Raw genomic sequence first — 115343 nt, forward strand, 5'->3', positions numbered from 1 at the left:
TCACACGGTCGCCCGACCCCCGATGTCTCGCCAAAGAATGGAATGACGCCGTATCTCGCAACAGTGATGCGGCCGTCGCGATGGCGGCGGCTAAATATTTTTTAACAGCGGTCGCAGTCACGGAACCGAGTCCGTTGATTCGACTTCGGCACGGGCGACGGCATCACCGTCCAATGCGATCCAACTGTACAAAACCGGCAGCACCAAGAGGTTGACGATCGTTGCTCCGACGAGCCCCGTCAAAATCACAAGAGCCATCGGGTATTCGATCTCTTGGCCGGGAAGTTCGCCGGTATAGATCAGCGGTACGAGGGCAAGTCCGGTGGTGAGCGCGGTCATCAGAATCGGCGCTAAACGTTCTTCGGCGCCGCGAAGGATCAAGTCTTTCGCGTTAATGCCGGGTTCCTCTTCGGCTAAGTGTCGGTAGTGGCTGATCAGCATGATGGCGTTGCGCGCGGCGATCCCAAGTACGGTCACGAAACCGACCAGTGAACCGAGCGAGATGATGCCGCCACCGGCGAAGACACCCAGCAATCCGCTGGCCAGCGCGAGCGGCAATGCCATTAAAATCAACAACACCAATCGCCAACTTTCGAAGTCGATGTAAAGGATGATCGTGATGGCAAAGATGCTGGCGAGTGACAGCAGCAGCAACCGTTGACGTGACGCCTTCGCTTCTGCGTATTCGCCCAAGAACTCAGGGTGGTAGCCGGTCTTGAATTCGACGTTCGAAAGGACGGCGGCTTCGATATCGGTCGCAACCGAGGCGAGATCCCGTCCTTCGACATTACACGTCACGTCGAGACGCCGCGAGGCTCCTTCGCGTTGAATCACATTCGGTGCGGGCACGATCGTCAAACGAGCGACGCTGGACAGCGGCACCTGAGCCCCCGAGGGTGTGTCGATCATCAGCTCGCCCAGCGTTGCCAAATCGGTTCGCAGCTTCTTCTCGCCGACGACGACCACTGGAAAGATTGCTTGGTCGCGGAACATTTCGCCGACTTGCATGCCATTGACCAGCGTTGTGACACTCTGCATCAACACACCGGGCGTCAAACCGAATTGGGACGCTGCTTCGACTCGCATGTCGATGGCGATCTGAGGAACCAACACTTGCGGTTCAACTTTCAATGTCGTCACGCCAACGATCGGCTTGATGACGGATTCGATTTCTTTCGCCGTCGAGCGAAGCTGTTCCAGATCAGGGCCATAGACTCGCACCACAATCGACGCGCTGGTTCCGGTCAGAACCTCTTTGATGCGTTCGGTCAGATACGTCAGCAAGTCGCGATACAGGCCGGGATAACCATCGACGATCTCTTGGACTTCGGCGACGGTTGTGTCGTAGTCCTTGTCGTCGTCGATGCTGATCCAAAGTTCAGTGAAGTTGGGACCGACGACTTCGTCGGCGACCGTGGCTCGGCCGATGTGCGATCCGAAATTGCGAACGCCATCGACGGCCATCAATTCATCACTGGCCCGAATCGTGATCCGGTTCATCGCGTCGATCCCGATGCCCGGTTTTTCAACCCAGTGCATCAGAAAATCGGTCTCACGGAACTTGGGCATCAGCTGTTCACCGAGCATCGGAATTGTCGAAACCAAACACCCGAATAGGATCAGCGTCACCGCGATCGTGCCCCATTTGACCTTGAGCGCGAAGCCCAATATCGATCGATAGATTGCCTTTAGCAGGCGGACGAGCGGCCCATCGGTGCTGCGGCGCTGGGCGGACTTGGGCAGCAAAATCAACGACATCGCCGGCGTTACTGTCAATGCGACGAACAGCGATGCGAGAATGGCAAGGATGTATGCTGCCGCCAGCGGACGAAAGAACGCTCCGGCCAGTCCGGTCAAAAAGAAGACGGGCAGAAACGCGAGCACCACGATGACGGTTGCATAGACGACGGCGCTGCGAACTTCCATGGATGCTTCGAGCACGACGGCAAAGTTGCTGCGCGGTTGTTCAAGCTTCGCATTGAGTCGCAGACGTCGCATGATGTTTTCGACGTCGATGATCGCATCGTCGACAACTTCGCCAAGTGCGATCACCAACCCCGCCAGCACCATCGTGTTGACGGTCCCGCCGCGATAGTACAGCACCATCACGGCGGCCAAGAGCGATAGCGGGATGGCAGTCGCGCTGATGACGGCACATCGCCAATCGAACAGGAACAAGAGCAGTACGATCACGACCAAAACACATCCGACCAACATCGAGTGCCCCAGATTGGTGATCGCGCGTTCGATGAATGTTGCCGGGCGAAACACCGTTGTGTCGTATTCGACTTCGCCCATCGCGGGCTTCAATTCCGCCATCGCCTTCTCGACGTTCTGGGTGACATCCAGTGTGTTTGCCCAGGGTTGCTTTTCGACGATCAATAGCAATCCCAATCGGCTGTTGATGATTGCGTCCCCGATCGGCGGAGCGTAATCGTAGGCGACTTCGGCAATGTCTTTGATCCGCAACGGAGTGCCAGGTGATGCGGGCGTCGTGGTCGTAGTCGCCGGAAGTTGACCGTTGCCCGACGCCCCGCGAAAGGCGATCACGATCTCGCCCAGTTGCTCGGGCGTGTAGATGGCGGGGACGTGGCGAAGCGCAAGACGCTGGTTAGCAGTATCAACAAAGCCACCCGCGCCAACAGCCGTCGCATCGCGAACCGTTTGTAATACGGCATCCAGCGTCAAGCTATTTGCTCGCAAGCGGTCGGGATCGACGATGACCTGCAGTTGCGGTTCCTTTTCGCCCCAGACCGCGACATTGGCGACTCCCTCGATCGACATCAACCGCGGCCGGATCGTCCATTTGGTCAGCACGGTCATGTCCATCTGCGACTGCGTGTCGGACCACAAACCGATCTTTAAACAGCGGCTCAGCGACGACAGCGGCGGCAAGATGACCGGCGGTCGAGCCACCATGGGCAACGACCGAGCCGCCAAGGCCAATCGCTCTTGAACCAATTGCCGGGCCACCAACAGATCGGTTCCCGGTTCAAAAATCATCCGAACGCTGGAAAGCCCCAGCACGGATTTGGAACGAACCGTTTGCACAAATGGGATGCCGTTGACCGCGTTCTCTATCGGCACCGTGATCAAACTTTCAACGTCCTCGGTCGCGATGCCAGGTGCTTCGGTTTGGATTTCGACCAGCGGCGGAGCGAATTCGGGAAAGACGTCCAGCGGTACCGAATCCGACGTGCGGATGCCGACGACGATCAGGGCAATCGCTAAGACGAAAACGAGCAGGCGAAATTCCAGCGAAGTCATGATGAGCCAGTTCACTTACCGGCTCCGAACTCAGTACCGAACAACTCGGCCGCACCATCGACCACCACCTGCGTGCCATCACTAGGTCCCGAACCCAGAACAACGTCGTTGCCATCGACGAAACGAACGGCAACGCGGCTTCGCGTGTATTGGCGATCACCGGTGACCTCATAGACCCAAGTGCCCCCGTTGATGTCATACAGAATCGCACCCGTGGGAACGATCAACGCCGATTCCGTCTTCGACATCGGCAACTCAACACCAATGCGTTGGCCGGGCCGCAGCCCGAGTTCACGATTGTCGACTTGGTAGTAAAGATCGGCCGACGAAGTCATGGCGTCCGCCGTGGGTGGGGCCGCGACGGGGGTTGCTCGGGCGGTGGGAGAGAGTGCGTCACCCGAAAGCGAGACCAGCATCGCTGCTTGATCGGTTTGAATACTGGTCAGTAGATCCACAAAAACGGGAACACGAATCCAGATCGTGTCCAAGTTGACGACTTCAAACATCACCGCGCCGCTAGCCACCGTTTGACCTTCGCTTACTTCGATCCGATTGACGAGGCCACCGATGGGCGTCGTCATGGGCAGTAGCGTGGCTTCGCCATCGGGCGTCTGTACGTCCAGCATCTTCACCAGGCTTGAAAGTTGCGTCGCTCGTTCTTCCGCAGCAGCCAAGTTGGACGCGGCAATATTCAGCGCAGCTTCGGCGTCGTCGACGGCACGTCTCGCGCCGGCACGATCGGCAAACAGTTTCGTCGCACGATCAAACGCAATGCGTGCACCTTCGACTTCGGCCTTGCCGCGATCCACATCGCCCATTGCAACGGTTTGGGCCGCCATCAAGTTGGCTCGTGCGCCGACCAGTTGAACCTGCTCGGCGGGCGTCGGCACATCCCGTTCGGCCGACAGCAGTGGTTTGAGCGAAAGCAACGATTGGTTTGCGGTAACTTTCGTTCCGGGAAATGGCAACGGAGTGTTGTCCACGCGTGAGACGATTCCAGCCAGCGGTGCCGAGACGATGATGGTTCGGCCCGAGGGAACAACGGCTTGGCCACCGAGCGTGCGGCGCCGGGTCACTTCTCGTATGGCTACGGCGACCGTGGTGATGCCCAGTCGCCGGTTTGCATCATCGGTCAGTGTGACCGTGGCTAAGTCTGTTTCCACCGGCAGCTTTTCCACTTTCGCCGGACTGACAGCGTCATGCTTGGGCTTGTCGGTTTTCTGGCATCCCACGACGACAACGACCAGCATCGAAAGCGATGCCACTATTCGTCGACGTCGCACGCCATCGAATTGCTGACGAAACGGGCCTGAGAGCCAAACGATGAAAGCGTTTGTTGGGATCAACAAGGGTTAGCCTCAAAGAAAACGCGGCTAACAGGCAAAGGGAACGCGGACCGCATCACGCTCCTAAGACTTTAGTTGCTCAGATCGAAAAGGGAATCCGGCAAGGTGCCGTTTCCGCGAATCGTCGATTGGTTTTCGGAAGGGTTTTCGACAACGTTTTCGGAAAGGTTTTCGGAAAGGTTTTCGGAAAGGTTTTCGACGTTCACAAATTCCAGCCCCGCGTCGGCTGCCATCCGCAACTGTTCGGCGTCGACACCACCGTCGGCGAGGGTGCATCCCACCGCCCGCTCGAGCTCGGCCAACGCCCGAGCATATGCCGCCCGTTGGTCCAGAATTCGAACCTTCGCGTCCAGGTACTGGGTCGTCGTTTGCAGCACCAACAAATAGTCGGTGCCTCCATCGGCAAAGCCTTTCTGTGAAATCTCAAGCGACTGGGCCAATGCGGGCGCGACGTCCTGTTCTAAGATTCGAAGATTATCGCTGGCTTGTCGCATCTGTCGAACGGCCGTCCGTACATCGGCGACGATTTGGTCATGAATCGCATCACGCGCGTGCATTGCGGCGTTGACTTCCCAGTCGGCTCGAATGACGCCGCCTTGGTTGCGGTTGAAGATCGGAAGGTCGAATCTCATTCCGCCGCCCGTGCGTCCGCCGGGATCGCTTCGGACGTCGAGCACTCCGTCCAATCTCAAGAACAGCCATCGTGACAAGCCACTGCGCTGCGACGCGGCTGCAACTGCCCATTTGGCGGACGCGTAGTCGGGGCGACACGCTAACGCCTGCGCGATCAACGTTGACTCATCAAGCAACGGCACTTGCGGCGATGCGATCGGCAGAGGCATCAACGGAACATCTAAATTCGTCAGCCCGATCAACGATGCTACGCGAGCTTCGGCGATTTCGATGGCGTGCGTTTGAACTCCGGAAGCTGCTTTGGCATTGAGACGGTCGACCGTTGCGGCAATGGATTCCAGTTCACTGATGTCACCATCGTCGAGTCGCTTCTTTGTCAGTTCGGCAATGTTCTCGCGAATCTGCAACGCCTCGGTCGCCAAAGACGCTTGCTGGCTGGCGACGGCAAAGTCGGTGTATGCAACGCGTACATTGCGAGCCAGGTCGAGTCCGTTTTGAACAAGTTGCTCACCGACGCGGCGGTACTCTCGGTTGGCAGCCTTCACTCGCATCGGTCGCAAGAGGTAAGACTCGATGGGAGCGTACAGTGTGTACTGCCCTTGCTTGGAACTTGTTGGAAAGTAAATCAGATAGCTTGGGTTCGCCAGCAGACTGGCTTGGACCGCATCGGCGTGGGCCATTCCCAATTGGGCAAGCGTCGCTTGAAATGCTGAGTTGTTGGTCAACGCCGTTTGCACGGCTTCGTCTTCGCTTAGTCCGTCTTCGAGTACGACGCCCGCTGGAATCTCTTCGCGGCAAGGGGCGATACGTTCATGCTGAGTCTCCGTCCGCCAACTCACTTGGCGAGAAACAAGATTCGGATCACAGCACGGTTTCGGTGATCGACAACCAAGAGTGATGCCCGTCAAGATCGACACGGCCATGAGGGTGTTTATCAAGGGTTGTTTTCGTATCGCCATCCTTCGCATCGCTTTCGATTTGCTATCAACGAATCCGATGCCCAACGGGTTGGTCATGCGGTGATTCAATGGACGGTCGGTGTGAGTGAATAACATCTCCCCACCGAAAAATTGGCGACGACGCCCTTAGCGAGCATGTCCCCAACATTGAGATCGACCTATGCCTGCGGTGCATTCAGTAGGACAGCATTCGTCGAATCGACCGCAACAATCGGAACGACTGTCTCGTTCGAACGAATGGTGACCGCCGTGTGTTGCATCCAGGTTCAATGCAACCCGTTTACCAACCGTCACAATCGCTCGAATCGATATCACCGACATGCTCGACAAACTTTCACGTATCGCCATGAACGCGTGAGAGCGACGCCAGGATTCGTGACATAGGTTTTCAATAGATCGTCTGGGACACCGTCCAGACTGGATCATCGGCCTCTCTTCTTCGGAGGGCCGAAACCTATTCACCTATTCGAGTCCCGATGTCAACTTCGCAAAACGTGCCGACGAATGCACCAGCGCCGGCAAAGGGCCTTAAGAAGGCAAGTTCGCTAACATCCAATCTTGAGTTCGGTATTCTTCAGAAACAGGAAGAGCTGTCTGAGGCATTCGGGTTGGTTTACGAGTCTTATTTGCGGGCGGGTCTGACGCAGCCTAGGGAGAGCAAGATTCGTTTGACGCCGTTTCATCTGCTTCCCACGACGGAGGTTTTCGCGGCCCGGTATCAAGGCGAATTTGTTTCGACGGTATCGTTGATTGGTGATGGATACTTGGGGTTGCCGATGGAAGGCATCTATCCGGTCGAAATCAAGCGACTTCGTGACGATGGTTGTCGCATGGCTGAAATCGGATGTCTGGCCGACCGACGCAACTCGCCGGTTCGCTTCATCGAACTGTTTGCGACGATGGGGCGGATGCTGGCACGCGTTGCCAAAGTGCGCGGCTACTCGGGACTTGTCGCCGCCGTACACCCGCGGCACGCCAAACTTTACAAACGCATTTTGCCATTTGAGCAAGTGGGTGACGTGATCGAGTGCCCTTACGCCAACGGTAATCCGGCCGTGATGGTCCGGTTGGTATTTGATGACTATATCGGCACCACGTTGTACGAACGATTTTTCGGTGCCATGGCTAGCGGCATCGATGCATCGCCGCGACCGTGGTCGCGCCAGACACGGGCGTACTTCAAGGGTCAACTTCAAACCGCCAAACAAAAAGAAGACAATCACGTCAGCGGGCAATTGGCGTTCGCAGCCCTAACGGGCCAGTTCGTGTCTCGTGTGCCATCCACTGCTTAGCGCGGCAAAGGACGACTCCAGGCCGCATCGGACATATTGAAAGCGTCCACGTCCGACCCTGACTCTATCGTCGGGAAAACGACAAAATGAACGGGCTCAGTTGCCTCTTTCGATGGAAGGGGTAGTGGATCGGCGTCGCTCACCGACTTCGTGATCGGAGTTCCATTGATGACGGATTCGCCACTCGATCGGCGGAATGAATTGTCATCCAACGAGAACCTGTCGTGACATTCTTCGATGACCGGTGCTCCCCGAATCAGCCAAACAACGGCCAAGGTGCAGATGGCGAAGAACGCAATCGCCAATGCGAGTTCGGTAGGAATATCGATCATGTGCCTACGTTCTTTTCGCGAAACCACTATTTCAAACTGGTCTTTCTGTCAGCACGGAATTCCGGACAAACTGACACCCCACTAGATGACGCATCGACCATGCCCAAACCCGGAGGTCATTTTTTTGGGGAACGTCGACCGCATGATCTGTTTCGAACCTGCGGAATCCGAACAAGCGTCACAATCGGAATGTTTGCGAGAATAATGGCGTGAAATTTCGGCGCATGGGCCGGAAGGCAAGAGGTTCAATCTTGGGGAACGAATCAGGCCCCCGCAACGTAAACCAGCTGATTGATCAGCGTTGCCACAGCCGCGACCGCCAGCGTTAGCACGAAAAGGTACGTGAAAGCTACCAAAGCCCTGCGTTTGGAAAATTTCGAGTGGTCGATTGATATCAGCCGATCCGTCACCCTTGAAGTCAGCAAATCAGGACCTGTCTGAGCAGACTTTTTCCCTGATGAATCATCCAACTGATTGGCTGCGGCGTCGGCCTTTTCAGCGCCTATCGTGATGGTCGACGTGGGCTTGATCGGCTTCAGACTTCCCGACGTGAAACTGTCATGTTTCGGCATCGTTGCGACATAGGGTCTGTCGAACCGAACAATAGCAGCTTGGCCGGCAAATTCCGTTTCGCACAACCGATTTGGCTGAGATGCCACGGGCTCGGTCGGCGGTGGAGCAATCCGCTGCGCCCGCATGGGATGGTCGCCAAGGGTAGAACCATTGGTTGCTTCCGCAATCCCCGGTGAAAAATGATGCGACATGTTCACGCGGTACAGTTTCGATTCTGTTGATTCGACAACGCCCAACCCAAGCGAAATCTTCAGATCCCCCATGCGAAAATACGTATTATCAGCGGTGATCTGATGGACAAACGGAAGTGAGGGCACGTTTCGGGCACCCAGTTTGAGATCAAGTAGCCAGACTCTTGAGTCCGAGGCAATTACGGCAAAATCACAGGGCATCAGCCCGATTCCATGCAGTCGCAGCGTACTTGGATGATCACTGCCGACTACCGTTACGGGCCGGCTAAGCTTTTTCTGGATCGTCCTATCTCCCCATGCGAACGTCAGCTCGGTTTCGCCAAGCGGATTACCACCGTGCAGCGGATAATTTTCCGGGGCCGCTGTGCGGGGAGGGTCGTTGCCGAACCTTGAGGGCGACGCTTCGTGTAGGCACTGAATTCGGTGGCGCCCCACCAATAGCTCCAATTCGGGTCGCATGATCCCCCACCTGGAAAAGGCGAGCGCACAAAGCGGCCAAGCTTCGATAAACGAGCCGAAGCAACATGCCAAATAAGCAACGTCCGGTACCCGACCACCGGGAATGCGTATTCCACAGGTGGGGTGTCCTCCAATCAGAACAAACGGTGCCTCCGGCTCGACAACGCAGGAACCTTCCGACGTCTGCAAGGAAGGAGCGATCGTGAACCGCCAACGGGAGTAGTTCCAGTAAGGCTGAGCTTCTTCGATTGACCTGAAACCGCGTACGGCCTGGTTATGAATTGACGGAGAAGCCACGCAAATTCGCTTGGGGGTGAGAGAAATCCGGTTCATGTACCCACTGAACTCGCGATTGTAGGAAACTCTCGCAAGCACTGCCAGCAAATGGAACGCTCGATCGTGGGGCGAAAGCCCCCAATGTTGAAAGATTCGATCAAAGGACCCACCCTTATGGTTAAACTACAGACTACCATAAGAACCTACTTGGTCCATGCACTTTTATCCAGGCTTCCCCAAATCGCACTGCCAAGGGAGCGTAAAGGGCCGCTAGGCGAAGGTTCCAATGGAAGCATTTAACGACATAGAAACTTTGAAATTTTCGACTAGAATTCCGCACTCACCGGACTCTGCGTAAGTTGTTCCGTCCGATTCCTATTTCGGTCCGAGGAAGCTTGCGTTGGACCCTTGACGCTTCGAGTGGCGTCGACCAAGAATGCAGTTTCGAAGGTTCAGTGTTCAATGTCCATGCGTGCACTAGTGCCGTAAGGAAGAACCGTTTGACTTCCACCGAAGGAACTACCAGGATGTAATCCGATCGGGCTGGCTTCCAAGCCAGCACGCGTTGGGAGTGAAGCGAACCACAAACGAGAATCGGATAGGGTTGAAACTTGGCGAACATGAAACCAAAAAAGCGACGTCGCGCCGGCGGTAGTGTAAGTCGCATCAACCTGAAGGACGTGGCTGCGGCCCAACCGGCAACCCAGGTTTTGTTGCCCTTTGAATCGTGTGGTGGCGTCAAGCATTGGGTAATGTTGGCGATACCCGTTTTATTGACGGTGCTATACGCCTACTGGCCGACGTTTCTGTGGATGGAAGATGCTTGGCGGAATGAACCGGACTACTCGCACGGTTATCTCGTTCCGTTCCTAACCTTGATGTTGCTTGTTCACCGTGGTGACATGTTTCCTGGGATTCGCCCAAGTGTCAGTTACAAGGGCATTTCGTTGATTGTCCTTGCGATATTAATGCGGTTCGCAGGTCGCTTTCTGTACATGGACTTCCTTGACGCATACTCACTGCTACCATTGATTGCCGGTGTGGTTTGGACGCTGCTTGGTTCAGCCGCGTTGAAATGGAGTCTTCCGGCGATCGGCTTCCTGTTTTTCATGATCCCGCTCCCCTACCAGGCCGAGAGTTTGCTCAGTTGGAAGTTGCAAGGCGTTGCAACATCACTAAGCACCGTGTTTTTGCGTGTGCTGGGCCAACCTGCTGTGTCGGAAGGGCATGTAATTTGGATTGCAGACCAGCGACTTTTGGTCGAGCAAGCCTGTTCTGGCATGCGAATTTTCATCGGGGTAGCGGCGCTTGCGTACTTCTGGGCGGTGATGGTCAAAAGGACATGGGTTGATCGGGTTGTTTTGTTGGCGTCGGTCATTCCTTTAGCGGTGTTCGTCAATGCAATTCGGATTACGGTAGTGGGGTTGCTGTACCAATGGGTGAGTGGCGAGCAGTACCGCCACGGAATTCACGATTGGTCCGGATACTTGATGATTCCGACGGCCTTTGCGCTGCTGTGGGGAGTAAAGAAATTTTGGGAGAATCTATATGGACCGGTTGAGCATTTGACCGCACGAGACTTTGTTAAATCAACGGGCTAGGCTCCTTTGCGAAGGGGCATCCGCTCGAGAAAACATTTAACGGCTTAGACACTAAGACATTCATTCACGCACAACATTTAGCCTCGGTGTGAGGTCCAATTTATGGCAACGTCTCGCAAAAAAACGACTACCCCCAATCGCAATCCTGAAACCGGCGCTGACCGGGACCAGGCAAGGCCGAGACGAAAAGGACCGGTGATGACCGGTCCCCCTTCTCGCGCTGCAACAGACGAAACTTCGTTTGACCCTTGGATCATTTGGGTGACGTTTCGTCGCTGCTGGGCCTGGGCGATTCCTGCCGGAGCCGTGCTTGCCGGCTTGACTGCTATGGCCGTGTTGCGAGGCTTCGTGCCACGATACGAAGCGAGTCACTTGCTTGTCGCAAACGATGAGTATGTCGTTTTCAACAATGTGATGAAGGTCAGTAAAGATTTGGCCCGAACCGAGACAGCTCTGATACTAAACCCGATTGTCCTTGATCCCGTTCTTGCTGACTCCAGCTTGCATGACGTACCAAGCTTATCGGATCCTGCAACCGCAGAAGCGAATCTGCGGGCGAATTTGAAGATCAAAGGCGGTGGTGATCCGAAGAGCCTTGAGGTCAGGTACCAGGATACGGATCGCGACGCAGCAGCCAGGGTCTGCAACGCCGTCGTGGAGTCCTATCTACGCCAGAGAGATTCATTCGACGATGCGAGAGTCAATGATGTTGAGCGTTGGCTCGAACCTGAAATCCTGCGCTGGGAGCAAGAGGTTGAAAAACGCCAATCGCTCGTTCAAGCGCTTAGCGAGGAGGCGTTGGGTTTTTCACCCGGCCACGCTTTGGATCGCGCTGAGAATGACACCAATGTTGCTTTGCTGACGCAGTTGCGATCGGAAATCGGTGATCTCAAGATCGAGTTGGCGATGTTTGATGCGGGTTTAGCCGATAGCGGATTCAGTGCTGGTGGCGCAGCCAAGACTGGCCTCACTCCCGGAAGCGTTGAAGCGATTGTGGTCAAACGCGCGGAACCAAGAGAATCTCAGATTTTAGCGGCGATTGAAAACGATTCAAAAGTCCGCGAAACGGTGCGAAAGGTTGATCGCTATCGAGCCATGATCCTGGACCTCGAAGTGAAAGACATGGTCCGCGTCAGCCGGACCTACTACAACGAATTGATTCGCAGTCTAGCTGAAGCAGAGTCAAAGCTAGAGGGGATTCGACAGGAAGCTCGTCCGCGTGCGATCGCAAAGCTAGATCAGATTGCCGAAGAGCAGTACCAGCGAGATTTGGCGAATGCGGAACGGGAAATGGAATTTCAGCGGGAGCAATTGCTTGCACGCTTGAAACAGGAGGGTCGAGAGTCAGAGCAGATGAAGGAAGCCCGCGCCGCAGCGGTGCGGATGGAGCATGACGCACAGAGAAAAGTAATTGCTTCCAGACTTGATATTTTGCAGTCCCAATACAGCGAAGAGCGTCAGCGACTAGAGAAGTTCGGGGGCACAACGGCTCAACTGCAATTCGCCCAGGACGAACTAGACGTGGCTTCCGGTCTTTTGAAGAAATTGCGAGACAGGGTCGCTGCAATACATACCGAACGACGGCAAGATGGTGCGGTCAGGACGTTAGCGGTGGCTCGCCCTCCTAAATCACCAATCGAAACGGCGCCCTATAAGAAATTAGCGATGGTATCTTCGGTTGCGTTTCTTATCCCGTTCCTTATTGGACTTGCGTTTGAGTATCGCGTTCAGCGTGTGACCGATGCTTCTTCGTTTTCCAAGGCGGGCGACATGGTTCCGATCATGGGAGAGGTTGCAAGGCTTCCTACTGGATCCAGATCACAAAAACGGCGGCGGGTTTTCGAAGAGAGTATCGACACCCTCCGCGCCAACCTATTTCTTTCAATGGACACGAACAAAACTCGCTCAATCGCGGTCGTCAGTGGAATGTCGGGAGAAGGGAAAAGTAGCGTGTCGTCGCAACTGGCGCTTTCGATTGCCAAAGCGACGGGCGGGACCGTACTTCTGGTTGACGGGGACTTACGTTGCCCTGATCAACATGAGATTTTCGGCTTGGAGATGGGCGTCGGTTTCGCTGGCGTGCTCGCCGGTAAAGCGACACTTGCTGAAGCCGTTGATACGAGCCTGGGCGGATTGATCCACGTTCTGCCCGCTGGACGCTTGACCGCCAGCCCGCATCGATTGGTCAGCCCGTCTGGTATCAGAGACTTTATCGACGATGCGCTATCACAGTACAGTTACGTTGTGATGGACACCGCCCCCGTTTTATCAGCAGGTGAAACGCTTGCTGTGGCATCAGCGGTTGATGCGACGTTGATATGTGTCATGCGAGATGTAAGTCGCATTGACAATGTGACCCGCACAACGCGCCGCCTCGAAGCGGCTGGGGCTAGCATTGCTGGCACCGTTTTTTCTGGAGTGTCCGCTCGTCAGTATTCGTATCGATACGGGGACTACGACTATGCCATCGGAGACGGATCTTTTGGCGATTCCTATCACGACGAAGAACAGGCTTCATCGTAGAGTCAATTTTTCCGCCATGGCGATTTGCAGGTCAGTCTGATGAGCACCACAGGAGCGGATTGGCCGCGAAACGAATCCAAGCGATCAACCAATAGGGGACGCGCGATTAAATCCAATAACGAGGCTACCGAACAATACAACGCTGCGCGTGAAGCTAAGCTTGAACAGCGTCGATACACGTGGAAAATCGATGCTCGTTTGCTGATCGTTTCACTTGTAGTTTTCGCGGTTGTCGGTATCGCGGCAACTTGCTCCTACTTCTACTTCTCCGCTTCAACTGCTCAAACGTTTTTGAAGTTGGCAGATGCGGCCGAGCAGGAAAAAGACTTTGCTGCGCAGGCAAAGTGGCTGCAACGCTACTCGTTGACCAACCCGGACGACGCGGAGGCTCCTTACCGTATGGCAGTTGCGGCCGATCGGGGCGCGACTCTCGCCATCATGCGACATGAAAGTCGTGACGAAGTTGGGCAACGCATTGATGCGTCACGCCGCGCCCTAAGCTTGGGCATCGGCCCGGTGAGCCGAAATGATCGCGATAACACAGCCGACCTGCGGCGGCGTTTGATTCGAAGACTTCTGCAATTGGGCGGTCAGTGGAATCGGGAGGTTGAGCAACAGGTCATCATGCTCAATCCGCCCGAAGATGACACGCAAGCGGTCGTCTCGACGGCCCTTTCGTTGGTCGGTCAGCTTGACAGCGGTTTCTATCAAATGCGCCGGCCGGATTCGGTGCCCAGGAACGAAAACTATTGGGGCTGGCTCTGCAATCAAAAGGTTGGTTATGTGTTGGCAACCGCCTTCGAGAAAGAGCCCAATAACGTTGACCTTGCTTCATTCATTCTGACGACGCCGGCGCGATATCCAGAGCAGTTTTCGTTTGTTGGCGACGAAGCTGGTATATCAAAAAACGTGCTAGCGGAACTGCAGACCAAGGCCACCGAAGCGTTGAAAGCGGCACCCTCAAGCCGCGCGAAACTGATCCTGAGTGACCATCTCTCGAACTCGAATCAACGCGAAGAGGCTATTGCCGTATTGCAGCAAGCCGCTGTCGACGCACAACAGCGACTCGTGCTGATGAGCAGCAAATCCGCGGCGAAGCTGATCGAAACTGCCGGCGAACCGGGATCCCTCAAAGCGGCATCCGATCTTGTGGGTGATGATCCAAAAGTGTTCATATCACCCTATATTGTCGGTCCTGGCTACTGGGACTATCTGGTCGTCTACGATTCAGCAAGAAGCACTGCGATCAAAGAACCGAAGAAGGCGCTCGAGACGCTAACTTCGCTACTTGAGCTAGAACTTCCGAGTGCGCCGCCTGACGTTGAAGAAAAGGCATATTTGCTGGCCGGTTCGCTGATGATAGCCGCTGGCCAAACCGAGCGTGCGGTTGCCTTGCTGAACAAGGGGGTGGAGCAGGTTGGCGATCAGAGTGTTGTCTTGTTGTCGGAAGTTGCCCGCGTCCAACGTCGGCTTGAAGACTTTTCGAGCCTGAAGGCTACCACCGAGAAGCTAAGGTTAGCTGTTGATAGGACCCGCGCTTCGATGGCGACCGACAAGGCCGCGCAAATGGATCAGGCGCAGCGCGTCGCCCTCGGGCGGCATATCGACTTGGGGGAGTGGACGTTAAAGGTGATGCGAGCCACTCTCGCAGAATCGAATGGCGATTCGCTTAGCGCAATGAAGCTGTTCGACGAAGCTCTGCATTCGAGTGTCGGAGTCAGTGATGTTGACCGCGTTTCCGTGGCTGAAGGCCTGGCGAAGATCCAGAGCGATCAGGGAATGTGGGACCAAGCGGCAAATTCACTCGATCAAGCCAGTCAGCTGTTCCCAGGCGACGCCCGGCTTCACATGATGGCCGCCAATGTGTGGTTGCGTGCCGGCAACAGCGAGCAAGCGTCTCGCCACTGGCAATCGAGCAGCAAGACCCCCTCGCCATCCGTATTGATAACTCAACTGCAATCACAGCTTCAGCAGCAATTCCGACGCTTGCCCGGCCAGCGTGACTTCGATGCCATTCGACGCGAAGTTGAGCAGATACGGAAGCTCTTGAAAGCGTCTTATGAAGGCGAACTTGGAGCCGATGAGAAAGCCGCGCTTGACAAAAGTGGACGCGAAAGTTTGCTCCGCGCACTCACACTTCTTAAGGCAATTGATCTAACAATCCCTCCTGGCAATCAGGTTGCCGACACTCCCCAGTCGATTCTGAAAACGGCTACGTCGCTTGACGAGTTTGCCGCCGAACACCCAAACGATGTGCGACTTCAGTCGTTCGTCACCGAGCAACTCGCGCAACTTGGCGAGGGAGAGCTTGCAATGAAGGCTGTGGAACGGCTTGAGGAAAGTACTGGTGCAGATTCAATCGAGTCGTTGGTCGCAAAGGCAAGCGTCGTTGCTTTCGATGAACCGATTGCTGCGGCGATTCTGTTGCTTGATAGTGCATCAGAGAACGAGATCCACGAAGCTGATCTACTGCAATACGCCGCGGGCTATGCTGCCCAGGGCGGTGATAGCGAAGTCCTTTACAAAGCGCTGACCCGACTGAATCAGAAGCGACAATCGCTGTCGACCCTGTTTGGGATTGTGGCGACGTCCAAAGTTTTGCCCGAGGGCTCGGAACTGCTGGCGATCAACGGAAAGCAAGTAACGGCAGCCGAGCTGTCTGCGCATTGGCAAGAACAATTGCGTCAGCGCGAAGGCGAATCGGGGACCTATTGGCGATTCGCACGGGCGGTTGATTTGGTTGGCAAGCATTCCAATCTTGACGACGTCAATGCGAAGGATGCCCCAGCGTTGATCGAAGCACAGAAACTCGTTCGAAATGTTTTAATCAAAAGACCTCGCTGGGGTGAAGCGATTTCGCTTGACGGAACCATATTGGCCTTGCTCGGAAAACGCGATGAAGCCGTCGTGCAACTGCGACGCGGGATCGCAGCCGGTGACAATCAAATTCAGTCTCGGAACCTGCTTTGGAAGCTATTGATTCTGCTAGATCGCGGCGATGAAGCCGAAGCGGAGATTCGGAACACGTCGCTGGTCCACCAAGCTGATCTCGACCCCAACGCTGCGGTTCGAATCGGGTTGGCCCAAAGCCGTGGCGACTTTGAAAAAAGCATGAAATTGGCTCAGGATTCTGCCAACGAGAACCCAAATGATTTCCTTCCGCAAATGATCTTGGCGATCACGGGCACCAAAGCGATTGAGAACACCGTTGATCAACAACGGCGGTCGGCACTGCTGGAGGTGACCCGACAAGCGATCGATCGGGCGGCGAAGCTAGCGACCAAAGAGTCCCCTCAGATTTTTGGAATGCAGCTCGAACTGGCGTTTGTCCTAAAGGACGAGAAATCGGTTTCCAAAACCATTGACGACGTGATTGCCAGCGAAATTGATGCACTGCCCAAAGCAAGGCTTTTGGCTAGAGCGTACTTCTCGAAAAAGGAGTTTGAGGCAACGCTTGAGCAATTGACGATCGCGGATCGACTGGACCCTTCGTCGAGGTCACAGTTGGATTTGGCCGATGTCTACGCAGCAATGAATCAGCCCGAAGGCGAGATTGATGCTTTGCGCAACGCCCTGCAACGCGATCCAGCGAGCCCATCGCTGCGCAATCGCTTGGCGCAAAAAATGGTTGTCTCGACCGACGGCACAAAGGTGCTTGACTGGAATGCCATCAGCGAATTGCTGTCGGGAGAGGACGCCAACAATTCGACCAACCAGCTTATGTACGCTGTCCTGCTCGGTCGCGAAGCGGTTCGTGCTTTTGAAGCGGACAAGACGTCTACCGTGGACGGAAAACGTTTAGAACAGTCTCAGACGATCCTACGCAACTTAATTTTAGACGATTCGGTTAGTAGCGACGACGCTCGGCGATTCCTGGCGATGTTGTTAGAAAAGATCGCGACTGTCGATAACATTACCGACAAATCACCTGCGAAGCTGGATGACGAGATTCGATCACTGTATTCGCATCTTTATGATCGCGGGTATAAGAATCCGGTCGATGTCTATCGGTATTCCCAGTATCTTCTATCGAAAAATGTCGCGGGCGATCAATCAAGACTGAAGCGGCTTGCCGACGAACTCAAGATTTCGTCGCCGGCGACGGTACAAGCTCTGAAAGTTGCTCTGCAAGTTGCAGAACGCTTGGAGCAAACGGAGCGGTACCCCACCGTTATCGGCGAGTGGGCAGATGGGGCGATCAATGCGACCGCAGGTTCCTTGACACGAACTGCCGATGCCGCGGCTATCTACTCAACCGCCGGATCAGCCATGGTGGATTTGGGCTTGGTTGCTGAGTCGGTTGTGTGGTTCGAAAAGGCATATAAAACGGATCAGCAGCGTCTCGCCACGTACGTTGTGGCACTCACACGAGTTAATAAACGACAGGAAGCGATTCGCGTTTGCTTGAAACATTTCGATGCGAATTCTGATCCCGTCTCAGCGACGTTACTGCTTGAAACACTGTTGAGCGTGAAGGATCCTCAGCGGCAACTCGAACTCGCGAAAGATAATGCCGAAGTCGTCGATCGCGCTGTTGCGATGTTCCAAGGTGACTCGCGACTGCTTGAAAGCTTCGGCACGCTTCGGATGGCACAGGGCGATTTCGAGGGAGCAGTCATTGCCTTTCAAAATGCACTCAAAAAAGATCCTTTGAGGATCCGAACGCTAAACAATTTAGCGATGGCATTTTCGGAAATTCCAGGCCGGGAATCCGAAGGCCTTGTCCATATCGAAACAGCACTCGAGCTGACCAACGACGATCCAGAACTCTTGGACACCAAGGGGGTCATCCTAATGGCTTCGGGGCGAACCGAAGATGCCGAGGCGACTTTCGAGAAGGCATTCTCTAAATCGAACGAGCCTCGGCACTTGTTCCACGTCATCGTTTCCCAATTGATCCAGGGAAAGGAAAGCCAAGCCCAATTGAACTGGGGCAAAATCGACCTTAGCAAACTAGATCCGATGGGGCTAACGCGAAGCGAACGCATCAAGCTGGAAAAGATCAAGACCAAGTTCGACACGTCACTATGATGAGCACTAAATTGCCGACCAAACCATCCGAACAACCCATTGACGAATTGCTTGAAATGGAAAGCGAATCGACGATGCCAGTACCATCCGACCCATCTGTCTCTGGCCGCGGCCTAGCACTGGTCGTGCTCGTCAGTTTAGTGCTTGTGTCATGCTTGGTGCACGGTTATCTGGATGGCCGTTGGGCAGCCAACACAAACCTTCAAGATCAAGGAAAGTTGTTAGAAGGTATTCCCTCGCAAGTTGGGCAATGGAAACTGTCTAAAACGTCTGAGCTTGACGAAAAGGCTAGCCAGTTGCTTCGCTGTTTTGGCTCAACCGTTCGCGAGTATTCAAATGAAGCCACTGGCGAGTCAGTAAACGTGGCAATCATGTTTGGCCCACGTGGGCCAATCGCCGTTCATACGCCCGAGGTTTGTTACAGTTCCGTCGGTACCGAAATTGTCCGCGAACGCGACATCGAATCGATCGCAGTCGGTGAGATGAAGAGTGACCTGTGGTCGGTTCAATTCGCCACGGACTCGAGCGATATTCCATCGCTAGACGTCTGGTACGCATGGAGCAGCGGTGGCCCTTGGGAAGCACGCGAGAACCCTCGTTTTTGGCTAACCGACAATCTTTATAAGATCCAGGTTGCCGGCCCCGTTGGTTCTGGTGAGCACCGGCCCGTCAAAGAATTTTTGACTGAGTTTTTACCGGCGGCTTCTTTGGCATTGAAGTAGTGTGGCTGGAAGAGCGTTGCTTAGAAATCATCAAGACAAGTTCAGAATTAGAAACGCATGAATGACGCGACGAGACCGATCGAGTACCGGATAGCATTGGCGGGAGAGAATTCAACATGGCAAAGATATGGCAAACGCTGATGTCGCTGAAGGCACTATCTAGAACGAACAGTAAATCCCGTGTTGAGCGGGCTCGCATAAACGATCGGTGGAGGTCCCAGCCATCGACGGTTGCACAAAATATGGCTACAAAAAACATCATGAATCGCAATGCCGGTCGGCAATCAGTCGCCATGCAACCTAACTCGTTCCTACCGCATCGACGAGTTAATTTTTTTCGCAGAAAGTACTTCCTGGATAGATGCGCAGGTGCCGTGCTCCTTGTCGGAGCAGCGCCGCTGACTTTGTTGCTTTACGGTTTGGTTCGAATCACTTCGCCCGGCCCTGGCTTTTATCGCCAAAAGCGAATTGGTCTTGATGGCCAAGTTTTCGAGATCGTGAAGTTGCGGTCGATGGTGACGAACGCAGAGAAGCCTGGCGAGCCCGTTTGGGCAACGAAACGCGATGCACGAGTCACACCTCTGGGTCGCATCTTGCGAGAATTGCATCTCGACGAACTGCCACAGCTTTGGAATGTTTGCAAAGGTGAGATGTCATTGGTCGGCCCTCGCCCCGAACGACCCTTGATTTGTGAAGAACTGGCAAAAGAGATTGATGGCTATTACGAACGCAATTTGATTAAGCCAGGTGTAACGGGACTTGCTCAAATCAACTTGCCTCCAGACCAGTCTCTCGAGGATGTTCATCGTAAGCAAATTTTAGACATCCACTATTTGCACCATGCTTGCCTTTGGCTTGACCTGCGGATGGTCGCTGCGACGGCACTCCGCTTAGTAGGCGTCAAGGGCGAGGTTGTTATTTCATTGATGCGACTTCGTTGCCGACATTTGCTTGACAATTTCGATGCCCCCTTCAAGTCAGCTGAGCGCTCGTTGACGGAATGTGCCGACACACCGTCGCAAACTGATTCCGACGGTGAACCGCAGCACCTCGAGTCTGCAATGGCATCCGCAGGCACTGAAAGTGATGTTCGTGGTGAACGGAATTAGCTTCCCGAGCGGTGCCAAGAGCGGGAGTCCGTTATGAAAAAACACGGAACTGATTCGACCATTTGCCACGCGCTGACGGTCGATGTAGAGGACTATTTTCAGGTTTCGGGATTTGAAAACCGTGTGCTTCGGAAGCAATGGGATCAATACGAGAGCCGAGTCGAGGCAAATACCGATCGGCTACTTTCCTCGTTCGATCTACATGAAGTCAGAGGCACTTTTTTTGTCCTTGGTTGGGTGGCTGAGCGGTACCCGGCGCTGGTCAAACGCATTGCCAAGGCCGGTCACGAGATTGCTTCGCACGGCTATTGGCATCGTTTGGTGTATGACATTTCGGAAGAAGAGTTTGCGAGGGATCTGGTTGATTCCAAAGATGCGATCCATAACGCGTGCGGGGTTGAGACAACGGCCTATCGAGCACCGAGTTTTTCGATCGTCGAAAAATCACTTTGGGCGCTGGACATCCTAATTGAGCACGGCTTCACCCAAGACAGTAGTATCTTTCCGATCTCGGGGCACGATCGCTATGGCATAGCCGACGCCAAACGCGAGATCCATGTGATTGAGAGGCGCAGCGGATCAATTGAAGAGTTCCCGCCCTCCTTAGCTCATGTGATGGGCGTTAAGGTTCCCGTTGGCGGAGGGTATTTTCGATTGCTGCCGCAAGCCCTGACATCGATGGCAATCGCAAAGATCGAAAACGAACGCCGTCCAGCAATGTTTTACATTCACCCGTGGGAAGTTGATCCGCAGCAGCCTAGGGTTGATGACATTGGGCGAATGAACCGGTTTCGGCACTATGTCGGACTCGCATCTACGCAGTCAAAACTGAGCCGTTTGATTTCGAACCACAAATTCGGCACCGTTGCTGACTCGATCCGATCACACTGGGGCGATGGCCGTAAACCCCAGCTGGCACCAGATTCTAACACGGTGGCGGTTTAGGCTTTCAGCAACTTAGCCATCGTTTTCCGCTAGGTCGGCGGAAGGCAAGACATTTTAGAGAGTTCACCCGCATGGGGTTGCCTGCGCTTCGCGGTCACCCACGTGGACGAAGTCCGCGCAGTCAGATCCCTTTGGATGTCTCCCCGTCTACGCAGACCCGATGCAGAAAAATGGCTACAGCAAGATGCGTTCGTCAGGCGTGGAACCGGAAGAGTCACTGCAATTTTAGTTACAGGTTGTTGGTCAAGAATCGATCTGATACTTGATACTCAATATTTGATTGCCGGTGCAATGTCAACGCGATCGAACGCAAACATTAAATGAACGTCGCTAAAACAGTATTGAAGAATGTTGCGTCCAGCTGGATAGGCCTGGCGTGCCAGATTGTGGTCACGCTAATCCTTACTCCTTTTGTCATTGCCAAGCTTGGAACAGAAGCCTACGGCGTATGGCTTCTCATACAGAGCATGGTCGGGTATTACGGAATGCTCGACATGGGTTTGCGGGCGGGCCTGACCCAATCTATCACGCGTCGAATCGCGGCAGGCGACAACGATTCTGTACGTCGACACATTGCCGCTGCCATACCGCTTTTGCTTGGTTTTGGCATCGCGATCTTGGTGGTGGCTTTCGCCGTTGGAGTACTGCTTCCGTATGCCGTTGACATGACGGGCGACATAGCACACTTGGTGTTGCCGGTTGTGCTAGTTCAAGCGATTGGCGTTGCGATTAAGATGCCGATTGCACCCTACGGGTCAGTGCTCGTTGGCCTTCAACGTTACGACATTGCGAATGCGATCTCAGTGGCTACGCGTGTGGTTTTCGCCGTGTTGACCTGGCAAGCACTTAGCGCCGGAATGGGGCTTTTCGGACTAGCGATGATCCTGGCGATCACCGACTGCATTGATGCTGCAATTCGAGTCGCTGTGGCTCGGCGACTTTTGCCCGAGATCAAGCACTGTGGCGTGACGTTTGATCGAACCGAATTGAAGGAGATTGCGAGCGTAAGTGGATGGAATTTCATGATTGGAATCTGTCGACAGCTCATCTATTTCTCCGACGCAACTGTTGTCGCAGTTTTATTTAGTGCCAAAGCCGTGGCACCCTACGGCATCGCAGGCGCACTGGTCGAATATGGCACGAAAGTTGTCGTGACGGGCACGAAAGTACTTTTTCCATCAATGTCGCATCTTATTAAGAACGGCAGTAAGGAATCAATCGCCGAACTATACAGCACGTCGACCAGGATCGTTCTTGGGATTTCGCTGACCCTGTTGATTGTTGGCTCAACTTGGGTCAGCCCATTTCTGCATCTGTGGCTGGGCGACTCTGCGGATGCAAAGCAGTTATCTTCACAGGTTCCTGTGATCTATGTCGTTCTAAGCATCGCATTTACATTTGTTGGGCTTCAACGAGTTGGTACGCAACTGATGTTGGCGGAGGGCCTGCTCAAGCCTATCTCCATTTTTTTAACCGCCGAGGCAGCGATCAATTTGGTCGCAAGCGTGATTGCAGGAAAGTTAATGGGACCAGTCGGAATCGCTGCTGGGACGATGGTGGCTGCTTTTTTAACGGGGCTCTTTCTTCACTTTCCAGCGCACGCAAAGATACTCGGGCAAACGAAATGGAAGCTGTTGGCCGATATCGCATCCAGGCCGATCATCTATGGGATATTGCTAAGCGGTACCATGTTAGCGCTGCACAGCTTACTGGGGAACTCTGCGACTTGGCCGCAGTTATTCGTTGCGGGCAGTCTTTCGGCAATGATCTCGCTGCTTTTTTTTCCGATACTATTGTCGACTTCGCAGATCTTGCATTTGAAAGTCGCTGTGACCGCCAAAATACGGACGGTGATTCGCCGCGGCGATCAAAGCGCCGATCGATCCGATACCGCGACCAAACCATCGAATACGACATCAGTTTAACGTGCTGCGAGAAATAAAAAGGGAATACCGAGAGTGGCTGCGAGCCGTACTAAGAGGTTTGCCAGGTCGGACCGGTGAACGAGCGCGAAGGAAATTTTATGGGTTTGATGCCCCCAATACTTCGCGAGTACTTTCGAATGTTACGATCTATCACCCAGAAAACTTAAGGATCGGGAACCACTCGGCAATTTCGACCTATTGCCAACTCAATGCCAAATCGGGGATTGAGATTGGAAATGACGTACTCATTGGGCCAGGTTCGTTCATTTGGTCACAGAATCACAATTTTACAGACACGAAGACGCCGGTTCGACTCCAGGGCTACAGCGGTTCGCGTGTCGTCATTGGAGACGATGTCTGGATCGCTGCGCGATGCGTCATCCTACCGGGTGTCCATTTAGCGACCGGAACGATTGTGGCGGCCGGCGCGGTGGTCACGAAATCCACAAAACCTTACTCCATTGTGGCAGGCACGCCTGCGGTTCAAGTGGGCAGTCGCAAAGATTCGGATAGCAATGGCGGCGCGTCCGAACCGGGTGCTTCATCATGAGTTCGCTGAAGTACCGCCTGAAACGCAGGCTCAAGGCCATTCATCGCTATATCAGCAGCCCACACCTAGGACCGCAAGCTTTATCGGCTCACTTTGAAGAACTTGGACTGCGCCGGGGTGGAATCGTGTTGGTCCATTCATCGCTGTCGTCGCTCGGTTACGTCCCAGGTGGTGCCCACTCCGTCATCGAGGCCTTGATCAAATACCTCGGCAACGAAGGGACCCTGATGATGCCCGCTCATACCTGGATTGAGGTGAATCGGGGTAAGCGATCGTTTTCCCAGAACCAGGACCCAACCCATGTCGGCCACATCGCAGAAACGTTCCGTCGCTGGCCGGGCGTGGTCCGGAGTGCTCATCCGACCCACTCCGTCACCGCCCTGGGACCGCTTGCGAGCCAACTGACACATGGGCACCTAGAAGCGGAAAGCCCCTGCGGAGAAAACACGCCTTATGGTCGCATGATGGAAAACGACGGGCAAATCTTTCTGCTCGGCGTCGAATTGAAACGCAATACCTGCTTTCACTCTGTCGAAGCGATAGCAGACGTGCCGTACCTGCTTAAGCCGACGAAAGATGAATTTGATATCGAGCTAACGACTGGCGAGCTTAAGAAGAGTCTTGTGCGATGCCACCAGCGAGCGATCCCTAGCCGGTTCAACGCATTTAAAAATCCATTATCACAATCGGGATGCCTGCGGGAGGCGAAACTAGGGCATGGCAGTTCGATTGTCATTGACGCTTTACCCTTCCGCGACTTTATGCTGAAGGCATTAGAAATGGACCCCGATGTGCTGCTGGATCGCTCGTCAACAAGCTTTGGCACCCTAGTCGAATTGTGCACCGGAACGCCGAGTACAATGCGTCGCCCCAGCGAATCAAAGCACTCAAGTGGCTAGCAGCAACCTGGGCAACCCGAGCCGCATGCGACGACTCGGCACGACGACAACAAACTTACGATCATTGCAACTTGCGTTTGTGGCTAGCGACGACATTCACTACAGAAAACGACTTTGGCACATATCATGACCCTTAATCAAATCACACAGCGAGAGTCACTGAAGCTGAAATTCGAGGCCGAAGACGGACATGAAAACCCAACCGGTTATCGACGGTATCTCAGTCAACTCTTTGGCGATACAAACCTAAACGACAAACGGATTTTAGAAATCGGCAGCGGAAAAGGACTGATCAGCTTGCATTGCGGGCTTTCCGGCGCCAAGCACGTCATAAGTGTCGAACCAGAGATGGAGGGATCGACTTCGGGAGTCATTGCGATTCAGAACGAACGCATCAAGTTGCTTTCGCTCGAAAATGTGGAACTGCGCCAAGAAGACTTTAACTCGCTCGATATCGCTGAGGGCTCGGTTGATTTAATCGTGATGATTGCCGTGCTGAACCACCTTTACGAAACTCCGCAAAATGCGAGTCGCGACAAAGATGCATTTGACAAATACGTAGCCATTGCAGAGAAGTTGCATACTTTGCTTGACGAAGGCGGTGCCATCATTGCAACCGACGCTTGCCGATACTGCCTTTGGACTCAACTGCGCCGGATAGGCTGGCCGCGGAAATGGTGCCTGACCCAACGGACGATTGACTGGAGGATTCACCAACAACCTGCGGTTTGGGAAAAGATCTTTCGCGCTGCCGGGTTCTCTCGGTTTGAAGTCAAATACCCGGTTCCCAATCGTTTGCGACATTTGGAGCCTCTTATCAACAACCCAGTTGGAAACTTCGCCGTCATGGGTGAGTTTATCTTTTATGCCTACAAGTAACGCCTTTAAAACGCCAACGAAATGAGCCTTACTGGACTCCTTTGGATCTGCGTGTTCGTAGGCTTGTCGCTCGCCTCCGTGAAAAGGCCCGTCTATGCGGTCTTAGGTCACTTGATGGTCTTTTACGCCAGCCCCGTTTTTTGGTGGTTCGGCGGTGGTTTGTTGACTTCCTTGACCATGCGATGGAGCTTGGTTGCGGTTCTTGTGTTGGCCGTGGCAAACTTGTTGGGTTTTAAGAGCCGGCCGCGTCTTGATAAGCCGAGCCGTGTCTTCATGCAATTGCTGCTGTTGGTGTCGGTAAATGCGTTCTTCATTCACCATTTTTTTGCTGACTATCCACCGGAAAGCGCAAAGGTTTTTGACATCCTTTGGAAAGGGTGTTTGACGACGGCATTGTTCTATCTTTCGATTCGGAACCTGAAAGATCTTGAACTTGCCATCTTTGCAATGGTTTTGGGGTGCGGCTTTGTCGGTTATCAGATTGTTCTAAGCGGCCAGGGCTTCAGTGATGGCGGACGACTTGAAGGTATTCGGTTTGCCGGAGCGCAGGGCTCCAACGGAACGGCTGCCGTCCTTTCGGTTGGCCTTGTCTTGGCTGCCTACTTTGTCTTGACCATGAAAAACAAATGGTTCGGATTCATTTCGCTGGCCTTGGCACCGCTAATTCTTGAGTCGCTACTGCGTTGCAACAGTCGAGGCAGCTACCTTGGTTTGATCGCATCAGCGATCGCAATCGTCGTTTTTGCTCGCGGACCGGCTCGAAAACGCGCGGTCGGCTTATGCGCAATTGGTGTTGTTGCGGTGCTTGTGATGGCAAGCGATGCCAACATTTGGGCTCGATTCGAATCGATATTTGCGAGTGCCGAAGAACGTGATGGCTCTGCATCAGAACGACTCGATTACTGGCGTGCAGCCCTTAAGATGATCGCTGACTACCCACTAGGATCGGGAGGTGAAGCCGCGTTTACAAGCCCACGTGGTGTTGGCTATATCGCACACTTTCGAGAGGAATTCCGCTCCGTTCACAACGGTCCACTTGATATCGCCGCTGGCTGGGGAATCCAGGGACTCGTCTTCATGATGCTGATCATTGGCAAGGCGTGTTTGTTAGCCTGGCGAACACTTCATCAATGCATAAAAGACTTGAACGTTGATGATGCGTTGATCGGAACAGTCTTGATCTCGGCGATTGCGGGCCAAATGGTCTGTTCGCAGTTCACAAGCGTTTTAGACGGCGAGTGGTTCTTGTGGTTGGCTGCCTGCTGCTTTGCATATGCGCGATTGATGAAGGCTAGCCAATTGCCGGAAACTGATTTGCTGGGCGACGACGAGGAATTTGACGACGAGAACGAACCTAGTTTTCAATCAACGAATCCGTTGGGCGGTGAAAAACCACGCCCATCAGGCGGCTTTGATCCACATGACTCGGCGGCGGTGCGTTGAATAGTCCTTTGAAATCCGTATTGATTGTTGCGTTCAACTTTCCGCCGACGGTGTCGGCTGGCATCCATCGAACGCTTCGATTCACGCGTTTTCTACCGGAGTGTGGTTGGGAACCAACGGTTCTTACATCGAAACCAAGTCTGGAATCCCAGGTCGATCCGAAGTTGTTAGACCTAGTCCCGTCCGGTGTGACCGTTCATCAGGTAGAGATGATTCGGCCCGAGGATGTCTTCAAGGCCAGAGTGAAATCGGTACTGCGACCGGGCAGAAAGCGTGAAAATTTCGATTCCACCGCAGGCCCATTGGACGGCTCAAAGGCAACCGAGATCGTGCCAAAGTCCGACGCAAGCGATCCGCGGTACTTCAAGTCAGTCGTGTCGGGCATGCGACAAAAATCGAGTGAGCTACTTTTCGCAATTCCCGACAATCGTATTGCGTGGAAAAAAGACGCGGTCGATCGCGGGCTTCAAATCGTGCGAGAAAACAACTGTCGCTTAGTCTATGCGACTGCTCCGCCTTTCTCATCGCTGCTGGTCGGTAGGGAGATCGCCATGAGAGCAGGCCTTCCTTTGGTGATTGATTTTCGAGATCCGTGGACGCGCGTGCCCTGGGGGCCTCGCAACAAGTCCTGGCTTGCCAACCGTTGGGTTGCCCGATTGGAGAAAAAGTGTGTCACGGACGCTTCAGCAGTCGTACTGAATACACCCGAACTGGAAAACGATTTTGTCACGCACTATTCCCAACAACCTCGGGAGAAGTTTTCATCTATCCCAAACGGCTTCGACCCCGAAATTAAATTAAGAATCGATTCCTATACCGAGTCGCGTTCGAGTGCAGAAGAATCCGGCGCAACTGGTTCAACGGTACAGGAGAGCGGCGGAGCAATGCGACTGCTCCACCCAGGCAGTGTTTATCGCAACCGAGATCCAAGGCCAATCATAGATGCGATCGCAAAATTGCATCGTAGCGGACTATCGGTGTTCCTGGAGCAGATTGGATTTTGTGACGACAATTTCGACTTAAAGAACTACGCAATTGAAAAAGGCGTCGGAGATTTGGTTGAGGTGAAACCGGCGGTGCCGCACGATGAAATGCTCCGCCGCATGGCGAAAGTCGACGGATTCGTACTGTTGCAGCCTGGAACGGCGCTTCAAGTTCCTGGGAAGCTTTTTGAGATGCTGTTGTTTCGGAAACCGATCTTGGCGATCTGTGTTCCCGGAGCGGTTTCAAGCATTGTCCAACGCTACCAGATCGGCACGATTGCCGAAGCTGGAAATGTTGACCAAATCGCGAACGCGATCAGGCAAATTTCGAAAGGCAATTCATTGCCATCCCTTTGGGACGAGGCGCAAAAAAGGTTTGACGGGCAACAGTTGACAAAAGAAATGGCAAGCGTCTTTGATTGTGTAAGCAATGCCGCCGAGGGCCTAAGCGACCTATGAGTATTTCTTACCAGCAATTGTCAAAGCACATCAGTATCGACACCCAAGTTGGTCCCGTAAAATACTTGCACATCTTTCCTGAATACAATCGGGGAGGCGCAGAGATCCGCGTTTCGCGGACGATCAACGCAATGGGACCGGGACATGGGCACGCCGTCCTTTCGATCAGTGGACGGACAGATGCGGCCGACGTGCTTGACCCATCATGCAATGTTCGCGTCTTTCAAGGTCCGCCGAAGAAAGGCCCAATCCGATTTCCCATCGACCTTTGGAAGTGTGTTCGGGACATTAACCCAAGCGTGGTCCTGACTTACAACTGGGGCGCCACCGACGCGGTCTTAGCTGCGAAAATCGCTCGGTTCCGACCTGTGATTCATAACGAGTGCGGGCTTTCGGCGGACCTGGACGGCAAGGGCTGGCGAAGACAACTTGCGCGGCGAGTCCTGTTGCCCGGATGCTACCGCGTTGTCGTGACCTCGTTCACGCTCTACGACCTTGCCATACGCAAGTTTGGCGTGCCGAAGAACAAAATCGCTTTCATTAAAACCGGGGTCAACACGGAACGTTTTTCACCCGGCATGAACGATGAACTGAGGGAGAAAATCACACACGGCGATTGCCGGAGCGTCGTATTTGGGTACGTCGGATCACTAAGGCCAAGCAAGAACGTGCCAATGCTTTTGCGTGCTTTCGCTGCGGCGAAGCCTTCGATGGAATGTCCCGCGGTTCTTGCCTTGTTCGGTGACGGTCCCGAACGTGAGCGTTTGACCGACCTAGCCCGCGACCTTGGGATATTGGAATCGCTGTATTTCCATGGCTACATCGACAATCCGGAATGTGCTTTCAACGCGATCGATGTAAATGTTACCGCGTCGATGTCGGAAGCGGCCTCCAATTCCCTGCTCGAGGCAATGGCCTCGGGGCTTCCGGTAGTGTCGACTGACATCGCTGACAATAAGCGAATGCTAAGCGATGAAAATCGTCCCTTTGTGTACGCACATGACGATCACGCGGGCTACACGTCCGCGCTTAAGACACTGGCCAATGATTTGCAAATGCGGAATCATTTGGGGGAAGCCAATCGTTCCCATGTTTGCCAAGAGTACCCCGTGGACCGCATGTACCGCGAATACGCGAACCTCTGGTCCCAGGCCGCCGAATTCGCCATGACTCGACCAGGCCGTTAGTCGCTGATCGTTCTCTCTTTTAACTTTTCCTACATTCACTAAACAATCATGTTCTTGCTAAAGCAGTCCACGCATCGGATGCTGATCCAACACGATCCGGACATCGGCCATCGATTCGTTCCCAATCAAAATGCACGGCTGACGAACGAGGCCGGTGGCTATTTTGTCAAGACAAACTCAACCGGTTTTCGTTCGGACGTTGAGTTTGCCAAGCCGAAGTCGGATCGGCCGCGAATCTTAATGTTTGGTGATTCTTATACCGCGGGTGACAACGTATCGAATTGCGATCGCTATTCCGATCAATTGGCAAAGCTTCACGGATGCGAGGTCTACAATTTTGGAATTTCCGGAAGCGGAACGGACCAGCACCTTTTGGCATTTCGCAAGTTTGCCAAAGATATTGAAGCCGACGCGATTGTCATTTGTGTGCAGATCGACAGCTTTCACCGAATTCAAACATCGCATCGTCCTTCGGTAGACCGAATCACGGGGCAACGCGTTCGAGTGCCCAAGCCCTACTTCGAACTCAATGAAGGCAAGTTGGAACTATGCCAAGTGCCCGTTCCGACCGATCGACCCAAAGACGACACTGGCTCACAAGCGGCTTCTAGCAAACGAGACGACGATCTTATCAACAAAGTCCACGACTTGTATTCGATGGTGCCGGGACTGAAGGAACTGCGGAACTCGTCATTGCTTTCGGACGCGGGATCGCGTTTGATCACCGAGTTCAAAAGGATACGAGGTCACCACCCTTATCCCGATATCCTTTCCGATCAAACGGCCGGGTGGAGATTGATGGAAGCTATCCTTCGTCAATTCATCGCAGAAGTCCAACCATTGCCGGTTGTCATTTTCCCGATTCCGACGCGCGACTTTTATCTTGTCGGAATGGAACCGGTGTACCAGACACTGTTCGAGAAACTCGATTCGCCTGAACACAACGTTCACGTCGGCGATGTTTCGACAGAGTTAGGGAAACTCCCTTACCAGGAACGCTTGAAACTGAGCTTCGAACAGGGTGGCCACTTCACACCCTATGCGAACAACTTAGTCGCGAAAAAAATGGATTCGTTTTTGACCAAGCGGAATATCGCCATCGTTGCGGATGCTGCGAAGGATCAGACGCAGGCGTCCGACTCTTCACCGGTTTTGCCGGATCGAACGACGTCCAATCAGGGTGAATATATCCTGGGCGTGTCGTGCTTCTATCACAATTCGGCGGCGACGCTGTTAAAAAACGGCGAGATCGTTGCGGCGGCTGAAGAAGAACGATTCAGTCGCGTCAAGAACGATCGACGGTTCCCCGTGAACGCAATCAACTTCTGTCTAGAACAGGCTGGCATCAACCAGGACCAAGTTTCGGCGGTATCATTTTATGACGATTCGGCGTTGACGTTTGAACGAATCATGCACAGCCTGATGGCGATCGACGTTGAGTCGGCGCGGAAAATGTGGGCGACGATTGTCCCTGACTGGGCGCGATCCAAACTTCATCTTCCGAAACTGGTCCGTGACGCGATGTGCTTTGAAGGGCCGGTGCTGCAGGGCAACCACCACCGTTCGCACGCGGCAAGCTGCTTCTTTCCGTCGCCGTTCGAATCTGCAGCCGTGATCACGATTGACGGTGTGGGCGAATGGGCAACCGCATCCATCGCACACGGTCAAGGCAACTCGATCAAGATGTTGCGCGAGATGACGTTTCCGAATTCACTTGGCTTGCTGTATTCGGCGTTCACGCACTTCACCGGGTTCAAGGTCAATTCGGGTGAGTACAAGATGATGGGCCTGGCTCCCTATGGCCGTCCGATCTACACGCAATTGATTTTAGACAACATCGTTGACTTGAAAGAGGACGGATCAATTGAGTTGAACATGGAATATTTCGCGTTTCTTAGCGATGTTAGCACGACATCGAAGAAATTTGACGAACTATTCGGAGGCCCTCGACGGGATCCCGAGAGTCGGATTACCCGTCGCGAGATGGATCTGGCGCGATCGATTCAAGAAGTGACCGAGATGGCGATGATTCGCATGGCTCGGCACGCACGCGAACTGACCGGCGAGTCTCGTCTCTGCTTGGCCGGCGGAGTGGCGCTAAACTGCGTCGCCAATGGAAAGCTGCTAAAGGAAGGCGTGTTCGACGAAATTTGGATCCAACCGGCTGCGGGGGATTCAGGATGCGCGCTGGGTGTTGCGCTGGATACTTGGCATACCTATTACGGGCAACCTCGAAAAGAACGCAGCGAATTGTCGGATCAAGGCGGTTCGTATTTGGGCCCAGGTTTTTCCGGCGACGAAGTCAAGGCTTACTTGGACACGCACGGCTTCCCCTATCGCGAACGGACCGGCGACGATCGGAACCAGTTTCTCGCCAAACAGTTGGCCGATGGCAAGGTCGTTGGGCATTTTTCGGGCCGACTAGAATTTGGTCCAAGGTCACTGGGGGCTCGCTCGATTCTTGGCGATGTTCGCAATACCGAGATGCAGACGACGCTGAACCTGCGGATCAAGTATCGCGAGTCTTTTCGTCCATTTGCGCCGGCAGTGTTGCACGAGCGCGTGTCGGACTACTTTGATCTTGACCGCGAAAGTCCATACATGCTGCTGGTCGCACCAGTGAAGGAAAGTCGCCGAATTGCGATCGAGCTAAAGGACGAAGACGTCGACCAGGATTTATTGCCGATTGTCCGTCAGTTGCGATCGGATATTCCCGCCGTTACGCACGTCGACTACTCGGCTCGCATCCAATCGGTGCGACGCGAACACCATCAAGCCTTTTACGATCTGATCAAACAGTTTGAAAAAGACACCGGCTTCGGCGTGCTGGTTAACACTTCATTCAACGTTCGAGGCGAACCGATCGTGTGTACGCCCCAGGACGCTTACCGATGCTTCATGCGAACCGAGATGGATATCCTGGCTCTGGACGACTGCATCTTGGTGAAGGGCGAACAGCCTGAGTGGCCCGAGGGCAAAGGCGAAGGACTTGAGAATGAAGACGTCTATGCTGTGCCTCAGGCCAAGCCGACGGATCCATATCACGAACAGATCGCCAAATTGTTCGAATCATCGTTCTGGCCCGAAGCAACGAAAGCGAAAAGCCAGGGCATGGCGATGGTGTCGGTGGACACGCCGCCCAAACGAGCGAGCACCTGGTCGGATACATCGACAACAGACACAGCTCGTGAAGAGTTTGAATTCGCGTCGGCACTGACGAATCCAGACGCCAACGCGTCGCTGGTCGCCGCCGCGGTTGTGTCACGATGGCGAGATCAAAAAGTGGGGCGATTGCTTGAACCGACCGTCGCAAAAATCTTGCAGGTCGCATCGAAGCATCCGGTCGACGAAGACCAAGCGGCGGAAATTTCAGAGTCCGTCTACGTGATGTTCTAACATCCGCATGCGAGACTCGCATCTCGAACGGAAAAAACTCCGTAGCGTCTCCCATTCAACATGCTATTCAATTCATACGAATTCATCTTCTTGCTTTTGCCGATTGCTTTTCTGGGCAATCGGTTGCTGGCAGGGCGGTACAATGCTCGAGTCATCTGGCTGCTGGCGTGTTCTCTGTTCTTTTACGCATGGTGGAATCCGATCTACCTGCCACTGCTGTTGGCGACCGTTGGTTTCAACTACACCGTTGGCAAAAAACTTTGCGTTAGCCGAAACAAACAGTTGCTGGTGCTTGGGGTCGCCGCAAATCTTTGTTTGATTGGCTATTTTAAGTACGCGAATTTTTTCGTTCAAAGCGTGACCAGCCTTGGTGGCGGCGAATTCACTTTGGGGCAAATCGCTTTGCCTCTGGCCATTTCATTTTTCACCTTTCAACAGATTGCGTATCTGGTCGATTGCTATTCGGGGGTTTCAACGGGTTATCGCCCGATGGAATATGCGTTGTTCGTCAGTTTCTTTCCGCAACTGATCGCCGGCCCCATTGTTCATCACGCGGAAATGATGCCACAGATTCGCGTTCCATCGCGTCGGATTCGCGAAGACCTGTCGGTGGGACTCACCATCTTCTCGATTGGGCTGTTCAAGAAGGCGGTGCTTGCCGACGGGATCGCTCCTTACGCCAACTCGCTCTTTGACAACGAATCTGCTTGGCACTCCGTTACGTTCTTTCATGCTTGGATTGGCTGCCTCGCGTATGGGCTGCAGATCTACTTTGACTTTTCGGGCTACTCGGACATGGCCATCGGTGCGGCAAGAATCTTTGGGATCAAGTTGCCGCTAAACTTCTTCGCACCTTATCGATCCGAGACGATCAGCGATTTCTGGCGACGATGGCATATGACGCTTTCACATTTTCTTCGCGACTATTTGTACTTTCCGCTGGGCGGGAATCGGAAAGGCACGCTCAATAGATACCGAAACCTGATGATCACGATGCTGTTGGGTGGGCTGTGGCATGGTGCCGGATGGACGTTTGTCTTGTGGGGGCTCTTGCACGGCGGCTTTCTTGTTGTGCAACACGGCTGGAGCCACATGACACGCGGCATCATTGGGTGGAAGGGACGCCCGCCGTATCGGATGGCCGCTTGCGCAGTCACGTTCGTCGCGGTCCATTTCGCTTGGGTCTACTTTCGCGCGGGCTCACTGGACTCTGCAAACGAAGTGGCCCGAGGAATGGTGGGCATGAACGGAGCTGCAATTCCGGACGCCATTTTCAACCGGCTAGGTCCCTTGGAGACGCCGCTGGGCATCTTGGGCATCGGTGAAGACACCGCAAGCGGTTCATTGTTTGTTGCTGCGATCACTTGGATCACCGCACTTTTGACAATCGTATGGACGATGCCAACGACCCAACAATTTATGATCCAGCACGAACCCGCGTGGGAGTACGCTAACGTCGAACACATGCAGACGCTTCCAAGCCCAGGTGTCGGCTGGCAAGTGCCCCTGACATGGAAGCCAACGTTAGGGTGGTCGATCGTGATCAGCTTGATTTCTGTGGCTGGAGTTCTGTCGCTCGCCGAATTGTCTGAGTTTCTCTACTTTCAGTTTTAGGAAACCATGCAATCGCAAGATGAAACAGCCGTGACCGCCCGAACGAATGCCGATCGTCACCCGTCCTATTCGAAATACCTCGGGCAATGGCTGTTGGTGGCTCCTCTGCTGCTTAGTATGGTCGTTGCGTTCAACGTGTCGGTCGATCCGTACATTCGATTCGCCACTTCGCGAGTTGAAGGGTGGAACGCAAAAAAGCCGAAAGCGATACGGCAAGTTCGCATGACGAAGGCGTACGGAGTCGCCCGCGGCAACTTCAAAATGCTGCTACTCGGAAATTCGCGCGTCGATATTGGATTCGATCCAAGCAGCAGCGCGATGCCGAGCCGCTTCCGACCTGCGTACAACCTTGGGCAACCCGGTGGCGGCACCGAACTTGCAACGCAATATCTTCAGCACGCCCTTGTGACTCAAACGCCAGACGCGGTCCTTCTAGGCGTCGACTTTCTCAACTTTCTTCGCAAGCCCGAACACTTGATCGACGCGTCAATCGATCCTACCGAAAATGAGCCTAGCTCTGCCCCGGATAGTCGACTGCTTTCTCGGCAAGGTGGCCCTACGCCGCTTGCAGCACTGAAGTCGCGTGCAAGTGACATGGTCGCGTCGACGGCCTCTTTGACAGCCCTTAAAGACTCGATGATTACGGTCGCCGAACAACGTTCACCATTCACGGCCGACATGTCCGACGAGGGCTTCAATTCGGGGATCGCTTTTCGTCAGCTGATTCGCGACGAAGGGCAAGCGGCGCTGTTTCGACAAAAGAACATCGAGTATGCCCAAAAATGCCTGACGCGTGTTGCGCCTGCAATGGATCGGTCAACTGAACTACTTGCCGTGGAAGCGGTCTTGGAAGCCTGCCAGAGTGATGACATACACATCGACGTATTCATCCATCCTTACCACGCCGATATTCTCGAAATCTTTGACGAGGCAGGACGATGGGATGATTTCGAGCGATGGAAGTCGTCGTTGACCGATCTGTGCAATCGATACGATGTGTCGCTCTGGGATTTCTCCAGCTACAACAGCTACACCACAGAGCAGACACCGACACCAAAGGACAAAAAAACCGTCATGAAATGGTATTGGGAGTCCGGCCATTACCGCTGCGAACTTGGTGACCAAATTCTTTCGACGATCTATTCGAACTCGAGTGTTGCGGCAAGACCAGTTGCGAAACGTCCGTTTGCTAAACGGCTGACACCACAAGTGTTCGAAGACTGGATAGAAGCCATACGGCAGGGCCAACAAGCCTACGCTCAACAATTTGCGTCTTCATCGCAGCGAGCGCGTGGCCTTGTTCAGAACCTCACAGCGAAAGCAGACACATCGCCGTGAACGTCCTTAGCGTATGCACGAATCTGCCAACCCAACGATCGCCCTTACATGGACTTTTTGTTCGCCGTCGGTTGGAAGAACTTGCCAAGCTGCTGCCCGTTCGCGCGTTGGCTCCACAACCGTGGTTTCCCCTCGTTCGCCCTCGCCGGATCGACCCAGCGATCAGCACCGCGAATTTAACGGTGGACGCAGCCAGCATGCTCTACTTTCCAGGCGTTGCCAAAGGACTTGACGGCTTTTGGCTTGATCGGTGCGTCGATCGATGGCTCGACGAGATGGATCCAGATGTCGTGGGCGACGCCATTCTGGACGCTCACTTCGGTTACCCCGAGGGCGTTGGCTGCTGGCGAGTCGCCAAGCGCCGCGGCATGCCGATCTTCATCACCATCCGTGGACTTGAAGTCGACCTCTTCGGACGGTCATCGCGTGGCGACCAATTGCTGCAAGCGCTTTGTGAAGCGACCGGGGTCATTGCCGTAAGCCATTCTCTCAAGAAGGTCGCCGTCTCGGCTGGAGTTCCCGCCGATCAAATCACAGTCATACCCAACGGAGTCGATACGGCGACGTACAGCATGGGCGATCAAACGACAGCACGGCGCCAAGTCGGGTACGAAAGCCCAAAAAAGTTAATTGTGTCGGTGGGCAACCTGAAGCCCGTCAAAGGACACGATGTCTTGATCCGCGCCGTTGCCAGAATCAAAAACGACGTCGACTTCCAATTGGTCTGCATTGGAGGAGGCGTCCAATCAACGTGGGGAAAAAGCTTGCAGAACTTAGTTTCCGAATTGGGCGTTCAAGACCACGTTCGCTTCATCGGCAGCAAACCACCCCATGAAGTAGCCGATTGGCTACGAGCCGCCGATCTTTTCGCCTTGGCAAGCCATCGCGAAGGATGCTGCAATGCAGTCCTCGAAGCGTTGTCCACCGGTCTACCGGTTGTCGCAACGGATGCGGGGGATAATGCTGAGTACATAAAGGACTCGAACATGGGCTGTGTCGTTCCAACGAAAAGCCCCGCCGATCTTGGCAAGGCGATTGTCGAGTCTTTGAGTAACCAATACGACAAAGCGTCAATCGCAAACGCAATGGTCGATACGACGTGGTCAAGCGTTGCCGGCAAAATAGTTGGGCTGCTGAACCAGTTACCGAATCGTCGCCCGATCGCCTCAGTTCCCGAGAATGCAGATTGCGTACCATGAAAATTTTGTACCACCACCGAACTCGCGGTGACGGCGCGGAAGGGGTACACATTTCCGAAATCGTATCGGCATTGAAAGGTCTAGGACATGACGTTGAGATCGTATGCCCCAGATCCGCTGCCCGGTCCCCTGGCCTCGCATCAACCGGTACCGGCAGCAACCGTAGTGCGCTGCAACCCTTGAAAACGCTTGCCAAACAAGCAGGTGAGATCGCGTACAATATCGTGTCATTCTTCCGTGTAAGGAATGGAGTACGCAAGCATAAACCCGACTTTATCTACGAACGATATTCTTCGCTGAACTTTGGTGGTATCGCTGCTGCAAAGCGTATGGGCGTGCCCGTCATTCTCGAAGTCAACGCAACCTTCGCAGGCAAATTTGGCAGTCGACATCCAGTTTGCTTTCCTGGCATTCTCGAAAAAACGGAACGCTACTGCCTCGAACAGGCCGATGGAATCGTTGCCGTTTCACACGCACTACGATCGTGTATCTGCGAACGAAACGTCGCCCCCGAGCGAATAATTGTTTCGCCCAATGCTGTTAATCCGAAACGCGTGCTCGAAGTCGACCGAAAAACTGCCCGTAAGTCGAAACGAAATCAGCTAAACATTCGTGATGACGAAATTGTGGTTGGTTTCGTCGGCTCATTGCGTCAGTGGCATGGGATTGATTTTTTCGCCGATACTATGGTCGATATTCTAAGTAAAAACGAGCGTGTGATGTTCTTGATCGTCGGAAGGGGCGAATATGAGGACGAGTTGCGGCAGCGGATAGCCAGCGGAGGCATCCAGAGCAGAGTAAAACTACTGGGCGCGGTTCCGCACAGCGAGGTCTATCCAATTGTGGCGGCGATGGACATTGGTGTGATGCCGGACTCCAACGAGTTCGGGTCCCCAATGAAGATCCTCGAATATATGGGAATGGGTTGCGTTCCCGTCGGACCTCGTCTCGGGCCGATCGAAGAGATAATAGAAGAGGGAGTGACCGGAAAACTATTTGACCGTCGAAACAAGATTTCGCTGATAAATGTGATCGTCGACCTGTCACAGAATAACGAACAGCGCCATCAAATCGCGTCGAATGCTGCGGAGTATGTGGTTCGCTTTCGAACGTGGGAAATAAATGCTCAGCAGATCATTAGCTTGCATGAGCAAATTTTGGAACGACCAATTTCGAAACGGATCTAATGGACATGACTGGCAGGGGCGGTCTCTGCGCTGCAACTACAAAAACGTAAGGATTCGAAACGAAGTCCGGTGCCATGGTGGTACCTTACGTCGAACGAATCATTCAGAGATGAAGTCCAAGTTATGGAAAAAGTAGACGTACCCAGTTTCGATCAACGGCGGATACTGGTCGCGCGAGACACCGGTGAGACATTCGTTCGTGACGGAAGGGCGATACCGAAGCCGACTGGGCCTGCACGTGAAACGATTGATCGCGATGCCCTAGCCACTTTGCTTCATTCTGGAACCGTCTTTCCACCTTCTACCATCTTTACCCAGTACTGCTCTATAGGCATGGGGGGATCGCTTCAACTTGAAGACGGGAAGCCTAGCTATGAAAGTTCCGAAAACCTATTCGTAGGCGAATCGTCATTACCTCCGCCAGGCTTCGATTGCATTTCCGAGCTAGCGGGATCCATGGGGACCAGCGACATTGAATTTGATCGAGCAACCTTGCTGTTAAGCGAAGGGAAAGATTCGACTGGAATCGCGTTGGCAATCGCTGAACTAGGAAAAAAAGTCGACTGCATGACGTTCGCCAACTCGGACACGAATATTGACTATGTCGAGTCCTTGGCCAATCGTCTTGGATTTCGTTTGACCGTCGTGCGGTACAGTGACATGCGGATTTCAGATGATTCGCTAGACCGCTTGGGGAATGTCTTTGAGCCGACGTTGGACCAAGCGTTTCTGTCGTACTTGCTATTGCCAATGGCATCACTTCACGGACGAACGATCCTGGATGGCATGGGCAACGATATTTACATGGGGCACCTACCGTCGAAGCAGCAGCGGCAGGCTACGGCGGTATGTCACGCACTTACAAAATGGATGCCGAGTTCGCTGCGAAACCGCTTGCGTGACATGCGGTGCACCGACCATCCTTCGACCGGCGTTCCGTTTCGAAGCTTTACGGAATGCCAGGGATTCTTTAACGGGTTCAGCCAATCGCTTATTGAATCAAGCACTTGCGGAAAAATAGAGAAGCTTTGCGACGTTGATAAAAACTGGAACTCGATGGGTTTCGAGCAGGCAAGAGCGTTGTCACGCGGTCGATTTTTGGACAACTATAGCTATAGCGGAAAGTCGGTCGCTTTAGCCGAAATGATTCAAGGACGCGTCGTATTTCCATGGTGCGACCAGTCGTTGGCAAATCGGTTTTCGACGATCAAAAATGAGGCTCGTTTCCAATGGCCTTCCGTCAACAAGCTGCTGCTTCGAGAAGCGATATCAAAGCGAATGGATTACGAACAGCCGAAGGTCGGGTTCCGCGCGCCCGTCGCCAGAATCTTGAGCGAAAATAGAAAACTTTTGGAATATGTCATCGATCATTCCGAGACGCTCGGACCGAGAATGAAGCCGTTCTTGCTGGGGCTTGCGCCGCACAGCCCCAGATTGGCTTGCGGATTTCTCTACGCCCTTTGGGAACACTCCCTAAAACCGCACAGCGAGGGACGAGGCAATGCTCTTCACTGACAAGCAGACACATCCTGTTGCCACAATGCGATGTGCGACATTCTTAACACGGGTAACGAAATGAGAATGCCGACTCGAGTACTGATCGTGCTTTTCACTTTGTCGATTTGTGGTGGATGGCTTTTTAAAAGCGGTTCAACTTTCACAGTTCTAGGGCAGATTCATGGACTTTTTGCGACCGGCGATGGACGGACGGAGGCCAACGCAAAACCTTTGGCGAACCTGCGACGCTTGAGCGATGCTGGGTGGTCCATTCCGAATCCAACGGAATGGTGGCTCAAGCGGCCTGATTCCATTCAGCTCAAACAGGCAATCATTGCCCCGGCGCTCAACAACGATTCGGGCATTTGCATCAAGCGATTTTGGATCCCACGAAACCTAGAATTTGGGAACTACGACCCCAAGCTACTGAAGTCAGTGATTTCAGATTCGAGCTTCAACAAGTCCACCATCGCTCGCCTAGCGCTCAGATCCCATTTTGAGCGCGAAGTGAACCGCGACTACGTCGCGAGCAGCAGGGCGATGTCGGATGCCAAACTAGTGTTCAACCGCCAGATCGATGAAAAGCTGGCGAGCGGGCGAGGCTTTTCTGGTTTTGTCGCCGCCTCCGTTGGCACGCGTGATGAGTTGACCGCAGTCCTGGGGCTAGATTGGATTCAGTGGAGCGATGAAGCCGAATTTGAAGATGCTTTTGCCAAAGTAAAGGCCCTGATCGAACTCAATATATTGACGTGCGAAAAGGGTGGAAGGAATTGGCGTTTTGACGGCACGAGTCCAGGCGAAGGTCATTGGAACGCGAGCAGTTTTTCAACAAACGCCTATTACCTTGAACAGTTCCTCGCCATTGGGGTGTTTGGCGTCAATCCAGATGGAGAATCACATCGCTGGGCCGACCAGGCGATTGATCGAATCGGCATCGACCCCACGAACGATCGCAGCGCCGTATACTCGACCTTCGATGCAGCAAATGCACTCAACTTACTCTCGCTTGGCAATGGTGGAGGACGCGAATGGGGCGCGCATGATTCGAGCACGTCCCTCGGTGGTTATGAAACGAGCCTTGCCTTCGCAGCAACCGTTCAACTTCGGATGTTTGATACGGCAACCGATTCGAAATGGAACTTGGTCGGGAAAAGCCTTTATTTGAACAGTCGTTTTATCGGCCTTTGTGCTCACGAAGATTTGTTTGTGGAACACACTGGCTTTCATCCCGATGCTGCGGGTATGGTTGAAACATGGGCACGCATGTTCCGTGGCCAAGTCGCTGGTGGACGATATTCTTGGTTGACGCAGCGTTCACCGAACCACACGTCGACCAAGTTGTCTTTGTTTCAGGCGCTCGCCGGGCCGCAGGCGATTCCGCAGGCACCGCCGAGCGAACCGTTTGCCGATCGAGTTGGTTCGCGATGGTATTACTTGGCAGACCAATCACGACCGGACAACACGTTTCGAACATGCGTCCACCTAAGATCGCTTGATTGCCATCGAGAAATTGGGGATGAGCGTGTTTTAAGATTCGCCGTTGGGAAAGTGGGGCTCGTCGAGGGGCACGCGAATCGAAGTGCACCTAACGGGGCCTTGTCCAACGGCATTTGGGTCGGCCGAAAGGCTCCGTCGGGTAATCCGCTCTTTGCTTCGAACGGCTGGTGGAGTCAGGGGATGTCTCAGGAGATTTACCACAGCCCCAATCGTGCGAGTATGCCGATGCCTGTGGCAAGCGAGGCAAGGTACTTGAAAGGGAAGCAACCCAAACCCGTGTTGGTAGACGGTAAGTACTCCTGGACTCAGGACTGGTCGGAGTGGAGCGGCACCTATGACGGCAAGCAGTTGACAGCGGACCGTCGTTGGACGAGAGCGGTATCTAGTTTCGAGCTTGATACCGTTGCGGAACAACTGCAAGTCACTGACACCCTCGACATCAACCTAACGGACGATCTTTACCTCGGCTGGCACTTCTCACCCTCGCACCCGCCTAAGCTATTGTCGAACGGGTTCGAATTTGGCGATGGCATTGATCTGATCCGCGTCACAGTCGAACCGCTTGGGGATTTCAAACTCAAGACACGCGTACGCACTAAGTTGGATGGCTTTGATCTAGGAAACTACAAGCTAGACCTGGACTGGCATAACACCGGCAACGGCGGAAAGCTCGATCGGATCGCTGCGAACGTCAGCTTTGTCCCGACGGCTCGAAGTACGGACGGGACCTACAACGTACGTGTAACCATACAAGCGAATCCTTAAACGTCGAATTATGTCGACCGCACGACCCAACGAAACCAGATTGTTGGGATTTTTTCCTTGATCATTCTCAAGTCCAACTTTGCGGCTTGACAATGATATAAATCGTTTTTTAGACCATGCTACTACGATGAGTAGATGCAACTCGCAATAAATGCGATTGTCGCGTCAATGGGTCCGCTCGCGACACTGCCGGAAAACGATAAGTGTCGAAGGCTGACGTTGTTGATTCATTTATATTCGAGTTCTTCTCACTACTATTAACTATTTAATGATTTGGATTTTCTGGATTTCGGCGTTTGCGTTTGCGACGCCGTTTTTGTTTTATCCCGTTGGGGTCTTCCTACTGTCTCGATTGCGGCGAAAGCCTGCGATTGGCTCGGCGACGCCTTCGGCGACGCTAGTGGTCAGCGCGTTCAATGAGGCGGGGTGCATCCGTGATAAGATCGCCAATGCGTTGGCGTTGGATTACCCGTCGCATCTTTTCGATGTGATGGTGATCTCCGATGCGTCCGATGACGGAACGGATGAAATCGTTGAAGGATGGAATGACCCGCGGGTGAAGCTATGTCGCATGGAACGTCGTTCGGGTAAGTCCGCTGGACTGACCCGGTTTTGTCCGCGAGCGTCGGGCGACATCCTTGTCTTTACAGACGCCAATTCTATCTTTCAACCCGATGCGTTGACCAAATTGGCGAGGCATTTCGATGATTTCGACTTGGGCTATTCGGTGGGTCGACAGAGCTACACAAACATCGATTCATCCTCATCGGACTCGGAGAACATTTATTGGTCCATCGAATTGATGATGAAGGCGTGGGAAAGCCGATTGAGCAGCGTCGTCGGCGCCGACGGCGCGATTTATGCGCTGCGAAGCGAGTTGTTCGAACCACTTTCGGCGGAAGACATCAATGATTTCCTGCTTCCGTTGAAGGTGGTCGTCAGAGGGTATCGAGGGGTTTTTGATCCAGAGGCCGTTTGCTTCGAAGACGCGGCGCCCGACTTCGCGGGCGAATTTCGGCGCAAGCGACGGATCGTCAATCGCAGCATGCGGGCCGTTTTGAAGGTGCCCGGGGCGATGAACCCGTTCCGCGTCGGCTGGTTTGCCGTCCAGCTGATTGCCCACAAAGTGCTGCGTTGGCTTTGCCCCCTCTTTTTGGTGACTATGCTGATCAGTTCGGCTGTTCTGTCGTTTCAGGAAGTGAACGACCGCAGTCTGGGCTGGACGTATTCGGTACTGCTGTTATTGCAGTTGCTCGGCTATGCGATCGCGTGCCTGCACATATTTCCCCCGTTTCGTCGGATTCGATTGGTGTACATCGCCTACTATTTTCTGATGGTCAATATCGCGTCGGCTCGAGGCCTTGCGATGCTGGCCGGGGGACGCGCAATTGGTGTCTGGAAGCCCGAACGATGATCCAGTGCATTTTCTGGCTAGCGGCGGGATTGTTGTTACACACGTATGTGCTGTATCCCCTTTTCGTTGGTTTCGTTCGACGCTCTCAACGGCCAGAGAATTCCGGCGAACTTCCAAGTATTAGTGTGATTGTGCCTGCACACAATGAAGCAGCCGTATTAGAAGCAAAGATTGAAAACGTCCGGCAATTAGATTACCCGGCTGATCGAATCGAACTATTGATCTTTGACGATGGCAGCAGTGACGAGACGGCGCAAATTGCCGAGGCGCACGCGGGCGAACGGGTTCGTTTCTTTCGTGGCGAAACGAGGTCAGGCAAGGCGAACGCCGTCAACCGATTGGTTGACGAAGCGGCACACAAGATGTTGCTATTGACGGACGCGAACGTTTCCATGAATCCCGACTCTGTTTCCCAGATGGTGCGGCATTTGTCCGACCCCGCCGTTGGTGCGGTAACGGGCGAGGTCCGATTGGTCGGCAGTGACAAGGAATTTCGATCCGGTGAAATGCTTTACTATCGACTTGAACGTCGCATTCAAAACGCCGAGTCGAGCGTGGGCAGTGTGATGGGCGTTGACGGCGCGATGTATGTGATGCGGCGCGAACTATTCGGAACCTTGCCATCCGATACCATCTTGGATGATTTCCTGATCTCGATGAACATTCTGCGTGCCGGTAAACGGATCGTCTACGAACCGATGGCGACGGCCGTGGAAACGGGGACGCCCTCGGCCCGGCAAGAATTCAATCGTCGCATTCGCATTGCCGCGGGCGCAGTTCAGTTGCTCAAGCGTGGCAACGTCCCCCGCTGGAACGACCCCTCCATCTGGTTTCAGTTTCTTTCGCACAAAGTACTGCGGTGGACTTCACCCGCCATGATTGCATTGATGCTTGCTAGCAGTGCCGCTTTGGCGACGACGCACTGGTTCTATAGCGTCATTCTGATGACTGAAGTGATCTTGTTGGCGATCGCTGTCATTCTGGTTGTTAAGCCCTCACTTCGTTCGACGAATTTAGGTGGAGTGATCTTTTTCTTTGCGCTCAGCCAAGTGGCAATTGCGATTGGGCTTTTTAAGGGAGTCTTTAATCGCCAACCGCCACAGTGGGAAAAAGGCCAACGCGTGAAACACACGAAAATTCTTGACGGCCAATGAAAACGGCCGTACGGTGAGGTTTGACAGACGTCCTTTTCTACAGGTCGGCTATATGAGGGCCGATCACTTGTCTCACCATCTACTCCTTTTCGCTCGCACTTTGTCGGGTTAGTGGGCGCCAAACCGATGTCGCGAATCGATATTCGTGCATTAGTCGCTTGACGCGTTGCTGCTCGCGTTGGTAGATCGATCCGAAGAGACAGGATGTCAAATCTTTTCGGAGACGGATCAGAGTGTTTACCATTGCCCCACGCGTTCTTGATCTGTTTCGACAACCGACGGGGTCGACCCGTCGCCGCTCAAAACAATGGGTTCGACGAGCGTTGCGTTCGGAAATTCTTGAGAACCGAATGGTTCTGAGTGGCATTTCGCTGGTGTCGCTCCCCCACGATGAATCTTCGATTGAAGCTGTAGCTTCGATCGAAGCGATTGTTCCGGCGGTCGATGATGCTGCCGACGTGGTCACTTTGGAGAGCTTCGCCCAGCAGGATTCGAGCGAAGCAGCTTTACCGGAAAGCAACGCAATCACTCCGTTTTGGCGAAAGGTCGGCGACGCACCGACGTTTGCACCGGAGTGGTACGCCAACCAGGGCGAGGTCACTCAGCACGTCTACTACGACGATGCGCTAACACCCGCTGAGAACGGTGCGTTGTTGAGGGATGTGATCAGCAACCTTTCCGCCGGCGACCACATTCAAATCCATGCTGGCACCTACTCCATCGACTCGTATTACACGATTCAGGCTTCGGGCACCGAGTCACAACCGGTAACGATTGCAGGAGCACCGGGCGAGGAGGTCACCATCACCCGCTTCAATGCGACGCAGAATGTGATGAACATTTTTCCGTCGCAGTATTTGATCATCGAGGGCTTGCATTTGCGCGGCGGATCGACCGGGCTAAAAATCCAGGAGGTCAGCCACTTCATGTTGCACAATGTTGAGATTTCGGAAACGAAGGGCAATGGAGTTGCGGCGAATTCCAAGGACACGTCGTATCTTTACTTCATTGACAACGAGATCCATGACACAGGCGGGAACGGCGAAGGGCTCTATCTGGGTGCCCATGATGGATCGAAGATTACACACAATTCGTATGTGATCGGCAATTACATTTACAACTTGAACGCGTCCGACGTTGGCCAAGGTGACGGGATAGAGATCAAAGATGGATCTTACGCCGTGACGATCAAGCACAACTTTGTCCAGAATACGAACTACCCCGGAATCATTGTCTATCGAACGGGTCGAGGTGCCGAAGATCGCAACATCATCGAAGAAAATGTGATCATCAACTCGAATGACACCGCCATTCAAGCGACCGCGGACGCCGTCATTCGCAACAATCTTGTCGTGACCAATCGAACGGGATTTTTGTCCAAGCCATTCACCACCGTCCCTCAAAATTTAACGGTTGTGAATAACACGATTGTTGCTGGGACCGACGGCGTGCGAACGATCGGCTGGGATAGCGAGGACGCGGTCGACAACGTGTTCGCCAACAACGTCATTCATTCTGCGGTTGATCGCCCCATCCCCAACGGCCTTGGCAATGCGACGGTTGTGGGCAACGTCGTGGTGACCGATCTTGCAGCGACGTTCGCCGATATCCAATTCAACGGAACCAGCTGGGACCCAACTCCGCTTCCGAACACCCAATTGATCGGGACTGCTGATTTGAGTTACTTACCGGAGGTTGACTTGACGGGCCGGCCTCGGATCACTGGTGGTGACGTTGGTGCGGTCGACTATCGCGAAGTGGGTGGCGAACTGCCTGACCCCGACGTTCCGGCCGACGGCGTTTACGGACGGTTCGACTTTGGAAGTGATACGTCGCCATTGGGATCCGAATATACGCGAGTCACGCAAGCGGATCGTTACGACTACATTGCCCCGTATGGTTGGATCAGCGGCAGCGTTGGTTCGCGAGATCGAGCCAGAGGTGACGACTTGAACCGAGACTTTAATTTTGTTTCCTCGGGATCGATGACGTTTGTGGTCGACGTTCCCGACGGGAATTATCAGGCGACGGTCGGCTTCAGCGATCAGTCCTACGCGATCGACGGTATGCAGGTGTCTATCGAGGGCACGTCCGTTGACACCATTTCAACGGTGGCTGGCGAAACGGTCTTGCGAACGTACGAGTTTGAGATTCGAGATCGGCAACTGTCGCTGACACTGACTCGAGGTGCGAGTGGTTTTGCGCTGATCAACTCGCTTGAACTGAAGCGAGTTTTGGATGTCGGTGCGGGTGTGTTGGTGACGCCGGGGCTGAACCAGACGACGACGGAATCGCTTGGCACGTCAACTTTTGCTGTCCAATTGAAGACACGTCCGACGGCGCAGGTAACGATCAATCTGTTGTCAACCGATAGCAGCGAAGGAATGTTGTCGCAAACGCAACTGGTATTTACCCCAGACGATTGGGACCAGCCTAAAACGGTAACGGCCATCGGCGTTGACGACTCGGTGCTCGACGGCGATATCGAGTACACCATCATGACTTCGGCGACGGAAAGTGAAGATCCGGCGTACGACGGGCTGCCGGTCGACGACATCAATCTTGTCAACCTCGACAACGAAGTCGTCACGGACCGGCTGATTTCGCAGTTCGACTTTGGTACCGCCGGTTCACCGGTTGCGACGGGCTATACGCAAGTCACGCCATCAGATCGATACGACCCCGCGGTTGGACATGGCTGGCTAGGTAGAAGCATTGGCGGGCGGGACCGCGCGAGGATGGATGACACGACCCGCGACTTTAACTTTGTTGCATCTGGGTCAATGACGTTTGGCGTCGACATCCCCGCTGGCAACTATCAGGTCGAGATTGTCGTCGCAGATGCGATTTACGAGAATCAGGGCATGCAGGTTCTGGTCGAAGGGGAGCAAGTCGATACGCTGTCGATCTCGGGGGGTGAATCGATCACGCGAACGTACGATGTCATGGTTCAAGATGGGCAATTGACGTTGACGATGGTTCGCGGGACTCGTGGATTCGCATTGATCAATGCATTGAAGTTGACATCTTCGTCGACACCAAACGCCGATCCCGGTGTGATCGTACGGGCGGCGGCCAACCAGGTCACTTCTGAAAATCTGGACAGCACCTCATTCACCGTCGAGCTAGGATCGGCGCCGACGTCACCCGTTGAGATCAACCTTGGATCGAACAACGAGAACGAAGGCACGTTGTCGACAGGCCAACTTGTTTTTACGCAGGAAAACTGGAACCAACCCCAGACGGTTACTGTCACGGGAGTGGACGACGACTTGGTCGATGGCGATATTCCCTATCAAGTGATCACGTCGAACACGACGAGCCTTGATCCCAGTTATCAAGGGCTGGATGTGGATGATGTCTCAATTACCAATTTGGACAACGATATATCGGCGACCGAGTTGGTCAACCGGTTCGATTTCGGCAGCAGCACTTCGCCCACCGAAGCCGGGTATACCAAGGTGGTCCCGACCGACCGCTATGATGCATCCAAGGGATTCGGTTGGCTAAGCGGGCAACTCGGATCGCGCGATCGCACGGACGCGGACGATTTGACGCGTGACTTCAACCATGTTGCGTCAGGGGCGATGGAATTTGCCGTGGATCTTGCCAATGGCGTTTACCGAATTTCTGTCATCATTGGCGATCGATACTACGCTCATTCCGGCATGAAGGTATCGGTCGAGGGCGAATTGGTGGACACACTTTCAATTGGCCCCAACGAGTTCTTTCGCGATAGCTACATGGCGACGGTCAGCGACGGGCAATTGACGCTAGAAATCGCTCGCGGTGAAAGTGGTTTCGCGCTCATCAACTCGATGACGATTGAGCGGATCACTTAGGCGACGAGTGTGGTAGGGGATTGCGAAAGGGTGGGGGCGCAGCCAGTATCTTGGCCCAACCCTCCCCCCGTGTTTGGCAATCATGAGAATCCTGTACCACCATCGGACGTTAGGCGATGGCGCCGAAGGGGTGCACGTTGCCGCCATGATCGCGGCGTTTCGCCAACTTGGGCATCAAGTGCTAGTGGTCGCACTGGCTGGCGAACCGACGTCGAACGGCACCGACTCGCTGGCACCAGACTTACCAGCACCTCAGATAAACGATCGCCCGTTGTCGAAGAAAATCCTGTCACGCCTGGCCGGGATATTGCCAGGTGTCACTTACGAATTGGCAGAACTTGCCTACAACGTTCCGGCGAAGCGGCGATTGAGACGTGCGATTCGTTCCTTTCAACCCGACTTTGTCTACGATCGATACAACAGCTTCTCAACAGCCGCCATTGATGCAGCCGCTTCCGAGAACGTGCCGGTTTGCTTGGAAGTCAACGCTCCGGTTGCTCTGGAGCGACGAATGGCGGGCGAGAACCGGCCCTTAAGACTCGAAAAGTTGGCGATTCGTTGCGAACGACGGATTTGCCGTGCTGCTGATCGGGTCGTCGTGGTTTCAACGCCGCTGAAGACCTTTTTGGTAGAACAGCGTGGTGTTTCTGCTGATCGCGTCTCGGTGATCCCCAACGGTGCCGACCCCATTCAGTTTGATCCGCAGAGGTCGGGAGACGACGTTCGGCGGCGACTGGGGATTGAAGGTCGGATTGTTGTTGGATTCATCGGTATCTTGCGACGATGGCATGGCGTTGATTTGCTAGTCGACGGGTTCGAGCGAATCGAGCTGCGCGACCCTTTGCCGCACTTGCTGATCGTGGGGGATGGCCCCATTGAGGCTGAGCTTCGGGAGTTGGTGAATCAGAAGGGGTTGCAAGATCGAGTCACATTCACGGGACGCATCGTCCATAGCCAGGTGCAAGATTACCTAGCCGCCTTTGACATCGCCGTCAGCCCGCGAGCAACGTTCTATGCTTCCCCCATGAAAATCCTAGAATCGATGGCGATGGGGACCCCGATCGTCGCCGCGGATACTGAAAATATCCGAGATCTGATCTCGGACGGTCACGATGGGTTGCTGTTCCAACCCGAGGATAGTGACTCGCTAGCAAAGGCGATCCAGAGGCTGGCCGAGGACCGAGAGCTAGCAAGTACCTTGGGGCGAAACTCTCGAACGAAGGTCGAAGAAGAACGAAACTGGTTAAGCATTGCGAAAGAAGTTGCTTCGCACTTTGAACGGTGACCTGGCGTGCAGCCGGCACTCAAGAACCCCATTCAAGCAAAGTCTCGACTTTTCTTTCGGGGCTCTTGATTCTAAGCCGATCTGTATAGGTATTCGCAGTAAACGCGGATTGCGCGATTGGGAAAAATGGTCCGACGACGGAACAACAGGTGCACATTTAGCAACTAGTTTCTCTTCTGCCGCCATCTTTTCGTAGAATCCCCTTGCCACCCCCCCGTCCAATCGCTACAATCATCGGTATGTTCCGCATCCTCCTCCTTACCGCAATTCTCACTTCGATTGGGCTCACCTCCGCCGAAGCTGGAATTCTCACTCAAGTTACGGACCAAGTCCGTGGCGATGCGGGCGCTTTGGAGGACTTTTCGCCGTCCGAACCAAGTGAACAACGTCCAGTCATCAGTTCAGGCAGTTTTGATTTCGCGGTTTCATCGCAATTAGTACATGATTCGGGCTCCCAGCCCGCATCCCTAAGTCGATGGTCGTTCTGGCTCAGCTTTCCCTCCGGGGATGTCTTTGAGTTTTCGGAACGCTCACCGCGCCAACCGCTAGTGAGGGGTTTGCTAAGGCCTGCGTAGCGTTGTTGAGAAATCGATTTTTGCTTTTGATTTACAACAATTCTATTTTGACCTTAGGAAACTTACTATGAAACGTGTTCTATCTGTTTTGGCCCTGATGATGGTCGCCACCGCTGTTCAAGCTGGTGTGTTGGTTGAATCGTCGCTCATCGTCGATAACTTCCGCTTGGTTGATTCGAGCGGCATGATTTTGCAAGCTGGCGTTGACTATCAAATCAGCGCAACATCGCCTGCCTTGAGCCTGACCTCGAACGAAGTCAACGGCAGTGGTGTCGCTGTGTCGTCCCTGGCCGGGAACGCTTTGGTTGCACCTGGTGCGATGGGCACGACCACGGCGACTTTGGCGCTGGCTGACGGGTTCATCGGAAGCGCCAACGAAGTTTTGGCCAGCTTGACTGCTCAAAGCTCATTCACCGCAAACCGCGATCTGAGCGGCGTGAAGGCGTTGTTCGATGTTTCTGCATTCGTTGACGTTTCGCGAGATTCGGGCATGCCTTTGGGTACCGGCCGGGGAACAACCGAGTTGACTTTCGGCGTTAGCGGTTTCGGTTCGAACGTTGAAGTCGTTCTGACCCCCGTTGGAAACTTCAACCTGACCCAAGTTGGCGTTGGTCGTGCGGAAAACACCCCAACTCCTCCTCGTGCCTTCGAAACACAAGCGTTCAGCTTGTTGACCAACCGCACCTATGGCTTCACCGTTTCGCAGACCGTAACTGCGAACTTCAGTGCCGTTCCTGAGCCATCTTCGATCTGCGCCTTCGGTGCATTGGGAGTTGTTGGCTTGGTTGCTAGCCGTCGTCGCAAAGCTGCGAAGAACGCTTAGTTTCTTAGCGGTAGTTTACCGCTTCAGATAATTTGAACCTTAGAAGCTCGCGATTTCGGTCGCGAGCTTTTTTTATTGGGCGACCGTGTGTTGGCTCGATCAACCCAAATGGGCCCCGCAGACGCCGTTCGCCGGGATAGAACTGCGAAGCAGTGCGATCCATGTTACCGCGTGCCACGCCTAACAGCCTGTTGAAAAAGGGGGATCCCACGGGTATCACAGAAGACGCTACCAGTGCGGACGTAACCGAAATCCGGGTTGCGGCTTACGCCGCGATTTTTATCGAAGACGTTCGGTATAGCGGATATCCCATTTCGTCGAGCCGTTGCCGCATGGCGCCATAGCAATGCTCGGCACGACTCGCTTCGTCAGCGTCCGACTTGTCGAATGACAAATTCATGACCGCGACGGCCGCTCGCGGGATTACAGGAGAGATGGTTACCGGCAAGTCGAAGCCAAATTGGCTGGCAATCGGCTCAAGTTCCGTAGTAAGTCGCAAGACGTCACCGCTTCGAAATGGGATCACCGGGGCGATCCACATCAAGCCAACGTCGATAACGTTTCCCGAATCGGGGCGGTTTCGATAGAAAGCACCTTCGAGGTGTTTCGCTGATGGTTTACCGTTAAGCAAGTCGTAAACGTCAGTTACAGCGGCGGTCAAATTGCGAATCCGTTCGGGGATCACGTAGCTTGGCATTCGATCGACCGCAAAATTCAGGGCGTTTACGTGCCGTTGGCGAAAGAATCGCACGGGGCATATGCCGGAGAGGGCTTTTTTGATGTCCTTCCGCTTTGCAGCGACGATACGGTTCGTCCCGTAGAGGCCGCCAAGTCCATTCCACTTAGCCACCCCTGCCTTTTTCGCACGGTAGGCGCGTTGACGGTCAGTAAACGGTTTTCGGCGATCGAGAGCGTTACCATCCCCAGCCACTTGCGTTTGCGATGATAGCACTCGTAGATCGTTTGCAAGGTGAACAACGCTTCCAATCACGTTCTCTTGGCGGAGCTTCCCGATCCGGTCCGCCATTCGGGCGAATACGCTTAGGTCATCTGTTTTGAATGCAAATCCATCGATTCGCTGTGGCCGGGGCATTAACCAAATTGTCATTCGAGTGACCACAGCGGCATTGCTTTGCGCAAGAACGCCCTGGAAATTTGGCCCTTGCCCATAGGGATAGACATGCCCAACCGTCGTCTTTTCGATGTCTCCGAAACCGGTTCGCGTCATATTTCCATCGGGCCAGACTGCTTCATAGTTACAAGCGTGGGCGGTGCGATCCCCGTAGGGCGTGTGACCAAAGCCTCGTTGAAGGACATTTCCAACAATGCTGGCATCTGGGCCAGCACCTGTCACATCAAGCATTAGCCGCGATCCAGACGAATTCAGTGCGTCGGCTAGTTGTCCTTGGGTGACGCCTGGTTCGATGACTGCGTAGGCCAAATCTTCATTGATTTCGACAATACGATTCATTTCGCCCATATCAATGATCAGATGACCATCGCCCGACGCACATGAATCGCCGTACCCCCAATTCCGGCCACGAGAGATCGTGTGCCAGGGGATTTGATGACTCGAAAGGATCCGCATCAGCGAACTGACTTCGTCACGGTTGACCGGCCATACGACACCAAGCGGCGTCGTCGACCGAGGCAATGTCGTTTTTGCGTAGCGGTTGCGGACGGCATTTGCATCGGAAAATCGGCCGTCGGGGAACAAGTTCGCCAACTGATCTCTAACCGCGTCGAGTGACCGCGCGAAAGGGGTTTCGCAGCCTCCATCAGGCGAGTTGCCCAATACGGGACTCGCTCCCCCGAAGGGTGCCGTCGCAGCGGGTAACGACGGTGACCATGACATGCGTTTGCGTCCTTGTGATAGCGAAGGGAGACATGACTATGTCACCCTTCTCCGCGTGAAAAGATGGAAGGTTTCTATGCCCGCAAGCCTCCTGCGGCGGCTAGGCCGCAGCCTTCGCCTTGGTAGCGGAAGCTAACTCGACGGCTGATTGGGCGAAGTGTGCCGCGTCGTCGGGGTGCATGGGGCGGCTTTGCAGGTCGTTGTCCGCGAAGTTTCCATCCAGGCAATAATCGCGCCACCTCGGGCTGTACCGCGAACGGTCGTTAACGCTTCCGACGACGGCGATTCCCGGCTTTCCACCGACGGCGACGTACGGAGTTTCACGTCCGATGATTTCACACCCCATGGCGCGGGTGTAGAAACGCGCGTGCCGGGGATGCACCACGGCAACCAGATGTTCCAAACCCTGGGCTCGGGCGAAGGAGATTGAAAGGCGAGTGAGCTGGCCAAAAACCTCGCCTCGCGGGGCTTTATCCGAATCGATGGCCAGGGACGTGATTTCGCCGACTCGAAAGCCACTTTCTTGCTGAAGTCTGGCGACCGCCTTGGGGTATGTCGAAGCAGCCGGCAGGCGACTGTGCCCAAGAACCAGCGTGACGGTGCCTACGACTTCGCCGCGATACGTGGCGATAAATACCTGGGAATCGCCGCTAAGGTGAAAATCCATGATCCGCATGCGTTGGCGATTGTGCCTGGACAGGCCCGCATCTTCGTATCGTTGCTGGAGCAGACGAAACGCGCTTGCGAAATCATCTCGCGTTGCGGCTGTTTGAGACCGAACGAAATCCACGTTGGTCGATCCCGCAACTCGAACACGTCCGTAAAAGACTTCGGGCGGTTTTTCGACAGTTTCCAAGATCGCACCAAAGCGCTGATTTGTGTCGGTTTGTTCCATGGGATTACCCTCGCGAATAGGACTAGAAGATCAGAACGGTGATACGAACTTTTTTTTGCCGCCGACAAGGCCTTTCACCCCAAAAAATTTCGAATTGGTGCTTGCGAATTCACGATAAGGCGGGGGGGGAGGGAGTCGAGGAAACGGGTGTCTCCGTTGCCCCAAAACTTGGTTTCCCAGCCCCTGCAAGTCGCCGAAACGACCTCTTTCGGCGGGTTAGCGGCCCTTTTAAAAACACGTCGCTACCGACCGAATCGCCGAGAACACTCGAAAATGCGAATGAATCGACAAAGTTTTGCCACCAGGCTGGAAAGATGAATCTGCCCCTAGTTTGATTTGGCGAATGCCGAGCTACACTGGGTCCCACCCCCTCTCCTTCTGACCTTGTTCTTTATTCGATCCGGTTCTCAGCCGCTCCAACCCTATGAAATCAACGCACTGCTCTTCGCTTCTGAAACTGATCACGGATCGCAAATGCAATGTGGGTGTTATTGGCCTTGGGTATGTAGGGCTTCCGCTGATTGACGCTTTCGTCAATGCGGGCTTTACATGCACCGGCATCGATGTGGATCAGTCGAAGGTGGACTCGCTCAAGGGTGGCAAGAGCTACATCAAGCACATTGACAGCAAAAAGATCGTCAATTGGCTTGCTAAGAAGCAGTTCGACGCTACCGCCGATATGGCGCGCATGAGTGAACCGGACGTTTTGTTGATTTGCGTCCCAACACCTCTGGACGATGCACGCGATCCGGATTTGGGATATGTGATTCAGACTTGCGAGAAGATTTCGGAGGCGTTGCGAGCAGGGCAACTGGTTGTGCTCGAGAGCACGACTTATCCAACGACGACGCGTGATGTGATGGTTCCGATTTTGGAACGAAGTGGTTTGAAAGCAGGAATCGATTTCTTCGTTGCCTATAGTCCTGAGCGTGAAGATCCTGGGAATCCGAACTTCTCTGCTGCTGGAATTCCGAAAGTCGTCGGCGCGATCAATGACGAAAGTTTGGAAGTCGCTCGAGCACTGTACGAATCGGCGGTTGCAGGAACGGTGCCAGTCAGCAGTTGTGAAGTCGCCGAAGCTGCCAAAGTACTTGAAAACATCTACCGCGCCGTCAACATCGCTTTGGTCAACGAGTTGAAGATCTTGTTCGATTCCATGGACATCGATATTTGGGAAGTCATCAACGCGGCGAAAACCAAACCGTTCGGTTTCCACGCTTTCTATCCCGGGCCGGGTTTGGGTGGACACTGCATCCCGATCGACCCCTTTTACTTGTCGTGGCTAGCCCGCAAACAGGGATTGAACGCACGGTTCATCGAGTTGGCCGGTGAAGTGAATCGTTCGATGCCCCAGTACGTGATTGCGCGTACGATGGAATTTTTGAACGAGGTTAAAAAGCCAATTCATGGCAGCAAGATCTGCATGTTGGGTGTGGCGTACAAAAAAGACGTCGACGATCCTCGCGAGAGCCCATCATTTGACTTGATGAAAATCTTGCTCAAACACGGCGCCGAACTGACCTACAGCGATCCTCACGTGCCAACATTGCCGAAGATGCGGCATTACGACTTACCGCCGATGGAAAGCCAGAAATTGACGCCCGCATTCCTGGCGTCTCAGGATGCGGTCATCATTGCGACGGACCACTCGGACTTCGACTACGACCATATTGTCGCCAATGCTTCTTTGGTGGTCGATACTCGAAATGCGACCGTCGACGTCGTCAACCATCGCGAAAAAATTCGCAAAACCTAAGCGATCGATGACAAGCCAATCTAAACATTATCTCGTCACCGGTTGCGCCGGTTTCATTGCTTCCAGAGTCACAGCAATGTTGTTGGATCAGGGCCACCATGTGGTCGGGGTCGACAACATGAATGATTATTACGATGTCAGTCTGAAGCAGCATCGCGTTGACCAACTCGCTAACGACCGATTCACGTTTCGGGCGATGGACATCGAAGACGAGCCGGATGTTGAATCGCTGATGGATTCGGCGCCGTTTGACGCGGTGCTTAATCTGGCCGCTCGGGCCGGCGTGCGATACAGCATGGAGAATCCGCGTGTCTACATGACGACGAATCTAATGGGGACGCTGAACTTGCTAGAGTCGATGCGTCGACGGTCGATCGGCAAGCTCGTGCTAGCATCCACCTCTTCGCTGTATGCCGGCCAACCGATGCCGTTTGACGAGACATTGTCGGTCAATACACCGATCTCTTCCTATGCGGCTTCGAAGAAGGCCGCCGAAATGTTGGCGCACTCGCATCATCATCTTTACGACGTTGATGTCTCTGTATGTCGTTATTTCACGGTATACGGCCCAGCCGGCCGCCCCGACATGTGCGTCTTTCGATTCATCCATTGGATTGACCAGGGTGAACCGATCGAATTGTTTGGCGATGGAACGCAGTCGCGCGACTTCACTTACGTGGATGACATTGCTCGCGGCACGATTGCGGCAATCAAGCCAGTCGGCTTTGAAGTGTTCAATTTGGGTGGCGGAAACGAACCGGTCAGCCTGCTTGCGATCATCGAAAAGTTGGAAACGCTACTTGGGAAGAAAGCCAAGTTGACCCATCGAACATTTCACAAGGCCGACATCACGACGACCCAGGCCAATATTGCGAAAGCACAGAAGCAACTTGGTTGGCAGCCGACTGTTGGATTGGATGAGGGGCTGGCTGCATGCGTGGACTGGTACCAATCGAATAAGCCGTGGTCGGCCGCGATACGGTTGCCGTAGTAGTCGGGCAAAGGGCAGTCGGGCAGTGACGTCCTCTGATTCGCCACTCTCTATCCCCCATAGCCATCAGCTTGCAGACCAATTTTATCGATCCCGAGGACAATCCTTTGCCAAAACGCTTTGCCATCGTTGCGGGCGCACGCCCAAACTTTATGAAGATCGCGCCGATCCTTCGGCAGCTTGATGCGCGCGAAAGTTTGGTGACGACGCTGATTCACACCGGGCAACATTACGATCGAAATTTGTCGGATGTCTTCTTTGATGATCTTGGGATTCGACGACCAGATTTGTCGCTGAATGTCGGTTCCGGTTCGCACGCACGTCAAACCGCCGACGTGATGGTCGCGATCGAAGATGTGTTGGTCGAAGCGGCGAAAAGAAACGAGCCCTACGACCGCCTTGTTGTGGTCGGCGACGTCAATTCCACCATGGCAGCGGCAATCGCAGCGACTAAGGTTCACGTTCCGGTGGCACACGTCGAAGCGGGTTTGCGGAGCTTCGATCGTTCGATGCCTGAAGAAATCAATCGAATGGTCACCGATTCGATTTCGGATCTGTTGCTGTGTAGTGAACCCGCGGGCGTCGAGAATCTGATTCGCGAAGGTCATCCACAATCGCGTGTTCACCTAGTCGGCAATGTGATGATTGACACGTTGTTGGTTCACTTGGAAAAAGCAAAGTCCCAAAACACGCTTTCCCGTCTCGGTCTGTCGCCACAAAATTACGGCGTGGTTACTTTGCATCGGCCGTCGAATGTCGATGATCCGAAAATGTTGCATGAGTTGCTGGAGGTATTGGCGGGCATCTCGAATCAATTGCCGTTGGTGTTCCCCGTACACCCACGAACACGCGCTCGGATCACCGAGTTCGGATTCGAATCGATGTTGGCCAGCAATGCCCAGCTGCGTCTGCTTGATCCAATGGGCTATCTCGAGTTTCTTTGTTTGACGTCGCAAGCCAAGGTCATCGTCACGGACTCGGGCGGATTACAAGAAGAGTCCACGGCGTTGGACGTACCTTGCTTGACCATGCGAGAAAACACCGAACGTCCGGTCACCTGCGACGAGGGTTCGGGCACATTGATTGGTCAGTCTGCGTCCAAACTGCGACAACAACTGGAGTCGGTGTTGGCGGGGACTTACAAGGTCGGCAAGTGCCCGACATTGTGGGATGGCAACGCGGCGGTTCGGATAGCGGATGCCTTGGTCGGATCGGTGTGCAAGAGTTGACCGATATGAACATTGAAGTCTTGGCCTCAGACTTCGATTGGGCCAGTGATAGTGAATCGATGCCGCCAGTGTGCGCCATGCCGCGATTGGCAGGACATCGTTCGCAGTGGCTTGCTGCGCTTGGCGACGGGTTTGGGCACCGCGGCTATTTGATCCGAGCATCGGATGCGACGGGAACCAAGGGACTGCTTCCCGTGGTTTACGTGAAGGGGCCCATTTTTGGCAAGTTCTTGGTCAGTCTTCCGTACTTAAACACGGGCGGCGTTTGGGCCGCGACCACCAACGTTGCAACCGCGCTGGTTGATGCGGCATGCGATCTTTCCGACCAACTTGATGTCAAGTATTTGGAACTTCGTCACGAGGTGCCACTTGATCATCCGAAACTCAATTTTGATCGAACGGACAAAGTCCACATGCGATTGAAGTTACCTGAAACGGACGCCATTTTCGAAGACAAGTCGCTGAAGTCGAAAGTCCGCAGCCAGATCAAGAAAGCCGACGTTCACGAGTTGTCGGTGCATTTTGGTGGAAACGAATTCGTCGGCGATTTCTATGACGTGTTCGCCCGCAATATGCGAGACCTAGGAACACCGGTATTCGCAAAGAGACTTTTCGCTTCGATCGTGCGTCGGTTCGACGGAGACGCCGAGTTCTGTGTCGTCCGTAAGGCGGGCCAAACGATTGCCGCCGGATTGATCACGCACGAATCGGGGGTCAGCGAAGTTCCCAGCGCCAGTTGCTTGCGAGACTTCAATCATACCAACGCCAATATGATGATGTATCGTCACTTGATTCGACGATCGATTGAAAAGGGAAGTCAGACCTTCGATTTTGGTCGCAGCAGCCAAGGCAGCGGCACCTATCGGTTCAAGGCCCAGTGGGGCGCGCTACCGCACGAAGCGACGTGGCAGTACTATGTTCGAAAGGGCGATCCCAATGACATGCGTCCCGATGCTGGCGGGAATCAAAGGCTTATCCGAGTCTGGCAAAAACTTCCTGTCTGGTTAACTCGGCTGGCCGGCCCGATGATCGTTCGCGGCATTCCTTAACGGTGGCGGGTGACGACTATCGCGAGTAACCCAGCCATGACTGATGATGATCGAAGCCTCGTCGAATCTCGACGCGCACGACGTTGGCGTTTGAGATTTTGGTTGTCTTGGGTCGCGTTCGCAATCATTGGCTTGGCAACCTCCATACCCACTGTGCGAGGTTGGTTGATTTCCCCCCTGCACGTTCACGACGTCACGGCGCGAGGTGAATTGGCATACGTTATGGCGGGCGGCCCCGCCGTTTGGGAGCGATTGCGAGCGGCATCGGATTTGTTTCACGAGGATCGCGTTTCACAAATCTATTTGCTACGCGAAGACGAATTGGCCGGCTTCAACTACGTCCAACATCAAAAAGAATCTCGTTTACAACGAGAAATTGCCTACCTGGGACTGTTCGGTGTGCCACCCGATCGGATCCGATCGGTGTCTGCGGATCCCGATGATTGGCTAAGCTCTCGAAGCGAGGCGGTTGGACTAGCCAACGCGCTCAATACGCCGGCCAACATCGTGGTCGTTACTTCGTCACCGCATACTCGCCGAAGTCTTTTGTGCTTTCGCCGCACGCTTGGACCCGATTGCAAAGTCTCGATTTACGCGGCGAGCGAGCCAAACGAGGGCAGCGAAATGTTCTCGCCGATTTGGATCGAGTACGCCAAATTGCTAGTCTATTGGATATGCGTTTAACTGGACCTAGAACTCGACGCTGAGAGATTGCACGTTATGAATCGTTATCGAATAAGTCTGTGTGCCGCGGGACTGGCGTTCTTTGCTTCGAGCGCGATCGTGGTCAGCCACCGATGGGCCAACGCACAGGATGCAACGGAGATACAGGGCGGAAGCACCGCAGCGATCACCGACAAAATTCGGTACGGCGATGTTCCGCCGGCGGCTCTGTTGACCGAACGAGGTCGGCAGTTGGCCGAGGAACTGGGCCATTTGGAACGTAGCAAAGCGTCGATGGGCGCTCGGCACCCGTCTAGGGCGGCGATCGATGCCCAAATGGAATCGATTCGCCGTGAATTGAAAGCATGGGCTTCGGCGCCGGAAATGACCGCCGAGACGGACGAAAATCCTTTCGCCGAGCGAGACGCGGCGCCGCAGATGAACGGAGTCGACTTGAGGCAATTGGTGCTGATTTTGACCGAACGGGTCGAACGGCTCGAACGAAAGGTGACGGCGTTAGAGCGACGTCAGTAGTGGAAGTCCGCCTCGACTCGAACGGAGCGAATTTGGTAACGGGGGTAAAGATGGCGTTCGGTATCACCGATAAACTGCTGATGCCCGCTACAAATTACCACTCATACCTCTCCTTTTTGATCGAGCGCGATGCTTTGGAACATTGCCACGCGCACCCTGTTTCACGACCGCGGGAAACTTGTGGCCGGATTGGTTGGCGTTATTTTTTCCGTCGTTTTGGTGAATATCCAAGGCGGTTTGTTCTTCGGATTGATCCGCAAGGCCAGCTTGCTGATCGATAACGGGAATGCCGACATTTGGGTCGGACACCGCGGCATGCACAACGTCGACTTTCCGCACGATATCCCCGAGCGGTGGATTCATCGTGTGCGCAGTATCCCTGGGGTCCGCGAAGCCGAACCGATGCGAATCGGCTTTTCCGAAATCACGCTTCCCGGTGGTGGCTTTGAAGGCACGATGGTGGTGGGGCTGAGTCCCCACACCGACCTTGGTCGCGCCTACGAACTCCATGAAGGGCCTGACGACGCGCTCAGCCATATTCACGGCGTGATCGTTGACGCCTGCGACGATGACAAACTCGATTCACCTGCGATCGGTTCGTTTCGGGAACTTGGTGGACGGCGCGTGAAAATCATTGGCAAGTCGTATGGCATCCTCAGTTTCTTGGTCACGCCCTACGTCTTCACGACGTACGACCATCACAACGAATTGACGGGCAGCGATCCCACGATGGCATCGTACTTCTTGGTTCGCTTAACGCCAGGCGTCGATGCCGATGCGGTTTGCAGCGAGATCAACCAGCGGCTTGACGATGTGACGGCGCTGACGGCGGAAGACTTTGCCGATCGCAGCGTGCACTACTGGCTGACCCGAACCGGGTTGGGGATCAGTTTCGGTGCGGCGACGGCTCTGGGATTGTTGGTCGGATTGGTGATGGTCGCACAGACACTGTACGCGATGGTCTTGGACCGGATTACCGAGTTCGCGACTCTGAAAGCAATCGGATCGACCGAGCGAGAGATCTTGTTGCTTTTGGGAGCTCAGAGCTCGCTTGTTGCCAGCATCGGCATCGCGATCGGCATCGTAACAAGCATCGTGATCCAACAGCTTTTCAGCACCCCGCGTGCCGAGATTATGTTTTCGCCAAAGCTCTATGCGGGCAGCGCAATTTTAGTGTTTGTGATTTGCCTCGCTGCATCGGGGTTGCCGTATTTGCGAGTTCGCCAGGTCGACCCTCATTCGATTTTGCAAGGCTGATCGCATGTCAATTCAATCTCAATCTGACGCTTCGATGCCGGCCGGCGATCCGGTCGTGCCTCGCGTTTTGCCAGCTCACTTGGCGATGGACGTCGACGGGTATGCGCCCGCTGCCGTCCCTGGACCAACACCTGCACACACACCGGCACCTGTCGCGGTGCCAACGGCGGCGCCCGCGCGGCGATCTGTCGAACAGGACGTCGTCTTGAACGCGATCGGCGTTCGCAAGGGATATGTCATCGGCGGCAAAAAACATTGGGTACTCAACGGCGTCGACTTTCACGCCCGCGCCGGCGAATGTGTTTTCTTGTCAGGCCCTTCCGGCAGCGGTAAAAGCACGTTGCTATCGATCATCGGTTGCCTACTTGAAAGTGACAAAGGCGAGATCCACTTGGCCGGTCAGCGGGCCGATCTGTTGTCGGTCAGCCAGCGGACAGCGATGCGCCGCGACAACATCGGCTTTGTGTTTCAAAGATTTCAACTCATCCGCGGATTGTCGGCCAAAGACAATGTTGCCGTCCCGCTGACGATGCAAGGGATGCCGCTGGCGAAAGCTCGCGAGCGTGCCAGTGAGATGCTTCGGCGAGTAGGGCTAGAAACGCATCGCGATCAATTGCCGACTTCAATGAGTCCCGGGCAGTGCCAACGCGTCGCGCTGGCTCGGGCGGTGGTCACGTCGCCACGGTTGCTGCTGGCCGACGAGCCGACGGCCGCTCTGGATAGCAAGTCGGGACGCGAAGTGATGGAACTACTGCGTGAGCTGGTTGATTCGACGGGGGCTGCGACGATCGTAGTGACTCACGACCCTCGAATTTCCGCCTATGCGGATCGAATTTGTGAGATCGAAAACGGATTGTTGACATGAGCCAAACCAACACCATCTTGATCACGCTTGTCGTGTGCTGTTGTGGGATCGCAATCGCCGAAACTCAACGGCGCAACAACGTCGCGACACAGAGTGATGTCATCAAACCAACGCCGACTCGGTTTGTGGGGCAAACGATCCGCGCGCCCGGTCGCATCAAAGGTTTGACCGAGGAAATCGGCCTGCGCGCACAAATCCTGGAACCCATCGAACAGGTTCACGTTCGGTTGGGCGACCGAGTGAAGGCCGGCGACTTGCTGGTTTCATTGGACAGCCGGTCCCTGGAATTCAAGCGTGACCTCGCCGTGGCTGTCTTAGAAGAGAGCCAGGCTCGATTGTCGCGTCTGAGGAACGGAGCTCGCGAGAGTGATCTCGATGTGGCGCGTCGTGAATTTGATGCGGCCGTCGCTCGATTGGAATCAGCAACCGCTCGACTTGCGCGATACAAACGCCTTTTCGAATCTGATGCCATCAGCGAACAAGAATTCGAGGACGCAAAGTTTGAATTTCAAAGCCTGAGCGCGGTAGCCGACGTCGCGAAAAACCAACTCAAATCGCTGCAAGATCCCGCCAGAGCAGAAGATATCGAGGCCGCCGAATCGGCGGTGCGGGCAGCACGTGCGAAACTGTCGATTGCCGAAGACCAATTGCGGCGAACGAAGATCATTGCGCCCATCGACGGTACGATCCTGAAAATTGACGCCAGGGTTGGCGAGCTTCCCGTGGAAACAATCGTCGAACCGTTGATCATCATGTGCAACACACAGCGTCAGCGTGTACTTGCTGAGGTCGATGAATTTGACGCGTTGAGGGTGATGGTCGGACAGCCTTGCGAATTGCTCGCCGAGTGTTTCGAAGGTGTGATCGCTCGCGGCACAGTGACCGAGGTCGAACCGCGTATGGACCGCAAGAAACGGTTCGGGCAATGGGCCGGTGAGCGGCTGGATTCATTCAGTCGACGTATCTGGGTCGATCTGGACAGCGACAGTCCAATGATGCCTGTGGGGTTGCCCGTGCGAACGATCATCCAGATCGATCAACCGGATCACGAGACCAGCGTCGAAGCAGTGATCAATCATGCCGAGCCGAAACCGGTCATTGGAACGCTGTAACGCAAGATTACAATTGCAGCGAAGCCGTTTCCGTTTCACCCAACTGCGTACGATCCTGCTCACGAGTTGACGATGAAAGAATTTCGTGGTGCCGTTGTACTTCTGCACCAATTTGCCGGTTCAACATGCGTCCGTTGACGTGGCCCGCGATGACGGATCCGTAATAGATCGGCATTGAATACGCGGGGGCGAAGTTGCCAAGTGCGCTGCCGACGTAAGTGCCGTAGGCCGGATATAGAATTCGGTTTGCTTCGGCGATCCCTTCGGCATCCGAACGATCGTACAAATATGACATTGCGTCGCGAGAAGCGATCGTTTCATGCCACATCGGAAAGAACGTGTAAGCGAGAGCGTAGGTTCCTTGGTACTCTCGCCGCGTAAAATCTTTTGCGTGGGCGAGTTCATGTAACGCAATCGCCGGCACGTCGCTGTAGATGTGAACGGTTTGCGTGAAGGGATTGAAGTGATCGCCACCGACAACTCGTCCGGGAAGAATCGCTTCGCCACCGACCGCCAAAATCCCGAGCGTGTACCGATAGGGCCAAGCCACGGTCTTGTTTTTTCGCAAACGTCGAAAGTCCTCGAGGGGCGCGTACTGGTTGATTCGAACCTTCACGTGGGGCAGATTGCTTGCCGCCAAGTAGTCAATCGACGTCTCCATCGTGTCCGACGTGATGCGGTGATTGTCGATACGGCGGTCCCACAACATCACCTTGCCGGGAATGCCAACGACCCATCCAACGGTGTCGAGCCAGGGGATCGGACGACCGATTTCGATCTGGTCGTCGGTATCGCTGACCAATTCGGGAGGAACGTATTGGTGCTTAGCCGCAATCCGTTTCGGTGACAGCACATTGCAGCCTCCCGAAGCCAATGCAGACAGCGAGAGTGCGACAACGAGTGAACGAAATGGGCGTGAACGCATGGAGGGATCCAGGACTTACAAGTGCAACTTCGCCGGGGCTCGTTTCGTCTGCACTCGTCCCTCAAGGCCGATGCGGATTGGATGGAGAGCTTGGCGTTGATCTTCGATCGTCATCCGTTGGCACCGGCGAATCCACTGGAACTTGCGCCGGGATTGAATGCGTTCGTGATAACGGTTCAAAAGATTTTTAAACAACGCCGTCCCGCCACGTCCATGTCAAAGCGATTTGACATCAAATCGCGTCACCTCCAAATCGCCGTGTTGGATGCTTAGCTTTGTGATTGCCTTTCTTCGTGCCAGCAGCGGATCGGATACCGAAAAGGACTCGCCATTGACGGTGAAGTCGGCTTGTTGTCCGACCAAGCTAACCGTCAACGTGTTGACCTCGCCCTGTTTCAGCTTGGGAAGCATCTTGTTGAGCACCATGGGCTTTGGTTTTTCGCCACCATCGTTGACCGAGTAAGTCATCGCGTTGGAAGGGCGTTCGTCACCCATCAATCGAATTCGAAACGCATGTCCGCCACCCTCGGCATCGAATGTGAAGACCACCACGTCGGCATTTTTCGGTGTGAATTCGATCGTGACCTCGGCATCGTTCATCGGCGTCCGGTAAGAGACCATGGCGCCGTGGTCCTGGAACTTTTGGAACAGCGGGTCGCTGAAAACGACGCTGGCCTTGCCATCAGCGACGGTCCAGTTGCCGCGCGTCAACATTCGGCCGGGAAACTCGGCTCGCGAGAAGTCGTCGACGATTTGGACGGCCGAAGCCGAATGGGCCGCGGTCGACTGTTGGGCGAAACACGGGCTGGACAAACCGCAAATCAGGAACAACACGACCAGAGGAGATCGAAGCGGCATTGGAAGTCTCTTTAATTGGAACGGGAAATCAAGAATGGCGGTTTTGGTGACTGGGTAATCCAGGCGAGTACTTTATAGTGGGCGGAAACGTTCATTGTGTGCCATGGTGGCTATTTCGGTTCGAATCTGAGTGGTGTTTGTCGATGCGTGGATTGATCTTGGTTGGCGTCAGCGTCGTCGTGGCTTTGGCGAGTGCCGGCATTGCGGTCGCCGCCGATGGCGTCGGTTTAGGACAACGCAAAGCGATCTTGTCCGCCAACGCAGCGGTTCAGAAGGCAGGGACACATTTTTCGGCGCGCGACTATGCGGCCGCGGGCGACGCCATCGGCGAAGCGATGCGTCAGATCGAAACAGCGGGGCCGGCATCATCGATCGAAGTTTACGACTTGCTGCTTCCGGCGATGAAGCGAGTTGGCAAGGCTCACGCGATGTTGCAGTTCGAGGGCATTTCGTTGCCTCCGTTTCGCATCCCCGCCCGCCCTGTAGCAGCGGCGGCGGAACCGGCAGTGGCCGAAACAGCAGTCGTCGAAACCGAGCCGATGATGCCCGTTGTACCAGCCGGCGAAAGCACGCGGCCAATGACTGCACCGGAGACCGCGTTTTCGCCAGCACCGAACTCAACGGAGATCAGCTTCACCAAGACGATCGCTCCCTTGCTGAGTAGTCGATGTGGCGGATGCCATATCAACGGCAGCAAGGGCGGGTTCAGCTTGGCAACATTCGCTGCGCTAATGAAAGGTCCGCCCGAGGGTGTCGTGATTTTTGCCGGTGACACCGTCGGTAGCCGATTGATCGAAACGATCGAGACCGGCGACATGCCACGCGGCGGCGGAAAGGTCTTGCCGGCCGAACTGGCAACACTGAAACAGTGGATCATGACGGGCGCAAAGTTTGATGGCGCCGACCCGACGGCGCCGATTTCCGCTACGGGCGCAGGACCGACGCCAGCGATGAACGCGGACGCAGCTCGTCCGGAAGTGCGTCGATCAACGGGAAAGGAAACGGTCAGTTTCGCCAAAGACATCGCACCGATTTTGGTGGAAAATTGCAAAGGCTGTCACATCGACGCCATGCAGACTCGGGGCGGATTGAACATGGACAACTTTGCAAGGTTGCTGCGTGGCGGCGACAGCGGCGCGGTCATTCAACCGGGCAAGGGAAGCGAAAGCCTGGTCGTTAAAAAACTTCGCGGCATGGAAGGCGATCGAATGCCAGCCGGTGGGCGCCCCGCGCTGCCGGAAGCCAGCATTCAATTGATTTCGACTTGGATCGACGAAGGCGCCACGCTGGACGGTGCAAGCGAGAATCAACCTCTCGGCGTGATGAGCCAGTTGGCTTGGGCGGCGTCAGCGACGGATTCCGAAATGAGCGACCGACGTGAAAAGTTGGCGGGCGATCACCTGAAACTTGCCAACGCGTCGGGGGCGCCAGTTACCGAGAAGGTGACGGAGCACTTCAAAGTCATCGGAACCGCTTCGGAGCCGACGTTGGAATTGGTCGGCAAGTTGGCGGAAGCTCAAATGAAAACGGTGGGAACGGTCGTTTCCGGCAAACCGGGCGAAGGTTTCTATCACGGCCGAGCGACGATTTTTGTGATGCCTCGGCGATACGATTACAGTGAATTCGCCAAAATGGTCGAGGCTCGCGGTGTTCCCAGGGATTGGTCGAGCCATTGGCAATTCGACGGCATCGACGCCTACGTCGCGATGGTGGCCACCGATCGTGACGAAGAAGAACAGATCGCCAGCCGGTTGCTATTGCCGCTGACCGGTTTGGCTGTTGCCACGCGAGGTGGTGATGTGCCGCGATGGTTGGCCGAAGGGGTCGCGACCGCGACGGCGGCTCGCAAACGTGGTGCCGACCGTGAAGAGCGGATGAAAATGGATGCCGAAATCTCGCAAGCGATCGCAGCAATGGGCAATGCCAAGAAGTTTTTGGATGGCAAAATGACGCCCGAGCAGTCCGACCGCGTCGGCGCGGCAATTGCATCCAGCCTGCTGGATCGCACGCATCGCCGGAACTTTGACCGATGCATGCGGTTGCTTGACGAAGGCAAGTCGTTCGACCAAGCGTTTCAGCAATCGTTCGGCGTGACGACAACCGCGTTTGTCGAAGCGTGGATCAAGTGGGTGCGAGGATAGGGCGACGCGGTGTGAGACAAAGGCTCAGGCCAGCGGCTGGGTCTTGAGAGAAGTCGTCTTTTCGGCCACCATTCGAGGGCGATTTACCTCTTTCCCTAACGCCGCGAAATCGAAACCCGATCCATGTCGACTGCTCAAGAACGCACGCTGGCTCAATATCACAGTCTGATGCAGGTCAACGCGTCGGCACATTTGCTTCGCACGGCTCGCGAGCTCGGTTTGATCGACGAGCTTCGCCATGGTCAGCGGACGGCCGAACAGTTGACAGAGTCGCTGTCGTGGTCCCCTCATTCCGCTTCATTGCTTTTGGATGCCCTGTTGGCGATCGGCGTGGTCGAAAAGTACGACGACGACTTTGCTCTGTCGCGTGCCGGGCACCTGCTGTGCCAGTACGACGACGATTTGGGCGATGCGACGTGGGGCCGGTTGGTCGACGTGGTCCGCGGTAACGACCGACGGGCGGATCACGACGACGGCAAACAATTCGATTACCTCGCCGCGACCCAGTGGGCACATACCGGCGCGGCGATGCAGGCGGCTGAGATCTTGGACATCGGCGAAGGTGGCGAATTCAATGCTTTGCAGATCCTTGATTTGGGATGTGGGTCGGGCGTGTGGAGTTGCGCCATGGCTCACCGCGATCCTACATCCACGGTGACTGCGGTTGATAACCGAGCCGCGCTGGAGGCCGCTTCCGCGACCGCCGAGTCGATCGGGATCAGCGAGCGGTTTGAAACCATCGAAGGGAACCCGATCAATGCCGAGGTCCCGACCGGGAAGTTTGACCTGGTTTTGGTGGCACAGCGGATTTCGTGCTTGGACGGAATTGCGGGCAAAAAATTGTTGGCCCATGCCGTGGAAGCGACTCGTCCGGGCGGTCGCGTGGTGGTGATTGACCTGTTTCGTGGACCGGCGAAGGCAAATCTGGCCGAATGCGTCGAAGCGTTACGGCTTGACCTGGGGACGAAGGGCGGCCGGATGCGGTCGCTTCAAGAAGCCCAGATCGACATGCGCGAAGCCGGATTGGAGAGGATTCAGTTCACTTATCTTGCGGCCAGCCAAGTGAATCTTGGATTGGCAGTAGGTGCCAAGCCGACCGCTTCGACTTGAATTTTGGAGCTGACGTGCCAATTTCTTCGGAAAAGCTCACTTTTGCTCGAAAAAGTTGGCTTGGCTACGTTGACGATTCGGGCTCTGACTTCCTAAGCTACGCGGCTCGACACGAACCCTTCCTGACCCTGGAAATCGGACTCTGCAGCCATGGCTGTCCCAAAACGCAAACACTCCAACGCACGTACCGGCAGCCGCCGCGCCCACGACCACGTTAAGAAGCGTCAAATCGGCTACTGCCCCCAGTGCAGCAACGCCGTCCCGACTCACTCGATTTGCCCCAAATGTGGTTATTACCAAGGGCGAACCGTGATTGAGCACGAAGAAGCCTAGTCTAACGTTGCCTCTTCCCGTTTCCGGGCTGCGGACGTTGTTTTTCGTGTTGAAATAAGCCGAAGGACGCCACGGTTGTCGCTAGGTCTTGGCCCGAAATTTCATTGCGGCTGGACGCGAGCCCGCCGGTTTCCCCTTGGTTGGCAACATGAATTCAGTTGGCATTCTCTTCCCTGGCCAGGGTGCTCAAGCACCGGGCATGGGCGTTTGGCTTTGCAATACCCACCCGACAGCTCGTCGATTGTTTGACGAAGCTGCCGAAGTGCTCGGGTATGACCTGTTGGCACTCTGCACCGACGGTCCGCCTGAGAAACTGAATGCGACCGAGTTCAGCCAGCCCGCGTTATTCACCGTCGGGATCGCGGCGGCAAACGTGCTTCGCGAGACTCAGCCCGATCGCATCGCTGCGGTCAAAGCAACGGCCGGATTGAGTCTGGGCGAATATACGGCTGTCTGCTTTGCGGGTGGCTTGTCCTTTGCGGATGCCTTGCGTCTTGTTCAACGACGTGGCGAAGCGATGCAGGCCGCCGCCGACGCGGTCCCCAGCGGGATGGCCAGCGTGATCGGCATGGAACTGGAGGCCCTCGAAACGGTCTGTGCCAGTTGCCGTACGGGTGACGAAGTGCTGCAGCCGGCCAATCTGTTGTGCCCCGGCAATATCGCGGTATCGGGCCATTTGACGGCGATCGAGCGGCTGATTCCTGCGGCGACCGAAGCCGGCGCCATGAAGGTGATTCCGCTTTCCGTGGCGGGTGCATTCCACACGTCGCTGATGGCCCCGGCGGTCGAGAAGTTGCGGGCGGCTCTCGATGAGATGCCGATCACCGATACGACCATGCCCGTCTACAGCAACGTCGATGCCGCACCGCACACCAAAGCCGACGAGATCCGCGAGCTGCTCAGCCGCCAAGTCGTAAACCCCGTGATGTGGGAATCATCGATTCGGCGAATGCTTGACGATGGCATCGCAGGCTTTGAAGAAGTCGGCACCGGCCGGGTGCTCCGCGGGACCCTGAAGCGGATCAACCGCAAGATCGAAACTGACGGTTTCGGCGACGAGTGACCCGAGAAACAAAGTATCAATCGCCGGGCACCGTTCATGGTCCGGCCCAATGAAGCAACTCACCCAAACAACTCAATCCAGCAACCCAGTACTGAAAGAATCATGCAACTGTCACTCACCACCGACCTGAAGGGTCAAGTCGCCATCGTGACCGGTGCCTCGCAGGGTCTCGGAAAAGCGGTCGCGATCGCACTGGGGATGAACGGTGCGACGGTCGTCTGTTTGGCCCGTAACGCCGAGAAATTATCAGGCACCGTCGCCGAAATCGAAGCGGCCGGCGGCAAGGCCGAAGCCGTTTCGTGCGACGTGACCGACCGCAAAGCGGCTGCGGCGGCGATCGAGGGGGCGAACGAAAAGCATGGACGTTTGGACATTTTGGTCAATAACGCCGGAATCACCCGCGACAAATTGATGCGAGGCATGTCGGATGAAGAATGGGACGATGTGATTGCGACCAATCTGACCAGCTGTTTCGTGTGCTGCCGAACGGCGGCCGGAATCATGCGCCGCAAAAAATATGGCCGAATCATCAATATGGCCAGCATTTCGGGGCTGATCGGTAACCCCGGCCAAGCCAACTACTCGGCCAGCAAGGCGGGAATGATCGGGATGACGCGGACGATGAGCAAAGAATTGGTCAGCCGCGGCGTGACCTGCAACGCCGTCGCACCCGGTTTTATCGCCAGCGAAATGACCCAAGAATTGGGCGACGTGGTGCTGGAAGAGGTGAAAAAGCGGATTCCGGCTAAGCGAGTCGGAACGCCCGAAGACGTCGCCGCAGCCGTACTTTTCCTGGCTTCCAAGGACGCTGGGTATATCTCTGGACAAACCCTAGTCGTCGACGGCGGCATGATCGGCTAGAAACTAGGCCATAGAAGTTCATTCGTGCTGCGTATTGACGCGTTTTGCTTGTTTGACCTATCTTTTCGGCGAATGAGACTGCCCGCGACGGGCACTTAGATATTTGACGCTTCTCCCATTACCAAACCACCCTCAGCTTGCTGACCATTTTTAAAGATTGCTCATGGCTACCATCGAAGAACGTGTGATCGACATCGTTTCCGAACAACTCGGCGTCGACAAAGACAAAATCACTCGCGAAACCTCGTTTGTGAATGACCTCGGTGCCGACTCGCTCGACACCGTCGAACTGGTAATGGAACTCGAAGAAGAGTTCGATATCAGCATTCCTGACGAATCGGCAGAAAAGATTCAAAAGGTTGGCGAAGCCGTTGATTTCATCGAAGCCGCAAAAGGCGACGACGCCTAAACGTTCGATGGGTGGCCCGCCTCGAACATCGACGGCGTGCCTCTAAAGACGATACCCTTTGCCGTCCCAGAATTTCGAACCAACGCTGATGGCGTTGGCTCGCGAGGATGAGGGCGGCATTTGTTTTTTGATTGGCAAGCTCTCTCGATCTCGAAAGTAATGGCAAAGGCATACTCGATGCAAAACCAACCCCAGCGACGCATTGTGGTGACGGGTATCGGCGTCGTGACGCCACTTGGCAATGATGTCGACAATTTCTGGAGTCGATTGATTGCCGGTGAAAGTGGCGTTCATGAACTGAGTATCATGGACACCAGCCAATACAAGATCCACTTCGGTGGCGACATTCCCGACTTCAATGTCGAAGACGTCGTTGATCCGCGAGAAGCCAAACGACTCGATCGATTCACCCAGTTCGCCGTTTATGCGTCGACTCATGCGATCAAGGATTCCGGCGTCGATTTTTCGTCCATCGACTGCACCAAGTGTGGCGTGATTCTTGGGTCCGGTATCGGCGGCCTTGGCGAGATAGAAATCCAGATTGAACGCATGCTGACGAAGGGTCCCGACCGTGTCAGCCCGTTCACGATCCCAAAGATGATGGTCAACGCGGCCGGCGGGAACATTTCGATCACACACGGATTGAAAGGCCCTAACTATGCCGTCGCGACCGCGTGTGCAAGCGCCACCAATGCGATGGGCGATGCGCTGCGAAGTATCCGGTTGGGCGAAACCGACTTGGTGATCACCGGCGGAACCGAAGCCGCCATCACACGGATGGGTCTTGCCGCGTTCCAAAACATGAAAGCGTTGTCGTCTCGAAACGAGGATCCGGCAACGGCAAGTCGCCCGTTCGACGCTGATCGCGACGGATTTGTGATGGGTGAGGGCGCGGGCGTTTTGGTGTTTGAAGAACTGGAACATGCCAAGGCCCGCGGTGCAAAGATCTACGCGGAAGTTCTCGGCTATGGAACGACCAGCGACGCCGGTCACATCACGGCGCCCGATGCCGAAGGACGCGGCGCCGGTGCAGCAATGCAAGCAGCCATCGATGATGCGGGTGTTGCCTTGACGGACGTCGATTACATCAACGCGCACGGCACCAGCACGCCGCTGGGCGATAAAGCTGAAACAGCAGCGATCAAGAGAGTCTTCGGCGACCACGCCTACAAGACTTCGATCAGCAGCACGAAAAGCTCGCTCGGCCACTCGTTGGGCGCCAGCGGCGGCATCGAAGCGGTCGTCCTTTGCAAGACGATCGAGTCGTCAACGATTGCACCCACCATCAATTTGCAAACGCCCGATCCGGCTTGCGATTTGGATTACACGCCCAACGTCGCGAAGCCGAAAGACGTCAACATTGCGATGAGCAATAGCTTCGGCTTCGGCGGCCACAACGCCTGCATCGTGTTCGGAAAATACAAGTAACGTCGAATAACCCGACGTGGCGCTGTGACTCCGCTCGCGGGTCGTGAACTGCAAAGCAGTTCACCAAACATGAAGCACACCCTGCGAGCAAAGTCGCAGGGCCAAGAAGGGTCACCCGTTGGGCGCGTAGCGGCTACAATGCGGCCATGGCAAACGTCGCTCTTGATCGCACCGAATACGTTGAACAAGCGTTTCTTTACAAGCTGCTTCGCGAGCGGTTAGCCGACCAAATGCCGATGCAGGAGTTGCTAGAGCAAGCACGGTACGAACTGCTGGCAACAACGAAACTGCCGATGGCGATTGACTATCTGCTGACCGAACTGAAGCATTCGGGATTGATGGCGCCAGCGATGTACAAGCTGGGCCATTACTTCACGGCATTTCAATCGTACTTGGTGGCTCAAGCCGAAGCCGATGTCGGACGATTCACGATGGGCGCGGCTCTGCAAATTCTCGAATCGGAAGCGAACTTTCGCATCGCCGGTGGAACGCCTCAGGGCATGTTTATGTTCCAGTTTGAAGTGCTTTGCCGCAATCGCTTGAACTATGACAAGGGCCTCACCGCGATCAGTGGCGATCCGATTTTTGACACCGCGTGGACGAAGTGGATTTTGATGCTGCGGGCCCAGATCGGCTTGGTCGACTTTGCCAATCTGTTGCTGTTGGCAAGCGAAGAGTATCGCGATCGCTTGCTGGCCGCCGAAGAGTCGATCGAAAACAAGGGCCCGTTTCTGTTTGGGGCTCGCGAAGGCGTGATCGCAATCGGTAACCGTGGCAAAGACCCGCTGTTCTTGTTCGCCGCAATGCAGCGACACCTCGGTTACCCGCCTGTACCACGTCCCAAGCCACGCAACGACAACCCCGACGTCATTCCGGCGTTGATGCGACGGGTCGAGCGGCTGGAATCGCGAATCAAGCTGATGGAAGAAGAACGCCGAGGTGGAATCGACATCACGAAGTTCTACGCCAAAGGACAGGGAAGAATCCCTGAACTGGATCCCTGATGAGGCTGGTTGCGAGCGAGTCGCTAGATTTCTACTGCGAACGATGCAGTGACGCATTTTGGGCCGAGCCGCTTAATGCGATCAGCAACGTTTCATTCTTGATTGCCGCCGGCATGGCCTATCGCTTGGCGCGGCGTGAATCGCGACTGAGTGGGCCGGTGGTTGCGATGGTCGTGATGGCTGGGCTGGTGGGGCTGGGAAGCTTTGCGTTTCATACGTTTGCGACACGCGCGACTCAGGTCTTGGACATCCTGCCGATCTTCTCGTTTCAGCTCTATTTTCTTTGGCTGTATTTGCGACGACTCTTGAATTGGAACCGCGGTGCGACCGCGGCCACAAGTGTCGTTTTTCTATGTGCCAATTTCGCCATGCTGACGTTGCCGCCGTGGTTGAACGGTTCGCTGCTGTATGCACCGACGTACGTATTACTGGCTGCGATGACGGTGCATCATTTGGTTACACGGTTGGCGGCAACCCGATGGATGGTATCGCTGTTGATCGGATTGAGCTTATCACTTTGTTGTCGTACGATCGACATGGCGGTTTGTGAGTCCCTGCCGATCGGCACGCACTTTCTGTGGCACTTGATCAACGGATTTGTGATCTACGCATCGATCATGGTCGTCGTTGTCAGCATCAACGAAAAAACGCCGGCATCACTTTCGTGACACCGACGTTTTCGTTCTCGTGGATCTTCCAATCTTCCGACTAAGCACTTTTGGTCGTGGGCATTTGAAACAACTTGTTTTTGCCCGACACGACATTCTCGTCGATCGTGTAGAGCGTTCCCTCGGGCTGCTCGGGCAAGTCGTACATAATGTCCAACATGACCTCTTCCAAAATCCCTCGCAAACCACGGGCACCGACGCCCTTGTTCAGTGCTTTGCGAGCGACATAGTGAAGTGCTTCCTCGGTGAACTTCAGCTCGCAATTTTCCATTTGGAAAAGTGCTTCGTACTGTTTGATCAGCGAGTTCTTCGGCTGGGTCATCACGTTGACCAAACCTTCTTCGTCCAACGGTTGCAGGTAGCTGACCACTGGCAAACGCCCGACCAATTCGGGAATCAACCCGAACTGCAGGATGTCTTCGGTTTGCACTTGGGCCAACAATTCCGACTCGGTTTGCTCGTTCCGTTTGCTGTCGCCGCCGCCGAATCCGAGCGTCTTATGGCCCAGCCGTTTGCGGATGATGTCTTCGATCCCGACGAACGTACCGCCGACGATGAACAGGATATTACTGGTATCCATCTGGATGTACTGTTGCTCGGGATGTTTCCGTCCGCCTTGCGGTGGAACGTTGGCAACGGTGCCTTCGAGCATCTTCAGCAAGCTCTGCTGAACGCCTTCGCCCGACACGTCGCGAGTGATCGAAACATTGGCACTCGTTTTGCCAATCTTGTCGACTTCGTCGATGTAAAGGATTCCGCGCTGAGCCGCTTCGACGTCGAAGTCGGCTGCGTGCAACAGCTTCAGCAACAAGTTCTCGACGTCTTCGCCGACGTAACCCGCTTCGGTCAGCGTTGTCGCGTCACCGATGGCGAAGGGCACGTTCAGCATTCGAGCGAGCGAGCGGGCGAGCAACGTTTTACCACTGCCGGTCGGTCCGGCCAGCAGGATGTTGCTCTTTTCGATCTCCACTTCCGAGCCGCCTTCCCATTCGCTGGTCAGCCGCTTGTAGTGGTTGTGAACGGCAACGGCCAGCACGCGTTTGGCGCTGCCCTGTCCGATCACGTATTGATCCAGATGTTCAACGATACTTCGTGGCGTGGGAATATCGTTGAAGAGCGACTTGCTAGGGCCGCGCCGACGTTGTTCCTGGTCCAGAATCGATTGACATAGCTCGATGCATTCGGAACAGATGTAAACGTCACCTGGGCCTTCAACGAGCGGGCCGACGTCCCGGTAACTCTTTCGACAAAAAGAACAGAATGCGTTCTTCTTGTTGGTCGAGGTTCCGCGACGGGATGTTGTTGTTGTGGGTGGATTATCTTTCGAGGGCATACACGACTCCTGATGGTGTGTCAGCCGAATCGACCGACGGATACTGATCCGCCGACCAACACGTCCTGATCACGCGTCAAACGGTTTCGGGCCACGGCTCGAATGCTTTCCCGCAATTCCGACGACTTTCCCCCAATTGATGAACACGTGGTTCATCAAGTGAAGAGTCCGTCCCGAAATGCGGGATGGGTCATCCGTATCCTCGAAAGCTCGAGCCTACTGTGGTTCAAATTCAAAAACGATCTATGGTTTCCGAATGCATGCCCGCATGGAATTGGGAGGGCGTACAGGCGGAGGGTTGTCCTTCATCCATTCCGATCGAAGGCGATTCACCAGGGTAACGAACGTTGGGAGTCCAAGACCGGATGCGGATTAGGGAAGCATCAGACTTGGGTGTTCGGTGACGGATCGTCCGGGGAGGTTGATTCGTCGTCGGTGATCGGTTCGACGGAATGTCGCTGGGTTCTAGCTTTTATAGTTCGGATTTCTTCGTCGCTAATGTCACCTTTGCGGTGCATTTCCAGCAAGTTTGCGAGGCCTTCTGAGGGCAGCTCCTGGTCTTGGACGACATAGTCGCGATAGCTTGCCACGATATAAAATGCTGCCGATATCAGGATGCACAGAACCACTACGGCAGTTGCAGCTTGTGCCACAGTCGAAGTGAAAAAATCTGGCATAACCGTCATCTCAACAACACGTATCCGCGTCAGTCCGCTGCATCCCTGCGACAACCGAATGATAGGAGTGTCCACCAAGTTCAGTCCAGCATTTTCAGCCTGTTCCTCAGACTTTTCCCAGTTTCACGGACGTTTTCACGTTTCACGACTGAAAAACCACAAACGGGCGTTGCGATCGGGCACGTCCACGTAGATCGGGTTCCCAGCCCGACGCGCTCGACGGTGTACGGAATACCGCTCAGTCGAATACCTCAAGCGCTTCCTGAGCCGGAACGAGTCCTTCGGCACTATGGCCCTCGACTCGCACGATCGCAGTGCCCTTGTACCCACCGGTTCGCAGGGAATGGACGATCCGCGACAGAACCACTTCGCCTTGGCCGATCCTCTGGTCATCCGGAGCGCCGCTTTGCCGATCGCACAGGTAGACACATCGAAGCGCCGAAAGGTTCCGGGCCAATCGGTCACTGATCGGCATTTCGCCGGCCGCCAGCATCTCGCCAACGTCCGCCGCCAACCCCAGGCGTTCGTTCTGTTCCCCCATCCAGTGCTGGAGTCGTTCGAACTGGGCAACCGACCCGATCACGTCGCCGTGAGTGGGGCGGATTCCCATCGAAACCCTGGAACCGTCCGTTTGAGCGATCACCTGCTTGAGATGTTCGCTCAACCGTTCCAGGTCTTCTTCGTCGCTAACGAAAGCCGACGCTTCGCCCTGACCGACCGAGAACGTAAGCATCCCCGCGTTGATCTCGTCAGCGATACCGACCCACCGCTCAATCCAGATCCTGGCCGAGCCGCAGACCGATGCGTCAGCCGCAATCAGCGACGGGCCGCGAGGTGAGTACACATCGTGCAGATACAGTCCGTCCAAGTCGATCACCAATCGCATCGAATGACGGTCGATTGCATCGGAGATTCTAAGCAAGTGCTGAGAAAACCCCGCAACATCGGGATGGAAGTACGCGGCGTGTGGACGGATGGCGACTGCCGCATAGCCCAAATGCGCGAGCTCACCAATCGCTGTGGCCGGGTCGTGCAGCGACAGTCCGGATAGATGGTACCCCGATATCATCAGGTCACCCGAAATTTGGTGGCTAAAACGATCGATGGAATCACCAGTGCAAAAATCACCAACGCCCAAACAGGTCCAGCGCCCAGGTACGCATACGCAGCCGCCAACGGGATGATCGATAGGATGCCGATGCGAATCGCAATCTGGATCTTCGCAGGCGCGGGATCACGAACGGCGCGGAATGCGCGAATGATGACCGGAAAGGCGACCATTCCGATCAATAGCGGAAACGTGTCCCGTGGCGAAACGTTCCAATCGACGATGGCACCGCGAGCCAACTGGGGCGCAAAGGCTAACAGCACACACCCCAACACCGTCACGATCCAACCCATCGGTAAATTGTGCGACGGTCCGCCGACGGCTTCACGACGGGCCATCGTGGTCAGCCCCATGATGTAGACGCCGAACCCCATCGCGATTCCGAGCAAGTATTTGGGAATCAATGGTTGGCCGTCAACAACTGCCAAGCAGGGCGACGCGCCCAGCAAAAAACTGAGGACTCGACAGGCTCCCATTGCCATCGGTGCCGCGGGCGTTTTCTTCAGCGGTCCGTCGTATGCCACGATCATGATCGCCAGCGCCACCGAAATTGCTGCTGGCAACCACGTCATTGGATACTCCGATCCGCCGGGCAAGTAACCACTGATGGACCCGATCACGACACCGGCCGCAAGCAACAACCACCCGGCGACGCGGGCTCGAGTCATGCAAATCTTGCCGGCCGCCAACGGACGCGTTGACCGCTGGGCCTTATCTTGTTCGACGTCGAAAACGTCGTTCAAGATCATGCCGGCCCAATAAAAAGCGACACCTGCCACAAGCACAGCCACGAATCGAGCGATCGGTTGGGGGCCATGGGCGACCAACAGAAAAGCCGCACCGACATCGGCCAGCACTGTAAAAACGTTCGGCAATCGGACCAATTGGGCCCAATCGACAAGAGAACCACGATGCGACGTTGTGGGAAAATCAGGTGATGACAAGGGAGAGCAAACGACTGTGAGGACACGGGAAAACGGTGTCACCAGTCTAGCAGGCAATCAGCCAATCGTTTGCAGCGAGGTGAATGGATACAAATAGCATTCTTCGAACGCGCATACTGCGAATGAATCGGGCAACCCGATGTGGACCCCACGACTCCGCTCGCGGGATGTGAACTGCAAAGCAGTTCAGAAATTTAACGTATACCCTGCGAACGGAGTCGCAGGGCCACGAAGGGTGACCCGATGTGGCCGGCGACAACCTGTCACCGCTTGCCAGGAATAGCAAGCAGTGCATGAGGATGATCCGGCAATCCGCCGGTCAGTTGGCTACGAAGTTGCCATGTCCTTTTTGCGCCGCCGTGCACCAACGACACCGACACCGACAAGTCCAAGCGTAGCAAAGATCGCCAAACTTGTTGGCTCGGGCACAGCTCCATTGTTCGGATCGATAACTTGGCCGATGTCGCCGATGGTCATGTCATCAAATCCCCAGACGTCACCGGTACCCCCATTATTGCCAAACGCAATACTGCTGTACGAATCGGTGTCGCTAATGAACCCGAAGAAGATCAAATTGTCACTTTGGAATGTTGTGGTGTTGTTACCAACAGGAACGGTCAAGGTTTCGGTCGTTCCATTGGTCAGCGTCAAAACGACATCGCCACCACCTGAGTCGCCCAAGTCGGTGCCGTAAAAACCAAATGCCGCGATCGGGCTGTCAAAGTTGATTGCAAATTCGTTGGGGTCGGTGGAGGTACTCGTCCGCAGGTACCTGGTTCCGGACGTCGGGTACGCACCAGCTGAGTTGGTGCTTCTCACCTCAAAGCTTGAAGTGCTTGTCAGCGTTGCGGTAATGTTGCCAGTCGTTCCGGGGAACGTTAAGGGAGTCGAATTCGATGTCCCCAGGGCAATCCCTTCAAAGTCTTCGGTGCCTACACCGGTCAAACCGGCTAGGAAGTTGCCGCGTGCCGTTGCGGCATTGCCGCCCGCTGGCACAGTCCCGAATGGGCTTGAGTCAACACCAAAGAACGACATGATCCCAGCATTGGCAGGCTGCTGCATCAAACAGAGAGCGACAGCCCCCATTAGCAATACTACTTTTCTTCTCATCACAAATCCCCTTTCGAAGGAATACAGATCCCCTTTCGAAGGAATACAGATTCGTTGAGCATCCGTTCCGTATTGGAGGCACACTCCCCCCCGTCCTGGGACCTGCCGGGATTTGAATCCGTTTGACTCTCGTGGTCAAGCCTTCCAACGACAAAATCGATACCTTTCACCCAATCCGCCCCAGTCACCTGAACTGCCACTGTGGGAGACGTCGACTCACCGTTCGCGAAATCGCTGAACATCTGGATACATGGAGAAAAATGGAAACTTCTCAGCCGTGTGGTGCTGCGTTGCAACAAAAAAAGAGGCCATCCGCATCTGAATATCCACGACCTGGGCCGCCCCATCTCTGCCAGAAACCCGCGGCGCCACTAACCCCCCCTGGTTAAAAAACGCAGTGGAGCCTGCGCCCCGAATGATGCTGGATTCAGCCTTCGAAATCGAACACACTTAATTTCCCGCCAATCTGCCAAAGGCAATGTCGACGGGCCGATTTGCCTCCCACATGAATCCGAAAGCCAAATCATGCGATTATTCAACCTTTGTCACGCCGTCTGTCTGCGATCGCTCGTCGTGCCGCTACTTGCCGGACTCGTTTTCGCATTGCCGGCGCAGGCCGAAATCTGGATTGACACGACCGGCAGTTTCAAGATTGATGCTGAGTACGAACGCGTCGATGGCGCCAGTGTCGTGCTGCGCAAAGCCGACGGACAAACGATTGCGGTTCCGATCAATCGACTCAGCGAAGCGAGCCGCGCTCGAGCGAAAGAGTTGTTCGAGAACGCCAAGTCCGGCGGTTCTAAGGCGCCGATCAATTTGGCGACAAACTCTGCGTCGGGAGGATCCAGCTATCAACCCACCAATCAGTTCGCGAATATTGTCGCGCCCTCAGCGCCCGACATTGGACAAATGGAACCGTTTCCTAGTAGCCCAAAACTGCAACAGCAATTCGACTACATGAAAACGCAGGTGATGAACGGGCATCTGGAAGTGTTCTGGTATAGCCTTCCTGACGACGTGCGAACGGAGATCGACAGCCAAGAGTTCCGCGATCTGTATCGGCCGATGTTAAAAAACTATGCCGATCAAAATGCTCCGATGGAAACGATGACTGCGAAGTTGCTGGAAGTTCTAACCACGAAGAAAGACTTCGTGCTTGGTTCGTCATTACTCGCTAGCCTGCCACCGGACGCGCTGCCGATGCTTCAACAAGGATACGATCCAGGCGTTGGATTGATGTACGAGTGGATGTCGCTTTCTAAGGGTTTTGAATCGATTCCCGATACCACCTTCACCCAACTCGCCAACTATCACCTGCCGCGACTAGGCGCACACGCGAAAGAATTGCTGCCGCTCGCGCCGGCCGGTTCCGTTGATGGATTACTGAGCCAAGTGATCATCGAACAAACCAGCGCGACCGCGGGGACGATCACCGCGCCGAAACAAAACGGCGAGACCGAGACTGTCGACGTGGTACTTCACGAAGGACGTTGGTTGCCAAGTGAGTTCGTCGATGTGCTGATCACCAACAAAGGCAACCTGGTTCAAAAAGCAAAAGAGTCGGCAACTGAGTTCGAGAAAGTCATGAGCCCAGCAAGTCAGGCACAGACGGCCGCGTTGTTGGAAACCATTTCAGCCCCCGTCAACGCAGCTCTCGACAGTCTGCTGGCAGCCAACAACCAACAGGAGTTCGATCAGGCCGCCATGGGAATGGTCCAACAAGCCATGATGATTGCCGCTGGCATGGGCGGCGCAAACGCAGCGCCCCCCGGACCACCCGCAGGATTCTAAAGGACCGTGGCGTCAATCGTCGGCTCGGGTTCCGAGCCGGGGTAGTCGACAACGAAGAACGGGAAGAACTGTCGGCGCTGTATCCCGAAAAATTGCTGGATTTGAAGACGCATTTGTTGAGTGAAATTGATTCACTGCGTCCTGATTTGGATGCGGTTGCGGCGGATCAACTAACGACGAAAAGCACCGCGAAGCCTTAGTCGATCACGACTTGGCGCGGCGGGTACGACGGCGAGTGCACTTCGTGAACCGTCCCGTCGATGCTTTCGACCACATAGACGCCGCCAATCCGAGCGTTGAACGTCGCGGCTTTACCCGGCTCGATGCGGGTGACGCGGCCTCGGCGGCCCGTCGGTGTGATCGGAAACGCCATCAATGTGGTTTCGGTTTGATTGTTCAATTGCAATTCGGCGGGCCATCGCCCGGGACTGGGGTCGGAGTGAATCGCGGGTGTCATGACCAGTCCCTTGCGGGGATGCGATTGAAGCAATTGCTTCGTCAGTTGATCGACCAACTCTTTCGGCGCGGTGGTAGCGATGTTCTCGCTTTCAACATCGCCGGATCGATGATCGTAAAGTTCACGATCAGTGACGAGGCCCGTTTCAAAATCCCGCCATTCGATGAACCGATACTCGTCGGTCCGCATGGAGTAGCCCATGTATTGGCCGCCGTTGAAACTTCGGTAGTACTGGCTGGTCGCCGATTCACGCACCGACGCCACCGCATCGTTCAAAATGGGAACAAGGCTGTTGCCATCCGTAAAACTTGGCGTTTCTAGTCCAGCCATTTCACAGAGCGTCGGGTAAAGATCCAACAGCTCGGCCAGTTGGTCGGTCGATTGCCCGGCCGCCGGCAAGTTTGGTCCGGCAATGATCAATGGCACGCGCGCGTCGATTTCGTAGTTGGTCATTTTCCCCCAACCTCGGCTCTCGCCGAGCTTCCATCCGTGGTCGCTCCACAGGACCACAATGGTTTTGTCGGCAAGGCCTTCGTCTTCCAGCGCGTCGAGCAGTCGTCCGATTTGCGCATCGACGTAGCTGACGCAGGCGTAGTAGCCATGAATTAATTGCCGACGTTGTTCGATCGAAAGCTCGGATTCATCCCAGGGTTTGGGCATGTCGATCAAGTCAACGTAGTGGGACAATTCGCTGTTGTTGGTTGGCGCGTACGGCGGCGTGTTCGGGATCACGTGTTGGTTTTCGAGCACGGGCAACTTGGATGGATCGTGCATGTCCCAGTATTTTTTCGGTGCGACCCAGGCCAAGTGAGGACGGATGTAACCCATCGCCAAAAAGAACGGTTCGTCCTGCTTGCCGAGTCGCCGCAGGTCTTCGATGGCCATGTCGGTGCGAGCCCCATCGAGCAATTGATTGTCCGGCAGATCGGGCGAAGCGGTGCTGGGGCTTCGCAAATTGTTCTTCCGCCAATCGTTCGCGGGCAGTTCTTTCATCGCTGCCTGCACGGTCTCGCGAGTGCCATCGGGATAGGCCGAAGGAAGCGACGGAAGATCTCGAATCGGCTCACTCCATGATTGCGGATCCGGCGTGGGGTTGTGATAGATCTTGCCATGGCTGACCGCTGTGTAGCCGAACTTGCGAAACCATTGCGGCAATGTGACGGCGTCCGGTTTGGCTTCGCGAAAATGGATCGGCAGTGTCCAAACACCCAAATTGTCGGGACACAGACCCGTCATCAAACTCGCGCGAGAAGGATTGCAAACCGCCACTTGGCAGTAAGCCCGATTAAACTTCACACCACGTGCCGCCAACGCATCCATGTGCGGCGTGATCGCGTCGAGATCGCCGTAACAACCCATCGACGGCCGCAAGTCGTCGACAGCGATGAACAAGACATTGGGTCGATCGGTTGAAGAGGCTTCAGATGTCGTTTCCGAATTGGGTTCAATGGCAACCAGCGTTTCGGTGGTCCGAACGTACAGGACTCCGCCGGAAATTGCGGGTGTCGCAAAGCACGGATGGTTCATTTCGTTCTTTGCCAGGATCTTGAATTCCGGTCCGGCTTGGACGACGTAAACCTTGCCATCTTCCGAAGGACAATAGACTTTGTCATCGGCAGCGACCAACGACGCCGTGATCGAGGCTCCGCTACCCAAACGTTCTTCGTAAATCTTCTCGCCGGTTTCGGCATCAAAGCACCGAACCAAGCCATTCGTATTTCCCAGATACAGATAGTCGCCCCAAACAACAGGAGTGGCCATGTAACTGCCGCCCCGGTCGACTTTCCACACAACACGATGGTCGGGATCTGAGTCGCTCAAGTTGCCGCGGGCACTCGTTGAAATGGCATAGATTGGTGATGGTCCGCCATGCGAGTTGGTGATATAGATTCGACCTTCGTTGACAAATGGCGTCGGCGTTGGATTGTCGCCACCGCCTTCGATCCGCCAAACTTCCTCGCCGTTTTCAAGGTCATACGAAACGATCCACGGCCAACCGTTGACGACGACTTGAGTCCCATCGTCGCCTTGGTGAATCAGGGCCGTACCCCAACTGCGTTCGCAATCGCCTTGACGCGATTTCCGCCAAAGTTCTTCTCCATCGGATAGTCGCAACGACACCACGTAGGGATCGTCGGGCGCGTCGCAGACCAGCACGATTTGGTTGCCATGAATGGCAGGGGAACTGGCGTAACCCCATCCGATGTCGTACTTGCTGACGTCGATCACGCCAAAGTCACGTTGCCATAACAGGTTGCCGTCGTGATCGTAACAGTACAGTCCCTCGGAACCGAAGAACGCCACCACGTGATCTGCGTCGGCTGCGATGGTGCTATTGGCATGAGTGGCTTTGGCATGACGCGTTGCTTTGGGTGATCCCGTGTGAGCGGCCTTGCGCCACAATTCTTTGCCGGTTGTTTTTTCATAACACAACACCCACCAAGTCTGCTCGCCGTTGTCATCAGCCGCTTGGATGTCGCCGTTTCGTCCGACGTTCAGCGGTGCGTCGCCGCTTGCGGGCACGGCAGTCGCCAAAAAGATCTTATTGCCAATGATCGTCGGGCTGCTGTGACCTAATCCAGGCACGGCGACATTCCAAACAACGGCGGCGTCGGACGGGTCGGTGACGTCCCATGATTCGGCGGTTTTTTTTTCCGTAGCGATCCCACGCCCGCCTGGCCCGCGAAATCCGGGCCAGTCGTTTGTCTCTTTCGCGAATCCTTGGCTCACCAGGAACGCCGTCAGAACCAGAGTGGTCATTCGGGCAAGTATTCTTGTCATGACTATTTCTTCGCTTGATTCAGAAACACTTGGTTCAAATCGCTCGAGTTCGCCACGGCGATATCTGGAAAACCGTCGCCGTTGAAGTCGCCCGTGCACAGGCCATAGGTGGCCGCATTCGCGCCGCCAAACGAGATCGCGTCAAATGCCGCTGCCTTGTCTCGATTGAAATGTACCGTGTTGGGTTGGCCGACGTTACCGAACACGATATCCGACAGTCCGTCCCGGTCAAAATCAGCGATATCAACACAGTACGTTTGCTGAATTCCGCCGTCGAGAAAGCGACGCAGCAAGACGCCGCCCTTGCCATCGCCAAAGAACAATTCATTGGCCGAGTCCAGGTTGCCGATCACCCAATCCACGTGGCCGTCCGCATTGAAATCGGCCGTCGCGACGCACCTGCTGGAAACACGTTTCGAGCCGAAGGTCGCCGGTGGTAAGAAACCGCCTTCGCGATCGGCAATCAAAATCGTGTTGGGTTGTCCATCGCGATTGGCCAGCACCAAGTCGGCCGCGCCGTCACCGTTGAGGTCCGCGACGGCAACGTCGATCGTCGAATCATTGGCGGTACCGAACGCCAGGCTTTTCGGAAATCTTGCCGACCCATCGTTGAATTCAATGCGATTGGGCTGTCCACGACACGTGACCAAAACATCGATGTCCCCATCCGAATCCATATCCGCCACGGCGAGGCTGCGGACACTCGAGACCTCGCCAAATTCGGCACCCACCGAAAACAAGCCACTCCCATCGTTCAACATGATTTGGCACGGCGCCTTGTCATTGCCGACCGCGATGTCGATGTCTCCGTCTCCGTCGAAGTCCGCCGGTTCGCACGCGTAAGTCGTCGAGCGGTCCACGCCCAAGGCACGCATGACATTGAATCGACTTCGGCCTTGATTGATGAATAGAAAACTGGGCTCGGGCCAATGGCGGCCGTTGGCAACGATCAAGTCCAAGTCTCCATCTCCATCCAAGTCCGCGCTTCGTACCGAAGCCGACCGGTTCGATTCCGTCCCCAACGAAAGTCGGTCGCTGGTAACGAAGACGCGATCATCGGCAACGCAACTCCCACCCCAAGCCAACGCGGCAGAAAGAATCACGCGAAAGAATCGGTTCGGCATTGGTTGCCCTTCAATGGGAAAGAGAATCAGCGATTCACCAGACGGCTAGCTCGCGGAGCACTCATAACGATAGTCCGCTCCATCACGACTTTGTTGGCAGCTCGCATCAAGTTCCATCAATTGTTGGTGCAATCTTCGGTCGCCGAAAAACAAGGGCTTGGATCTCGATGAAATTTCGCCCTTGTTTGCACGCAAGCGTCCGACTTGCTCGTCCATCGCCCTGATGCGGCCGCCATAATTCTTCCGCTTGCTGCCCGCCTTTGGATAATCTTTTGTTATTTCTCGCTTGCAACCTCCGGGTCATAGGGCGTGTGAAATCAAACCGTTGCCCATTACGGCTTGGATGCATTGGCTTCCACAAACGGAATCACGCGATCCATGATCACGCGACTGTCATCGCCATCAAAATCCTCTTTGGCTTCGACACCATTGTGAATAGAAGGGAATCCGCCTTTCCATGGCTCCCCCGGGCCAGCACCCCAACTGTCCCTGCCATCCGGCGTGACGGTCGGGTTCCAAGTCGGTACGGCACTGGTCCTCGCGAAGTACTCATCAAACCCGTGGTGCGACGGCGGCGAGTAGAAGCCTCGTGTGCCAACTTTATCGGGCTTGACCCATCCCGGGCAGCAATTCGGCAATCGCATCGAGCCCGCTGACCCTGGGAAGGTTCAAGTCCAACAGGATGACGCCCAGATATTCCGAGGCCGGAAGTGTCTTAGCAGTGCGCAATGCGATCTCGGCGCCGACGGTAAATCCCGTGCACCGTATCAACGGGAATCGCGACGGCACGTCCGCCGGCGACGAATTTCCACGGATTCGAACTTTTTGAAATCTGTTCCCTCCGCGTCGTCGTCTTATCTTGTAGACCCATGGAAACGACGCCCGAAACCTTCGATGTCGAGCAGCAGCGACTCCGCGAAAAACTGGAGACGATGTTCGCTGACGTACATTCCGAACTGATCGGGACGTTGTTTTATTGCATCGGAAATCTCGACGATGCTCACGATGCGCTGCAGGAAACGTTCCTGAAGTGCTGGAAACATCGCGAGCAAATCGACGACGTCCAGAACTTGCGGGCGTGGGTCTTTCGCATCGCACTTAACACCGGACGCGATTTTCGCAAAGCCGCCTGGAACCGACGGCGGCAACCGATCGCGGAGGAGGCTCTGATGGTATCGACGGCTCAATCGCCCGCCGCGCGGCTGGTCCGCGACGAGCAACTGCAAACCCTTCGCTGCGAGCTATCGAAGCTCCGCGACGAAGAGCGCGAAGTCTTTCTGCTTCGCCAAAACGGCGACTTGACTTACGACCAGATCGCCGAGGCGATGTCGCTGCCCATCGGCACCGTGAAAACTCGAATGCGTGCCGCTATTGCCCAGCTTCGCCTAGCAGTCGGAGACCAATCATGAACCCAACCGACCACAACACCAACGAACTGCGACAATCGCTGCTCGAATTGCATTACGATCTGCTCGACGAACCCGAGGCGGCGAAACTGCGCTCGGCTATCCAGACGGATGCCGAAGTGGCTGCGATGTGGGCCGAAACGCTCGCGCTGGCCGAGACGATGGCAACGGCAGCGAAGTTGCCGGCGGATGATCGAACCACTGCTACGCCAATCTCGCTTCCGCCAATCATGGCTGTTGAGGTCAAGCCGCGTGTCGAACCAGCACGTGAGCAACAGGCTCGCCGACCCGTTTGGATCGTACCCACCGTTGTCGCCGCCACTGCGGCTTGCCTCGGGTTCTTGGTAATTGGTTGGCGTCAGTTTGATAGGTTTCCGAAAGCACCGGCCAGCGTCGTGCGCATCGAAGCGGAAGTGATGCCTCGAAAAACCACCGACAAAGGAAACGAGTTTCGCTTCGTGACGTCGCGAATGGACGCGGCGTCACTTCGCAGCGGCCGCTTTTCGGTGACTCCGGCGATCCTGTCATTCTCCGTGCTCGCAAAAAGCCAAGTGCTGTTTCGCGGGTCCACCGAAACGGACAGCTCGGGGACTGGAAAAATTGTGTTGCCATCCGAACTCGTGATTCCCCATGATGCGAATCTGGAAGTCACGGCCAAGGCAACGTCGGGCTCACTCAGGTCCTCATCGCTGAGAGTACCGCTGGAGCCGACGAGGTGTCTGACCTACCTGACGGTCGACCGCCCGGTATATCGGCCTGGCGAAACCATTTACTTTCGATCGCTGACGCTTGAACGCACATCACTGCGTCCACTCGTGGAGGTGCCGATCCGTTACGAACTGATCGACCCCAGCGGCAGTGTGGTGCCGGGACTATTCAGCGAAGGCGTGAGCGATCGCGGGGTGGGCAACGGTGCCTTCGCGATCCCTTCGACGGCACCAGGTGGTCCTTACACGTTAGTCGCCAAAAGCCTTGACGGATTCTTCCCCGAAGAACGTCGCGACTTCGACATCCGCGCCTACCGTGTGCCGCGATTCAAGACAAAAATTGAGTTTCGTCATCGCAGCTACGGCCCCGGTGATACGGTCGAAGCCGACTTCGCCGCCGAGCGAGCCGAAGGTGGTCCGCTAACCAACGCCAAACTCCGAATCTCCGCGAAGGTCGACGACACGATCGCGCATGTCCAATCAGCAACGATGACGGATTCGTGTACGTTTGCGATCGCGTTCCATTTGCCGACTCATATCAAAAAAGGTGCCGGACAACTTTCCGTAGTGCTCGACGATGGTGGAACCCAGGAAACGACGACCGAGACGATTCCGATTCAACTCGGTCGTGTCGCGGTCGAATTCTATCCCGAGGGCGGTTACCTGGTTTCGGGTGTCCCCAATCGCGTGTACTTCACCGCTCGCGATACGCTTGGCAAGCCGATTCAATTGGTCGGTGAAGTGCAATCTCGTTCGGGCGAGTTCGTTTCCAGTTTGGCGACAACGCGAGATGGCATGGGGCGGTTTGAGTTCACGCCTCAATTCGGTGAGCGTTACGCTTTGAAGGTGACGTCACCGGTCGATGTCACGGACGCGCCGATGTTACCGACCGTTGTGAAAGACTTGCCCGTGATCGATACAGGGTTCGGAGTCTACGAAGCAGATTCGCCGATCGAGATGACGATTCGTAGTTCCCTGGATCGAAACGTAATCGTGCGATCAGTGTGTCGCGGAAAACGAGTGGGCGAACAATCGGTATCACTTCGATCAGGTGACAATCCGTTGACGATGGAAGTGACCAACGACGCCGGTGGTGTGATTCGCGTCACAGTGCTTGATGCGGCGACATTGCCTGCGAAGCCACTCGTCGAAAGGCTCGTGTATCGCCGTCAAAAGACTCACCTTACCGTTGAGTTCGAAGATCCCGAAGCGGCGCTCGATCGATCGCCCGGCGAACCGATGCGAATGAACTTGCAAGTCCGCAATGAGGCCGGCGAACCGACGCCGGCAGTACTGGGCATTGCGGTCGTCGATGAAGCGGCACTGAGTCTCGATAAAGTCGAGCGGCCAATGATCACAACGCATTTCTTGCTGACCAGCGAAGTAAAACAACCGGAAGATCTCGAGCACGCGAACTTTTATCTCAGCGATGGCCCCGAAGCCGCCGAGTCGCTGGACCTGTTGCTAGGAACCCAAGGCTGGAGACGTTTTGTGAGCGGTTCGACAAATCAACCGAACGTGGATTTCCGAGAACAGCTTGTTCGTTTGCTGGAACTCGATGGAAGTGCTGGCGGTGGTGATCAACAAACCATCGGAAACGAATCGACCGCGGCTTACGAATGGGGCGAGTACCACGAAGCAATGACTTCCGCGTGGCAGACGATTGTCTTGCAGACTCGCTTGTTGCTCGCTGGCGTGGTGGTCCTGTGGGGTGTCTCTCTGGTCATTCGGATGCGAAGGCAGCGAGTGTCTGGTTTCGTCGCGAGCATGCTTGTCGTGGCAACGTCACTGGTTGTTGGTGGCTGTGGCGGTAGTGAATCCAATCGTGTAATACCAGCTTCGGAAATCGCAGGTTTTGAACAGGCGATGGACCAAGCAAGCGCTCGAAAGGCCAAGGCTTTCCGCGCTGATCCGTCGGGGCAACCCGCGCCCGCCGAGAACGGGATCGCGGAGAGGATTGACTTGGTGCTTCGTGGCTTCGGTCCGCAGTCGGAAGCGTTCGCGGAGTTGCGAAAGGCCAGATTCGGTCAACCGGGCTCGGACGATTCACAGCCGACCCATGCGTTGTCACCCGAGCAATTGAACCAACTTCTCGTGTCGCGTGGTCTCGATGCTCAATCGCTTGCCGATCAATTGCTTGACGAGTTGCGGTTCCCGGTTCGCCAATACGCCCACGTGCATTCGACGAGTCCTTCGGATGTTCGCGAGGACTTTGCCGAAACTTTGTATTGGCAACCGCTGTTGATCACGGATTCAAGCGGTCGTGCTTCGATACGATTTGACCTGTCGGATTCGGTGACCACGTTCCGTGTCGCCGTGGACGCCCATTCCGACAGCGGTAGCATCGGATCTTTCGCAGGAAAGATTGCCACACGACTGCCGTTCCAAATCGAACCCCAGTTGCCTCTCGAAGTCACAACAGGCGACCGTATCGACATGCCAATTGCGTTTGCAAACTCGTCGAATGGTCAGCTCAACATCGACTACTCAATCGCGACCGACGGTTCGCTCGTGGTGCAGGGTGATGCCAATCGCAAATTGGAACTTGATGCCGGTCAGCGAACGCGTGAGACCGTATCGCTTGAGGTACGTCCCAGCGCTGGAAACATTGCCGAGAACACAGCGGCAAGCATCACGATCCGGGGCATCAGCGAATCGTTGTCAGATTCGATTCGCCGGACCTTGCGAGTTGTCCCGTCCGGTTACCCCGGCAGCCAATCGGTTGCTGGCCGTTTGTCGGGCAAGGCAACCGCGAAGCTCAACATGCCTGTTGATATCGTCGACGGATCGCTTGCCGTAACGGTGCGAGCGTACCCGTCGCCCGTCGCCGACGTGATGTCGGGTATCGAGAGTATTTTGCGGGAACCCCATGGTTGTTTCGAACAAGCTTCGGCCACGAATTATCCCAATGCTATGGCGCTTCGGTATTTGCAAGAAAGCCAATCCGCGAACCCGGAAGTTGCCGAGCGGGCGTTGGCGATGCTCAACCGAGGCTACACCAAACTGACGAGTTATGAATGTGAAAAACGCGGCTATGAATGGTTCGGCAGCGACCCCGGTCACGAAGCTCTGTCGGCATTCGGCTTGATGCAGTTCACCGACATGTCCAAGGTGATGACGGTCGACGAAGCGATGATCGATCGGACTCGAGGTTGGCTGCTGAGTCGTCGCGATGGCAACGGCAGCTTTGCCCGAAACCCACGTCACTTGCATGTGTGGTCGGTCCAGCAGGAAATCGTCAACGCGTATGTCTTGTGGGCGCTCACCGAGGCCGACGTCGCGGCGGGCCAGCCGTCGCGCGCGGCAAGTGAACTGCAAAAGGAACTCGATCAATTGCACAAGGTCGCCGATGCCTCACGAGACCCGTATCTGGTCGCTCTGTCGGCCGCGACTCTGATGAACGTTCGACGTACCGATCTCGGCGAGCCATTGCTCAGTCGCCTTGTTGAGTTGCAAAACGCCGACGGCAGTTTGCAGGGCCATTCGACCGTCGTTTCCAGCGGAGGTCTATCGCGCACGATGGAAACAACGGCGCTTGCGATCATCGCGTGGGCAAAGAGCGCCAACTACACACCCCAAGCCCAGGCCGCCGCCAACTGGATCACCACCCACCGCGTCGGTGCTGGCGGCTTCGGTTCTACACAAGCAACCGTCTTGGCGCTCAAGGCACTGTTATCGATCGCCGGTAAAACACCGAGCCAAGCAACCGAAGGTAAGTTGCAAGTCAGACTCGCGGGCACGTTGTTAGCCGAAGCAAAGCTTCCGGTTGGTGACGGAGTTGCAGTCGAAATGACGGGTCTGGGTGAGAAGATTGCCTCGCAAATGAGCGACTTGAAGAACGTTGAACTGGAATTGATTGCGATCGATGCCAACAACGTGTCGTACTGCGTCGAGGCCATGTACCATTCGCAAACCCCGGTCAGTAGCGACGATTGCCCGCTTGATCTGACGACCAAGTTTAGTGCTGATCTCGCAGCGGACGGGACTGTCCCGGTTGGATCGACCATGCAAGTCATCGCGGAAATCAAAAACACGATAAAGGTCGGACAGGGGATGGCCGTCGCGATCATCGGGCTGCCCGGCGGAGTCGAGCCGCGAACTGAGAAACTGGATGAATTGAAAACGAAAGGTGAGTTCGACTATTACGAACTACGAGGTCGCGACGTAGTTCTGTACTGGCGAACGATTCCACCGAGTTTCAACAAGTCCATCTCGCTCGACGTCACAGCCACAATCCCTGGCAAGTACACCGGCCCCGCATCACGGGCGTATCTGTACTACACCGCCGAGGAAAAACGATGGACGGAACCACTGACGATCGCAATCAGACGTGCCAGCAACGACTGACGAACAAAAGCTATCGCGGAAACGAGCCAAGTAGCCAAGTAGGGTGCGTGCTTGTCACGCACCACCCACACTTGTTCGCGGGCGGTGTTTGGATGGTGCGTGACAAGCACGCACCCTACCTGAACTTGCCGTGATAGACGATCAGCAATCGATGATGGAGCAAGTGTCAGGATCGCTTCTCAGTTTGCTGAACACAGAACCGTTTCATCGCCTGTCGATCGGGTTCGACGCCGAGTCCAGGGCTGGTCGGCACGGTAGCGAATCCGCCAGAAATCGACACGGATGTAACGAACATCTCATCGCGCATTGGGTTGCAGGCTCTGTCGGACTCCAACAGCGGTTGGGAGATTTCTGCGCGACCAGGTTCGACGTATGTCGTTGCAACGAAATGCGCAGCAGCGGCTAAGTTCAGTTGCGTCCCCCAGCAATGCGGTACGACATTGATCCCGTGCGAAGAAGCAATCGCGCGGATCTTCAGTGCTTCCGTCGGTCCGCCGCAGTAGGCCAAGTCAGGCTGAGCGATCGCAACACCGCCTTTTTCCAACAGATCCTGAAAACCCCAGCGAGTTTGTTCACATTCGCCAGTTGCGATCGCGATGTCCAACTTGTCGGCTAGCTGGCGATGCAGCCCGGCATGCTCCGGTGATAGCGGTTCCTCAAACCATTCGAAGTTGTGTTCATCGAGCACGCGACCGATTTCGATCGCCTGGTGTAGATCGTAGGCGTGGTTCGAGTCGGCCATCAGACGGACCTCGGGATACGCTTTACGCATTGCCCGAATTTGTTGTTTGTCGAAAGCCGGATTCTTGCCGACTTTGATTTTCAACGCGGAAAATCCTTGATCGATGTAGCTTCCAGCTTCGGCAATGATTCGGTCAAGCAATTGCGGTTCGGGTTCCTGGCGGAAATACATTCCCGTGGCATAGCACTGAACGGTGTCGCGAACGCGGCCGCCCATTAGTTCAGACGCGGACACATTCAATCGTTTTCCTTTCAAGTCAAGCAGCGCCATGTCCAGACCCGACATCGCTCCCATCATGACCCCCTTGCGGGCGAAGTCGAGCGTCGCGCGCCAACAATGCTGCCAGGCTGCTTCGTTCTTCAGTGGATCCCAGCCAATTAACAGTGGCGCGTAGACGGAGTCGATTGCAGTCTGGGTGACTTCGGAGGGGCCGTAACACTCTCCCCATCCGCTGACGCCGTCGCCATCAACGACTTCAACCAACAGTTGATTGCGGACATCGTAGTGCCACTGGGAAAAGCCAAAGGACTCCTCCAGCTTGTGCCGTAGGCGATAGGTTCTGATGCATTCGATCATTCTTCAAGCTAGCTATTCGAGTCCGCAAAATCGCAACAAAAGCACTGCCACCAATCCGCCCAGGCTCATGCAAACTGATTGCACCGAATAGGTCCGATACAAAGTACTCGGTGGGACATCGTGCAGCCGACTGAGCAACCAGAAAAAACTGGAGTTTGCGTGAATGATGCAGAGGCTGCCGGCACCGATCAACGCAACCGCAAGTTCTGGTGAAATCCCCAAGGACGGAAGCATCGATACGACGATCGACGAACTGGTTACCATCGATACCGTCAGCGAACCCGTCGCGGTCGTCAATGTTGCCGCCAACAAAAAGGGAAACAGAATCGCCGGCAATTGAACCAGTTGGAACACAGCGGCAATGTCGTCGCCAACTCCGGTCGCCTTGATCACCGCCCCTAAACCACCGCCTGCCGCCGTGATCATCAACACAACGGCCGAATGTTCGATTGAAGTCTCAACCAGCCCACTGAGCTTGGCGAGCCGGGTGCCACGTTTGAGCAAAAAGGTTCCAGCAAAGGCTCCGCACAAAAGTGCGATGGCAGGGATGCTCAGAAATTGAAACACGCCCAGCAAGCCAGTCACGTCCTGCGAGATCACCGTTCCCTCAACGACTTGTTTCGGGATCAGGAACGCTCCCAACGCGATCAGAACCAACGGCAGCAGTATCGGGGCGATGCTCAACAAGAACGAAGCGTTTTCTTTGTCGGAACTGTCGGCCGCTTGTTCGCCATCATGTTCCGACGCAAACTTCTCGCGCAACACGTCGTCATAGGGAAGTCGAACGCGGCCGCAAAAAAGCGTTGCCCACAGAAGTCCGCCCAGGACGGCGAACGCGGCGACAAACACGTTGATCGAAATCACGCGGCCGAGGTCGGCGCCAAGCAGTCCCGCTGTCGCCAGCGGGCCAGGGGTTGGCGGCAACAAAGCATGGCTGGCAGTCAAACCAGCGGTCAACGAGAGGCCGACGACAAGGACGTTACGCTTGCTCTTCACAGCCAGCACTTCGACAATCGGTCGAAGCATGATGTAAGCGATATCGACAAACGCCGGAATCGACACGACATAACCGGTGATCCCCATCGCCAACGGCAGTCGTCTCGGTCCCACCACTTTCATCAGCGTGCGGGCAATCGTCATCGTGCCACCCGACTGGCTCAGCAAACCACCGATCAACGCACCCAGCACAATCACCACGCCGATCGACTTCATCAGTCCGGCAAACCCGTCCAAAAAAGCTTCCACCGTCGCCACGGGGTCAAGTCCGGATACCGGACCGAGCAACAAGCCGCTGATCAGCAGCGCAAGAAAGGGGTGGACGTTGAAACGGGCGATCGCGACAAGCAGCGACGCCAGAACGCCGACAAGTGCGAGTACACGGATGCTTGTGCGACCTGCATCTGTCGCAACGACGGCGGGCTGTTCGGATGTCGTAACCGGTTGGCGAACTCCTTCGGCTACGACCGCCAAATCAGCCTGATCGGGTCTCTGGCCATATGCCGGATGACAAACGGTCGAGCTCAAAAGCACCAGCATGAAGCAAAGCCGGATCACCCCAACGATACTATTCTGTTTCTCACTCCGAATGACGCATGCTCTCACGAAAGCAATTCCTGCAGCGGACCTCGGTGCATCGCTTCATCGATGTTCGGATCAATGCTTCCGAAGTCGTCGCGCGGCGTTCCAGCGGAATGCAGCAGTGTGTTGAAAAGACAATTCATGGTGCGGTGACCGTCAAGGCCGTAGTCGGGATACTGAAGATAACGCCCGCCGCCTTTCAATCCGCCGCGGGAACCGCTAATCACGACCATTGGCCATTCATAGCAACGGCTGTGATGCGTTTCGGCTCCGTCGCTTAGGTAGACGATCGTGGTACGGTCGAGCATGGTTCCATCGCCTTCGGGCACGCCATCGAGTGCTGCCATCGTACGAGCGATCAACTCGAAATGGAATGCTCGGATTTTCTCGGACTCCTCCCATGCGGATTTGTCACCCAGATTGTAAAGCGCGTGGCCGATGATGTGTTTATGGCGATTGATTCCCAGCCCGCTGAAGGTCACGTTCATATTTGGGAAGCCAACCCCCGACGCAATCGTCACGCAGTTGGTAAGACCTCCGATCAGTGAAGCCGTTGCGATCTCGATATGAGCGTCCAGTTTGTCGGTGGCTTCCCTCGACGAAAACTTGTCGCTGGCAACGGGAACCTTCAATTTGTCTCGCACTTCGACCAGTCGCCCTGATCGGGTCCGCAGTGTTTCGAACGATTCCAAATAAGTGTCGATCTTGTCTTTCTCGACACCGTTTAATTCGGCGCGAGCCCGTTTGATATCGCCGCCCATGTGGTCGAGTAGGTGTTGTCGAGCAACGAATTCGCGGCGAGCTGCGCCCTCCGCCGCGCTGCCGAAGAGTCTGCTGAACGCGATCCTGGGATCACAGATCGTTGCCAAGCTTTTGCCGGGAGCCGACGCGGAAATATTGAAATCCACCGAGAGGTCTTGGCGACTGGAAATCCCCAAGACGACGTTGGGAAAGATGCCCGGATATATCTGCCCGAGCAATCCGTCGATGGTTGCGCCGCGCACGTTCCGTCCAAGGTTGGCGTGGTAAGCACCCAGCGTGCCGTGGTTGGACGAATGGCCCCCGGTACACATGCGGCCCGAAAGTCCCTGGATGATCGAGAGCCGATCCCGGTACGCGTCGATCGGGGCCAAACTCGTTGGCAGCTTCAAGTCGCCCAGCGCCGTATCGGAGAATGTCTTGCGGTCTTCCCTTTCAACGAACGGAATCCCTTCGGGGTGTACCTGTTTCGGTGGCAAACTGTTGCCTTCGACAACGAACAGAAATCTCTGCGGCGGCAACTCTCCTTCGGCGGCAGACGCGATTCTCGCAAGCATCGGCCCCAACAGCGGCGCGGACGCACCTAACGAGAGCTTGTTGAGAAAACGGCGGCGATGGATTGGGGGTTTCATAAGAGTAGCCTTAGAGCGTACAGATCAATTTATGTTTTCTGGACTGTTAACGTCTTCGCAGCAAAAATGAATCGGATGTCAACAGTGAAGCGACTAACGCCTTGAAGCTTCCGCCGGATTCGCGGTAGGCCTTGTGAGCATCGATCAATGTTGGAGCGTCGTCGACAGTTTCGTTGCGCCCCATGAAATAGCGAAAGACGTGGCGAGTGAAGACTTGTTCGACGCGCAGCGAATGGGCCATGCGTTGGAGCATTTCGTACGGGTCTTTGACGGGCCCGTCCAGTTGTGGGTCACCGATGTTGATTTCGCCAGTTGTCACGACCGGTCGATCGATTTCCTTGTCGCGCCACGCGCCGAAGTCATCGAACTGTTCCAGCGGCAACCCCAATGGATCCATACGACTGTGACATCGCCAGCAATACTCGTCGCGAGTCACTTTCATCTTCTCGCGGAGCGTCAGATGCGGATCGGTTGGCAGCACAGCATCGACGCCGATCGGAGTGTCGGGAATATGGCCGCCCAGCAGTTTGCTGTAAATCCAATGGCCTCTTTGAATCGCTTGGTTCTTTTCGTTGTCGGAGAACGTCAATAGCCAGACCGGATGAGTCAGAATTCCTGACCGACGGCCAATCGTCGGTTGAACCAGTTTGCCATCGTTGCCCTTCCAGTCGTAGTCGCTCGGGAAACCGAAATCAGGCATGTAATACTCTGTCATCATCTGCGCGAAGAATGGCGACCGTTCGCCACCACCGTAAACAACGAATACCTTGTCTTCGGTGAGCAGACGCTTTAGAACGTCGTGGTCTTCATTGACGATGTGCGAAATCAGTTGGTCGGCGTCCATGATTCGTTGATCAGGCCGTGTGTAATTCGGGTGACTATCGTCCTTAAAGACTTCGACGACGCGCGGATATTCGAAGTACTCCTGAAAGAAGCGAACGAGTCGTTCCTTCGATGACTCCGCATCCAAAAGACGCTTCACCTGCTTCAACACAGCGTCGTTGCTGGAAAGTTCACCCGACTGGATCGCGGCGCGCATCGCTTCGTCGGGACCGGCATCCGTCAGCGCGAACGAGATCGCGTCGGCAACTTCATAGTCGGAAAGTCGAATGCGACCGTGTTGGTCCGGTTCACCTCGTCCCACTTCGTATCGATACACCGCGTCTGGGCGAAGCATGACAGCGGCCAGAACCGTTTTCAGAGCCGTGGTCATCGTACGAGGCGGCAGTATTTGCCCCTTTGCATTTCGTTCTGGTTCAACGGGTTCCGTTTCGGCAGCCCTCAAAGACTGAAGCGTCATTTGTCCAAGTGTCACCAGTTTCGACAACTCTTCCTTGTCAGGTTCACGTCGAACGGCAATCTTGAACTGGAGTTTGATGACGTCCACCCATTGTTGCGGAGTCGGTTCTTCGGCTCCCAGAAAGGCTCGGATCTCCTGGGGCTTCATTCCTTTTCCGTCGTCGCCAACCTGTAACTCAGCGACCTGCAAACAGACGTCAAACAGTAATTCCGTCGTCGCTTCCTCAAAGACATGCTGCGCTGCGTCGTCGCGAAAAGCGGCGGCCGGTGTCATGTACGCGAACGCGGGATGGAGCCCGTTGCCGCCTTCGCGTCCGCCATCCGTGTTCATGAACCTGCTGCGAGTCAAATCGTTTGCATACTGTTTGAAAATATGAGGACTCAGACGCCACAACCGAGATGGCGTTGCAGCACGACGAACTTTCGGTTCCGTGAACAGTGCCTTGTGATCGATCAGGTTTCCGCGTCCGGGATGAGCCGCGCTGGTCTGCAGCATGGCTTGCAGCGTCTGAATCGCAGCGGTCCGTTCTGCCGGCTTTGGCTGCGGTTCGTCCTCAGGTGGCATACTGCCACCTTTAAGAACATCGAGTATCATGATCAGTGATTCGGCATCCGTATTGCCACGATTGGAAATTACCGGGTCGAGGTCGAAATCGCCGCTGGGTTCATCCGTATGATGACACGAGACACAGAACGTCTTTAAAAACGACGGCCGCGTATCGGATCCAGAGCTGGTTACGGGCAGTAGAAACGTGGCAAAGAGAATCGCGGCGGGTCGTTTAAAGGATCGCATGCTGAGTTGTCTCAAGTAACGGAAACGGCCAAGGTGCTTGGTTTTGACATCGCCTTCAAGGATCCCAGTCAAACGTGGATTGTCCTGAAGCGCTCTGCAACGACCTGTAACGCGACAGAAACCATTGTAATACAATACGACTGATGACATCTCCACGGACCTAAGCGAATGGAAACCCCTAAAGTACCGACCAAACGCAATCTCTACGGCCAAGTGCTTGACGACCTCGGCTGTCGGATCATGGCTGGTGAAGTGCAACCGGGCGACCCACTTCCCCAAGAATCGACGCTGTGCGACCAGTTGGGAGTCAGCCGTACCGTTGTCCGGGAAGCCATCAAGTCATTGGCCGCAAAAGGACTGGTGGAATCGCGGGCAAAACGCGGCACGATCGTGTGTCCTCGGGGCTCCTGGAATTATCTCGATAGCGACGTGTTGGGTTGGCAAGCGACCGCGCACGTCGACGGCCGCCACCTCTTTCATCTGATGGAGCTGCGTCGGACCGTCGAACCCGCGGCGGCTCGTATTGCGGCTGAGCGTGCTACCGACGAAAAACGACGACTGATCACCGAGGCCTACGAGGCCATGGTTGAGACAGCGGAAGACGTCGACCATTTCCTAGCCTCTGACATTCGCTTTCACGTCGAGATTCTGCACGCGACCGAAAACCCGTTCTTCTCACCGATCGCGAACGTCATCAGCACTTCGCTGGAATCGAGTCTGAGATTGACGAACCGACAACCGGACCAGAACCGCACTTCGCTGCCGGCTCACCAGAAGGTCATGAACGCCATCTGCGCGGGCAAGCCAGCGCGGGCGGAAGCAGCGATGCGATCCTTGCTGCACGAGGCAGCGGACCGGATCGACGTTGCACTAAGCTAAAAGCAACAGACACTCGCGATGCAACGAGTGGCGATTAACGCCACAGAAACTTGAGGAAGATCGGAAGGCTACTTTTTTCCTGTCATGTCTTCCGCGGCCGCTTCTGCCATCGCCGCTTCTTCCGCTGCAACCATTGCTTTGTATTCAGCGATTTCATCCTGCGATGCGGAATCCTTCACATCTGTTGGACCTGCCGAGTCGCAGCCGGCCACAGCAAAAACCGAGCACATCAAGATCGCCATCAAACTGAACTTCATTGCATTTTTCCATAACCGCCGCGTTGAATCTGCACACACCGAACGGCGGATCGATATGTGATTGAAAGTTCATGCAAATAGGGCTCCGCCCGATACCCGGACGAAGCCCTTAAAATCGATCCCCTAAGCTTACTACAGCTCTTCTTCGATTACTTCTTTAACCGCACGCGTGCCGAGCGATCCCCAAAGTCCGTATGGGCTTTGGGCGCCAGGATTATTTCCGTTGCTGATCGCCCGAGCGGTTTGGTCGCCAGCCTCGATCGAATCGGTGATGAACTTGACCGCACCGTCACCCATCAGGACGTGAGTCCCGCCCTGGTGACGACTGGAAGTCGAGTAGTAACCGTTCCCACCCGCGTTTTGCTGTGTGCAAATCTCATCGTTGGGCGGATAGACCGTGTTGAATCCCGAGTTGCACGGCAAATAAGATGCCCAGCGATATCCACGACCCTGTGTCGCACCCACAAAACCAGGTGCAGTCGTTGGATCCCAAAACTGAGGCCGCAACGGATCGATCCACTGCTCACAAGCGTGAGTTGGCGGCGATGGTGCAGTCGCGATATTGAACCAGGGGTGGTTGACGACCTGGGTGCGAGTGTCGTTGTCACCCAAGTCCGTCGTGATCTCACCGGCAGCAATCGTATTGGAAAGTCCATCCAAGACATCGCGAAAGCGTGTTGATTTGTGTGCGACAAAAACGCCTCGGCAAGCACCGCGAGCACTCAAGACATAATTGGTCAGGGTACCTGCCGCGATGCCATGAACAGGATCATGAGGATTTGCTTGCGACCCCCAGCCCCAGTCTCCGATTACAAGCGCAACCGGCGAGTCGCCCTGGCAGGCGGCGTAATTGGTTCGTCCCAATGACGGCAAGCCAGTTCCGGGGTCGCTTGGGCATCGAAGCGTTGGCAAAGTGGTTGCCCAAGGCTTGTAGTCGATGTTTTCGTGCGTCGGCCCCATTGGCGGAAAGTCAGCACCGCCGGTCGGCACGATGGTGATCATGTTGTCGCCGTCGCCTTCATAGGGATTGCTAATCTGCTCCCACGTCGCTTGGGCTTCGAAGAACGGCGTAAGCCCGACCAACCAACTTTGCATCATCAAGTTGCTATCGGTTCGACTGACCCACCAATTGATGCCCGACAAATTACCCGGCAACGTCCCGCCACCCTGCATGGGCAGTTGCTTGTAGGCACTTTCGTAGTTGTGCATCGCCAAGCCAATTTGCTTGAAGTTGTTGCTGCAACTCATACGCCGTGCAGCTTCACGAGCGGCCTGAACGGCCGGCAACAACAGACCGACGAGCACACCGATAATGGCGATAACAACGAGCAATTCCACCAGCGTGAATCCATCACGACGACGTTGGGTGGACGGATCCACCGACCTTTTCAGATTCATAAGAACACTCCAAAAGAGACAAAACAGTAATCCGCCATGTAAGCGGATTGATTTGTCATACAATATCGCAAGCCGATCGACGCGAAAACGGGAAAACTTGCGAAAATCCAAAACTTTTGCAAGCGAGTCGAGGTCGCTGGAGACAGAAGGGACCGGATCGGGGTGGAAACGCACTCGACCTTGGGATTCCCAGTCTTTACCAATAGACTTGCTCGGATGCCATCGCCATGGCTGTGACCATCGAAAATAACTGAGCCAATCGGCTTTCGCATAGGATGTGGCTTGGCCGCCGAGTGTTTGGTCGATTGTCCGCGAATTGTCGATCGCCTTGAACGCTGCTGCGGCAATCCAGGCGGGGCGATGACAACGACTGCGAGTTCGGAGCCAGCGGGGATTCGCAGCCAAGTACGCGTTCCAACGAGCATGGAAAAGACCGATGGTTGAAGTGAACGCCGGTAAATGGTTTGACTCGGTCGCGACAGACCAGCAACCGATCGCTGATCGTCTGCGTCAGCTCGTCTTTGCAACGGTGCCCTGCGCTGTTGAAGAGATCAAATGGAGCCGACCGTGCTACAAAGTTGGCGGCAAGCTTTTCTGCTATCTGCAAACCGCTAAGTCTCACGTCACACTTGGGTTCCAAAACGGAACGTCGCTGGACGATCCATACGGCTTGTTGGAAGGGACGGGCAAAGACATGCGACACACCAAGATTCGATCCAGTGCCGAGATCAATGAAGTGGCGTTGTTGGAACAGGCTGCGAGGTGACGAAGGCTGGAATGGGATCGATCGCCCGCTGCTTCAACCTTGGATTAACGATGCGACCACGACAACGTAAGCATCACGTGATCAACAACTGACGTAGTGCAACTCGCCAAGAGTTTCGTTCAACGGAATTGTTTTGCTGCCACGAATCGCACGAATGGACACGAATCAGTGCAAGTCCATTCGTGAAGTTTCGTATTATTCGTGGCAAAAGTCTGGCTAAGTCGACCAACCGTTAGCGACTTCCGCGACACGTAAACTCGTCAGTTGTTGTTCACGAGATGCTAAGCCTGTCCGATTCCTAGTAGAACAGATCAAAGCCAAGTAGGGTGCGTGCTTGTCACGCACCACCCACACTTGTTCGCGGGTGGTGTTTGGATGGTGCGTGACAAGCACGCACCCTACCTGAATTTTCAGCTAAGTCACACGTCACAATCGGATTCCAAAATGGCGCGTCACTGGACGATCCACACGGCTTGCTGGAAGGAACGGGCAAAGACATGCGACACACCAAGATTCGATCCGATGCCGAGATCGACGAACCGGTTTTGGTGGCGTTGCTGGAACAGGCCGTGACATGACGAAGGCTGGGTGCAATCGTTCGCCCATCCGTCGCCGCAACCACGAATCAACCACGAGGCCTGGCCCGCTTGACCACAGGTACGTGTCCGACGGACATAACGCATCATCGCGTCAACAGTCGCCGTTCTCGCTGGGTCAATTGGACGCCGAACATTTCTAGATAGCGATCGGTTTCGTTGACGAAGATGACTTCGGCGTCTTGGTTGTCGTAACGGAAACGTTCTAGCGGTGGCGGTTGGATGGGACGCAGCGAATAGAGTTCGATCAGGGTGATCAATCGCCCGTTGTTCGTTGTCGTCTTGGACGGTTGACTTGCGTTGACGACGGTGACGGGATCGCTTCGAAATTCGATGTGGATCGGCAACCACTGACCAAAGCCCGTTTCGGGATCGTTCGTGGCCGCGACGGCGATGCGAACGCCGGTCGGGTAGAGTTCGGGCCATTTGTCGACGTTGGCCTGCATCATGACTTCGTCGCGTCGCGATTGACGTAGCGTTCCCGAGATCACCCAAACGGACGTGCCTTCGAGCTTGTAGCTGGCGGCCGACAGGACGTGGTCGCGCCGTATCGAGGTCAGCATCTCGGTCCAACCGCCCACTTTCAATCGCGGTGATATCGAGTCTCGATCGGGTGTTTCGTGTACCCATTCATTCAGGCGGCCGACATCGACGCGGCGCAGCGAGACTTCGTCGGCTATTTCAGTGCGCGTCCACGCTAGGCGTCCGTCGCTGATTTGTTGAAAGCGATGTTTTCCGTCGCCGTCGTGCATGGTGACTTGCAGATTGAACCGTCCGGTTCCACCGCCGGCTTGTTCGTAAGTTCCAACGCCGACGACTTCGCGGCCAGCCGACCAGACGGTTTCGCGAACCTTGGCGTCAAAGGCCGGACCGTCGACAAGGTAACGAACGACTTGGTCGATCAACGCGACCGCCTCGGGCTGTGACGTTTGCGACGTTGTCGGATCGACTTGCGGGGGCGGATCGGCGAAAGATTTCGATGCAATGATTGGCGCGCAACACATCACCGTGATGACCGTCGCGACGGTGCAAAACCGTTTCACGGGCGTGAAACGCGAAATAAGTATGTAAGGATCAATCTTCATGGGCCGGTTGTGACGGTTTTCTCAAAGATGCGGCCTGTAACAAGCCGATGACCAATTACGAAGCCGGAATGACCGCACTTCACGCAAATGGATGGCTCAAGGCGGATCGTAGGTTTTCGCAACCGGGTAAGTCCAGCCAGAAACCGTAACCGACTGTCCGGTCTGAGACTGTCACTTAAGCAACCACGTGAAAGATAACCCAAGGAACGGGGGAAACGATGAAACGAATCGTCACTCAAATGTCGCTATTGGCGGCCACGGCGATGATCGCCACCGGGTGTGTGCCGGTTCGCCACAACCTGCCACCCGAACAACGCATGCTTGAACCGGGCCCCGGTGTCGGTGGCCCTGGCCCCGGCGTCATGGGTGCTCCACCGTTCGGCGGACAAATGATGGGTGGCATGGGCGGACCAATGGGAACGCCGATGATGGGCGGACCTGGAATGCAGGGACCGATGCTCGGCCCCGGAATGATGGGTGCCGGAAACGGCTACATGCCTCCGGGTGCCATCGGCGCCGCAGGCCCCGACGTGATGCGAAGTGCGCCACTGATGGGAACTTCGGCCTCGACCGGTTCCGGTAACGTTGGCCTGGTCAACTACTCCTGCGGTAACGCCGGTTGTGGATGTGGCGGCGGCGCAGGCGGTTGCTTGGGTGGTGGAGCCGGCGAAGGATCGATGATCCCTGCGGGCGGCGGCTATTCGATGGGCGACGGCAGCATGATGGCCGCGATCCCGTCGACAGTCCAAATCACGCTCGGTCAACCCGACGGTATGTACGTTCGCTACGACGCAACGGGCGCCGGAATGTTCGACAGCGAACCGTTGGTTGTGCCGGCACGACAAAACTTTCCGCAAGGCGGACTGTATCGGTTGAAGCTGACCAACATTCCTTCACGGGAAGGCGTCGAGCTTTATCCGACCGTCGAATTGGCGTACTCGAATCCTCGCACCGGAGCCTACTTGGCTCACAATTCGGTGCCGATTCAGTTCACCGAAGAGGACTTCGATCAAGTCTTGACGGGTAACTTTGTCACCAAGGTGATCTACCTACCGGATCCAGATTTCCAAGGCCCGGCACTTGCTGGCATCGACACGCTGGTCAGCACTCGACTTGATCCGGGAATCGACCCGATCGTCGAAGCCGACCGTCGCGGTTCGATCCTGGCGATCATTCGCTTGGGCGACAAGGACATCGAGATGTCGGGAGCCGGTGGAATTGGCGGAGGGCTGGGGGCAGCCGGTATGTATGCACCGCCGATCGCGGGACTACCAGCACCTTTCGCTCCGGCGATGACCGAAGGTTGTGGCAGCGGCACTTGTGGAATGGGCGGCATGGGCGGCGGCGGAAGTGCCGGTTGTTCAGCGATGCCTGTCTCGTTGCCCGGAATGGTAGCGGGAGCCACGGCACCTCAGTACGGCATGCCAATCACTGGTACGCCGATCGGGTTGCCCGGACCGCCGCACATCCCATTGGGACATCCGGCGGGCTTGAAGAAGCACGTCATTCGCAACCACACGCCGATGAACATTCCGCGTCCGGTTGAGAAGGTCAAGATCAACGTTCGGCAACAGCCTGGTATGAGCTACCCCAACCCGGTTAGCCGCATCCACATCACCGAGCAGAACTTGAACCCTGGTGTTCCGAACGGTCGCGGACTGTATCAGCACCCAAGCCAAGCGGTCGATCCGAACTGTAACCAGTAACGTGACCCGCTAAGTGACAACAATCGAAACGCGGCGAGTTTGCAAAACAGCTCGCCGCGTTTCTTCGGTAACTCTTGACTCATGGCGAAACAGGCCGATTCGATGTCTCCATCTTTCTGCTACCGCTTGCTGGTCGGTTTCGCAGCCGCGATTTCTTTGCAAACCGCGTTTGCGGAAACTCCGTCCGACTATTTGTCGTCGGGCGGCGGACACCGACTGCTATCGTCCGATCTGCCACCGGGCTATGTCGGTGCGGCTCGCCAAAACGTGTCCAGAATGTGTCCCGGTTATCTGCAACCGGTCGCCTTCATCGGCCCCGAGGGCACTCAGTTTTCGCTCGCCCAGTCCGGTGCGTTTTTAGAACCGTCGGAAAACCTGCAAGCCGGACTTTTGATCGGCGGCGTGTATCGGTTCCAGGTTTCTCGGATCCCCGGTCGCGAAGGCGCCGAACTGTTTCCGACGGTCGAATTGATCGATCGCACGTTTCCACCACCTGGGTTGGCGACGCGACATCCGATTCAAATCCAGCTTGACGAAGACGATCTGATCGCGGCCTTGAACGGCCAAATGGTCACTCGCGTGATCTACCTCGAAGACCCACAAACCGCGACGCCGCTTGAACAAACACGGCTGAACAGTCGGCCAATCGACATCTCCGAATTCCAAGACGCGCTCGAGGTTGCCGACCGATTCGGCAAGCCCTTGGCGATCGTTCGAATCGGATCGCTCGCGCCGCCGCGACAGCCCGAACTGTTAACCCAGTTCTTTTTCGGCTACCCGATCTGGGCACCCATCTACGCTCCTGAAACGGTGACGCAGCGATGAAAACGACTCAACAACTGACACTCGCGATCGCGACGACTGCGATGTTCGCCATCACCGGATGCGGCGTCACTTCGAATCAAAAGCCGTCGATGGCCGCCATGTCGCAGCGTACACCACCATCGTCGTCGCAACCGTTACGCCCGACGCCAAACGTCGTCGCCCAACAAGCGACGAAAACGCCGGTTGATGCCGACGTGATCGCGCAGGTCGGATTCATTGGCGACCTTGCCGACGGATGCAACGTTTCAAGCAGCGACGGAAGTGTGGAAACCGGCTGCGTCGACAATAGTTGCGTTTCGTGTATGCCACAAAATGCTTGCGCGTCCGGCGGTTGCGGATGCAACGCGTGCCAGGTCACGCCACACGGGTATGCGATGCCCGTCATGCCGTGTCCGACCGGCTTTGACCCACAAGAATTTTTGTGTGACGGTGGCGACGCCAAACCAAATGCGTTTGTCCGTCGCAACGATACGATTGGCGGACTTGATCCCGAAGACACAATCGCCCACTACACAACCGAAGCGGGCGATATCGAAACCACCGCCAGCAACCGAGTCTGTGTCTACGCACCTCGTTTCGCTTCGGTCCGCAAGATCACCGGCGCTGTATCGGGTGGCCATTCGATCGGTCTGGCAACCGTGGATCGACCCATCGGAGCCGGTCGCGTCGAAATCAACGAAGGCGGCGTCGTGATCGGTGAAACGATCGAACTGGGCCACGCCGATGTTTCGCGTCGGATCGACGCGATGCGTGAACGCAATCGTGGTGTCCCGATCGAGTCTGTTTTGCAACCGATCCAGAATGTTGACGTGTTGGCGGTTCTGTCGGGCATCAAGTTGGACCAACTGGGCCAACTCGACGACGACCAACGAGCGGTGGTCGAACGATTGGCATTGGCGGCTGTCGCCTGGACGATCGACGAGTCGGTCGAAGTCGAGATTCAAGACCTGAAGCCACCGACGTTGATCCGCGATCAAACCGTCGAAGGTTTGACGGTTTACGAATTTCCTGACGCAGGTCGTTTGAAGATCGTGAAGTTGGCCGATCGCGGCGATGCGAAACCGGGCGAGATCATCACGTTTGCAATTCAAGTTCAAAACGTCGGCGATTCGCCGGTCGAGAAGGTCACGTTGACCGACAATCTGACGACTCGATTGGAATACGTCGAAGACAGCCAAACCTGCAGCGGCGGTGCCGACTTTGTGACCGAATCGAATCAAGCCCATTCGACTCAATTGATCTGGAACTTGACCGACAAACTTCGCGTCGGCGAAAGCGTCACCGTTCGATTCAAATGCAAGGTGCGATAGGGTCGCGGATCAAGTAGGATTGGGAACACTAGTCGAACCGGCGGCATGGGTCGCCGGGTGATGACGAGCGTCGATCCCACTTGAAGAGCCGTTGATCATGCGATGTTTTCGCGGAATCGTACTGGTTGCGATATGCCTATCGCTTGGATGCCGCACCGAATACCGCGAGGACCTCGATTACTCGTACAACGTCCAACAGACGTGGACGCTGCCCGAACTGAGTTTCGGCGAGATCGTGCAATTTGAATCGGTGTTTTGGGAACCCGACGACACCGTGTCGCTGCGATCCAAGATTGTCGACGACACGATCGCGGCCGGTCGCAGTGTCTTGGAGATTGGCACGGGCACCGGGATGATTTCGATTCTGTGTTTACAGAACGACGCCAAGACGGTCGTTGCCACGGACATCAATCCGGCCGCCGTGGCGTGTGCACAGTACAATGCTGCGATGCTGGCGGCCGATTATAAATTGGACGTGCGATTGGTCCCCAAGGAAGACCCGGGGGCCTTTGCGGTGATCACGACGGACGAAGTCTTCGATCTGATCATCAGCAACCCGCCTTGGGAAAACGGCGAAATCAATAAGCCGCTTGACCACGCATTCTACGATCCCAGTTTCAAATTGATGGATTCGTTGTTGGACGGTTTGCCGGTTCACTTGAATCCCGGTGGCAAATGCTTGCTAGCGTACGGACACGTTCCGGCGATCAAGCGATTGCGAAGCGAAGCCGAACGTCGCGGGTTCACCTTCAAGATTTTAGACGACCGTGAACTCGATTCGCTGGACGAAAACTTCTTACCGGGGATGCTAATCGAGATCAAACCTCCATTGGCGACGCCTAACGCGGTCAGTACCCCGGTGTCAAGTCCGCCGGCAAACGACTAGGAAACTAGGCGTTATTTGACTTGCCATCGGCTGGCGCACGTCACTACCATGAAAGGGGTTCATGTCGTGTTTCCATCTCTTTTCATTCTGACCGGGTATGTGCCGGTCGCGACGTGAATCATCCTCGCCGTTCGGATACCACGCCTGATGATCCACTACACCTGTGATCGTTGTAAGCGCCAAATCAATGCTGACGAGGAAAATCGCTACGTCGTTCAGATCGAGATTCAGACGGCTAGCGAGATCCCGATCGCGGATTTCGACGATGACGTGGACCAACTGAACGAGTTGAACGAATTGCTCGAAGGCCTTCATGATGAATCGCTCGAGCAAGAACTGCTTAGCCGGGAATCGATGGAAGTCGACGACATCGAAGACCAACGCATGCGGTATGACCTTTGCCAAGATTGTCATCTTCAGTTCGCAAAGAACCCGCTCGGCCGTGACATGTTGATGGCGATCGGTTTCAGCGACAACTGATTGACGCGCTAGGGATGGAGCGCCGGTTTAGCGACGGTGACGTAGTCCGCGTCCAGGCCGTTTCCTAGATCCCGATTCAGCGCCGCGAAGTCTTCGCGTGATTCCACATAGTCCAGCGCCGCCACGCGAACCGGCATCGGCAACTTCGTGATCTGTTTATCCAAATACGGATCCGCCGCTCCGGTCAACAATCGATGGAGCCATCTTGTATCGGGCTTGCTTGGTTCCAAGTCCAACTTCATCGCAACGTGGCGAAGCATCGATGGCAGTGACCGCGGCGCCGGCGGCGTTGTCAGTTCTTTGGCGGTCCGGCGCAACATGAATTCGGCATCCGCGATTCGGGCCGCGCGTGACGCCGCAACATCGTCACCGGCGCGGTAGGTCGCAACGACGAAGTTCGCCGAGCCGAGGGTTATGATTTCGTGATCGAACCCGCCGAACTTTTTGCGATCGGTTTGGGCGATGACGGAAACGTCCATCAATCCGCCTCGCCACTGAGCAGGAACGGCCATGGTGATGGAGAATACCTTTTCGCCTTCCAGCACTTGTTGCGACGTCCATCGCAGCTTGAAGTAAACGCCGCGGCCGCGATTGATCGTGCCTGCCGCGGTGACGGCTTGAACGGCCGCTTGGCGATGGAACTCGACCGAGTTGACGTTCTTATTGCCTTGATCGGCGCCAATGTTTCCGCGGGTAAAGTGGCCGTACGCTCCATCGACGGACATTCCCAGCGAAGAAGATTTTTCCTCAACGCGTTTGACCTGGATCGGCGAAGAGACGTCGCTGGCCGTTTCGGTTCGCGGCGAAAAATCCGCGATCGCGATCTCGCCGCCACGTGGTTGGCAACGCACCAACCACTGGTCGATGTCGGGCACCGTCGGCGTCACGATCATCGATGACAATCGCAACTCGATCGTGACCAACGATGGATCCTGTGGCGCGTCGGCCGCGGGAACCGCAGCGACGACGGGTGGCAGATCGAACTGAATCGTTTCCGCGTCACCACCGATGGCACGAGTCGATGCGGACAACATCACGACGAAAGCGAACAGAAACTTCTTTGTGTCGGGCATCGTGGTATTCCTTTCCATCGCGATCGTTGCCGAAATCGGTTCGGCGATCGAACAACAAGAATCATGGTCGCTTCGGATCATCCGAAGTGTGCAACGACGACCTGAGTCGATGCACCACCACTTCCGTCGTGGAAAGGGTCAAGCCCACCGCGGACTCGACACGACAAGGTTAGAGTCGCGGGCACACGTCGGCAAAAACCTCGCAGCCAGACGTCCGCATTTGAATCAGGGCTGGCTCGAGCGCACCGGGCGAATGTGAAACTGAACCCCGCTCGTTCTGGCTTGAAGCAAACCCCGTGGAACGGGCGATCCAACGGTTCATTTGCGGCGGGTCGCTACCCTCGGCAATGACCTTGGCCTCGTCCATGGACAGTTGGGCTGAAGTAGGGAACAGGTGACAGGGAACAGGGAATAGGTAGAAATCAAAAACCTGTCACCTGTCACCTGTCACCTGTCACCTGTCACCTGTCGCCTACTCCCCTATTCAAACAGTGCCTTGGCGAATGTTGTGGAGTCGAACTTGGCGATGTCTTCCAGGCCTTCGCCGAGGCCGACAAATTTGACGGGCAATTGAAACTGTTCACGGATGGGCAGGATCACGCCACCTTTGGCGGAACCGTCCAATTTTGCCAGCACGATCCCCGTGCAACCGGCCGCTTCGCTGAAGCCGCGGGCTTGGCTGATCGCGTTTTGGCCAGCCGTGGCGTCCAGCACCAACAGCACCTCGTGCGGCGCATCCTCGATCTTCTTGCCGATCACGCGCCGGATCTTGTCCAGTTGTTGCATCAGGTTGGTTTGCGTTTGCAACCGGCCGGCCGTGTCGATGATGGCGATGTCGGCGCCGATCTCGATCGCTTTCTCCACCGTCTGGAACGCGACGCTGGCCGGATCGGCTTCGTGTTTGCCGGTCACGATCTCGCAACCGATGCGGCCCGACCATACCGTCAACTGCTCCACAGCGGCGGCCCGGAACGTGTCACCGGCACCGAGCACGATTTTGTGTCCGGTCGAATGCAGGTGATACGCCAGTTTGCCGATTGACGTCGTTTTACCGCTGCCATTGACGCCCACGACCAAGATGACCGTCGGCCCGGACTCGGCGAATTGAATCTCGGTCGATTCCTGGGCCAGCAGTTCGCGGGTCTGGGCGGTGATCGATTCGAGGATATCGTCGAAGTGCACGACACGAGCTCGGAAACGCGTCCCGATGTCGTCGCGAACCGCTTCTGCGGAAGCGACGCCCATGTCGGTGCGAATCAATCGAGCAAACAGTTCGTTCAAAAATTCGTCATCGACCAACCGGCCTTCACTTTTGAACAGGTCACGGATGTCGGTGTTGAGCGCTTGCCGAGTTTTGGTCAGCGCACTACGCATCTTGGAAAAGACGCCGGCCTTTGCTGCATCGGGTTGCTTGGGATCCACCGAACTCGCAATGGGATCCGCCGATTCTGCAGTGGAATCGCCTGGGGGAACCGAGGGGACATCGGCAGCAGGGGTCTCGGTCTTCTTGGAACGCCAAAACGCCATGGGATCAGTTCGCGATGGGTCGGAGGAATCGGGAGTGCTAACGCGGTCGATCGACGGCAAACTCGCCAAACACCTAGTTTGACGCAGAATCAACAACTCGGGTAGGGCCACTGACCTGTGGGGCACCAAGCGGCAAAAGCTTGCTAATCGCTACATCTTCTAATTTAGGAGCCGCTTACGTAACACGAATCGGTTTCCCAAAAAGAATACGAGGATCAAGCGGCATGAACGTTCCGATACGCAATGGTGGCACGGTATCAGATCGATTCTCGCGATGTGGGTTGGGTTTTGGCGGCATAACACAATTCGCGTTCCGATGAATACCTGCGATGACAGAGCGTGGCTCGGGAAGTCGAATGCCAAAGAATGGCGGAAGACGGAGGACTCGAAAAACCGGTTTTAGGAGTGTTCCTAAAACGCGATCGAATGATTCGATTGGCTCCACGCCAATGTGCCAGCAATGGCATCCCAAAATGGATAACTGGGGAGTTAACTTTACGATGAAGCTTAGCAAATTAGCACTGATTGCCGCACTCGCTTGCGGAACCTATGCGGGCAATGCGTTCGCCGATCAGTCAAACGACATTCAATTGGTTTCTCACTGTGCAGCAGCTGCATGCGATTGTGGCGAGCCGGCTTGCGGATGCGAGTCGATGAACCTCGACTGCGGTTGCGGCGACAACAGCTGTGACGGCGGTTGTGCAGTTGGCTGCGACAGCGGTTGCGACAGTGCTTGTGGCGTCGGCAGCTGCCTAGACGACTGTGGCCTGTTCGGCGACTGCTGCTTGGGCGACCCCTACACTCTGTTCGGCGAACATTGTGGTTGGTCGGCCGGCGGTTGGGTGCAAATGGGCTACCACAGCAAGGGTAACGGACTGTTCAACAGCCGTCCCGACGAACTGCAACTCCACCAAGCTTGGTTGTACGCTGAAAAGGCAATCGACACGAGCAACGGCTTCGATATCGGTGGTCGCATCGACTACCTGTACGGTACTGACTCGCAAGATACGCAAGCTTTCGGCACTGGTACCGGCTACGACAACGATTGGGACAACGGTCCCGATTACGGTCACGCTTTGCCACAACTGTACTTGGAAATGGGCTACGGCGATTTGTCGGTCAAGCTGGGTAACTTCTACACCATCATCGGTTGGGAAGTTGTCGGAGCGACCGGGAACTTCTTCTACAGCCACGCTTACACCATGTACAACAGCGAGCCGTTCACCCACACCGGTGCTTTGGCGACCTACAATGCAAGCGATGATCTGACCGTCTGGGGTGGATACACCACGGGCTGGGACAGCGGTTTCAACGATAATGGTGACTCGTTCTTGGGCGGTTTCTCGGCTGGTTTGACCGACGACCTGACCTTCATCTACACGACCACCTTCGGTCGCTTCGGTGAAGCTCGCTACGGTGCCGACGAGCGTGGATACATGCACTCGATCATCGCTGACTATGCCGTTAGCGATAGCCTCGAATACATCATCCAAAGCGACTTCTTGGACACCGAAGACGTCAATGGTGCGACCGTTCGTGAAACGTTCGGCATCAACCAGTACTTGATCAAGACGCTCAACGATTGCTGGGCCGTTGGTGGTCGTTTCGAATGGTGGAATGCTGACTTGGCCGCTGGTAACGCCAGCGACGTGTACGCTTTGACCTTGGGTGCGAACTACAAGCCGCACGCCAACGTCATGGTTCGACCTGAAATCCGCTTCGACTGGGACGACGATCAAATCGCCGGCTTGGAAGACGGTGATGATCAAACCACCTTCGGAATCGACACGATCTTCACGTTCTAGTCGGCCAAGCCGGATATCCACTGCCAAGACGTTTGCCGCGGGGCCTGATCGAGACTCCCCGGACGGTCAAGTCACCGGCTTCAAGCAAACGACTTGCCTACTTATCGACCCGGCGGTTCCCAATTGGGAGCCGTCGGGTTTTTTCGTTTCTCGACCCCATGTTTCTGCGTTTCTAAGTTTCTGCGATTTCGGCGATTTCGGCGACTTCGTCATGCCACCGGAGCCACGGCTCCCCGTGTCACGTTTCCCCTGACCGTCAAAGCTTATCACCGCGTGTTAAACCAGGTAGTTCTGGTTATTTGGTATTTGCGGGAAGGTTGGATTTTGATGGAAATGAATGCCGATGCTTGGACTAGCAACCCGGTGCAACCACATAGCAACGCCGGCCGACGAAACATGGATGGGAGTCCAGGACGAATGAGACTTAACAAATTGGCTTTCCTTGCCGCTCTTTGTGGTGGCGCCGTGATCAACGCCGGCAGCAACGCGTCGAACCTATACGGTCAGACGAGCAGCCCCCACGAATCGGCAGTTTCGCAGGTCAGTTACTGCGACGACGAAATTCCGGCCTGCGGTTGCGAAGGCAGCTGTGACGGAACGTGTGACGGCGGCTTCATGAGTGGCGGCTTCGGCGATTACTCGGCCGACTGTGGCACGAGTGATTGTGGATCCGGTGCCTGTGGATCGGGTGACTATGCAATGGACTGCGGCGCCGGTGGCGGCTGTGGCGAAGGGGGGCTGTTTGATAGCGGCTTCTTGGGCCAAGGTAGCCTGGGCGAACCGATCAGCCTGCTGGGCGAATGCTGTGGATTTTCAATGGGCGGCTGGGCCCAGTTGGGTTATCACAACAATGACTTGGCGCTGTTTAACAGTCGCAAAAACGACTTCCAGCTTCACCAGGCATGGGTCTATGCCGAGAAGGCAATCGACACGTCGAACGGTTTCGACATCGGCGGTCGAGTCGACTATGTGTACGGCACCGACGGTCCTGACACACAGGCATTCGGCATCGACACCAACAGCTGGGACAATGGTTGGGACAACGGTCCCGACTATGGCAATGCGTTGCCGCAAGTCTACCTCGAGGCCGGGTATGGCGATTTGTCCGTAAAAGTCGGTCACTTCTACACCATCATCGGTTACGAAGTCGTCCAGGCGACCGGCAACTTTTTCTATAGCCACGCCTACACGATGTACAACAGCGAACCGTTTACGCACTCGGGTGCTCTGTTCACTTACAACATGACCGACGACATCGACATCTTCGGTGGTTACGTCATGGGTTGGGACAGCGGCTTCGACGATAACGGTGATTCGGTGATCGGTGGTTCGTCGGTACAATTGACCGATGACCTGAACATCACGTCAACGATGATCGGCGGTCGATTCAATGACCGTGCGGGCAGCAGCGAACGGGGCTACATGACCTCAACGGTCGCTCAGTTGACGTTGACCGAAAAGTTGAACTACGTCTTCCAAACGGACCTGCTGAATTCGAAAAATGCGGCCGGAGAAACCGTTCGCGAAACCTTCGGAATCAACCAGTACTTGATCCGATCGATCAACGATCGCGTTCAACTGGGCGGTCGCTTCGAATGGTGGAATGTCCAAGCGGATAGCCAAGGCTATGGTTTGCCGGCCGCTGCCATCGGCGACTACGACATCTTCGCGATGACGCTTGGCATGAATATAAAGCCGCACGCGAACGTGACGATCCGCCCCGAAATTCGTTGGGATTGGGTCGATGGCAACAAAGACCGCCTGGCCGCAGCCGACTTCGCATTGTTGGAAGACAACGCTGGCGATCAAACGACGTTCGGTATCGATACGATCTTCACCTACTAATCTGATCCAAAGTCGGCCCCTAGCGAACGCGATTTGCTGACGCCTGAACCGATTTAATCGCACCGAAAAGCCCACCTTCGACTCAGTCGTTGGCGGGCTTTTTTTGTTTGCACAGAAAGCATGCACAGCAGCCACCCATGCCCAATGCCTGGGCACGCCGAGCTAGCAAAATCGCGATCTTCGGCGTTATCAGAAAAATTAACAATTCTGCAAAGCCATTGCCTAGAACAACTTACGCCTGAATCGAAACGCCGAACAACCGCATTGGCACTCCTCTTGCTCTCCCGTGCCAGCAAGCGAGCGAATGCACCCCATTCCTCACGCAACCGACTCACGAGCGTATCTGAAGATGGCCCGGGCAGGAGTTGTAGGTGAGAAGCTGCGGTGTGCTCGCCCACGCCGAGTCAGTGCAACGGCAGAGTCGCCGTCGTCGCTCGAACAGTTTCAACTCCGATTAAGAAGGTGGTTTCAGAATGGTTCATTGGTTGCGAGCACCGTTGCTCACATGTTTGGTCCTTGGGGCCGTGTTCGGAATCAACATGATTTCGACGTCAACAGCATTTGC

At 55.3% G+C, this 115343-nt stretch carries 83 protein-coding genes and 1 pseudogene (1 of these 84 only partly in view); 58 read left to right on the top strand and 26 right to left on the bottom strand.

The window, feature by feature from the left end:
- Positions 1-117 precede the first annotated feature (117 nt).
- The 3 genes from Poly51_RS15345 to Poly51_RS15355 all read right to left on the bottom strand — a co-directional run bounded on the left by Poly51_RS15345 (position 118) and on the right by Poly51_RS15355 (position 6169).
- On the bottom strand, positions 118-3282 hold the full coding sequence (locus Poly51_RS15345) for an efflux RND transporter permease subunit (RefSeq protein WP_146458689.1): 3165 nt from the start codon (positions 3280-3282) through the stop codon (positions 118-120).
- Positions 3279-4616, bottom strand: a complete 1338-nt coding sequence (locus Poly51_RS15350; protein ID WP_146458690.1) for an efflux RND transporter periplasmic adaptor subunit — start codon at positions 4614-4616, stop codon at positions 3279-3281. The genes Poly51_RS15345 and Poly51_RS15350 overlap by 4 nt, the downstream gene beginning before the upstream one ends.
- Before the next feature lie 68 nt (positions 4617-4684).
- Positions 4685-6169 carry a TolC family protein gene (locus tag Poly51_RS15355; RefSeq protein ID WP_186775581.1) on the bottom strand — a complete coding sequence of 495 codons (1485 nt, stop codon included), beginning with the start codon at positions 6167-6169 and terminating at the stop codon, positions 4685-4687.
- Between the two features lie 512 nt (positions 6170-6681).
- Between Poly51_RS15355 and Poly51_RS15360 the strand changes: the two genes are divergently transcribed.
- Positions 6682-7497 carry an N-acyl amino acid synthase FeeM domain-containing protein gene (locus tag Poly51_RS15360; RefSeq protein WP_146458692.1) on the top strand — a complete coding sequence of 272 codons (816 nt, stop codon included), beginning with the start codon at positions 6682-6684 and terminating at the stop codon, positions 7495-7497.
- On the opposite strand, the gene Poly51_RS15365 is transcribed toward Poly51_RS15360, so the two are convergent.
- Both Poly51_RS15365 and Poly51_RS15370 read right to left on the bottom strand, forming a co-directional pair.
- A complete protein-coding gene (locus Poly51_RS15365) occupies positions 7494-7829 on the bottom strand; it encodes a hypothetical protein (RefSeq protein ID WP_146458693.1) in 336 nt (111 codons plus the stop codon). The two genes, Poly51_RS15360 and Poly51_RS15365, sit on opposite strands and share 4 nt — an antisense overlap.
- A 263-nt stretch (positions 7830-8092) precedes the next feature.
- Positions 8093-8794 (bottom strand): hypothetical protein, encoded by a 702-nt coding sequence (locus Poly51_RS15370; RefSeq protein ID WP_146458694.1) that lies wholly within the window; start codon positions 8792-8794, stop codon positions 8093-8095.
- A gap of 1154 nt (positions 8795-9948) precedes the next feature.
- Here Poly51_RS15370 and Poly51_RS15375 point away from each other — a divergent pair.
- The 25 genes from Poly51_RS15375 to Poly51_RS15495 all read left to right on the top strand — a co-directional run bounded on the left by Poly51_RS15375 (position 9949) and on the right by Poly51_RS15495 (position 51170).
- Positions 9949-10929, top strand: coding sequence for an exosortase/archaeosortase family protein (locus Poly51_RS15375; protein ID WP_246114529.1), 981 nt, complete (start codon positions 9949-9951; stop codon positions 10927-10929).
- Between the two features lie 198 nt (positions 10930-11127).
- Entirely contained in the window at positions 11128-13452 is a 2325-nt protein-coding gene (locus tag Poly51_RS15380) for a polysaccharide biosynthesis tyrosine autokinase (RefSeq protein ID WP_146458695.1), read from the top strand.
- Positions 13453-13491: 39 nt separating this feature from the next.
- Positions 13492-18483: a tetratricopeptide repeat protein gene (locus tag Poly51_RS15385; protein WP_146458696.1), complete on the top strand. Its 4992-nt coding sequence runs from the start codon at positions 13492-13494 to the stop codon at positions 18481-18483.
- Positions 18480-19205 (top strand): exosortase-associated EpsI family protein, encoded by a 726-nt coding sequence (locus Poly51_RS15390; RefSeq protein WP_246114530.1) that lies wholly within the window; start codon positions 18480-18482, stop codon positions 19203-19205. The genes Poly51_RS15385 and Poly51_RS15390 overlap by 4 nt, the downstream gene beginning before the upstream one ends.
- Positions 19206-19498: 293 nt before the next feature.
- Entirely contained in the window at positions 19499-20314 is an 816-nt protein-coding gene (locus Poly51_RS15395; protein WP_261344122.1) for a sugar transferase, read from the top strand.
- Between the two features lie 33 nt (positions 20315-20347).
- Positions 20348-21259, top strand: a complete 912-nt coding sequence (locus tag Poly51_RS15400; protein ID WP_146458698.1) for an XrtA system polysaccharide deacetylase — start codon at positions 20348-20350, stop codon at positions 21257-21259.
- A gap of 320 nt (positions 21260-21579) precedes the next feature.
- Positions 21580-23184: a lipopolysaccharide biosynthesis protein gene (locus Poly51_RS15405; protein WP_146458699.1), complete on the top strand. Its 1605-nt coding sequence runs from the start codon at positions 21580-21582 to the stop codon at positions 23182-23184.
- Position 23185: 1 nt separating this feature from the next.
- Positions 23186-23734, top strand: coding sequence for an acyltransferase (locus Poly51_RS31810; RefSeq protein ID WP_186775582.1), 549 nt, complete (start codon positions 23186-23188; stop codon positions 23732-23734).
- A complete protein-coding gene (locus Poly51_RS15415; RefSeq protein WP_146458700.1) occupies positions 23731-24633 on the top strand; it encodes an AAC(3) family N-acetyltransferase in 903 nt (300 codons plus the stop codon). The genes Poly51_RS31810 and Poly51_RS15415 overlap by 4 nt, the downstream gene beginning before the upstream one ends.
- A 126-nt stretch (positions 24634-24759) precedes the next feature.
- Positions 24760-25512: a class I SAM-dependent methyltransferase gene (locus Poly51_RS15420; protein ID WP_146458701.1), complete on the top strand. Its 753-nt coding sequence runs from the start codon at positions 24760-24762 to the stop codon at positions 25510-25512.
- Positions 25513-25533: 21 nt separating this feature from the next.
- Positions 25534-26955 (top strand): O-antigen ligase family protein, encoded by a 1422-nt coding sequence (locus Poly51_RS15425; RefSeq protein WP_146458702.1) that lies wholly within the window; start codon positions 25534-25536, stop codon positions 26953-26955.
- An 8-nt stretch (positions 26956-26963) separates the two neighbouring features.
- On the top strand, positions 26964-28397 hold the full coding sequence (locus Poly51_RS15430; RefSeq protein WP_186775583.1) for a glycosyltransferase: 1434 nt from the start codon (positions 26964-26966) through the stop codon (positions 28395-28397).
- A complete protein-coding gene (locus Poly51_RS15435) occupies positions 28394-29584 on the top strand; it encodes a glycosyltransferase (RefSeq protein WP_146458704.1) in 1191 nt (396 codons plus the stop codon). Before Poly51_RS15430 ends, Poly51_RS15435 begins: the two co-directional genes overlap by 4 nt.
- A 48-nt stretch (positions 29585-29632) precedes the next feature.
- Positions 29633-32980 carry a carbamoyltransferase N-terminal domain-containing protein gene (locus Poly51_RS15440; RefSeq protein ID WP_246114532.1) on the top strand — a complete coding sequence of 1116 codons (3348 nt, stop codon included), beginning with the start codon at positions 29633-29635 and terminating at the stop codon, positions 32978-32980.
- A gap of 60 nt (positions 32981-33040) precedes the next feature.
- Entirely contained in the window at positions 33041-34594 is a 1554-nt protein-coding gene (locus tag Poly51_RS15445; protein ID WP_146458705.1) for an MBOAT family O-acyltransferase, read from the top strand.
- Positions 34595-34600: 6 nt separating this feature from the next.
- Positions 34601-35932 carry a hypothetical protein gene (locus tag Poly51_RS15450; RefSeq protein ID WP_146458706.1) on the top strand — a complete coding sequence of 444 codons (1332 nt, stop codon included), beginning with the start codon at positions 34601-34603 and terminating at the stop codon, positions 35930-35932.
- Positions 35929-37131: a glycosyltransferase gene (locus Poly51_RS15455; RefSeq protein WP_146458707.1), complete on the top strand. Its 1203-nt coding sequence runs from the start codon at positions 35929-35931 to the stop codon at positions 37129-37131. Before Poly51_RS15450 ends, Poly51_RS15455 begins: the two co-directional genes overlap by 4 nt.
- Positions 37128-38318, top strand: a complete 1191-nt coding sequence (locus tag Poly51_RS15460) for a glycosyltransferase family 4 protein (protein ID WP_146458708.1) — start codon at positions 37128-37130, stop codon at positions 38316-38318. Before Poly51_RS15455 ends, Poly51_RS15460 begins: the two co-directional genes overlap by 4 nt.
- A gap of 456 nt (positions 38319-38774) precedes the next feature.
- Entirely contained in the window at positions 38775-39833 is a 1059-nt protein-coding gene (locus Poly51_RS15465) for a hypothetical protein (RefSeq protein WP_146458709.1), read from the top strand.
- A 60-nt stretch (positions 39834-39893) separates the two neighbouring features.
- Positions 39894-42077, top strand: coding sequence for a hypothetical protein (locus Poly51_RS15470; RefSeq protein WP_146458710.1), 2184 nt, complete (start codon positions 39894-39896; stop codon positions 42075-42077).
- Positions 42078-42345: 268 nt separating this feature from the next.
- Complete coding sequence (locus Poly51_RS15475; protein WP_146458711.1) at positions 42346-43491, top strand: glycosyltransferase family 2 protein; 1146 nt, start codon at positions 42346-42348, stop codon at positions 43489-43491.
- Positions 43488-44645, top strand: coding sequence for a glycosyltransferase family 2 protein (locus Poly51_RS15480; RefSeq protein WP_146458712.1), 1158 nt, complete (start codon positions 43488-43490; stop codon positions 44643-44645). Before Poly51_RS15475 ends, Poly51_RS15480 begins: the two co-directional genes overlap by 4 nt.
- A 374-nt stretch (positions 44646-45019) precedes the next feature.
- A complete protein-coding gene (locus Poly51_RS15485; protein ID WP_186775585.1) occupies positions 45020-48487 on the top strand; it encodes a right-handed parallel beta-helix repeat-containing protein in 3468 nt (1155 codons plus the stop codon).
- Positions 48488-48569: 82 nt separating this feature from the next.
- Entirely contained in the window at positions 48570-49772 is a 1203-nt protein-coding gene (locus tag Poly51_RS15490) for a glycosyltransferase family 4 protein (RefSeq protein ID WP_146458714.1), read from the top strand.
- Positions 49773-50414: 642 nt separating this feature from the next.
- Positions 50415-51170, top strand: a complete 756-nt coding sequence (locus Poly51_RS15495) for a PEP-CTERM sorting domain-containing protein (protein WP_146458715.1) — start codon at positions 50415-50417, stop codon at positions 51168-51170.
- A 265-nt stretch (positions 51171-51435) separates the two neighbouring features.
- On the opposite strand, the gene Poly51_RS15500 is transcribed toward Poly51_RS15495, so the two are convergent.
- The gene (locus tag Poly51_RS15500; RefSeq protein ID WP_146458716.1) at positions 51436-53025 is read right to left on the bottom strand and encodes an FAD-binding oxidoreductase; all 1590 of its coding nucleotides are present in this window, start codon (positions 53023-53025) and stop codon (positions 51436-51438) included.
- Between the two features lie 100 nt (positions 53026-53125).
- The gene (locus Poly51_RS15505; RefSeq protein ID WP_146458717.1) at positions 53126-53920 is read right to left on the bottom strand and encodes an N-acyl amino acid synthase FeeM domain-containing protein; all 795 of its coding nucleotides are present in this window, start codon (positions 53918-53920) and stop codon (positions 53126-53128) included.
- 424 nt (positions 53921-54344) lie between these two features.
- Here Poly51_RS15505 and Poly51_RS15510 point away from each other — a divergent pair, with 424 nt between their 5' ends.
- The 9 genes from Poly51_RS15510 (at position 54345) to Poly51_RS15550 (ending at position 63376) form a co-directional block, all read left to right on the top strand.
- The gene (locus tag Poly51_RS15510) at positions 54345-55676 is read left to right on the top strand and encodes a nucleotide sugar dehydrogenase (protein WP_146458718.1); all 1332 of its coding nucleotides are present in this window, start codon (positions 54345-54347) and stop codon (positions 55674-55676) included.
- Between the two features lie 7 nt (positions 55677-55683).
- Positions 55684-56667, top strand: a complete 984-nt coding sequence (locus Poly51_RS15515; protein WP_146458719.1) for an SDR family NAD(P)-dependent oxidoreductase — start codon at positions 55684-55686, stop codon at positions 56665-56667.
- Positions 56668-56774: 107 nt separating this feature from the next.
- Complete coding sequence (gene wecB, locus Poly51_RS15520; RefSeq protein ID WP_246114533.1) at positions 56775-57896, top strand: non-hydrolyzing UDP-N-acetylglucosamine 2-epimerase; 1122 nt, start codon at positions 56775-56777, stop codon at positions 57894-57896.
- On the top strand, positions 57821-58945 hold the full coding sequence (locus Poly51_RS15525; protein WP_246114534.1) for a FemAB family XrtA/PEP-CTERM system-associated protein: 1125 nt from the start codon (positions 57821-57823) through the stop codon (positions 58943-58945). The genes wecB and Poly51_RS15525 overlap by 76 nt, the downstream gene beginning before the upstream one ends.
- A 36-nt stretch (positions 58946-58981) precedes the next feature.
- Positions 58982-59629, top strand: coding sequence for a YdcF family protein (locus tag Poly51_RS15530; protein ID WP_146458720.1), 648 nt, complete (start codon positions 58982-58984; stop codon positions 59627-59629).
- A 36-nt stretch (positions 59630-59665) separates the two neighbouring features.
- Entirely contained in the window at positions 59666-60142 is a 477-nt protein-coding gene (locus Poly51_RS15535) for a hypothetical protein (RefSeq protein ID WP_146458721.1), read from the top strand.
- A gap of 129 nt (positions 60143-60271) precedes the next feature.
- Positions 60272-61399 (top strand): ABC transporter permease, encoded by a 1128-nt coding sequence (locus Poly51_RS15540; protein ID WP_146458722.1) that lies wholly within the window; start codon positions 60272-60274, stop codon positions 61397-61399.
- Between the two features lie 4 nt (positions 61400-61403).
- On the top strand, positions 61404-62264 hold the full coding sequence (locus Poly51_RS15545; protein WP_246114535.1) for an ABC transporter ATP-binding protein: 861 nt from the start codon (positions 61404-61406) through the stop codon (positions 62262-62264).
- A complete protein-coding gene (locus Poly51_RS15550; RefSeq protein WP_146458723.1) occupies positions 62261-63376 on the top strand; it encodes an HlyD family secretion protein in 1116 nt (371 codons plus the stop codon). Before Poly51_RS15545 ends, Poly51_RS15550 begins: the two co-directional genes overlap by 4 nt.
- 7 nt (positions 63377-63383) lie before the next feature.
- Here Poly51_RS15550 and Poly51_RS15555 read toward each other — a convergent pair whose 3' ends face one another.
- Entirely contained in the window at positions 63384-64301 is a 918-nt protein-coding gene (locus Poly51_RS15555) for a hypothetical protein (protein ID WP_186775586.1), read from the bottom strand.
- Between the two features lie 216 nt (positions 64302-64517).
- A complete protein-coding gene (locus Poly51_RS15560; RefSeq protein ID WP_146458724.1) occupies positions 64518-65159 on the bottom strand; it encodes a hypothetical protein in 642 nt (213 codons plus the stop codon).
- A 143-nt stretch (positions 65160-65302) separates the two neighbouring features.
- Between Poly51_RS15560 and Poly51_RS15565 the strand changes: the two genes are divergently transcribed.
- From Poly51_RS15565 to Poly51_RS15605, 9 genes are all read left to right on the top strand, one after another.
- Positions 65303-67300: a c-type cytochrome domain-containing protein gene (locus tag Poly51_RS15565; RefSeq protein WP_146458725.1), complete on the top strand. Its 1998-nt coding sequence runs from the start codon at positions 65303-65305 to the stop codon at positions 67298-67300.
- 123 nt (positions 67301-67423) lie between these two features.
- Positions 67424-68410 carry a class I SAM-dependent methyltransferase gene (locus Poly51_RS15570; RefSeq protein WP_246114536.1) on the top strand — a complete coding sequence of 329 codons (987 nt, stop codon included), beginning with the start codon at positions 67424-67426 and terminating at the stop codon, positions 68408-68410.
- A gap of 150 nt (positions 68411-68560) precedes the next feature.
- The gene (rpmF, locus tag Poly51_RS15575) at positions 68561-68743 is read left to right on the top strand and encodes a 50S ribosomal protein L32 (RefSeq protein WP_146458726.1); all 183 of its coding nucleotides are present in this window, start codon (positions 68561-68563) and stop codon (positions 68741-68743) included.
- A gap of 148 nt (positions 68744-68891) precedes the next feature.
- On the top strand, positions 68892-69806 hold the full coding sequence (gene fabD, locus Poly51_RS15580; RefSeq protein WP_186775587.1) for an ACP S-malonyltransferase: 915 nt from the start codon (positions 68892-68894) through the stop codon (positions 69804-69806).
- A gap of 102 nt (positions 69807-69908) precedes the next feature.
- Entirely contained in the window at positions 69909-70667 is a 759-nt protein-coding gene (gene fabG, locus Poly51_RS15585) for a 3-oxoacyl-[acyl-carrier-protein] reductase (RefSeq protein WP_146458727.1), read from the top strand.
- A gap of 163 nt (positions 70668-70830) precedes the next feature.
- Positions 70831-71076 carry an acyl carrier protein gene (acpP, locus tag Poly51_RS15590; RefSeq protein WP_145168801.1) on the top strand — a complete coding sequence of 82 codons (246 nt, stop codon included), beginning with the start codon at positions 70831-70833 and terminating at the stop codon, positions 71074-71076.
- A 159-nt stretch (positions 71077-71235) separates the two neighbouring features.
- A complete protein-coding gene (gene fabF / locus Poly51_RS15595) occupies positions 71236-72504 on the top strand; it encodes a beta-ketoacyl-ACP synthase II (RefSeq protein WP_246114537.1) in 1269 nt (422 codons plus the stop codon).
- Between the two features lie 146 nt (positions 72505-72650).
- The gene (locus tag Poly51_RS15600) at positions 72651-73508 is read left to right on the top strand and encodes a hypothetical protein (protein ID WP_146458728.1); all 858 of its coding nucleotides are present in this window, start codon (positions 72651-72653) and stop codon (positions 73506-73508) included.
- Positions 73508-74176: a ceramidase domain-containing protein gene (locus tag Poly51_RS15605; protein WP_146458729.1), complete on the top strand. Its 669-nt coding sequence runs from the start codon at positions 73508-73510 to the stop codon at positions 74174-74176. Before Poly51_RS15600 ends, Poly51_RS15605 begins: the two co-directional genes overlap by 1 nt.
- 40 nt (positions 74177-74216) lie before the next feature.
- On the opposite strand, the gene clpX is transcribed toward Poly51_RS15605, so the two are convergent.
- The 5 genes from clpX to Poly51_RS15630 form a co-directional block, all read right to left on the bottom strand.
- Positions 74217-75509, bottom strand: coding sequence for an ATP-dependent Clp protease ATP-binding subunit ClpX (clpX, locus tag Poly51_RS15610; protein WP_146458730.1), 1293 nt, complete (start codon positions 75507-75509; stop codon positions 74217-74219).
- Positions 75510-75892: 383 nt separating this feature from the next.
- Positions 75893-76261 (bottom strand): hypothetical protein, encoded by a 369-nt coding sequence (locus Poly51_RS15615; protein WP_146458731.1) that lies wholly within the window; start codon positions 76259-76261, stop codon positions 75893-75895.
- Positions 76262-76424: 163 nt separating this feature from the next.
- Positions 76425-77255 (bottom strand): TIM barrel protein, encoded by an 831-nt coding sequence (locus Poly51_RS15620; RefSeq protein ID WP_146458732.1) that lies wholly within the window; start codon positions 77253-77255, stop codon positions 76425-76427.
- Positions 77255-78238, bottom strand: a complete 984-nt coding sequence (locus Poly51_RS15625) for a UbiA family prenyltransferase (protein WP_186775588.1) — start codon at positions 78236-78238, stop codon at positions 77255-77257. The genes Poly51_RS15620 and Poly51_RS15625 overlap by 1 nt, the downstream gene beginning before the upstream one ends.
- A gap of 327 nt (positions 78239-78565) precedes the next feature.
- Positions 78566-79348 carry a PEP-CTERM sorting domain-containing protein gene (locus tag Poly51_RS15630; protein WP_146458734.1) on the bottom strand — a complete coding sequence of 261 codons (783 nt, stop codon included), beginning with the start codon at positions 79346-79348 and terminating at the stop codon, positions 78566-78568.
- Between the two features lie 525 nt (positions 79349-79873).
- Here Poly51_RS15630 and Poly51_RS15635 point away from each other — a divergent pair.
- Positions 79874-81139, top strand: coding sequence for an SHD1 domain-containing protein (locus Poly51_RS15635; protein ID WP_146458735.1), 1266 nt, complete (start codon positions 79874-79876; stop codon positions 81137-81139).
- A gap of 196 nt (positions 81140-81335) precedes the next feature.
- Here Poly51_RS15635 and Poly51_RS31320 read toward each other — a convergent pair whose 3' ends face one another.
- From Poly51_RS31320 to Poly51_RS15650, 3 genes are all read right to left on the bottom strand, one after another.
- On the bottom strand, positions 81336-84377 hold the full coding sequence (locus Poly51_RS31320) for a sulfatase-like hydrolase/transferase (RefSeq protein ID WP_246114538.1): 3042 nt from the start codon (positions 84375-84377) through the stop codon (positions 81336-81338).
- 2 nt (positions 84378-84379) lie between these two features.
- On the bottom strand, positions 84380-85501 hold the full coding sequence (locus Poly51_RS15645) for an FG-GAP repeat domain-containing protein (RefSeq protein WP_146458736.1): 1122 nt from the start codon (positions 85499-85501) through the stop codon (positions 84380-84382).
- A 332-nt stretch (positions 85502-85833) separates the two neighbouring features.
- Positions 85834-86145: a hypothetical protein gene (locus Poly51_RS15650; RefSeq protein WP_246114539.1), complete on the bottom strand. Its 312-nt coding sequence runs from the start codon at positions 86143-86145 to the stop codon at positions 85834-85836.
- Positions 86146-86370: 225 nt separating this feature from the next.
- Between Poly51_RS15650 and Poly51_RS15655 the strand changes: the two genes are divergently transcribed.
- Both Poly51_RS15655 and Poly51_RS15660 read left to right on the top strand, forming a co-directional pair.
- Positions 86371-86910, top strand: coding sequence for an RNA polymerase sigma factor (locus Poly51_RS15655; protein WP_146458737.1), 540 nt, complete (start codon positions 86371-86373; stop codon positions 86908-86910).
- Complete coding sequence (locus Poly51_RS15660) at positions 86907-91961, top strand: MG2 domain-containing protein (protein ID WP_146458738.1); 5055 nt, start codon at positions 86907-86909, stop codon at positions 91959-91961. The genes Poly51_RS15655 and Poly51_RS15660 overlap by 4 nt, the downstream gene beginning before the upstream one ends.
- A 166-nt stretch (positions 91962-92127) precedes the next feature.
- On the opposite strand, the gene Poly51_RS15665 is transcribed toward Poly51_RS15660, so the two are convergent.
- The 4 genes from Poly51_RS15665 to Poly51_RS31325 form a co-directional block, all read right to left on the bottom strand.
- Positions 92128-93279 carry a mandelate racemase/muconate lactonizing enzyme family protein gene (locus Poly51_RS15665; protein WP_146458739.1) on the bottom strand — a complete coding sequence of 384 codons (1152 nt, stop codon included), beginning with the start codon at positions 93277-93279 and terminating at the stop codon, positions 92128-92130.
- A gap of 12 nt (positions 93280-93291) precedes the next feature.
- Entirely contained in the window at positions 93292-94815 is a 1524-nt protein-coding gene (locus tag Poly51_RS15670) for a GntP family permease (protein WP_246114540.1), read from the bottom strand.
- 62 nt (positions 94816-94877) lie between these two features.
- A complete protein-coding gene (locus Poly51_RS15675; RefSeq protein WP_146458740.1) occupies positions 94878-96248 on the bottom strand; it encodes a DUF1552 domain-containing protein in 1371 nt (456 codons plus the stop codon).
- A 46-nt stretch (positions 96249-96294) separates the two neighbouring features.
- Complete coding sequence (locus Poly51_RS31325) at positions 96295-98340, bottom strand: DUF1588 domain-containing protein (protein WP_246114541.1); 2046 nt, start codon at positions 98338-98340, stop codon at positions 96295-96297.
- A 168-nt stretch (positions 98341-98508) separates the two neighbouring features.
- On the opposite strand from Poly51_RS31325, the gene Poly51_RS15685 reads away from it, so the two are divergent.
- Positions 98509-99219: a FadR/GntR family transcriptional regulator gene (locus tag Poly51_RS15685; protein ID WP_146458741.1), complete on the top strand. Its 711-nt coding sequence runs from the start codon at positions 98509-98511 to the stop codon at positions 99217-99219.
- A 68-nt stretch (positions 99220-99287) separates the two neighbouring features.
- Here the strand turns inward: Poly51_RS15685 and Poly51_RS30465 are convergent, their stop codons facing one another.
- Positions 99288-99461: a hypothetical protein gene (locus Poly51_RS30465; RefSeq protein WP_186775642.1), complete on the bottom strand. Its 174-nt coding sequence runs from the start codon at positions 99459-99461 to the stop codon at positions 99288-99290.
- A gap of 147 nt (positions 99462-99608) precedes the next feature.
- Positions 99609-100874: a DUF1559 domain-containing protein gene (locus Poly51_RS15690; protein WP_146458742.1), complete on the bottom strand. Its 1266-nt coding sequence runs from the start codon at positions 100872-100874 to the stop codon at positions 99609-99611.
- 436 nt (positions 100875-101310) lie between these two features.
- Between Poly51_RS15690 and Poly51_RS15695 the strand changes: the two genes are divergently transcribed.
- On the top strand, positions 101311-101640 hold the full coding sequence (locus Poly51_RS15695) for a DUF1801 domain-containing protein (protein WP_146458743.1): 330 nt from the start codon (positions 101311-101313) through the stop codon (positions 101638-101640).
- A 419-nt stretch (positions 101641-102059) separates the two neighbouring features.
- A pseudogene (locus Poly51_RS15700) lies at positions 102060-102218 on the top strand (DUF1801 domain-containing protein); the annotation flags it as partial.
- A 104-nt stretch (positions 102219-102322) separates the two neighbouring features.
- Here the strand turns inward: Poly51_RS15700 and Poly51_RS15705 are convergent.
- On the bottom strand, positions 102323-103321 hold the full coding sequence (locus Poly51_RS15705; protein ID WP_146458745.1) for a hypothetical protein: 999 nt from the start codon (positions 103319-103321) through the stop codon (positions 102323-102325).
- Between the two features lie 218 nt (positions 103322-103539).
- On the opposite strand from Poly51_RS15705, the gene Poly51_RS15710 reads away from it, so the two are divergent.
- From Poly51_RS15710 to Poly51_RS15730, 5 genes are all read left to right on the top strand, one after another.
- Positions 103540-105027, top strand: a complete 1488-nt coding sequence (locus tag Poly51_RS15710; protein WP_146458746.1) for a hypothetical protein — start codon at positions 103540-103542, stop codon at positions 105025-105027.
- 102 nt (positions 105028-105129) lie between these two features.
- Positions 105130-105852, top strand: coding sequence for a hypothetical protein (locus tag Poly51_RS15715; protein ID WP_246114542.1), 723 nt, complete (start codon positions 105130-105132; stop codon positions 105850-105852).
- Positions 105849-107162 (top strand): DUF11 domain-containing protein, encoded by a 1314-nt coding sequence (locus Poly51_RS15720; RefSeq protein ID WP_146458747.1) that lies wholly within the window; start codon positions 105849-105851, stop codon positions 107160-107162. Before Poly51_RS15715 ends, Poly51_RS15720 begins: the two co-directional genes overlap by 4 nt.
- Positions 107163-107259: 97 nt before the next feature.
- On the top strand, positions 107260-108048 hold the full coding sequence (locus tag Poly51_RS15725) for a 50S ribosomal protein L11 methyltransferase (RefSeq protein ID WP_146458748.1): 789 nt from the start codon (positions 107260-107262) through the stop codon (positions 108046-108048).
- Between the two features lie 147 nt (positions 108049-108195).
- Positions 108196-108528, top strand: a complete 333-nt coding sequence (locus Poly51_RS15730) for a hypothetical protein (protein ID WP_146458749.1) — start codon at positions 108196-108198, stop codon at positions 108526-108528.
- A gap of 8 nt (positions 108529-108536) precedes the next feature.
- Here Poly51_RS15730 and Poly51_RS15735 read toward each other — a convergent pair whose 3' ends face one another.
- Both Poly51_RS15735 and ftsY read right to left on the bottom strand, forming a co-directional pair.
- A complete protein-coding gene (locus tag Poly51_RS15735; RefSeq protein ID WP_146458750.1) occupies positions 108537-109601 on the bottom strand; it encodes a hypothetical protein in 1065 nt (354 codons plus the stop codon).
- A gap of 480 nt (positions 109602-110081) precedes the next feature.
- Entirely contained in the window at positions 110082-111128 is a 1047-nt protein-coding gene (gene ftsY, locus Poly51_RS15740; RefSeq protein WP_146458751.1) for a signal recognition particle-docking protein FtsY, read from the bottom strand.
- Positions 111129-111628: 500 nt separating this feature from the next.
- Between ftsY and Poly51_RS15745 the strand changes: the two genes are divergently transcribed.
- The 3 genes from Poly51_RS15745 to Poly51_RS15755 form a co-directional block, all read left to right on the top strand.
- On the top strand, positions 111629-112933 hold the full coding sequence (locus Poly51_RS15745) for a porin (RefSeq protein WP_146458752.1): 1305 nt from the start codon (positions 111629-111631) through the stop codon (positions 112931-112933).
- 417 nt (positions 112934-113350) lie between these two features.
- Positions 113351-114778 (top strand): porin, encoded by a 1428-nt coding sequence (locus tag Poly51_RS15750; protein ID WP_146458753.1) that lies wholly within the window; start codon positions 113351-113353, stop codon positions 114776-114778.
- Positions 114779-115317: 539 nt separating this feature from the next.
- Positions 115318-115343 carry the start of an ammonium transporter gene (locus Poly51_RS15755; RefSeq protein WP_146458754.1) on the top strand. 1345 nt of this gene lie beyond the right edge of the window, so 26 of the gene's 1371 nt are visible here — the first part of the coding sequence; the start codon lies at positions 115318-115320; the stop codon falls past the right edge of the window.

The organism is Rubripirellula tenax, from assembly GCF_007860125.1.
Classification (GTDB): Bacteria; Planctomycetota; Planctomycetia; order Pirellulales; family Pirellulaceae; genus Rubripirellula; species Rubripirellula tenax.

Coding starts and splice junctions, on each gene's coding strand:
- Poly51_RS15395 (WP_261344122.1), top strand. CDS start 19,499: ATGCAACCTAACTCGTTCCTACCGCATCGACGAGTTAATTTTTTTCGC.
- Poly51_RS15660 (WP_146458738.1), top strand. CDS start 86,907: ATGAACCCAACCGACCACAACACCAACGAACTGCGACAATCGCTGCTC.
- Poly51_RS15390 (WP_246114530.1), top strand. CDS start 18,480: ATGATGAGCACTAAATTGCCGACCAAACCATCCGAACAACCCATTGAC.
- Poly51_RS15600 (WP_146458728.1), top strand. CDS start 72,651: ATGGCAAACGTCGCTCTTGATCGCACCGAATACGTTGAACAAGCGTTT.
- acpP (WP_145168801.1), top strand. CDS start 70,831: ATGGCTACCATCGAAGAACGTGTGATCGACATCGTTTCCGAACAACTC.
- Poly51_RS15515 (WP_146458719.1), top strand. CDS start 55,684: ATGACAAGCCAATCTAAACATTATCTCGTCACCGGTTGCGCCGGTTTC.
- Poly51_RS15415 (WP_146458700.1), top strand. CDS start 23,731: ATGAGTTCGCTGAAGTACCGCCTGAAACGCAGGCTCAAGGCCATTCAT.
- Poly51_RS15490 (WP_146458714.1), top strand. CDS start 48,570: ATGAGAATCCTGTACCACCATCGGACGTTAGGCGATGGCGCCGAAGGG.
- Poly51_RS15645 (WP_146458736.1), bottom strand. CDS start 85,501: ATGCCGAACCGATTCTTTCGCGTGATTCTTTCTGCCGCGTTGGCTTGG.
- Poly51_RS15750 (WP_146458753.1), top strand. CDS start 113,351: ATGAGACTTAACAAATTGGCTTTCCTTGCCGCTCTTTGTGGTGGCGCC.
- Poly51_RS15355 (WP_186775581.1), bottom strand. CDS start 6,169: ATGGCCGTGTCGATCTTGACGGGCATCACTCTTGGTTGTCGATCACCG.
- fabD (WP_186775587.1), top strand. CDS start 68,892: ATGAATTCAGTTGGCATTCTCTTCCCTGGCCAGGGTGCTCAAGCACCG.
- rpmF (WP_146458726.1), top strand. CDS start 68,561: ATGGCTGTCCCAAAACGCAAACACTCCAACGCACGTACCGGCAGCCGC.
- Poly51_RS15405 (WP_146458699.1), top strand. CDS start 21,580: ATGAACGTCGCTAAAACAGTATTGAAGAATGTTGCGTCCAGCTGGATA.
- fabF (WP_246114537.1), top strand. CDS start 71,236: ATGGCAAAGGCATACTCGATGCAAAACCAACCCCAGCGACGCATTGTG.
- Poly51_RS30465 (WP_186775642.1), bottom strand. CDS start 99,461: ATGGCGATCTTGATGTGCTCGGTTTTTGCTGTGGCCGGCTGCGACTCG.
- ftsY (WP_146458751.1), bottom strand. CDS start 111,128: ATGGCGTTTTGGCGTTCCAAGAAGACCGAGACCCCTGCTGCCGATGTC.
- Poly51_RS15450 (WP_146458706.1), top strand. CDS start 34,601: ATGCAATCGCAAGATGAAACAGCCGTGACCGCCCGAACGAATGCCGAT.
- Poly51_RS15655 (WP_146458737.1), top strand. CDS start 86,371: ATGGAAACGACGCCCGAAACCTTCGATGTCGAGCAGCAGCGACTCCGC.
- Poly51_RS15420 (WP_146458701.1), top strand. CDS start 24,760: ATGACCCTTAATCAAATCACACAGCGAGAGTCACTGAAGCTGAAATTC.
- Poly51_RS15730 (WP_146458749.1), top strand. CDS start 108,196: ATGATCCACTACACCTGTGATCGTTGTAAGCGCCAAATCAATGCTGAC.
- Poly51_RS15500 (WP_146458716.1), bottom strand. CDS start 53,025: ATGTCATGGTCACCGTCGTTACCCGCTGCGACGGCACCCTTCGGGGGA.
- Poly51_RS15380 (WP_146458695.1), top strand. CDS start 11,128: ATGACCGGTCCCCCTTCTCGCGCTGCAACAGACGAAACTTCGTTTGAC.
- Poly51_RS15565 (WP_146458725.1), top strand. CDS start 65,303: ATGCGTGGATTGATCTTGGTTGGCGTCAGCGTCGTCGTGGCTTTGGCG.
- Poly51_RS15480 (WP_146458712.1), top strand. CDS start 43,488: ATGATCCAGTGCATTTTCTGGCTAGCGGCGGGATTGTTGTTACACACG.
- Poly51_RS15630 (WP_146458734.1), bottom strand. CDS start 79,348: ATGAGAAGAAAAGTAGTATTGCTAATGGGGGCTGTCGCTCTCTGTTTG.
- Poly51_RS15670 (WP_246114540.1), bottom strand. CDS start 94,815: ATGCTGGTGCTTTTGAGCTCGACCGTTTGTCATCCGGCATATGGCCAG.
- Poly51_RS15735 (WP_146458750.1), bottom strand. CDS start 109,601: ATGCCCGACACAAAGAAGTTTCTGTTCGCTTTCGTCGTGATGTTGTCC.
- Poly51_RS15445 (WP_146458705.1), top strand. CDS start 33,041: ATGCTATTCAATTCATACGAATTCATCTTCTTGCTTTTGCCGATTGCT.
- Poly51_RS15460 (WP_146458708.1), top strand. CDS start 37,128: ATGAAAATTTTGTACCACCACCGAACTCGCGGTGACGGCGCGGAAGGG.
- clpX (WP_146458730.1), bottom strand. CDS start 75,509: ATGCCCTCGAAAGATAATCCACCCACAACAACAACATCCCGTCGCGGA.
- Poly51_RS15370 (WP_146458694.1), bottom strand. CDS start 8,794: ATGCCCTGTGATTTTGCCGTAATTGCCTCGGACTCAAGAGTCTGGCTA.
- fabG (WP_146458727.1), top strand. CDS start 69,909: ATGCAACTGTCACTCACCACCGACCTGAAGGGTCAAGTCGCCATCGTG.
- Poly51_RS15705 (WP_146458745.1), bottom strand. CDS start 103,321: ATGAAGATTGATCCTTACATACTTATTTCGCGTTTCACGCCCGTGAAA.
- Poly51_RS15650 (WP_246114539.1), bottom strand. CDS start 86,145: ATGCGATTGCCGAATTGCTGCCCGGGATGGGTCAAGCCCGATAAAGTT.
- Poly51_RS15535 (WP_146458721.1), top strand. CDS start 59,666: ATGAATCGTTATCGAATAAGTCTGTGTGCCGCGGGACTGGCGTTCTTT.
- Poly51_RS15475 (WP_146458711.1), top strand. CDS start 42,346: ATGATTTGGATTTTCTGGATTTCGGCGTTTGCGTTTGCGACGCCGTTT.
- Poly51_RS15365 (WP_146458693.1), bottom strand. CDS start 7,829: ATGATCGATATTCCTACCGAACTCGCATTGGCGATTGCGTTCTTCGCC.
- Poly51_RS15560 (WP_146458724.1), bottom strand. CDS start 65,159: ATGCCGCTTCGATCTCCTCTGGTCGTGTTGTTCCTGATTTGCGGTTTG.
- Poly51_RS15690 (WP_146458742.1), bottom strand. CDS start 100,874: ATGAATCTGAAAAGGTCGGTGGATCCGTCCACCCAACGTCGTCGTGAT.
- Poly51_RS15710 (WP_146458746.1), top strand. CDS start 103,540: ATGAAACGAATCGTCACTCAAATGTCGCTATTGGCGGCCACGGCGATG.
- Poly51_RS15360 (WP_146458692.1), top strand. CDS start 6,682: ATGTCAACTTCGCAAAACGTGCCGACGAATGCACCAGCGCCGGCAAAG.
- Poly51_RS15695 (WP_146458743.1), top strand. CDS start 101,311: ATGGTTGAAGTGAACGCCGGTAAATGGTTTGACTCGGTCGCGACAGAC.
- Poly51_RS15495 (WP_146458715.1), top strand. CDS start 50,415: ATGAAACGTGTTCTATCTGTTTTGGCCCTGATGATGGTCGCCACCGCT.
- Poly51_RS15400 (WP_146458698.1), top strand. CDS start 20,348: ATGAAAAAACACGGAACTGATTCGACCATTTGCCACGCGCTGACGGTC.
- Poly51_RS15725 (WP_146458748.1), top strand. CDS start 107,260: ATGCGATGTTTTCGCGGAATCGTACTGGTTGCGATATGCCTATCGCTT.
- Poly51_RS15425 (WP_146458702.1), top strand. CDS start 25,534: ATGAGCCTTACTGGACTCCTTTGGATCTGCGTGTTCGTAGGCTTGTCG.
- Poly51_RS15505 (WP_146458717.1), bottom strand. CDS start 53,920: ATGGAACAAACCGACACAAATCAGCGCTTTGGTGCGATCTTGGAAACT.
- Poly51_RS15715 (WP_246114542.1), top strand. CDS start 105,130: ATGTCTCCATCTTTCTGCTACCGCTTGCTGGTCGGTTTCGCAGCCGCG.
- Poly51_RS15435 (WP_146458704.1), top strand. CDS start 28,394: ATGAGTATTTCTTACCAGCAATTGTCAAAGCACATCAGTATCGACACC.
- Poly51_RS15720 (WP_146458747.1), top strand. CDS start 105,849: ATGAAAACGACTCAACAACTGACACTCGCGATCGCGACGACTGCGATG.
- Poly51_RS15555 (WP_186775586.1), bottom strand. CDS start 64,301: ATGCGTTCACGCCCATTTCGTTCACTCGTTGTCGCACTCTCGCTGTCT.
- Poly51_RS31325 (WP_246114541.1), bottom strand. CDS start 98,340: ATGCGATCCTTTAAACGACCCGCCGCGATTCTCTTTGCCACGTTTCTA.
- Poly51_RS15605 (WP_146458729.1), top strand. CDS start 73,508: ATGAGGCTGGTTGCGAGCGAGTCGCTAGATTTCTACTGCGAACGATGC.
- Poly51_RS15745 (WP_146458752.1), top strand. CDS start 111,629: ATGAAGCTTAGCAAATTAGCACTGATTGCCGCACTCGCTTGCGGAACC.
- Poly51_RS15375 (WP_246114529.1), top strand. CDS start 9,949: ATGAAACCAAAAAAGCGACGTCGCGCCGGCGGTAGTGTAAGTCGCATC.
- Poly51_RS15570 (WP_246114536.1), top strand. CDS start 67,424: ATGTCGACTGCTCAAGAACGCACGCTGGCTCAATATCACAGTCTGATG.
- Poly51_RS15530 (WP_146458720.1), top strand. CDS start 58,982: ATGACTGATGATGATCGAAGCCTCGTCGAATCTCGACGCGCACGACGT.
- Poly51_RS15540 (WP_146458722.1), top strand. CDS start 60,272: ATGCTTTGGAACATTGCCACGCGCACCCTGTTTCACGACCGCGGGAAA.
- Poly51_RS15385 (WP_146458696.1), top strand. CDS start 13,492: ATGAGCACCACAGGAGCGGATTGGCCGCGAAACGAATCCAAGCGATCA.
- Poly51_RS15510 (WP_146458718.1), top strand. CDS start 54,345: ATGAAATCAACGCACTGCTCTTCGCTTCTGAAACTGATCACGGATCGC.
- Poly51_RS15440 (WP_246114532.1), top strand. CDS start 29,633: ATGTTCTTGCTAAAGCAGTCCACGCATCGGATGCTGATCCAACACGAT.
- Poly51_RS15635 (WP_146458735.1), top strand. CDS start 79,874: ATGCGATTATTCAACCTTTGTCACGCCGTCTGTCTGCGATCGCTCGTC.
- Poly51_RS15550 (WP_146458723.1), top strand. CDS start 62,261: ATGAGCCAAACCAACACCATCTTGATCACGCTTGTCGTGTGCTGTTGT.
- Poly51_RS15675 (WP_146458740.1), bottom strand. CDS start 96,248: ATGAAACCCCCAATCCATCGCCGCCGTTTTCTCAACAAGCTCTCGTTA.
- Poly51_RS31320 (WP_246114538.1), bottom strand. CDS start 84,377: ATGACAAGAATACTTGCCCGAATGACCACTCTGGTTCTGACGGCGTTC.
- Poly51_RS15685 (WP_146458741.1), top strand. CDS start 98,509: ATGGAAACCCCTAAAGTACCGACCAAACGCAATCTCTACGGCCAAGTG.
- Poly51_RS15620 (WP_146458732.1), bottom strand. CDS start 77,255: ATGATATCGGGGTACCATCTATCCGGACTGTCGCTGCACGACCCGGCC.
- Poly51_RS15465 (WP_146458709.1), top strand. CDS start 38,775: ATGGGGACCAGCGACATTGAATTTGATCGAGCAACCTTGCTGTTAAGC.
- Poly51_RS15545 (WP_246114535.1), top strand. CDS start 61,404: ATGTCAATTCAATCTCAATCTGACGCTTCGATGCCGGCCGGCGATCCG.
- Poly51_RS15665 (WP_146458739.1), bottom strand. CDS start 93,279: ATGATCGAATGCATCAGAACCTATCGCCTACGGCACAAGCTGGAGGAG.
- Poly51_RS15470 (WP_146458710.1), top strand. CDS start 39,894: ATGAGAATGCCGACTCGAGTACTGATCGTGCTTTTCACTTTGTCGATT.